The organism is Pseudomonas aylmerensis, from assembly GCF_001702265.1.
GTDB classification, from domain to species: domain Bacteria; phylum Pseudomonadota; class Gammaproteobacteria; order Pseudomonadales; family Pseudomonadaceae; genus Aquipseudomonas; species Aquipseudomonas aylmerensis.
The window spans coordinates 512,194-623,890 of the sequence record NZ_MAUE01000045.1; the positions used below are offsets into that span (position 1 = coordinate 512,194).

Here is a 111,697-nt window from a genome sequence, read left to right on the forward strand (position 1 = left end):
GCGTCCTGGGCGGGGTCTCGTTGAGCGGTGGTATCGGCATGATCCGTCATGTGATTGCCGGGGTGCTGATCCTGGCGATCATCGAGAACGCGATGAACCTGAAGAACATCGACACCTTCTACCAGTATGTGATCCGTGGTTCGATCCTGTTGCTGGCGGTGATTATCGACCGCATGAAGCAACGCTAATCAAAATGTGGGAGCTGGCTTGCCTGCGATAGCGGTGTGTCAGCCTGCACATTTACTGGCTGACACGCCCTCATCGCAGGCAAGCCAGCTCCCACAGTGGATCTCCTCTGTTCAGGAGGGCTGCATTTGCCATAATGGCGCCGTTTTCGTACCACCACATAGGCCCGATATGCAGGAAAACGCCCACACTCCCGTCAAAGACGCTGCGCCTACCGGCACCCAGACCCTGCTGCGTGGCCTGGGCGTGGTGCAGGCGGTTGCGGCCGGTGCGCGGGATCTGAAAGAGATCGCCAAGCGCATCGGCACCACCCGCAGTACCACGCATCGCCTGGCCAGTTGCCTGGTGGAAGAGCGCTACCTGCGCGTGGTGCCGCAGGTCGGTTACCTGCTGGGGCCGAAGTTGATCGAGCTGGGCTTCCAGGCCCGCGAAGAGTTGCCGCTGGTGACCCTGGCCATCCCGTATCTGGATGAGCTGTCGGCGCTGACCGGCGACACCATCCACCTGGCCATTCGCGAATACGATGACGTGCTCTACCTGCACAAAAATCCAGGCCGCAACGGTCCGGAAATGCGCTCGCGGGTGGGCCATCGCATGCCATTGGCGCGTACCGGAGTGGGCAAGGCGATGCTGCTGGATGATACCGCGCAGGAATGGCAGCGGCTGTACGAAGCCAGCCTGCCGGCGGGAGGCAAGAGCCTGCAATGGCCGCAGCACCCGGAACAGACCTGGGCGCAGTTCGAGCAGCGCATGCATGAATACGTGGTGGGGGGCTACGCGTTCGATCTGGAAGACAACGAACCGTCGATCCGTTGCGTGGCGGCACCGGTGCGCGATGCCAGCCGGCGAATCGTCGCCGGCATCAGCATCGCCAGTACCGTGCCCTACATGCCGCTGGAGAAAATGGCCGAGCTGATCCCTGTGATCAAACAGGTCGCGGCCCGGCTTTCCGCGGAGTTGGGCGCGAAGGCCTGATCAGGCCTTCAGGGTCGCCATGTCGATGACAAAGCGGTACTTCACATCACCGGCGATCATGCGGGCGTAAGCCTCGTTGATCTGGCGGATGTCGAGCCTTTCGATGTCGCAGGTGATGCCATGCTCGGCACAGAAATCCAGGACTTCCTGGGTTTCGGCAATGCCACCAATCAACGAGCCGGCCAGCACTTTGCGGCCCATCACCAGCTTGGCCGCATTCACCGGCGGGTCTACCGGCTCGATCAGGCCTACCAGGATGTGCACGCCGTCAAAGCGCAGTACATCGAGGTAGGGGTTGAGATCGTGTTGTACCGGGATGGTGTCCAGCAGGAAGTCGAAGCTGCCGGCGGCGGCCTTCATCTGCTCGGCATCGGTGGACACGATCACGTGATCGGCGCCCTGGCGACGGCCTTCTTCAGCCTTGCTCGCCGAACGGGTGAACAAGGTCACTTCCGCGCCCATGGCCTTGGCAAACTTGATGCCCATGTGGCCCAGGCCACCCATGCCCAGCACGCCGACTTTATCGCCGGCCTTGACGCCGTAGTGCTTGAGCGGCGAGTAGGTGGTGATGCCGGCGCAGAGGATCGGCGCGGCGCTGGCGAGGTCGAGCTTGGCTGGAATCTTGACCACGAAGTGCTCGCTGACCACGATGCTGTCGGAGTAGCCGCCCATGGTGTTGCTGCCGTCGACGCGGTCGGGGGTGGCGTAGGTCATGGTCGGGCCTTCGAGGCAATATTGCTCCAGGTCCGACTTGCACGCGTCGCAGTGGCGGCAGGAGTCGACCATGCAGCCTACGCCGACCAGGTCGCCGACTTTGTGTGCGGTGACGCTGGCGCCGACGGCGGTGACTTTGCCGACGATCTCGTGGCCCGGCATCAGTGGGTACACGGCGATGCCCCACTCGTTGCGTGCCTGGTGGATGTCGGAGTGGCAGACGCCGCAGTAGAGAATCTCGATGGCCACGTCATCGGCACGTGGGCTGCGACGTTCAAACGACATGGGGGCGAGGGGAGTGGTGGCCGACTGGGCGGCATAACCGATAGCGGTGTACATGGATAAACCTCGCAAAAGCTTGGACTGGGGAGGTGGCGCATTCTGCGCGCCGACCCCGGGTGCGACCATGGCAAATGCTCCGAGTCTCATGCCTAAAGCTCCGGAGGAGCAGCTAAAAGCGGCAAGCTGCAAGCGGCACGCTATAAACTGCGGACATTCTTGCAGCCTGTGGCTTGAAGCCAGCTGGCCTGCACCAAGACGTATCTTTGCGAGAACTGCTTTTATGTTGTTGACCCGCCATCTCGATGCCAACGCCACGCTGGTTTCCTTGATTGAGGGGCTCACGCCCTGCGACGGTTTCTCCCCGACCCACTTGCCCGGCGTGCAGGTCTTGCGCGCCAGTTGCGACGTGGCGCGCGGGCCGCAGATCTATGAGCCGAGCCTGATGTTCGTGGCGCAGGGCAGCAAGGTCGCCTACCTGGGCCCGCGCACGCTGGAGTACGGCGCCGGTCACTACCTGATCCAGGCGATGCCGGTACCGTTCGAATGCGAGACCTTTGCCATGGCGCCCGACGCCCCGTTGTACGGGGTGACAGTGGGCATCGATCGGGTGGTATTGGGTGAGTTGGTCATGGCCATGGGCATGCAGGCCGGGCCGCCGCCGACGGCGCAGACCCTGGAATCGATGAGCTCGGTGGTGCTCGACGATGCGATGCGCGGCTGCGTCGAGCGGCTGTTGCAGTGCCTGCACGATCCGCTGGAAAGCCGGATCATGGGCCCGGCGCGGGTGCGCGAATTATTGTTCACCGCCTTGCGCGGGCCCCAGGCCGATGTACTGCGCGCACTGGTGGAACAGCAGGGGCAGTTTTCGCGGATCGCTACCTCGTTGAATCACCTGCATGCCCATTACGCCGAGCCGCTGAATATCGAGACGTTGGCGGGGTATGCGCACATGAGTGCGTCGACGTTCCATGAGCATTTCAAGCGCTGCACCTTGTTGTCGCCGGTGCAATATCTGAAACGGCTGCGCCTGCTCAAGGCCCAGCAGTTGCTGCTGGTCGAAGGCATGGGCGTGGCGCAGGCGGCGCATAACGTGGGATACCAGAGCACGTCGCAGTTCAGTCGCGAGTACAAGCGCTACTTTTTGCGCAACCCCGGTGAAGAGCGGGCTGCATAATTCCATCAGGCACAACAGCGTAAATGTGGGAGCGGGCTTGCTCGCGAATACGCTGGGTCAGTTAACACATTCCTCAACAGACAGACCGCCTTCGCGAGCAAGCCCGCTCCCACATTTGACCGAGGTGACTGGTTTTTTTTCGGGCCACAAAAAAAGGCTCCCATTTGGGAGCCTTGTTTGTTCAAGCGACGGACTTACATGTTCGGGTAAGTCGGCCCGCCTGCGCCTTCCGGCGTGACCCAGGTGATGTTCTGCGAAGGGTCCTTGATGTCACAGGTCTTGCAGTGCACGCAGTTCTGGGCGTTGATCTGGAAGCGTTTTTCGCCGTCTTCCTTGGTCACCACTTCATACACGCCGGCCGGGCAGTAACGCTGTGCCGGTTCATCGTAGAGCGGCAGGTTGGTGCCGATCGGGATGCTCGCGTCTTTGAGCTTCAAGTGGCACGGCTGTTCTTCTTCGTGGTTGGTCCCGGAGATGAACACCGAGCTCAACTTGTCGAAGCTCAGCTTGCCGTCGGGTTTCGGGTAGTCGATCTTCTTGCTGTCCTTCGCGAGCTTGAGGCAGGCGTAGTCCGGCTTGGTGTCGTGCAGGGTGAACGGCATCTTGCCGCCGAGGATGTTCTGGTCGAACCAGTTGAAGCCGGCGCCGATGATCGGACCGAACTTATGCATCGCCGGGCCGAAATTGCGGCTGGCGAACAGCTCTTCGTAGAGCCAGCTGGACTTGAAGCTGTCGACGTAAGCGGTCAGTTCATCACCGCCTTCGGATTCTGCAAACAGGCGGTCGGCCACGGCGTCGGCGGCGAGCATGCCGGACTTCATCGCCGTGTGGCTGCCTTTGATCTTGGCGAAGTTCAGGGTGCCGAGGTCGCAACCGATCAGCGCGCCACCTTTGAAGACCATCTTCGGCAGCGAGTTCAGGCCGCCTTTGCAGATGGCGCGGGCGCCGTAGCTGATGCGCTTGCCGCCTTCCAGGTACTGCGCCAGCACCGGGTGATGCTTGAGGCGCTGGAACTCGTCGAACGGCGACAGGAAGGTGTTGCTGTAGGACAGGTCGACGATCAGGCCGACGACCACCTGGTTGTTTTCCAGGTGATAAAGGAACGAGCCACCGGTGTTCTCGGCGCTCATGATGTCCAGTGGCCAACCGGCGGTGTGCACCACCAGGCCTGGCTGATGCTTGGCCGGGTCGATTTCCCAGATTTCCTTCAGGCCGATGCCGTAGTGCTGGGCGTCGGCGTCGCTGTCCAGGTTGAAACGCTGGATCAGTTGCTTGCCGATGTGGCCACGGCAACCTTCGGCGAACAGCGTGTACTTGCCACGCAGTTCCATGCCGGGGGTGTACAGGCCTTCTTTCGGATTGCCTTCGCGGTCGACGCCGAGGTCACCGGTGATGATCCCGCGGACCACGCCGTTTTCGTCGAACAGTGCTTCCTGGGCGGCGAAGCCTGGGTAGATTTCCACGCCCAGGTTCTCGGCTTGCTGGGCCAGCCAGCGGCACAGGTTGCCCAGGGAGATGATGTAGTTGCCTTCGTTGTGCATGGTCTTGGGCACGAAGAAGTCAGGCACCTTGGTGGAGGCGTCGGGGCTGCGCAGTACATAGATGTCATCGCGCACCACCGGGGTGTTGAGCGGGGCGCCGAGGGCTTTCCAGTCCGGGAACAGTTCGTTCAGGGCGCGGGGTTCAAACACGGCACCGGAGAGGATGTGGGCGCCGACTTCGGAGCCTTTCTCGACCACGCAGACGCTGATTTCCTTACCGGCTTCGGCGGCCTTCTGCTTCAGTCGGCAGGCGGCAGACAGTCCCGCCGGGCCAGCGCCGACGATGACCACGTCGAATTCCATGTATTCGCGTTCCACAGGCTATCTCCTACTCAAGGCTCAACAGGCTTTTTTTCTAATGGGTGGAGGTTCGGTGTCGTATCCATCATCACTGTGCCAAATGGCAGGGGATGACCCACCTTTCTCTCTAGGTGGCGCATTATATCTACACCACTGTCAGCGTCCAATACAAACGTTTGTTTGAATTGCCCGCAGGCTAGGTAAATCAAAGAGGCGCGGCTTATGACTGGCTATTTTGCCGTATTGACCAGAATAGGTGTTCCGGTCAATATACGGTCGGTTTTGCGCTTACCGTAGGCAGACTGCAGGTTTCAAGAGCACGTCCAAAAGCAAGACAGGTGACGCGCGTCCAAACAATGGCGCGCAGTTTACACGCTGCGATAAAGAATGACCTCTCAGTCACCACTGACGAACGGTCGTCACTTCCCGTGAGCAAGGTCACTCGCCGAGGTTTTTGGAGGTGCCCTTGTGTGCCGATGAGCATCAACCGCCAGGTTCGCCTAGGCGACTTTCTTTTCACCGGAGAGTAACGAGGAATCCATGAAGGTTCTTGTAGCTGTCAAACGCGTTGTCGATTACAACGTGAAAGTTCGCGTCAAGGCGGACAATTCCGGCGTCGACCTCGCTAACGTCAAGATGTCGATGAACCCTTTCTGCGAAATCGCCGTGGAAGAAGCCGTACGCCTGAAAGAGAAAGGCGTGGCGACTGAAATCGTCGTGGTTTCCATCGGCCCTACCACTGCTCAAGAGCAGCTGCGTACCGCACTGGCACTGGGCGCCGACCGCGCCATCCTGGTTGAATCCGCTGAAGAGCTGACCTCCCTGGCCGTGGCCAAGTTGCTCAAAGCCGTTGTCGACAAGGAACAGCCTCAGCTGGTGATCCTTGGCAAACAGGCCATCGACAGCGACAACAACCAGACTGGCCAGATGCTGGCTGCCCTGACCGGTTACGGCCAGGGCACCTTCGCCTCCAAAGTCGAAGTGAGCGGCGACAGCGTGGCTGTGACCCGTGAAATCGACGGCGGCGCACAGACCGTTTCGTTGAAACTGCCGGCCATCGTCACCACCGACCTGCGTTTGAACGAGCCGCGCTACGCGTCCCTGCCAAACATCATGAAAGCCAAGAAGAAGCCGCTTGAGTCGGTGACTCCAGACGCTTTGGGCGTTTCCACCGCCTCCACCAACAAGACCGTCAAAGTCGAAGCGCCTGCTGCACGCAGCGCGGGTATCAAGGTCAAGTCGGTGGCTGAACTGGTCGAGAAACTGAAAAACGAAGCGAAGGTAATCTAAACATGACTATCTTGGTAATCGCTGAACACGACAACAAGGTGCTGGCCCCGGCTACCCTGAACACTGTGGCGGCCGCTGCGAAAATCGGTGGCGACATTCACGTATTGGTAGCAGGTCAAGGCGCTGGCGCCGTGGCTGACGCCGCTGCGAAAGTGGCTGGCGTGAGCAAAGTACTGCTGGCCGACAACGCCGCCTACGCGCATCAACTGCCGGAAAACGTTGCCCCGCTGGTCGCGGAACTGGGTGCTGGCTACAGCCACATCCTGGCTGCGGCTACGTCCAACGGCAAAAACATCCTGCCACGCGTTGCTGCGCAGCTGGACGTTGACCAGATCTCCGAGATCATCTCGGTAGAAAGCGCTGATACCTTCAAGCGCCCGATCTACGCCGGTAACGCCATTGCCACCGTGCAATCGACCGCTGCCATTAAAGTGATCACCGTACGCGCCACCGGTTTCGATCCGGTTGCTGCTGAAGGGGGTTCGGCTGCGGTTGAAGCTGTTGCTGCTGCCCACGACGCTGGCACTTCCAGCTTCGTTGGCGAAGAGCTGGCCAAGTCCGATCGTCCTGAGCTGACCGCTGCCAAGATCGTCGTTTCCGGCGGCCGTGGCATGCAGAACGGTGACAACTTCAAACACCTGTACGCCCTGGCCGACAAGCTGGGCGCCGCGGTCGGCGCTTCCCGCGCGGCCGTCGACGCAGGTTTCGTACCCAACGACATGCAGGTCGGCCAGACCGGTAAAATCGTTGCGCCACAGCTGTACATCGCGGTCGGTATCTCCGGCGCGATCCAGCACTTGGCCGGTATGAAAGACTCCAAAGTGATCGTCGCGATCAACAAGGATGAAGAAGCACCGATCTTCCAGGTGGCTGATTACGGCCTGGTGGCGGACTTGTTCGAAGCCGTTCCCGAGTTGGAGAAGCTGGTCTAATCCAGTCGCTTCACTTATAAAGAGCCCGGTCCTTGTGACCGGGTTTTTTTTGCCTTGGTAGGTGCCGACTTGCCGGCTCCTACAAGGGATGCGTTTTGTGATGGGGAGAGTCTGTGATGGAATTGCGTCGTTGGGTGGTGCTGTTGCTGGGTGTGTCACTGCTTCCGAGCCTGACGCTGGCGGCGGGCAAATGTGAGCGCCTGGTCATCACCGGCAGCCCGGACGCACCGCCGTTGCTCTGGCGTGATCCCCAGGACCCCACGCACCTGATCGGCGCCACCGCCGATGTGTTGCAGCAAGTCGCCAAGGACCTCGGCTTGAAGGTCGACCTGCTCTACGGCGGCAAACGTTCCCTGGCCCTGGATGAAGTGCGCAGCGGGCGCATGGACATCCTCGCCGACGCACCGCTGAACCTGGGCGAGCTGGAGACCCTCGACTACATCCACCCGGCGCTGGTGCAGACCGACTATCTGGTGTGGACACGCAAGGACTCGGCACTGGTCTACAACACGGCCGCCGATTTGCACGGCCACAAGGGCGCAGTGTCGGAGCGGGCACGCTTGAGCCGTGAGTTCGAAACCCTCGCCGATCAGCAACTCACCCTGCAACGTCTACCGAGCCTGACGCCGGCTTTCCAGAAACTGTTGCTGGGCGAGGTGGATTACGTGCTGGCCGGGCGTTACTCGGGCATGGCCATGGCCCAGACATTGGGCATGAGCAACGACCTGCTCGCCCGCGAAACCCCGATCGATCAGCCCGGCCTGTACCTGGCGATTTCCCACAACTCGGCCTGCAATGATCCGTGGTTGCGCGGACAGCTCGCCAAAAAGATGACAGAATTGCCCGGGTCTGGTGTGGCGGAAGCCGCGCTGCAGCGCAATCTCGAGCGTTGGAAAGCGCAATTGCAACAACCCGTCGGCACCCCAACAAAGTAGGGATTTTCAGTGACTCTTCGACCTCTTTTCGCGGCCCTCGCCGTTGTCGCTCTGGCGGGATGTGCAGCCGATCCTGCGCCGAATGAACAAATACGCCTCACCCAACAAGCCTTGGAACAAGCCAGCGCCGTGGGCGCCAGTACTGATGACTCGCCCGAATTGAAACTGGCCGAAGACAAGTTTGCGCAGGCCAAGGCCGACATGGCCGATGAATCCTACAAAGACGCGCGCATGCAGGCCGAACAGGCCGAGCTGGACGCGCGCCTGGCTGAAGCCCGGATACTGACCCGCAAGAGCCAGGAACAACTCAACGTGCTCAACACCCGCATCACGCGTCTGCGCAAGCAATTGCAGTTGGGGGAAGCCCAATGAGCCCGATGATCCGTGCCGTGAGCTGTGTGTTGCTGCTGGGCAGCGCCGTGTTGGGCGGTTGTGCCAGCCATCCCAATGGCGAGCAGGCGCTGCAACAGGCCGGCAACGACTTCCAGAAGGTCAAGGAAGACGCCAATGTGCTGCGCTTCGCCCCCAAGGACGTGATTCGCGCCGGTGAGTCCCTCGCGCGTGCCGATCGCTTGTCCAGCTACTGGGGCAGCGGCGCCGACGTGGTGCATTACGCCTACCTGAGCCAGCGCTACAGTGCCATCGCTCGCGAGCACACTGAGCAGGCGCTCAACCAGGAGCGTGGCGCCAAGCTTGAATTGGAGCGCCAGCGCCTGCAGTTGGCCCTGCGTGAAAACAAGCTGATCAGCGTGCAGCAGCAGGGCAAATGGCTCGAAGAGCAGATCGCCAGCCTGGCCACCACCCAGACCGATCGCGGCCTGGTGATGACCCTGGGCGACGTGCTGTTCGATACCGGTGACGCCGAGCTGAAAAACTCGGCCAACCGCACAGTGCTGAAGATCGTGCAGTTCCTGCAACTGAACCCCAAGCGCGTGGTGCGCATCGAGGGCTACGCCGACAACACCGGCGGCGAGCAGGAAAACCTCAAGCTGTCGCGTGACCGTGCGCAATCGGTGGCCGATGTGCTGGTCGACCTCGGCATCGATGAAAAACGTATCCAGGTCGAAGGCTACGGCGACCAGTATCCGGTCGAGGCCAACGCCTCCGAGCGCGGCCGCGCGCAGAACCGTCGAGTGGAAATTGTATTCTCCGATGAGAAGGGCCAACTGGGCGCTGCCCGATAGGCCGCCAGCGCAGATCAAAATGTGGGAGCGGGCTTGCTCGCGAAGGCGGCGTATCAGTCNTTTAAGTGGCTGATGCACCGCCTTCGCGAGCAAGCCCGCTCCCACATTTCGTTTCGGTGCAGAGCTGGAATTCCATTCCCCCACCCCTACAGTTTTTACTGTCACTCCCGCCCGCGCTCGACTATTGTGGCAACTGTCCCCGTACACTTCTAAACTGTGCCGGTATGTTTCACACAAAAATAAAATACCCGTGAAATCGAGTGCTGCGTCATGACCAATCTGTTGCTTTATCAACGTATCGCCCAGCAACTGGCTGAGGATATCCGGCGCGGTGTCTATCAACCGGGTGAGCGCGTGCCTTCGGTGCGCAAGATGAGCTCCCAGCTCAACGTCAGCCATGCCACGGTGTTGCAGGCCTACGCCAACCTGGAAGACCAGGGGCTGATCCGGGCGCGGCCGCAATCGGGCTACTACGTGCACCAGACGCCGGCGCTGACGGCGCCAACGCCGGACATTGCCCGTGTCGAGCGTCCCGGGTTGGTCACCCGCAGCAGCATTATCCAGCAGGTATTGGGCGAGTCGCGCCGTGAAGGCGTGTTCCCGCTGGGCGCCGCCGTGCCGAGTGTCGACTACTTGCCGGTCCGCGCGCTGCACCAGCAGTTGGCCAAAGTCACCCGCTTCCAGAGCCCGCGTGCGTTCAGCTACATGTTCAGCCCGGGTTTCGAGCCGTTGCGCCGCCAAGTGGCGATTCGCATGCGCGACGCCGGTGTGGTGGTGGACCCTTCCGAGGTGGTGATCACCCACGGTTGCGTGGATGCGTTGCAGATGTCGCTGCGCGTGCTCACACGCCCAGGCGACCTGATTGCCGCCGAATCACCGACCTACTATGGCTTGCTGCAACTGGCCGACCTGCTCGGCCTCAAGGTCATCGAGATCCCCAGCGACCCGTCCACCGGCATGAGCCTTGAAGCCCTGCAACTGGCGGCCAACCAATGGTCGATCAAGGCCCTGGTGTTGACCACGCGCCTGAGCAATCCCCTGGGCGGCACCATGCCCGAGGAGCGACAGAAACAATTGCTGCGGCTGGCCTCGGACTTCGATATCCAGATTGTCGAGGACGATATCTACGGCGAGCTGATGTTCGAACTCGGTCGCACCAAGGCCCTCAAGGCCTATGACCGCCTGGACCGGGTCATCTACTGCTCGAGCTTTTCCAAGACGTTGTCGCCGGGGGTGCGCATTGGTTGGATGATCGCCGGCAAGTACCAGCAGGAAATCCAGCGCCTGCAGATGTTCAGTACCCATTCCGCCTGCAGCGTGACCCAGATGGGGGTGGCGGCGTACCTCGAGAACGGTGGCTACGACCGCCACCTGCGCTACATCCGCCAGGAATATCGCAAGAACCTCAGCGCTTTCCAGCTGGCGGTGCAGCAGTATTTCCCGGAAGGCACCCAGATGACCCGCCCGACCGGCGGCTTCATCCTGTGGGTCAGTTTGCCCGGACGGGTCAATACCCAGGAACTGCACGTGCGTGCCCTGCAACAGGGCATCAGCATTGCGCCGGGGTTGATCTTCAGCAATACCGAGCAGTTCAACCACTGCATCCGCCTCAATTGCGGCACGCCGTGGAACCGCGAGGCAGAGCGGGCGCTGATGACGTTGGGGATGTTGGCCAGCCAGTTGTGCCAGGAGACGGCAGCCGGCTTTTGAGCGGTGTATTGGGGACAACTCCGATAGCTGGCTAATCACCGCGCTTGTCATGCCGCGCACAACAAGCGAGCATATGGCCCTCTGCCGTTAATGCTGTAGGCGATATGACCTCATTTGTTCGTGCTGCTTTGGTGATTGGCCTGTTAAGCCTGTGTAACGTCAGCCCGGTGCTGGCGGCAACGCCTGTGACTGACGCCCAGCCCGCCGCCAGCAACCAGCAGAAAACGCCTGCGAAAAAACCGGCACCGGCGCAAAAAGCCGCCGCGACCAAGAAAAAAGCCGCCACGGTGAAAAAACGTGCACCGGTAGCGAGCAAGTCAAAATCGGCCCGCGAAGTCGCCCAAACCCAACTGGCACCGGCACAGTTGGACCTGACACTGCCTACGGACATGGTCCGGCACCTGCAGCCCCTGGGCACCATGCCCAAGCCCAAAAGCGTACCGCTGCTGCCGCCGATGTTTGGTGACAAGCCCACTGACAACAGTGCCTTCCAGATCAACGGGCGCCTGCTCAGCAATGAAATGAAACTGCAACTGCGCAACGAAGAGCGCCGCGATGTTGAAGGCGCGGCGTTGGAGTTCGAGTTCAAGCAATAAACTTTTCGCCTTAACGTGACGTCACCTCTCGACCATCTGTCGCAGACTGGTCAGTCACTTTTGTTTTCTGCGAAAAACCCCTGTTAGACCATTTTAAAACGGCTGTTTAAGGGCGTACTCTAGCCCGGCCATCCACATTGAGTCGTCGAGGACCTTTTGGTCATGAAATGCCGTGAAGGCTGTGGCGCGTGCTGCATCGCCCCCTCCATCAGTTCGCCATTACCGGGCATGCCACATGGCAAACCGGCCGGCGAACGCTGCCTGCACCTGTCGGTCGAACAGCTATGCCAGCTGTTCGGCCGGCCGGAACGCCCGGCGGTGTGCAGTGATTTCAAGGCCGATATCGAGGTCTGCGGCACCGACCAGGCCGATGCAATCCGGTTGATCGGCTGGTGGGAGCAGATGACGGCGGCTTGATGGGCTTTACTATCGGAACTTCAACAATAAGGAATACAACAATGGGTTCGCTGAAACGAATGGCTGTGTTGTGCGGTTTTACGCTGGTGTTTGCTGCCACTGCCCAGGCTGAGGATTGGCAAGTCGCCAAGGACGAAGACGGTATCAAAGTGTCCCTGAGCGAAATTGCCGGCTCCAAGTACAAGGCCTATCGCGGTGTGACCGTGATCAAGGCACCCGTGGCCAAAATCGTCGCCCTGCAGGAAGACGTGGCCGGTGCCTGTGCCTGGATCCACGAGTGCAAGTCCCAGAAGCTGGTCGACAAGAAAGGCGACGAGAGCTGGACCTACACCCAATTCAAGGCCCCGTTCCCCGTGACGGACCGGGATTCCTACCTGCATATCACCACGACCAAGGCGGCCGACGGCACGCTGACCCGTAAGCTCGAGGGCGTCCCGACTTACAAGCCTGAAGAAAAAGGCTACGTACGGGTTGCCCAGGTCGATGGCTTCTGGAAACTCGTGCCAAAAGGCGACAACCAGACCGAAGTCACTTACCAGGTGCACACCGAGCCAGGTGGCAGCGTGCCGTCGTGGTTGGCCAACAAGTTTGTGGTGGACGCGCCGTTCAACACCTTGAAAGCCTTGAAAGAACACGCTGAAAAATAAGCGCAGTTGATCCGGTGCCTCCTGACTTGAGTGGAACGTTTGGCGAACCCTCAAGGTCCAGATAGTGGTAAGCCCACACACGGGTTTTATCGAGGAGGCACCGATGCAAAAGTGGCAGATTACCTTCGTTGATGATCACGGCGTTCAGTCCGTCGAGCAGTTCACCTGCGATCAGAAGCCCAGCCTCGAAGATGCGGCACACATGATTCGCAACAAACTGGTGCCCATCGCCGCTGAACTGGACCTCAATGACCTGGAGGGCCGCAAGCCTGAGCCTACGGTCAAGATCCTCAAAGACCAGAACAGTATCCAGATCCTCGACATCTCTCCCGCCGCCTGAATATTCCCTGTACACACTTAAAGCGCCTCTGGTGGAGGTGATAGCTTCGCGCTACTCTGCAAGTGAGATCAGCGAACGAATCGCTAAGGTCTGGTCTTGTCAGCTACATGCTTGTTTTCCAGCGGTGATGTTTTTGCCGTAGCTCCCACGCCAGTACGGCGTGGGCTTCGGGAAGCACGGAAAGTCTATCCATCAATTCGAGGAGCACTTTTCATGAGCACAGCCTATCAAGAAGACATCAGCACCAACGTTCTGCGCCGCATGAAAGAAGGCGGCTTCGACTTCTCGCGTTTCCACCCCATTGAGTTCTACGCCATATTCCCGGATGAGGAACGGGCGCGCAGGGCTGCGGGTGAGTTTCGTGGGGAATCCCTGAATGCCCAGGTCAGCGCGCGCGACGATGGCGCCTGGTACCTGGAACTGAGCAAAATCATGTTTGCAACCTACGACGGCATAGGAGACTTCGAGCAGGACTTCGAGGCGGTGGTCGAGCCTCTGGGCGGCATTATCGAGGGATGGGGCGTCAAGCAGGAGGTGCGTGGGTTACCCATGTAGCAGTATGAGAAACACAGCGTATCGGCTGACCTTCGGGTCGGCCGATTTTGTTTGTGGCCAGCCCTAATCGCTGTCCGGTTCGGCATCGACGCCAACCTCACTATCACCCCACCTACACAGCATTTCTCCAGCCAAAAAAAAGCCACCCGAGCAGGGTGGCCTAAAGGGAAGAGCGTTGCGCTGAAGCGGTAGGACGCATCCTGTTCAGCAGATGGTTGCGATTATCCGCAAGCGCGACCGGGCAGTGAAATCAACTCTGACTATGCTGTTGATAGCCAAAGCGCGCATTGCGATGAAGCGTGCGCCTGTGCGCGGGGCATTCTGCGCACCAGGACGGTGCGAGCAGATCCCTTTGGTTATTCAACGCACTGATTTTTAAGTGTTTATGCCGCTGGCATGGGCCTTGCGAAGGTTCAAGCGTCCGGGTGACAAGGAGTTCGGCATGATCCGCACTTATTACGACGAAATGTACGACGGGGCAGGGCAGGTTCGCCCCCATTACCGCGAGTTCGCCCGCTGGTTGGCTGAAACCCCTGTTGAACTGCTGGCCCAACGCCGGCGCGAAGCCGATTTGCTGTTTCACCGCGCCGGGATCACCTTCACCCTGTACGGCGACGAGCAGGGCACCGAGCGCCTGATTCCCTTCGACACCATCCCGCGCAGTATTCCCGCCAGCGAATGGCGGATGGTCGAGCGCGGCTGCATCCAGCGGGTCAAGGCGCTGAACATGTTTCTCGCCGACCTGTACCACGAGCAACGCATCATCAAGGCCGGCATCATCCCCGCCGAGCAGGTGCTGGCCAACGAGCAATATCAACTGGCGATGCAGGGGCTGAACCTGCACCGCGACCTGTATTCCCACATCTCCGGGGTCGACCTCGTACGCGATGGCGACGGCACTTACTACGTTCTCGAAGACAACTTGCGGACACCGAGCGGCGTCAGCTACATGCTCGAAGACCGCAAGATGATGATGCGCCTGTTCCCCGAACTGTTCGCCGCCCAGCGTATCGCGCCCATCGATCATTACCCCAACCTGCTGCTCGATACCCTGAAAAGCTCAAGCCCCCTGGATAACCCCAGTGTGGTGGTGCTGACCCCGGGCCGCTTCAACAGCGCGTTCTTTGAACACGCTTTCCTGGCCCGCGAAATGGGGGTGGAGCTGGTGGAGGGCGCCGACCTGTTCGTGCGTGATGACCGGGTGTTCATGCGCACCACCGACGGCCCCAAGGCCGTCGATGTGATCTATCGCCGCCTCGACGATGCGTTCCTCGACCCGCTGGCGTTCAACCCGGACTCCATGCTCGGCGTGCCCGGTCTGCTCGCCGCGTATCGCTTGGGCAATGTGGTGCTGGCCAACGCGATTGGCACCGGAGTGGCGGATGACAAGTCGGTGTATCCCTTCGTCCCCGAGATGATCCGTTTTTACCTGGATGAGGAACCCATCCTGCAGAACGTGCCTACCTTCCAATGCCGTAAGCCCGACGAATTATCCCACGTGCTGGCCAACCTGCCGGACCTGGTAGTCAAGGAAACCCAAGGTTCCGGCGGCTACGGCATGCTGGTCGGCCCGGCCTCGACGGCGGCTGAAATCGAAGCCTTTCGCGCACGCATCAAGGCCAAGCCCCACGCCTATATCGCCCAGCCGACCCTGTGTTTGTCCACCTGCCCGACCTTCGTCGACAACGGCATCGCCCCGCGTCATATCGACCTGCGCCCATTCGTGCTGTCCGGCAAGGAAACCCGCGTGGTGCCTGGCGGGCTGACCCGCGTGGCGTTGCGCGAAGGGTCGCTGGTGGTCAACTCGTCCCAGGGCGGCGGCACCAAAGACACCTGGGTGGTCGAGGATTGAATTATGTTGAGTAGAACTGCCTCGGATTTGTACTGGATGTCGCGCTACCTGGAGCGTGCGGAAAACCTCGCGCGCATGCTCGATGTCAGCTATTCGCTGTCGTTGATGCCCCAGGATGGGCGCGGCGATGGCCTGCATGAATTGGCCATGCCGCTGTTGATCACCGGCACGCTGGAAGATTACCGCGAGCGTCATGGTGAACTGCACGCTGAACACCTGCTGCATTTCTTCGCCCTCGACGCGGCCAACCCGGCGAGCATCTACAGTTGCCTGGGCGCTGCGCGGGCCAGCGCCCATGCCGTGCGTGGGCGAATTACTGCGGACATGTGGGAAAACATCAACGCGACCTGGCTGGATATTCGCGATATCGCCCAGCAGGGCTTGAGTCGCTACGGCATGAGCCGGTTCTGCGAATGGGTCAAGGAGCGCTCCCACCTGTTTCGCGGGGCGACCTACGGCACCATCATGCGCAACGATGCCTTCCGGTTTATTCGCCTGGGGACGTTTATCGAGCGTGCCGACAACACCCTGCGCCTGCTCGATGCACGTTATGAAATGGCCGGCGACCGCGCCGAAGCTGTCACCGACGGCACGGCCCACGCCTACTATCAATGGAGTGCCTTGCTGCGCGCGTTGTCGTCGTTCGAGGCCTACACCGAGATTTACCGCGACGCCCCCGGCGCCCGGCAAGTCGCGGAACTGTTGCTGTTGCGCGCCGATGTCCCGCGTTCGCTGCGCGCCTGCAGCGAAGAGATCGACCAGATCCTCGCCAGCCTGCCCGGCCTCAACGGCCGCCCGGCCCAGCGCCTGGCCGCCGAAATGGACGCGCGCCTGCGCTTTACCGCTATCGATGAGATTCTCGAGGAAGGCCTGCACGCCTGGCTGACCGACTTTATTCCCCTGGTCCGCCAACTCGGCGACGCCATCTACAGTTCCTACCTGGAGGCCGCATGAGACTCTCCATCAGCCACGAAACCACCTACCGCTATGAAGACCAGGTGCGCAACAGCATCCAGTATCTGCGCCTCACGCCCCACGACAGCGAGCGCCAGCATGTGCTCAGCTGGCAGTTGGACCTGCCACGCCCGGTGCGTGCGCAGGTGGACCCGTTTGGCAACATCCTGCATGTGCTGACCCTGGACGAACCCCACGACGCCATCATCATCGGCGCCCGTGGCCAGGTGGATATCGACGAACTGCGCGAGGCCGAACACGAGAGCCAGTCGGCTTTCCCATTCCTGCGTTGCACACGCCTGACCGAGCCCGACGAGGCCTTGCGCGGTTTTGCGCAACAGCATTGCCATCAGCGCCGCGATCGCACGGCGCTGATCGACCTGATGCACGCCCTGCACCAGTCGATGGTCTACACGCCGGGCTCCACCGAAGTCGACACCTGCGCCGCTCAGGCCTTTGCAGGGCATGCGGGTGTGTGTCAGGACCACACCCACGCGTTCCTGGCCTGCGCGCGCAGCCTGGGGATTCCTGCGCGTTATGTGTCGGGATATTTGTACACCGAAGACACCGCGCACCTGGCCAGCCACGCCTGGGCCGAAGCCTGGCTGGATGACGCCTGGTACAGCTTTGATGTGACCAACCAACTGGCCCGGCCGGAGCGGCACTTGAAACTCGCCGTGGGCCTGGACTACCTCGACGCCTGCCCGGTACGCGGCATGCGCCGTGGCGGCGGGCATGAGCAGATGCATGCCAAGGTGTTCGTTGCGCCGACGCCGGTGATCTCGGTGCAGCAGCAGTAAGAGACTGCCCGAAGCTCTGCTGCTGATGTTTGTGGTAAGTGGACTTGTTGTGGCAAGCGGGCTTGCCCCGCGTTGGGCTGCGCAGCAGCCCTAAAACCCTGCACTGAGGAGTGCCTGACACAGTGCATTCTGCTTTATCAGGGCGGCTGCGCAGCCCAACGCGGGGCAAGCCCGCTCGCCACAACAAGCCCGGTAGACAAAACAATCTCAGTTGCCAGAACAAGCCCACCTACCCATCACCCAGCATTCACGGCTGCTGCTTACGCCCCGCCATATGCTTCAAATAACCCACCAATAAATCCAACTCGCTGTCTGGCAACACGCTGGCGGCGAATGCTGGCATTTTTGCCTGTGGCCAATGCCGCAGGCTCTGCGGGTCGCGGATATAACGCTTGAGGAAGTCGGCGCCGAAATACTCGGTGGGGTTGTAGGGAATATTCAGGTCCGGCCCCACCTGCGCATCGCCGGCGCCATTGAGGCGATGGCAGGCCAGGCAGTTTTTCTGGAACAACGCGAAGCCCTGATTGACCGGGTCATTGGCGGCCAGCGCCGGGTCGGGCAACAGCGCGGGGAAGCGCTCGGCCACCGTCTTCAACTGTTTGATCGTGGAGATCTGGAACGGCCACTGCTCAGGGCTGATATGCCCGGCTTGCGGATCGGTCCACACCAGGTAGAACGGCCCTGCACTCGGCTTGCCGTCGGCCAGCGCGGGCCAGGGGTGAGCCGGGTCCTCCACGGCCAGCCAGGCGCGGGCGCCGCGGGTTTGCAGCAACGGCGCCGCCGCCAGTTCGGCGGCAAATCCATCCAGGGCGACGGCTTGCAGATGAGCTTCGGGCGTGAGACCCGGTAGGAGCACGGCCAGCGGTACCGCGCGATAAGTCATATTGCGCTTGTAGGAAACGTCATCGACGATCTGCACGGTCTGCGCGTCCGGATGCTTGAGCAGGTCGGCGGTCTGCCAGGTCTTGCGCGTGTGGTCGAGTTCGATGCTCAACGAGGCTGCCGTGGCAGGTACGGCAATGAACAAGGCGAGAAGGGCGAGGATGAGTTTCAACGGATAAGCCCGATGCGAGGGGACGATGGGGCTCACGATAGCGCAAATTCGCACGCAAAACGGCAGCGCCTGCAACAGGACCGCTATACGCAATGTCCCGGCAGGTGCTGCCAAAAACTGCAGTCCTGGTGCTGTGTGTGCACGGAATGTGGCGAGTGAGTGGTCACCCAATGACCTTGGTCAAGTTGGGCAGGATCAGAATCAGTGTGGTGGCGAAAAGAATAAGTCCCGCCTGACGTACTTTCGAATGTTTGAACATGGCTGACTGCCTTTTGTTGTTATTCCTGAGCGTCAAATGCGTGCCGGTAAAATCTACTATGCCGTTATGACGTGTCGCTTTTCTTACAGTTGCTCCAGCAAAACCCGGCAGCAACTTCCTACTGATTGAACCTTAGAGCCCTCGTTCTGCGTGGCTTAGATCCATTTAATATCAGCTAATCAGGATTTCAGCTTAAAACGCTATGAGGCCTATCGCCATCTTGGCGCCAATGCCTTGGCTAGACAGCTAAAACGATTAATCAAGCAATACGCGCGTAAGCCTACCGTTCGTCCGAGCGTGGTGGTCAAAAGCAATGAGCGCATCCGTCATTGAAACCGTGTCAATCGGGCCTAAGGTAGGGGCACACATGCACAGCGGTTCGAGGATGTCATGACCCAAGCTTTGATCTTTGATGCGATACGCACGCCCCGGGGCAAAGGCAAGGCCGATGGTGCCTTGCACAGTGTCAAACCGGTCGACCTGGTGGCCGGTCTGCTGACAGCGCTGGCGCAACGCAGCGACCTCGACACGCACCAGGTGGATGACATCGTGCTCGGCTGCGTCACGCCCGTGGGGGACCAGGGCGCGGACATCGCCAAAACCGCCGCGCTCGTTGCGGACTGGGCCGTCAGCGTCGCCGGCGTGCAGGTCAACCGCTTCTGCGCCTCGGGCCTGGAAGCGGTCAACCTCGGCGCGATGAAAGTGCGTTCCGGCTTTGAGGACCTGGTGGTGGTCGGCGGCGTCGAGTCCATGTCCCGTGTGCCGATGGGCAGTGATGGCGGCGCCTGGGTACTCGATCCGCACACCAATATGCACAGCCACTTCACGCCCCAGGGCATCGGCGCCGACCTGATCGCCACCCTCGAAGGCTTCACGCGCGAGGACGTCGATACCTTCGCCCTGCAGTCCCAGCAGAAAGCAGCCAGGGCGCGCGCCGACGGTTCCTTCAGCAAGTCGCTGATCGCAGTGCAGGACCAGAACGGCATTGTGCTGCTCGACCAGGATGAATTTATCCGCGGTGACTCCACCCTCGAAGGCCTCGGCAAGCTCAAGCCCAGCTTCGAAATGATGGGCCAGATGGGCTTCGACGCCACCGCGCTGCGGGTCTACAGCCATGTAGAACGCATTCACCATGTGCACACGCCGGGCAATAGCTCCGGGATTGTCGACGGCGCTGCGCTGATGTTGATCGGCTCCGAGGCCAAGGGGCGCGAGCTGGGCCTGCAACCGCGGGCGCGAATCGTCGCCACGGCGGTGACCAGCACCGATCCGACCATCATGCTCACCGGCCCGGCGCCGGCTACCCGCAAGGCCCTGGCCAAGGCGGGTTTGCGCGTTGAAGACATCGACCTGTTTGAAGTCAACGAAGCGTTTGCGTCTGTCGTGCTCAAGTTCATCAAGGACATGCGCATCGACGCCGCGCGGGTCAACGTCAACGGCGGCTCCATCGCCATGGGCCATCCGCTGGGCGCCACCGGTTGCGCGATCCTCGGCACCCTGCTCGACGAACTGGAGGCGCGCCAGCAACGTTACGGCCTGGCCACCCTGTGCGTGGGCGGTGGCATGGGCATCGCCACCATTATCGAACGCCTCTGAGCCGAAGGAATTTGTCATGACCGAAGCCATTCGTTACGAAAAAGGCCAGGACCAGATCGTGGTGCTGACCCTCGACATGCCCGGCCAGAGTGCCAACACCATGAACGGCGTGTATCGCGAGGCCATGGCGGCCACCGTCACGCGCCTGGAAGCGGAAAAGGAGCAGATTGCCGGTGTGATCATCACCTCGGCGAAGAAAACCTTTTTTGCCGGCGGTGACCTCAATGAACTGATCAAGGTCGACAAGGCCCACGCCAAGGATTTCTACGACGGCGTGCGGGTGCTGAAGGCGCAACTGCGACGCCTGGAAACCCTGGGCAAACCGCTGGTCGCCGCGATCAATGGCGCCGCGTTGGGCGGCGGCTGGGAGATTTGCCTGGCGTGCCACTACCGCGTCGCGCTGGATGACAAATCGGTGCAGCTCGGCTTGCCGGAGGTGACCCTCGGCCTGCTGCCGGGCGGCGGCGGGGTGGTGCGCATGGTGCGCATGCTCGGCCTGGAAAAAGCCCTGCCGTATCTGCTGGAAGGCAAGAAAGTCCGCCCACAACAGGCGTTGCAGGCTGGTTTGATCCAGGCGCTGGCGCTGAACCGCGATGAGCTGCTGGCCAAATCCCGCGCGTGGATTCTGGCTAATCCAGAGGCCAGGCAGCCGTGGGACACCAAGGGTTATCAGCTTCCAGGCGGCACGCCGTCGAACCCCAAGGTTGCGCAGATGCTGGCAATAGCGCCGTCGATTTTGCGCAGCAAGACCCAGGGCTGCTTCCCGGCGCCGGAGAAAATCCTCTGCGCCGCCGTCGAGGGCGCCCAGGTGGATTTCGACACCGCGCACCTGATCGAAACCCGCTATTTCACCGAGCTGGTCACCGGGCAGGTGGCGAAAAACATGATCGGTACCTTCTGGTTCCAGCTCAATGAGATCAACGCCGGCCGTTCCCGACCCGAGGGCTTTGCGCCTTATGTGACGCGCAAAGTCGGCGTGCTCGGCGCCGGGATGATGGGCGCCGGCATCGCCTATGTCAGTGCTTGCGCCGGCATTGAGGTGGTGCTCAAGGACATCAACCAGGCGGCGGCCGACAAGGGCAAGGCGCACTCGGCGGCGTTGTTGGACAAGAAGGTCAGCCGTGGGCAACTGACCCCGGATCAGCGCGAAAGCACCCTCGCGCGCATTCATCCTACGCAGGATGACGCCGACCTGGCCGGTTGCGACCTGATTATCGAAGCCGTGTTCGAAGACCGCGAACTCAAGGCCAGGGTCTCTGCGGCTGCTCAACAGGTGGTCGGTGTCGAAGCGGTGATCGCCTCCAACACCTCGACCTTGCCCATCAGCGGCCTGGCCACGGCGGTGCCCGACCCAGGCAAGTTTGTCGGCCTGCATTTCTTCAGCCCGGTGGACAAGATGCCCCTGGTAGAAATCATCAAGGGCGCGCACACCTCGGACGAAACCCTGGCCCGGGGGTTCGATTTCGTACTGCAGATCAAGAAGACCCCGATTGTGGTCAACGACAGTCGCGGCTTTTTCACCTCGCGGGTGTTCGGCACTTTCACGAATGAAGGCATTGCCATGCTCGGCGAAGGGGTGGCCGCCGCCATGATCGAGACCGAGGCGCGCAAGGCGGGGATGCCGGTGGGGCCGTTGGCGGTATCTGACGAAGTGTCTCTCAGCTTGATGAGCCATATCCGACAGCAGGCGGCCAAGGATCTGCAGGCGGAAGGTAAAAGCGTGCCGAGCCATCCGGCGACGGTGGTGATTGACCTGTTGGTGAACGAGTACAAGCGCGTGGGCAAAGCGGCGGGGGGCGGTTTTTACGAGTACCCGGCGGGCGGGCAGAAGTATCTCTGGCCGGAATTGAAAAGCCGCTTTGAACAGCCCGGGCAACGGATTTCGGCACAGGATGTACGCGACCGTTTGCTGTTTATCCAGGCTATCGAAACCGTGCGCTGCGTGGAGGAGGGCGTGTTGCTGTCCACCGCCGACGCCAACATCGGATCGATTTTCGGCATCGGCTTTGCGGCCTGGAGCGGTGGCGCGTTGCAGTTTATCAACCAGTACGGCCTGAACGACTTTGTCGCCCGCGCCCGTTATCTGGCCGAGCAATATGGCGAGCGGTTCTCGCCGCCGGCGTTGTTGCTGGAGAAAGCGGCACAGAACGCGACGTTCTGACGGTTTTGGGTATGCGCGGGGCTTGCCTTGTCAGGGTATTTCAAGGCAGGCTCTGGGGTGTGCATTATTCCCATCACCGTGTCAGGTATTTTTTATGTCGCTACGCGTCTGTATCCTGGAAACCGATATCCTGCGTCCAGGCTTGATCGATCAATACCAAGGGTACGGGCAGATGTTCAAGCGCCTGTTCTCCAAGCAGCCGATTCCCGCCGAGTTCGTCGTGTACAACGTGGTGCAGGGCGAATACCCCGCGGACGATGAAGTGTTTGACGCCTATCTGGTGACCGGCAGCAAGGCCGACTCCTTCGGTACCGACCCGTGGATCCAGACCCTCAAGACGTACCTGCTCGAACGCTACGAGCGTGGCGACAAGTTGCTTGGCATTTGCTTCGGCCACCAATTGCTGGCGCTGCTGCTGGGCGGCAAGACCGAGCGTGCCGGCCAGGGCTGGGGCATGGGCATCCATGACTACAAACTCGATGCCAAGGCGCCGTGGATGAGCCCTGAAGTGGAAGAGCTGACGCTATTGATCAGCCACCAGGACCAGGTCACCACGCTGCCGGACAACGCCACGGTGATTGCCTCCAGCGATTTTTGCCCGTTCGCCGCGTACCACATTGGCGACCAGGTGCTGTGCTTCCAAGGCCACCCGGAGTTTATCCACGACTATTCCCGCGAATTGCTCGAGATTCTTCAGACGACCTTGGGCGAAAAGGTCTACACCAACGGTGTGTCCAGCCTGGAGCGTGACCACCACGGCGTGACCGTGGCGGAGTGGATGATGCGCTTTGTGGCGCACAAGCCCGAGGCCCGGGTTTAAAGCCAGCCCGAGCGCTTGAAACTGGCCCACAGGCTGGTGCAGCCCACCGCGATAAACCCGAGCACGGCAAAATAGCCGTAGTGCCATTGCAGCTCGGGCATGTTCTGGAAGTTCATCCCGTAAATCCCCGCCACCGCGGTGGGGAACGCGAGGATCGCCGCCCACGCGGCGAACTTGCGCTGCACCACGCTCTGGCGCGACGCCTCCAGCAACACCCCGATTTCAATGGTCTGGCTGGCGATGTCGCGCAGGGTGGTGAGGTCTTCCATCTGCCGCGTCACGTGAATTTGCACATCACGAAAATACGGGCGCATGTTCTTGTCGATAAACGGGAAGCTCAGCTTCTGCAGCTCCTGGCTGATCTCCACCATCGGCGCCACGTAGCGCTTGAGCCGCAGCACGTCGCGGCGCAGGCCGTGGAGGTTCTGGATATCGACTTCACTGAGGGAGTTGCACAGCACATTGCGCTCCAGCTCATCGATCTCGGCATGGATCGCCTCGCTCACGGGCTGGTAGTTCTCGGTGACGAAATCGAGCAGCGCATAGAGGACGAAATCTTCGCCATGCTCCAGCAACAGCGGCCGCGCCTCACAGCGCTGGCGCACATAGCCGTAGGACGCCGAGTGGCCGTTGCGTGCGGTAATGATGTAGCCGTTGCCGGCAAAAATATGTGTCTCGATAAACTCCAGCTTGCCGTTGTCGCGCACCGGTGAATAAGTGACGATAAACAGCGCATCGCCGAAGGTTTCCAGCTTGGGGCGGCTGTGTTTTTCCAGGGCGTCTTCGATGGCCAATTCATGCAGGTTGAACTGGCGTTGCAGGTTGGCCAGCTCCTGTGCGCTGGGTTCTTCCAGGCCGATCCACACAAAGTGGTCGGGTTTGGCGGCCCAGGCCGCGCCTTCGTCGAGAGTGATGTCAGTGACTTTCTTTCCGGCGCTGTAGACAGCGGCCGCAACAACTCTACCCATGATACTGATCACTTCTTATTGGGAGGACAGGTGTTGGGCAGCTTAGCCTGAATGGCGTTCCCTTGTGGCCGTTGGCGCAGCGTGCATTTTTATCCGCAGCATAGGGGAATTACAGAGGCGCGGGTGTCCAGGCGGTTTGCAGTTCGCGGTCCATCCCTGCAATGCATTCATCCATCTGCGCCTGGCAGGCCTGCATCAACTGCGGGATGTCGTCTGCAGTCAGGCCTGTCGTAGGAATCGGCGGCAGCGAGCGTATGAGCACATCACCGCTGTTCCAGCGATTGAGCTGCATATGGGTGACGTAATTGCTCACGCACACCTGCACGATCGGTACACCGGCGGCAATCGCCATATGGAACGCACCTTTCTTGAACGGCAACAGGCCTTTGCCCAGGTTGCGCGTGCCTTCCGGAAACACCCAGATCGACGTGTCCTCATGCTGCAAGGTGTGTGTAGTGGTAAGCATCGCGCGGCGCGCCTTGTGCGCGTTGCCGCGATCAATCAGCACATTGCCCGCCAGCCAGAACAGCTGGCCGAACAGCGGCACCCACTTGAGGCTTTTCTTGGCGATACACACCGTGCGGTGCGGCACCACGGTGCCGAACACAAACAGGTCGTAGTTGGACTGGTGGTTGGCAATGATCACGCATGTACCGGGCTTGTTGCGCAGCGAGTCCACGTCGGCCTTCACATTCAGGCGCAGGATCCACATGGCTGGCAGCGCGTAGAGGCGAGCACATAAACGGCTGTTATCCGGGTTGAACGGCCGACAGACACCGATCAGCAAGCCCAGCACGCCGGCGACCATAAAGTGCAGGCCCATCAACAACATACGCAACAGAAAAAGCATCGAAACAGCCCATCGGGACAAAAGGTGGCGCAGTGTACGGTTGTGCACTGTATTCGGCAATTACCCCTGTAGAGGGAGGAGATAGGCGATGTTTAAGTACATGTTTCAACATCTGCTGACATCGGCAGGCTAGAGCGGCTGAGGATGATTCGAATTTATCCGTAAGAAAAAGCCCGACTCAAGGTCGGGCTTTTTTATGCGGCTGCAGGCTTTAGCTGAGGATATGGCCCTGGTCCTGGATGATCGCATCGTCCAGCGCTTCCAGCAGCGCTTTACGCACCTTCAACTTGGTGTGTTTGTGGGCGTTCATATTCAGCTTCTTCAACTGGCGGGCCGCTTCCAGCGCTGCAGCCTGCAGCTCTTGCGGTGCGACCACCTTGTCGAGGAAGCCTGCGCCCAAGGCGCCTTGCGGGTCGAACATCTCGGCATTGATCACCGAACGGTGAAACGCGGATTTGCGCAGGCGATCCCGCGCCAACTCGATCCCGGCGTGGTGCATGGTCATGCCAATCGCCACTTCATTCAGGCCAATGCTGAACGGGCCTTCCACACCAATCCGATAATCCGCCGACAACAACAGGAACGCGCCCTTGGCGACGGCATGCCCTGGGCACGCCACAATCACCGGAAACGGGTGCGACAACAGGCGACGGGCCAACGTCGAGCCCGACGTCACCAGGCCGATCGCCTCTTTAGGGCCGGCCGTCATCACTTTCAAATCATAACCACCCGACAAAATCCCCGGCGTCCCGGTGATGATCACCACCGCGCGGTCCTTTTCGGCCTGGTCCAGCGCTGTATTAAACGCACTGACCACATCGGGAGAAATGGCATTCACCTTGCCGTTGCTCAAGGTCAGGGTCGCGATACCGTCTTCGAGGTGGTAAGCAATCAACTCACTCATGACGCGGTTCCTTGTAGGACTTGTTATAGATAGGCTGTTTATAGAAGCGTATGCACAGACGTTACCCACCACGCCCGTCCCGGTAAAGCGCCGTGACTGACTACCCAGTCAGACTTTTCCCGCATGCCGGTCGCCCAATAGCCTAGGGCAGGGCGCAATCGCCGTTCCAGACGCGTGCTGCCCATGCCCAAGAATGGCAGAATCACCACCCCTTGCCGGGCACCTCTCGGTATAGTGGTCTAACCGCATGAAAATTCTGAAAAAAACCTTTGCCATCAGAAAGGCTTTCGACTACATTAGCGCGCCTCGACAGACTGAACTGGTTTGACGAGATACGGTGAAGTGTCCGAGTGGCTTAAGGAGCACGCCTGGAAAGTGTGTATACAAGAAATTGTATCGAGAGTTCGAATCTCTCCTTCACCGCCACATTCTGAAAACGCAAACCCCTGATTATCTTAGAGAAAGTCGGGGGTTTGTGGTTTTTGGCGTCTGAAAAATGGCTATATGGGACAGATTTGGGACAGATAGCGGCTTTAGCAGTGAAAGTAGCGGCTGAATTCGTGATTGGTTTATCATCGATTTCAACAGCGCAACTATCAGCAACTGAACCGTTGAGTTAACGTTTTAATTGACGGATTCGTCATTTCTGAGTATCGTTTGGTTGTCAGCACGGACCGGAACCCGAAAGGGGGTGCTGATATCGGAGGTTTTTAGACCTCTCCTAGCCAGTGAGCGGGATAAGCAAGAAATTGCTAAAGATTAGGCCGATATTGAGATTCACAAAAAGCCCCGACGCGAAAGCTTCGGGGCTTTTTGCTGTCTGTCTTAAACGGTTTTTCCAGCGTTTCGCATTTCTAGAATGTATCTCACATTGTGTGGTTTGCCTTTCGGTAGCGTTCCTCGGCCCCATTCGTCGACCTCGTAGGCGGAGATGATCCTTATCTTCAGAACGTTAACGGTTCCGCCCGGCTTGCTGATGGAAAAGAAAATCGCATAGTCGTGCAAATCCATACAGAAATAGCGCTGATTGTTCTCGACGTAATACGGAACCACGATTCCGGCAAAAAATCGCTTGTGGATGTATTCAATAATTTGCGTGCTGCAGTGGTAGCGTTCAGCGCAAAAATATCTTGTATCTCCGCGAAAGGTCAGCTTTTTTCCATTGCCTTTGTCGTCAGTGAAGCAATGAAAGCCAAAATCGAACTTCACAGTTAATGCTTGTCCGTCTACCTCATACACCTGCTCAAATGGATGCAGGTGAGTCATTGAAAGCGTACGTCCGTTAATTTCAAGGTCCCACCACTTCATGTGACGCTTCCGACTGTTCTACGAAAAGCCAAGAGTATCTGCATAGGGAGCTGCCGACCAGCAGTGGGCCATTTATGGGTGCAGACGCGACCCGGACAGCAATCCTGTGATGAGCTCTGCTCTCGGGCGGGGCAAGCAGGCTAGAGAGAATGTCTACTTCGACCCAGACGTATTAACCGAATATTTAGAGTTTTAATGCTAATTGCAACATCCCTACCACATCCGGCCCATCCTCATTGATCCACGTCCCATAATGCTGACGGATCATGTTCCCATTGGTATGCCCCATCTGTTCCGCGATCCAGTCGATCGACGCTATCCCTGTGGTCAGCAACTGACTGGCGTACGTGTGCCGGCACTGGCCTGGCCCACGATAGCGAACCCCGGCCGCGAGCAAGTGAGCCTTGAAAAACCTATCTCTGACCACGAAGTCGCTGACGTGCGGCAAACCGCTTTTCGTATTCAAGAAGACAAAGTGCAGCTTGTGCTGTCGTACGGTCTTGTTGTCCCGCTCGACAATATCGACGGTTTCGGCCTTTCTTTTCCGATTCAGTGCGTCGATCTTCTGCAGCGCATCCCAGGCCGGAGCGAGTAGGCGGACCTTACGCGTTGAACGCCGGGTTTTCGTCACCCGGTAAGCCCCGCGCACCTTGGATCTGCGGAACGTCACCGTGCCTTGCTCCAGGTCGACATCTTCCCAGGCCAGGGCGATGGTCTCGGAAACCCGGGGACCGGCCCATATCATGAACTGAACCATCAACAGCTCTTGTGTGCGGTTGGTGTGGGTTTCCAGGATCTGTTTGATTTCCGCCCTGGTGAACGGGTCGGGTGCTTCGGGATCTGGCAGTCGCACCATTAGACCCTCGGTCGGGTCGTGCGCCACTTTCATCCTAGTGCGATAGAGCCGGAACACTTGGCGGACGTTGCTGATGATGTCGCGGATGGTCTTGTTTTTTAGAGTTTTCGACAGGGTTACCTGTATCCACTCCTGCAGGTCGAGGTGATCGATATTGTGGATCTGTACCTTACCCCAGCGTGGCCGTACGTGAACCTCTGCCTTATTTGCGTAGCCCCGATAGCTCGACGCGGCCACGCTGTTGGCCTTGATCTTTAACCACAGGTCCAGGTAATGGCCGAATGTGTTTTCCACCAACTTGACCGAGTTGGGAAAGTGCCGTGCGTAATCGAAGGTGCCGGCCTGAATCTCGTATTCGATGATTTCAACCATGCGCTTAGCCTGGGCCACGTTGGCCGGTGTGTTACCGCCCGGGATCGCTTCCCGGCATTTCTCCCCGTTGTATTGAAAATAGATTCTCACGGATTTCCCGCGAGCTTCGACCCCACTCATGTAAACCCCTAACGCTGTGCTTGTGTATCGACAGTCTGACGATCGGAAACAAAAAGGCCCGTTTCCGGGCCAAGTATCTGGTAGCGCATCTTCTGGTGGACGCTGCTTACCGTTTAGGCTTGTGGCTACGTAGATGGGCGTTCTGCAGCTGGCGCAACCGGCTGCATTTCAAGTGATTGCCCTGGACGCGCCAATTGCCGCATTGGTCGCAAACACTGGTGTAGTCAATGTTCCATGGGAAGCGCCGTAATGGTGTCGCTGCAGGACTGTCAGACATTGCGCGCTTCACCCCGGGTTTCTGGGGTTGCGAGCAGTTGGGCAACCACTGCCGCATCCGTTTCGCTCAGTTCACCAAGGGTGTTGGCCATCTGGCTGAGACTTTCGAGGCGGATTCGTGATTCGGGGGTTTTGTGTACCAGGTAACCAATGACGGCCGCGCCAATGATCGCGGTGGCCACCAGGTGGCGTGCCGGTGTGGTAGCCTTCGCGCCGCTGCTGCTTAGGTTCTGTGCTTGCATGGTATTGCCCTCTGTTGCGGTTAGGTGTCGGGGAGCTGCAACTCCTCGACACTGCTTCTTTTAAGGTCAGTCCTTACGGGCCAGGTGGATCACCAGGCCGTCAAGATCCGGCTCATGCTCAACGCATGACTGCCACTCCAACACCCTCAAAATCTGTTGCCTGCTGCAGTCGTCCACCAGGATTTCGCGCTGGCCACCGGCTGCCCGAACTTCCAGGATCTTCAACAAGCCATCCTCCCCATATGCACCGGCCTGGATGATCGGCGCGCTCTCGCCGGTAAATTCCAGGCGGTCCTGCACGGACTGCAGCTTGCTTGTTTTGCCGTCGCCGGCATTGCCCATAAACACTTGGATCTGCATCGGTCTTGATCTCCTTTACGCCTTGAATGTCCAGCACTTCACTGTGGTCGGCCGGGGTTGTGAGCACGGATTACGGCCGTTGAACGCAGCACGTACAGCGCTGTGTACGGCCTTGTTGCTGTCCAGAAACTTGCGGGAACGGGACTCTTTGAGCAGGTCGCGCAACGTGGCTACGTCGGCCAGCTTCTGTTTGTGTTCGGCGGCGCGCTCGCAGAATTCGTTGAGGTTGATAGCGATCACGGTGGGGTCGCTGCTGTGGTCGACCACAGGGTCTTCGCTCAAGGATTCGAGGTAGTCGTAGACCTCCCAAAACTCGGCCACGGCCGCATGGTCGGAGCTGATCGACGCCTGGCGCTCGATGGCCATCCGCACGATCTGGCGCTGGGTGGCAGCGACCTGGGGGTCACTCAATTTCAGTACCAGGCGAATGCCGTCCAGCAGCGAGAGCATTTGCGCGTGGTTTTTGCTGATGCGCTCCACGCGTATGTAGCCGCGCAGGTCATAGCCGCAACTAGTGCAATTGCCCTGGTCGCTGGTATAGGCCGTGCTGCAGGCGAAGCAATGGGTGTGCAAACGGCGCAGCTTCGATTCGTGTTCGGGCATACGCTGGGCGAACAGCTCAAGCACCGCGGATTCCTTGCCCACGGCCCGCAACAGGAAGTGGCTGAGGGTGCCGCCGTCCAGGGCGTTGAGTTGATCAGCAGCAGCACGGCTTTCCGGCGTGACGGTCGGGCGTACAAAGTGCAACTTCACAATCCGCGTCATGATTGCTTCATGGGCGACCACAGCCGCGTTCTGGCTGATCGCGATCGTTCCCCTGAATGGAGGCTCATACGTTTCGTTGCCGGCCGTCTTGACGCCTTTGGTGGCCAAGGTGCCGCCGCCGTAGAAGTCTTTCAGCTCGTCCCATTCGAAGGTTTTAGCGTGTGCCCGATCATCGCCGTGGCGATCCGCTTCCAGGAACACCACTGGCATGCCGGAGACCTGGCCCATCAGGCGAGAGCGCCCAGCTTTGGTGGATTTCATAGGGTCAAACCCTTCATAGCCTTCGCGGCCGAGTAGCTTCCAAAGGACGTTCAAGAGGGTGGTTTTGCCGGCGCCGGCCTCGCCTGTGGCTTCCAGAAAAGGGAAGGACTGATAGCGGGCGCGGATCTGCTCGCAGAACAGCGAGCCAAAGAAGAACACCAGCGCGACGAAGCCCTGGGCGCCGAAGCATGTCCACAGCAACTGCACCCACTTCTCGTCAAAGCCCTTTGCTTCGCGCTGCAGCTTGATAGGGACGCCTTTCTGCAGGGTCTTCAGGCGCAGCTTTCCGAACTCGAAATAGTCTTCGCTGTTGACCTTGTAGGTGGTGCCGTCCTTGATCGCGATGTCACCGTAGACGTAGCAGGCGTATTCCTTGCTGTAGCCTACGTAGTCGATCGTTGAGACGGTTTTGATGCCGAACAGTTGGTCCTTCATGAGCTTGTCGAGCTGCTGGCCACTGCCTGTGAACATGGCACCTGCCGCCATGCCGAGCAGTCGCTTTTTGAACTCGCTCGCGGCCGACAACTGGCCGCTGGTGAAGGTGTTTTTCACACTTTCGGAATCGTGGGGGAAGTCCACACGCATGTAGTACCAGGACTCGTCTGTTACCTCGTTTCGCTGGAAATACAGCGCCTGGGGGTAGCAGTTGGCGATCTCCACGACACTGCCGGACTGCTGCAGCGCTTTTTCTCGTTGTTGCGCCTGGTTCAGCAACTGGTCGTCGTGATTCTCGCTGTCCTCGATGTCGGACATGGCTCGGTTGAATTTCTCCATGTCCAACTTGAACCAGTACAGGCGGCTCCCGAAGCCCAGGTGAAATTCCCCGCGCTTGCTCCAGTCGTACATGAGCAAAGCCTTTTCCGCCGCGCTCTCGGCCAGCAGCAGGGCGCCCTGGTGGCGGGCCTGCTTGAGGTCGGTCGCGATCTGTTCGGCGCGTTTGGTTTCGTCCTTGATGAAGCTCCAGCGCTGATGAAGGTCGTTCCAATCTGACTTGCGACCGTCGCGTTGCGGGATCTGCGCTGACTCGCAGACGAAGCCCAGGGCGCGTGCTTCGCGGACCCAGCGCCGGGTGTAGGCGTTTGCGCTCGGTTCGTTGTCCAGAGCCCAAACCAGTTTGGGCAGCTTCCCGCCTTCCTGGGTTTTAATCAGTGCCTTGAGCGAGTCCCCAGGGAATGCGTTGGAGGACATTGCAGACACGGCCACGATGTCGTTGTGCACCAGGGCGATGGCGTCGAAGATCCCTTCGACAATCCAGATCTCCTTGGCTTCCAGCAGGTCGACGCAGGGCGGGCACCACCAGACGCCGCGATAGCTGTCCTTGGATTTGAAGCGGGCCTTCATCTTGCCGAAGCGGTGCGGCTGATCGATCAGGCGTTCCCACCAGCCACCTTTATCGAGGGCGAACCGCACAGTGGCGCTGCCGGCGTTGTGTTCAACGGAATAGAACGTTTCCTGGGTGAACCATCCCTGGATCAGCTCAAACCGAAAGCCTCGGGCGAACTCCAGATAAGCGCGTGCGGTGGCGTTGGGATGTTGGTCTGTCGCCGGTGCACGTTTGCTCCAATCTTCAAACAGATCGTCGTACAGCTCTTTCACGTGCAGGGTGTGGCCACACTTTTCAGGGCGACCACAAATCACCATCCATGGCGTGTCAAAACGGGAGTACAGCTCTTTCTTTTTGCACTTCGGGCAGGTGCCTCCGCGCATGTAATCGGTGCCCGTGCGGTGCTTTAGCCCGAAGTCGGACTGGAGGCGTTGCAACACCTCGTGGCGAAGATCTTCTTTCATGGGGTTACTTCACTGCTTTGAGGCTGTGGGACAGGGCTGCCATAAGGCGTTTTTGCGCAGCCATTACCGGGACGTGGGCGAGGATTGCGCCGTGGCGCAGACCGTCCGCAACAAAGCGGAACTGGTCGTCATACCAGTGCTCGTTGAGGCTCAAGCGATACTGTTCGCGCAGGTTGGCCAGCAACGCTTCGGCCTCGGCCGGTGGCAGTTGGGTGGTGACAATTACGGCGTTTGTCATCGTTAAACCTCGATTTCGGGCGCAGCTCACCCAAACCCACGGGACGTGGGGCCTGCGATTGGTTGGATTGGGTGTTACGAGTTGGCGGAGCGTAAACGCACGTTGTCAGGGGCGTTCAGGATGCGTTCATAGATGAGGCTGACGGGTACGGACCAGCAAAATCCTTTGATTGGATCCTTGATCACCACAACGGTGTTGCTGCTGTAATCCAGATCGAGGCGCTGTCGGGAGGCGATTTCCCCCAACTTGATATGGGCAAGGGAGACCAGTTTGATTGCAACCGATTCCGTCACGTCGAGGCTGGTAACCAGGTGTTGAATGGTTCTGTTGAGAAGCGTCGACAGGTCGCCCAGGTGTTCGGCTTGATGGCGCTCAAGGAATGCCAGTGCGGCGTTCTGCATACATTCCTGATAGTCCAGGGTGTTGGTTTGAGCATTCATTTTGCTTTCCCAGATTTGGCACGGTACAGATCGATTGCGGCATAGACTTCGGCAGTCCGTGCAGCCATGTGCAAGGTGTGGGCGTTCTGTATCAGCTCCGCCTCTGCGTCGGTGATGACACCGTCATCAAGAGCCTGGGCAATGGCTTGATCGACCGTCCCCTGCTTGGCTGAACTCTGCATAGCCCGCGCATACATCTCCACGTTGTCCAGGTTTTCGGGGTGGGTCACGGGCACGAACATGCCGCCGTACATCGCCGCCACGTAGTTGGGAAAGTGTTGGGTACCGGTGACTTGCTCCAGCAGGAAGATCTGCGTATCCGTCAAAGGACGGCAGTTGTTGTTCTCGTAGGCGTGGTTATCAAACTTCTTAAGTGGCAATCCGATCCGGGCAGCAGCGCATTCGCGGCCACCTGCGAAGGTGCAGATAATTGCACTGACAACTTCGCGACGTGTTTTTAGAACTTGGCTTTCCATCTTCTGCTGTTCCCTCAGTGCACTGGCCATTACTGTGCGATTACGCCGTCTTTGATGCCGAGCAGTACGGCGGCGCGATGGGCCTCCCCACGGCGACACTGGCTTTGGCCATTCAGTACCGCATAGACGGTGCTGGGGTTGAGGTTATGTAGAGCAGCAAAATTTTTCGCGGTCTGACCACGCTTCTCCAAGGACGCACGCGCTTGCTGGCGCGCTTGCTCGGTGACGGTTGAGTTGGGCATAGTGCAATTCCTTGCGTTTTCGTGTGATGACAAGCGCAGGATGTGGCAAAAAACTGCCATTGTAAATATGCGGATGGAAAAATATTGACTCTCTCTGAAGAGATTGGCGCAAGGCTGCGCCAACAACGTGCCCAGGCTGGGCTGACACAAGATCAAATTGCGGAGCAGCTTGGCGTCTCGAAACGAACTCAAGGAAATTACGAGTCCGGTTCCAGCGATGCCCCAGCTTCCTACCTGAGCATGGCTGCAAGCGTGCTGGGTTTTGACGTGCTTTACATCGTGAGCGGAACACGCACCACGTTGAAGGCCGATGCTTTGTCGGAGGTTGAGGACAGCATTGTTCAGCAGTACCGCAGTATCCCTCCAGACGATCAACGAGCCATTCGGCGATTTGTAAAAGCCATGGCGGATGAGGCGGTGAAAGGGTCGTCTTGAATACGCTCTTTCAGCCATACGTTTGGTTCGCCCCCATATCAATGCATCAGCAATGCATTTTATGGAGTGGTAAGCATGTTGGATCGCACAAACGCCGAAGCCGGTTACGTTGAAATTGCAGCTTCTGCGTGTCATGAGCTTTCGCATATCGAACGTCGCCTGATCGGCTTCTATCGCCAGTTGAGCCCTCGTGACCAGGAACAATTGCGCCGGCTGACCGAAGCGCTGATAAGCAACCCGGACCAGTCCGACGACGATTGATTTCTCGGCCGCCGGCATAGTGTTGTCGGCGGTTTGCATCATGCGACTGCCTGCGATCCAAGCTTTTCAAACAGCTCCCGCTGTTGTGCCCTGGGCATGTCTCGAAGCCGATCAATCAGCAGCCTGTCGAACGTCTGTGCTGACGGGCTGAGCGTGTGTGAGAACGTGAGATTTGCCACCCAGCTGTGCCCACACTTTGCGTCGAGGCACTGGCAATAGAGTTTCGCGAAATCGGCAGATAGCACCTCACGTGATGCAATTCGGCCTTTGTGTCCGCATTTACAAGTAACTCTCATGTTCCCTCCCCAGGGTGCAGCAAATTGCCATTATGTTCGCATGTGGTGCAGTATTTTTCTCTATTTTTGAAATGTCAGTTAGCGCTTGCCGCTGCTAAGGTTGGCTCTCTCCAGTTGATGCGCCTGTCTCTCCGAAGGGCGTCATTCACCTGGTTGAACAACTGGCAAATCGGCCTGATCTCGTTGCTGGTGTACACGCGATCGATCTTCTCGATGTCGCCAAACCCCCCGTTGTTTTCCGGGATTATCCCGGCCAGGGCAGGGTTCATCCGCCAGGCGGCGATCACATCGTTGCGCGTGATGTTCTTCACCTTCTCCAGCTCGTCCTTGGCCTGAAAATCCCCCACGGGGATGATCTGGATCGCGTTTTCCTTGCCGTTGGGAATGTTGACGAACATCGAGCGGAAGTTGCCCACGCCCTTGCTGGCGCTGATTTGGGCACGCAGGTTGTCTTCGTCCTCCTCGGTCAGGTCCGGGTCGTTGGTGTAGAAGATGTAACCCGCGTGTGCACCGTTGCTGTAGTAGCGCCGGCGGAACAGGGTCGCCGCTTCGTTGAGCAGTAGTGCCTGCAGTCCGCCCAGGTAGTCGGGCACGCCGTAGATGTTCTGTTCCACGTCGTAGTCCAGGACGTGTTCGATTTCGCCCTGGTCGAAGTCCATGTACTTGCTGTCGGGCAACAGCATCCTGAATCCGCCGTCGACCTTCACGCGCATGTTGATCGCAGGCAGGTGCTGCATCTCCAGCACTTCGCCGAAGGCGTTGGTGTCGCGGTAGAAATACGCCTCGCCAAATACCATGTAGTCCAGGCTCGCCCGGCCCATGGTCTGCGTGCTGCAGCCTTCGGACGGGATGAATTCACGCAGCAGCAAGTTGCGCTTGAACTTCGGAATGGCGCCATGGTGCGCGTTGGCGCGTAGCAGCTTTGCCAGGCCCGCCCGCGACACTGGCGGCTTGTAGATCTCGCCGTCGTCGCTGAGAAACACCCCCAGGTACTCGCCGATGTTGCCGGACAGCACCTGTTCGGGTTCCCCGAAGGTGAACGCTCGCATGGGCTGCGGTTGTCGCGCTTGTTGGCTGATTGGGGGCTTTTTGTGTCGTGGCTTGGGCATTGGTTCCGCTCGTGACGTAGCGGCTACGGCGCCGCTTGTTGGTGTTGAGGGGTTCATTGAACAGGGCGTGCATGATCGACCAGGCAACATCGGCGTGACCGGTGGCGTCGGTGCGCGAAGCGCTGTAGGTCACTTGGCCGCTGGTGGTGGTGCCGCGCTTGATGGTCAGGAACGCCTGGGCGATGTCGGTCCAGCCGGCGTCCCATTCGATGCGACTTCCCTGGATCGTGTCCTGGGCCTTGAGGACCAGTAGGTTTTTGGTCTCAAGGCTGTAATGGATCGGCGTGGCTTTCGGGTAAAAGTCGCGCACCAGGTCGAACACGCCATAGCCCACGCCGGTGATGTCGATACCGATGTGCTGGACGTTGAAACGCTCGGTGAGCTTCTTGACCTGGGCGGCCTGGTAGTTGAACGAATGCCCCCGCCAGCTGTGCTTTTCCAGGATGCGGAATTTCGCCCCGGGTTCCAGCGGCGGGGCGATCACCACGCACGTGGCGTCGTCGCGGGTACGGCTCGGATCGTAGCCAAGCCACACCGGGCTGTTGCCGAAAGGCCGGTCCAGTTCGGGGTTGTAGTCCTCCCACAACGACAGGTCGGAGTAGCAGCGCTCCAGGTCCTTGAGGCCGAATGCACTTTGGCTGCTGTCGATGAACTTGCAGTAAAACAGCTGCTGGAATTTGTCTTCGTCGTACTCCAGCTGCAGCTGCTCGAGGTCGAACAGATCACAGCCGCCATCGATCGCATCCTGGATGGTGATGGTCTTGCGCCATTGGCCATCGGGACACAGGGCGCCCTGGGTGTAGGACGCCTCGGTAGGCCAGGTACCGCTGGCTTTCTTGCCACGTTTGCTGTTGCGGAATTCCTCGCCCGACCAGAACGGGTACGCCTGGTGCGACACCGCGCTGGGTGTCGAGAAGTAGGTTTTGCGCCACTTCTTGTGGGTGCCCATGGCGCTGGCCACGGTGCTGAGTTTTTCGAAGTCGCGGATCCAGAAGTACTCATCCACATACACATGGCCATGGTAGCCCTGGGCGGTGCTGCTGTTGGTCGACAGGAAGCGCAGTTCGGCGCCGTTGCTGAGTGTGATCGGGTTGCCGGTCAGCTCGATGTCGAACCACTGTTTGGCAAACTGGATGATGTAGCTGCGGAAGATCTCCGATTGCGAGCGGCTGGCCGACAGGAACACCTGGTTATCGCCAGTCAGTACCGCGTCCATGAACGCTTCGCCGGCGAAGTAGTAGGTCAGACCGACCTGGCGGCTTTTGAGGATGTTGCGGATCCGGCTAGTCAGCGGGTTTTGCTTGGCCGCGAACAGTTCCTGCTGATAGCGGTACATCTTGCTGATGAACTTATCCAGGAAGTCGACTTCGGTCAGCCCGCTGATGTCGTTCTTGGCCTTCTTTTCCTTCTTCCTGTCACCGCCTTCGCCACGGCTGGAGCGTTCGCCACGCGAGCGTTTGCGCGGTTCCTGGGGCTCGCCCAGGTCGTCGCCGTTCGATGTGGCCACAGGTGCGGGCTTGGCCGCTTGTTTCAGCAGGCGTTCGCGAACAACGGTCAGCCGATCCAGTTCGTTGAGGTCGTCTTTGGACAGGCTGCCCACTTTGTCCAGGAGCAGGGTGATTCGCCGTCCGACAGCAGTCAGCGGTTCCTCGTCCGACAGCATGTCTTCCCACCCGCCCTGGCGGATCCAGTAGTAGACGATTCGGATGTTGGGCAGGTTGAGCTGCGCCTGAATTTCCTTGGCCTTACAGCGGCGCAGAAACAGGCGTTTGGCGGCTTCTTTAACTTCGGTCGAGTAGTACATGGGCCGCAGTCTATGCGGCGAAAACGCTGGAAACGCGGGGTTAAATTCCGTGATCCGCCTATATCGTGAATATAGGAGAAACGCGCATTTGAACCGTTTGTTCGAGGGCTGACGGCTCCCTATCTTGGCGGCTCATTCAGCGATTGAGCGCAGTTAAACCCATGCCCCGTTCCCTTGTTTCGTTCTGGAAACGTGTCGCCACCAGCGGAGCTACCGTTGATGGGCGCGTAATCCTTCCCCAGGAACTGCGCGACATCGCTGAAACCTACAAACCGTCCTTTTACACGGCGGTGATCTGGTGCGACCACGAACGATGGCCAGGCTCCCACGGCACCGTCTACGCGGTGCGTCTGGTGGAAGAAGCCGAAGACCTGGAGCCCGGCGAAGTGGCGTTGGAAGCGCAATTGAAGCCCAACGACCGCCTGCTGTATCTGAATGACCAGGGCCAGAAGCTGTTCAGCAGCATCGAAATTACCCCGGACTTCCGTGGCAAGGGCAAAGCCTACCTGACTGGTTTGGGCGTTACCGACCAGCCTGCCAGCGTGGGCACTCAGGAACTCTACTTCTCCCACAAGAACAACCGCGCCTCCTACTACGCCGCGTCGGTCGAGCTCGGCCGCCTGCAGGACGACAGCCCAAACACCGCCGAAACCGGACTGATTGATGCCCTGACCGGCTTCTTCAAGCGTTTCGCTGCAGGTGCGCTGCCCACCGAAACCATTCCACCCAACACAGAGAGCAAACCCCCAATGGATGAAGCTACAGCAACGGCTTTGACGGCCCTGGTGGAGCAGCTGCTGGTTGTCGCTGCCGGCCTTCAAGCCGTCATTGAGCCCGCCGCCGCCGATGCGCCTGAACCCGATCAAGACCTGATCGATGACGTCAGCACGGCCGTGGACGAGATCGTGGCCACCGCCGAGCAAGAGCGCGAATTCCGCCGCCAAAGCAAGGGCAACCAGTCCGTACTTGCCAAGCTGGATGCGCTGCAGAAGCAGTTCAGCGCCCTGCAGAACAACTCCACCGGTCGCCAGTTGCCGCGCAATCCTGGCCCGGTAACCACCGTCAAAAAGCGGGTGCTCTAACATGGCCTATTCACTGAGCGCCTTTGGCGCCCAAATGTTCGCGGAGCTACAACTCGCCATCGCGGAAAGCTATGGCGTCGACCTGGCTACCAAGATGTTCAGCGTCGACCCGACCATTGCCCAGGAGCTGAACGACGCCATCACGGCTAAGTCGGACTTCCTGGAGCGGATCAACGTCATTCCGGTGACCGAGATCAAAGGCCAGAAGGTCTTCATTGGCGTGTCGGGTCCGGTCACAGGCCGCACCAACACCAAGACCACCGATCGCGAAGCCAAAGATGCGTCGTCGCTGGATCAGGACACCTACGAGCTGTCGTCGACCGAGTCCGATGTGGGCCTGCCTTACGCCAAGATCGATGCCTGGGCCAAGTTCCCGGACTTCCATCAGCGTTACTCCGCAGCGGTGCAGAAACAGATCGCGCTGGACCGCATTATGGTCGGCTTCCATGGCACCCATGCTGCCGTGCAGACCGACATCGAAAAATACCCGATGCTGCAGGACGTCAACAAAGGCTGGCTGCAACAGGCTCGTGAGCAGATCCCTGCCCAGGTCCTCAAGGAAGGCAAGGTCGCCGGCAAGGTAACCCTCGGCGCCGGTGGCGACTATGCCAACCTCGATGCCCTGGTGCACGACACCAAACAGCTGGTGGACGAACGCCTGCGCGATGCCGGCGACCTGATCGCGATCATCGGCACAGACCTGCTGGCTGCTGACAAGGCCAAGCTGTATTCGAAGCAGGGGGACACCCCGACCGAAAAAGAGCGCATCGAAGAAGCCCAGGTGATCGCCACCTACGGCGGCCTGCCGAGCTTTAGCGTGCCGTTCTTCCCGGTCAACGGCGTGGTCGTCACCAGTTGGGACAACCTTTCGATCTACTTCCAGGACTCCAGCTGGCGCAAGCAGACCGTCGACAATCCAAAGCGCTCCCGCGTTGAGGACTACAACAGCCGCAATGAAGGTTATGTGATCGAGCAGTTGGAAAAGTTCGCCATGACCGAAAACGTGGAGCTTGTGGCGTGAGTCTGGCCCTTGCGCACAAGCGCCGCACTATCGCGCTGGGAGGCGCCGCCATTACGGCGGCTGCCGTCTCCGCAGCGCTTCCTTACTCGCCGGCTGAAGCCCTGAGCAGCCCCGCCAATGCACGCAAGCACCTGCTGCTGCAGGAAGCGGCATTGGACCAGGACCTGGCGCGCATCAGCGCAATCAATGGCCTGGCTGGGCGCCAGGCGCTTAAGCGCGACGAGCTGCTGCCCAAGTACCAGGAATACGTCCAGCGCTATTGCGAGTCGGGTTTGGTCTTCCCAAATCGCGTTGCGGTGCAGGTGTTGGTCTGGCTGTTCGATACCGCCCAGTTCGAAGACGCCCTGGAGCTGGCCGACGTCTTGATCGAGCAGGGCCAGCAGATGCCGGAGCGCTTCAAGCGCCGCGACATCCAGACCTTTGTCGCTGACGCCGTGTGTGAGTGGGCCTACGCCGAATACAAAGCCAACCGCAGCCCAGAGCCTTACCTCTCCGACCTGCTGCCCCTGGTTGACGGTGAATGGCAGCTGACGGAGCAGATCCCGAGCAAGTACCACAAGTTGATCGGCATACGCGCCATGGAGGCCGAGCAGTGGGAAACCGCGCTGAACCACCTGGAGCGCTCGACGGAGCTGTACGCCCAAGCCGGTAACGACACCCGTATCAAAAGGGTTCGCAAGGCCCTGGAAAAACAAGCGGCTGATACCCCGGCCACCGAATAACCGACTACCCCCCCAGCGGGACCTGTGGAAGTGAGCCGCCCATTTATGGACCGTCCCACTGAAAACAGGCTCCCCGCCCTATTTGAGCGGTCAGCATGAGCTTTTCAGGTAAACCCACCACCCTTGTGGAGCTGGCGATCGAGAATGACGGCTTCTGGCCGAACCTCGATGTGGCCGAGTTTCAGAAGGGCTATCGCCTGCCGGCGGAATACCTGGTGGAACTGCTGACGGCTGAATTGACCACGGCGATGACCGAGGTCAACAGCGACTTGGCCACGTGCAAAGCGCGTTGGCAGAACCAAGGTGTCACCACCTTGGAATCTGCTGACCCTATGGTGCTGCCCGAGCGCACATTTCAAGCAGCGACGTACAAACGCGCCGTTTACTGCAGGGCCAAAGCCAGCCTTTTGCCCCAGTTCGTGACCATCATCCGCCGCGACAGCGCTGAAAACCTTGGCAAGGAATTGCCCGATCGCCCGGAAACCTTCCTGGCATTCAGCCAACAGGCTGTGCGCTCGCTGCAGGGCCGTGGCCGCATCACGGCGGCGTTGCTATGAACAAGCTCCGCGCCCTGACCACCTACCTGATCGGCCTCGACCTGGTGCTGCCCGAGCAGATCGACAGTTGGGCCGAGCAGGTCAACCTGGACCTGATCTGGAAAGGCACCACCCAGGGCCTGCACATGGGCGATATGCGTTATCGCGCCGTAGTCGTGATCGAGCGATTTGCCGGCAACCCGGCCTTGTTGATGGCGCTCCTGGGCGGCTGGTTGGAATCCAACGATCCCGATCGGGACGACGACCTGCCAGCGCCGACGTTCGCTGTCGACCAGGTCACCCCGGACGAAGCAGATCTGGAACTGACCCTGGAGTTTGTCGAGGCACAGCACCTGGCAGAAGACCCCAACGGCAAGGTCGAGGCCTTCGGCAAAACGTGGGGCCTGGTCGACTTCGACCTGTGGATTGCTGAGCACGGGGAGGTGCGCGGCGGTGGCGCGTAGCACTTTTGAACTGGACGTTCGCGGCCACCTGGGCGTTCGCGAACAACTGGCCCTGTTGAGCCTGCCCCCGCAGTTGCGCCGGCGTTTGCTCAACAACGTCACCAAGCGCGTGCGGACCATGAGCCGTAAGCGGATCCGCGAGCAGCGAAACTTGGACGGCTCGGCTTTCGAGGCCCGCAAGGGCGACGGCAAGGGCAAGAAGAAGATGGAAGCCGGCCTGGGCAAGTTGCTCCAGGTCACCAAAGTGAGCGAGGACTCCGCAACCCTGGGATGGCGTAACGGCCTGACTGGCTGGGTCGCCGCGCAGCAGCACCACGGCGCGACCGAGCGCCGTACAGCCGCGCAGATGCGCCGCTGGAACAAGGTGCCGGATGGCCTGGCCGCGACGGACAAACAGGCAAAACGTCTGCGCCGCTTGGGCTTCAAGGTTCGCCAGAAGGGCAAGAAGAGCCTGTCCCGGCCATCCGTGGCATGGATTCAAGAACACGTGAACTACGCCAAGGCAGGCCTGCTGATACGCATCCTGTCCGACGAAAAGGCCGAGGGCAACGGCGCGCAAAGCTGGGAAATCACCCTGCCGAAACGCCAGTTCCTGGGCGTCAGTACCGACCGGGATACCAGCCTGCTGGTTAACCAGGTGCTGGCACAAATCCTCAACTCCCCTAAATAACGAGGCCCTGCATGGCACTTGGCAAAGTCAGCGTCAACAATCTCAACCTCGGCCAGGGTGCCGTGACTGAGATCGAGCGCTATTTCCTGTTCATCGGCCCCGGCGCAAAGAACGTCGGTAGCCTGATCGCCCTGAACACCGACAGCGACCTGGAAGCGGTCCTGGGCCAGCCCATCAGCGACCTGAAAACCCAAGTCGCGGCGGCCAAGGCCAATGGCGGCGACCGCTGGGCGTGCCTGGCGGCTCCGATTGCTGCCGATGGTGACTGGCTTGTCGCCCTGGAAAAGGCCCAGCAGCAGGGCTTTTCTGTGGAAGCCGTGGTGATCACCAAGCCGGTGGCCGCTGCTGCTGAACTCTCGGCCATGCATGACGCCGCGATCGCCGTCAGCAACACCTACGGCCGTCGTGTGTTCGTGATGGCCAGCACCGCCGGCATCACTGCAGAACAGACCTGGTCGGACTACCTGGCCCAGCAAAAGGCGATCACCAAAGACCTGGCTGCACCGCGTGTCCTGGTCGTGCCCCAATTGCACGGCAATGACCTGGGCGTCCTGGCTGGGCGCCTGGCGAACGCCGCCGTCAGCATTGCTGACAGCCCGATGCGCGTGGCCAGCGGCGCGGTATTGGCCCTGGGCAGCGTTCCCAAAGACAAAGACGGCCTACCCCTGCCATCGGCCATCCGATCGGAACTCGACAAGGCGCGTTTCTCAGTCTCGCAAACCTACCCCGACTACCCGGGCGTGTTCTGGGGCGACGGCAACATGCTCGATGCGCCGGCGAGCGACTTCCAGGTGGTTGAGTACCTGCGGTTGGCCGACAAGGCTGCTCGCCAGGTGCGCCCGTTGCTGATCCTGCGCGTTGCTGATCGGCGCCTGAACAACACGGCCAACAGCATGGCGGCCGCAATCAGCGCGTTTATGAAGCCGCTGCGCGTGATGGCCAAGTCCACGACCTTCGCCGGCCAGGTGTTCCCGGGCGAGATCGAATTGCCCAAAGACGGCGACATCCAATTGGTCTGGCACACCAAAACCAAGGTGGAGGTGTACATCAAGATCAAGCCCCTCAATTGCCCGAAAGACCTCACGGCGAACATCGCCCTGGACCTTTCCAACGACGATTCGGAGTAATCCCGTATGTCCCGTATTGGCGGTAAAAACTTCGACATCAACCTGGGCGACCTGCAGATCCATGTTGAAAGCTGCACCCTGGACATCACCGATAACACTGCCGTGGCGCAATCCCGGGGTGTGCCCAACGGGCACGTCGACGGCGATGTGTCGTGCAGCGGTGAATTCGAATTCGACACCAGCAACTTCAACTTGCTGATCGAGGCCGCCCGTACTGCCGGCAGCTTCCGCCAGTTGGAGCCCTTCGACTCGGTGTTCTTTGCCAAGGCCGGCGACGAAGAGCTGCGCATCGAGGCCTTCGGCTGCAAGTTGAAGGTATCCAGCCTGCTGAGCGTCGACCCTAAGGGCGGCGAGAAGTCCAAGCACAAGGTGCCTTTTGACGTCACCAGCCCCGACTTTATCCGCGTCAACGGCGTGCCGTACCTGGCTGCAGCCGAGATCGAGGGGCTTCGCTGATGGGCGATTGGCTCGACGACGCAAAGAAGATCGAGGAGTTGGAGCGCGAACGGTCGATTCAGGCCCAGCTCGCTCGGCCACGCCCTTCAGGGCCCAGCCTGATCGACTGCATTGACTGCGACTACGAAATACCTGCAGCGCGCCGAGCGTTGGAAGGCATTACCCGTTGCGTCCCGTGCCAATCCGTTTTTGAGAAAGGACAGCGCCGATGACCGCACGCGCCAAGCCCAAAGGCACCCTGGAAAGCCGCTTCGCTGTGCTTGAACACCGCGTCAGCGACCTGGAAGAACGCCACGAAACCGTGCCAACCCGAGTCACGCGGTTGGAAGGTGAGTTCGAACACATGGCTGTGCAGCTCTCGGATCTGAACGATGGCCAGCGAGAGCTGACCGCCACCGTGTCCGACATCGGTACCAAGGTCACGCGCATGTTGGCGGTACTGACCGTGCTGGGCGTGGTCGCGCAGATGGTCGGGCCGGCGCTGTTGCGGATCCTGTTCCCATGAGCCTGCGCGGCAAGATCGCCGCCGGTGGCATCACGCTCTGCAGCTCTGCATTGGTCGTGTTCTTGGGCACTTGGGAAGGTAACGGCCAGAACACCGTGTACGCGGACAAGTTGGCCCGTGGCCTGCCGACCGTGTGCAAGGGCATCACCCGTTACACCAGTCCGTACCCTCTGATTGTGGGTGACTACTGGTCGCCGGCGCGCTGCGCCGAGGTGGAGCAACTGGTGGTCGAGAAAGGCCAACTGGCGTTGGCCGACTGCCTGACCAATCCGGCGATCGGGCAGAAGACCTTCGACGCTCTGAGCAGTCACGGCCACAACTTTGGTACGCCCAGCACCTGTGCCAGTCGCGCCGTGGGCCTGATCAATGCCGGCAAGATCGCTGAAGGCTGCAAGGCGCTTGCCTGGGGGCCGGATGGTAAGAGTCCGGTTTGGGCTTCGGTCACCGACGCCCAGGGCCGTAAACGGTTTGTGCCAGGCCTGCACGCTCGCCGGCGTGCCGAAGCGGCGATGTGCGCGGAGGGCTTGTGATGCTGCGCGAAATCCTTTTTCCCCTGGTGCTGTGCCTGGTGGCGTTTGTGGCCTTCGACATCCTGGAGGGACAGCGCGACACCGCCCGCCAGGAACGTGACAACGCCCTGTTCGAAGTGTCGGGGCTGCGCGAAGCCGCTCGCATCAGCGGCGAGATGCTGGCCGACCGTGACGCGATCGATCTTAAACGAACCCTGGAGCTGGACCATGAACGCGCTTCAAACCTTGAGCTGCAGCGCGCTGTTGACGATCGCCGTCAGCGGCTGCGCGTCAACGCCACCTGCAGCGCCGCCGGCACCGAAAAAGCCAGCGCCGGCAGCGTGGCTGATGCAGCCACCGCCGAACTCGCAGCAGACGCTCGACCGGATTATTTCACCCTCAGAGATCAGCTCGCCCTCAGTAAGCAAATGATCCTGGGCCTGCAGGACTACGTGCACCAGGTGTGCCTGCGCTGACCTGAAACACCCTTAAACCAACCATCGAAACGGACACAAACATGAGCCAGATCCAAGCCCGCGAAATCACCCTGGAAGTCGGCGACAAGGAATTCACCTTCACCCTGACGCCCCAGGACGTGACCAAGTACTTCAACGCCATGACAGCCAACAACAAGGTGGCGCCATCTTTCAACCTGCTGAGCAGCACCGTGCTGCCCGCCGAGAAGGCCGGCTTGCGCGAGATCCTGGCCAACCCGGTGATGACCATGCAAATCGCCGGCGCGCTCCTCGAGGAGTACGCACCTGACGTCGAGATCATCGTAAAAAAGCCCTTGAGCACGCTGACCGCCTGACCGAAGACGGCCTGGGCCAGTTGTTGGCCCTGACCACCCGATGGCTACCAGGTGCCGAGCCCAGCATTGAAAACATGGGCATGGCCAAGTGGCTGGAAGACGAACACTGGAAGCGCATGGAGTTCGCCGTGGCAAACGGTATAGCCCATGCGTTGAACGGATAGAAACTACATGGCCGATCGTAGCGCCCGCCTGGACTTCATCCTGGCCCTGACCGACAAGGTCACCGCGCCCCTGGGCAAGGTGAAGATGGGTTTTTCCGAGCTGACCGAGCAAAGCGAAAAGAACATCAAGACCATGGGCATGGGGCTGGCCGGTGTGACGGGCGCTTTCGTCGGTATCAACCAATCGCTGCAGCCGGCGCTGGAGATGAACCGCGCCCTGGGCGAGGTCAAATCATTGGGCGTGGCCGAAGACGCGCTGACCGCGCTGAATCAGAAGGCTCTGGAATTCTCGGTGAACTATGGCGAGAACGCCCGGGATTTTGTGGCGTCGGCCTACAGCATCGAGGGCGCTATCAAGGGCCTGACCGGCAGCCAGTTGGCCACCTTCACCAACACCAGCAATCTGTTGGCTAAGGCCACCAAATCTGACGCCGAGACCATGGGCGCCTACGTGGGCACCATGTACAACCTGTTCAAAGGCCAGGCCGACGCCATGGGCAAAGGCGAATGGGTTGAAAAACTCGGTGGCCAAACCGCCCTGGCAGTGCAGCTGTTCCGCACCGACGGCGCCCAACTCAAGGACGCCTTCAAGGAAGTGGGTTCAATTGCCACCGCTGCCGGCGTCGATATCGCCGAGCAGTTCGCGGTGATCGGCTCGCTGAGCAGCACCATGGAGGGCGGCGACGCCGGCGGGCGCTACAAGGCGTTTTTCGAGAACCTGGGCGCAGCGTCCGAAAAGATGGGCCTGAAGTTCACCGACTCCAACGGTAAAGCGCTGCCCATGCTGCAGATTATGGACAAGCTTCAGGGCAAACTGGGCGATCTGACCAGCGCGTCGGCCAGCGCCAAGCTGATGGAAGCGTTCGGCGGGGAGGGCGCTCAGGTGATCAGCTCCCTGGCCAAGGACACCGATCGCCTGCGCAACGGCATGGACAAGCTGGGCAAGGTGCGCGGCCTTGAGGACGCGAAGAACATGGCCATGGCCATGGTCGACCCGTGGCAGCAGTTTGGCGCAGCAGTTGAGGCGCTGCGCATTGCCTTCGGCCAGGCGCTGATTCCGATCCTGACCCCGTTGATGGCCAAGCTGTCGGGCATCGCGGGCACCATGACCCGCTGGACCCAGATGTTCCCCAACATCACCCGGGTGATCGGCATCGTCACGCTGACGATCTTGGCGCTAATCGCTGTTATGTCCCTGCTGACCTTTGCTGTAGGTGCCGGCCGCATGGCGTGGCTTGCCATGGTCACTGTCTGGAAAGTGGTGCAGATGATCAGCCTTCGGACCACGGCCGTGTTCCTGCTGCAGAAGCTGATGATGCTGACCTATATCACGGTGGTATATGGCCTGACGGCGGTTCTAACCCTGATTCGCGGGGCCATGCTCATGTGGCAGGGCGCGATCTGGCTGGTCAACGCCGCTTTGCTGGCCAACCCGATCGTGTGGATCGTGGTCGGCGTCATGGCCCTGGTCGCGGCGGTGATCGCTGCTGTCGTGTACTGGGACGAATGGACGGCCGCGCTGATGAACAGTGAGGCGTTCAAGTGGGTCAGCGACCAACTGACCGCGCTGTCGGACTGGTTCGCGTCGATGGGAGGTTGGGCCGGGATGGCCAAGGCCGCGTGGGACGGCATCGTCGCGATCTTTCACACGGCAATCAACGGCCTGATCGAGATGCTGAACAAGATCCCCGGCGTCGACATTGAAACCCGCTTCGGCGCCATGCCCGAGGTGCCCGGTACTGACATCGGCGTCAACACCCTGGACAGCGCTGCAGCAGCGCAGCGGGCTCAACAGACCATCAACGCGGCCATTCCAAGCCTGTCGCCGGCGCGGCCTAACGCCGTGCCCCAGGGCGGGCTGTTGACCAGCATCCAGAACAACAACAGCAGCCAGAACAAGGGCATGCACGTGGAGAAAGTCGAGATCCACAACAGCAAGCCTATGACCTCCCTGGAGATGGAAAACATGGTTGCCATGTCGGTGGGCGGATGAGCGAGTACATCGACCTGCTGATTGTCGGCAACGACCTGGTGCTGGACCCGTCGCGTCAGCCGCTGCTGATCGATGACCGGGCCAGTATTGCCCAGGACATCGCCCACATGATCCGCGACAGCGGCCTGCTGGTCACCCTAGTGGCCGAGCGCGACCGGCTCAAACAACGCGACTGCATCCAACAGCTGGAATTGCTGGTGGAGGCCGACGAGCGCCTGGTACCGGGCACGGCGCAGATCACCCAGCTGCAGCCCGGCCAGTACCTGGTCACGGCGACAACCCTGAAATTCGGCAGTATCGAGGTGACTTTGTGAGTGACGTAGATTTCAAGCAGGCGCTGGCCGACGCCGGCGTTCCCACGACAGAAGCGGGCCTCCTGCAGGCGTGGGAAAAGGAAGTGGCCGCCCAGGGCAGCAAGTTGAGCAATACCAGCGCCTATTCGCCATTCTGGCGCGTGGTGCGTGCCCTGGTGACCAAGCCGGTGTTGTGGATCCTCGATTTCTTCGTGGCCACGGTGCTGCCAAACTTTTTCGTCAAAACAGCTGCAGACGCCTGGCTCGATATGCTGGCCTGGGCCGTTAACGTCGAACGTAAGGGCGCGACCAAGGCCGTGGGCTTTCTGCTGTTCACCCGCGAAGCCGCCGGCGGCGCGCTGGAAGTGCCGGCCGGTACATTGGTGCAGTCCGCGTCGATCAACGGACATATCTATCAAGTGGTGACCACGGCGGTGGGTATTTTCGCCGATGGGCTGATGCAGCTGCAGATTCCCGTCGAGGCGGTCGACACCGGCGCCGGTTTCAACTTGGCCCCGGGTTATTACGCGATCTTGCCGGTTCCGGTACCGGGCATTGCCCAGGTGGTGAACAGCGACGGTTGGTTGACCACACCAGGTGCAGATCCTGAGCCCAACGACGAACTGCGTTTGCGCACCCGCAACCAGTTCTCTGCGGTCAACCAGTGGCACACCGACGCGGTGTACCGCGCCATGATCTCGGCCTACCCAGGCGTTCGTCCTGATGGCGTGTACTTCGAACACGGCGCGCCACGGGGCCCCGGTAGCGCAAATGCCTATGTGTTGTTTGAAGCGGACGTGCCGGCGGCGACTTACCTGGAGCAAATCAACGCGCATATCCGCGACCAGGGCAACCATGGCCACGGCGATGATCTGTTGGTGATGGTCATGCCGGAGACCCAGCACCTGGTGCAGTTGGAAATCTGGCCGCGCTCGACGTTGACCACTGAACAGCGCGAAACCCTCAAGGACAACGCCGCACTGTTCGTGCGTGCTGCGTTCCGTGACAGCACCGCTACGGACTTTCAGCCGACCCTGACCTATCCACAGTCGCGCTTTTCATTCAGCCGCCTGGGCGAAGAGCTGCACCAGTACTTCGCCGGCATTGAGTCGTTGCGCTTTGCCACGGCCGACATCATCAGCGAGCTGAACATTCCGCGGATCCAGAGCTTGGAGGTGCTGCTGCATGATTAAGATCGATCTGCCGTTCTGGCTCGATGGTGCCGAGCTGACCAAGCTCAAAGCCGCCGCCCAGTCCTGGTGGGAAAACGTCGAGGGTTGGTTGCGCTGGCCGCTGCTGCAGATGGACGCCGACACCTGCCACATCACCGTACTGGACCTGCTGGCCTGGCAGCGCGATATCACCCGCTTCAAGGGGGAACCCGAGAGTTTGTACCGCCTGCGGGTCAAGCACGCCTTTATCAACGCAGTGGACGCCGGCAGCACCGCCGGGATGAAACGCATCCTGGTGCGCCTGGGCGTCGGCTACGTCGAGATCGAAGAGCGTCAGCCCGACCGGGATTGGGACGTTGTGCTGCTGCGTTTTTCCGATTCGCAGCTCTCGCAAAACCCTGAGCTGCTGCGGGTGTTGATCCAGCAATACGGCCGCACCTGCCGGCGCTATGACTTTTCCACCATCACACCGGTACCGGTGCAAATCGCCCTTGTCCACTTTCACGACGATCAGCAAACGCTGGTCGCACGCCTTTAGGAGCCCTCATGGGAGCCAGTATTACCCTTGCAGGTGAAAACCTGATCGCGCAAAAACAAGCCGCCAATGCGGGCTTGAAAGTCAGTCGGTTCATTTTTGCCAACGTGCCCGGGTTGAATCCCAATGCGCCTGTAGACCGTGCTGCGCAGAAGCCTGCGGAGGGACAAATCGTCTATGTCCGCGAAATTGCCGCCGAACATGCGGGATACGTTAACCCCAACCAGGTGGTGTACAGCGCGCAGATCGGGTCTGACGTTGGCGATTGGGACTTCAATTGGATCGGCCTGGAAACTACAGAGGGCGTGCTGTTTGCGGTGGCGTATGTGCCTGTGCAGCAAAAGCGCCGCAATATCCCGCCGCTGCAGATCGGCAACAACCTGACCCGCAACTTCCTGGTGGCGTTCGACGGCGCGCTGGCCCTGACGGGCATCACCATTGATGCCAGGACCTGGCAGCACGACTTCACTGTGCGCCTGGCCCGCATTGACGAGCGCGAGCGCCTGAGCAATCGCGACGTATACGGCCGGGCCTGTTTCTTCGGCAGTTCGCTGCAGTTGGAAAAGCTCGGTAGCAGCTACCAGCTCAAGCCTGGTACCGCGTATGTCGAAGGGATTCGCCTGGTGCAATCGGCGGCGTTGGTTGTTGTGCCGCCGGCACTGCCTGCCAAAGCTTGGCTGGACGTTGTGCTGCAGCGCGAATTGAGCGACGTAGTGGCGAGCTGGACGGTGGTGTTTGGCGCTGAAAAAGCGGACTACACCGACGCCCTGGGCGTGAAGCACTACTGTGTGGCCATCGCGGATCTGGCGGTTGCCGGTGTGACGGATCGCCGTCCGGTCGAGGCGATCGACGGCCCCCTGGTGCAACAGTTCGCCCTGCGTACGGGCGACTATGAGCAACTGCGCGCCCGGGCGACCACCAAAGAAGACGTGGAGCTGGGCAACCTGCCGAACGCCATCAGCGATGACCAGGACACCAACAGCAGCGCCATTCTGGCCACTACCAAGGCATTGAAAGCCGCCACTGCAGTGATCTGGACAGGCATCGCGAACATCGTTTCCGGCGTCACCGTGGTGGGCAAGGCCGCGAGATTGGCCACCGCCCGCAAGATCTCTGTAACGGGGTCAGTGACGGGCAATGTGGATTTTGATGGAAGCGCCGACGTGACACTCAACTTGGCGGCCGCACAGGCCAGCGAGAGTGTGGCGGGGAGTGCCAAGGTGGCCAGCCAACCCCAAGTCGACGAAGGGCTGAATGATGCGGCCTATGTCACTCCCAAGAAATTGCGCTGGGGGTTCCTGATCAGCCTGAACGATATCGGGTACATCGTATTCCCGACCTGGTTGGGCGGATTGATCATTCAGTGGGGCAGCCTGTCGGCAGCGGTTGCCGATGGACAATCCGCAGTGACGTTCGGCATCGCGTTCCCGAACAAGGTGTTCGGCGTTAACGCCTCCTTTGGGTACTCGTCGGTTAGGGCGGATTACGCCATCACCGTGGAATCTAGGGTGCTGACCAAAACCGGATTCTCGGCGAATCGCCAGGACATCGGAACGGCGCAAAGCCTCCCTACAGGCGTTATCTATTGGCAAGCCTTCGGCTTCTGAGGTCCCTTTTATGTTCTATAGCGCAACCACTGGCGGGATCTATCACCCTGCCATCCACGCAAGTTTCCCCAATGATGCTGTCGAGCTTTCGGACGCTGATTACAAAACGTTGATGGCCGGCCAGGTCGAAGGTAAGGCCATCGTTCCCGGTCCTGGTGGTCGTCCCATGCTCGCCGAACTGCCTACGCCGAACCCGGCCGATGAGTTGACAGGGCTCTATGACGTGGCCCTGGCGGATACAAATCGAGGGTGTGAACAGTCCATCACCGGTGGGTTTTCATCTGATGCACTCGGCGATCTATATCAGTACAGCAGTTCGCTGGAGGACCAGCTTAATCTGACCACCGCTATTTTAAGCGGGGTCGATATGCCCTACGCCTGTCGTGATGGATTGGGCGTGAAAGATTTCCGTCAGCACACCGTGGCCCAGTTACGTCAGGTCGGTGACGACTTCACGCTGTTCAAGATGCAGCTGCTGCAGAAGGCCAACGAGCTTAAGCAGCAACTGGATACCGCGCTGGCTGCTGGCGATCGGGCGGCACTTGTCGCGGTTACCTGGGAGATCGTGCAGCCATGACTTGGGCACCGGTGACCATGCGCTGGCCCGAACAATCCACGCAATGGATGGGCGAGCTAGCGGCGGCCCAGGAGCTGGCTGGGAGCGAGCTGGCCAGCACCAGCCAACGCCTGGCCGGGCTGGATGGCATGACCAGCACTAATCCTGGGCCGGTGGGTGACGCGGCGAAGGGCGCAATCGAGGCCGGCCGTGCGGCCCTGGCGGGGCAGATGGGCGAGGCGCCGGCGTGCCTGGCGGTGACGCCGTTTCAAAGCGGGGTAGGGCAAGGCCGTGGCCATCAGCGGTTTCTGTCGGCGCCAAACTTGCTGCAGCAGCTGGCCGCCAAACTGGTCGATGCCAGTGACAGCGGCCGACCGGCTGGCCCTCAATATGCGCTGTCGCTGATGTTCCTGGGCACGCGCCTTGATCAGTTCGCCGAGACCCTGGCGCGCTTCAATGCGCTGCTGCCGGTCCCCGACCTGGTGCGCGCTGAACGTCGGGCGCGGAACCTGTCGCGGCTGGAGGTCGAAAAGTGGGAGATCCCCAGCGCGGGGCCTTTGCCGCGTTGGTCTGCGCTGCCCCTGGAGCGCTGCACGGTGGTCAAAGCGGCCAAGCAATCCATGGCTGGCCAGATCGCCGTCCTGGAGAGCTACGCGGCCGACAGCTCACCCATGGGCGACTTGGCCGCACTGGCTGGCCGCAAGGCCGCCCAGCAGCAGGATCGGGACAAACAACTGAATGATCTGAAAGCGCTTCTGGCCGATGGCAACGCTGACCACAGCATGCGCGCGCGGATTCTGGGCCCAGGCGACAACAATGAACTGCGCCGTGCCTTGCTGCAGGGCGACGCACCTGGTCATGAATGGGTGCTGTGCGCCGGCGTGCTGCTGGTGGGCTCGTTGGACGGTTTGAGTTTTGTTCGGGAGTTGGTTGGCCTATGACGTTACTACTCGACGGCCAACAGATCCTGGGCAAGCGCTTGAAGATCACGGCCAACCTGCGTATCGAAAGCGACGACCTGTCTGGGCAAACCAGCAACAGCCAGACGGCGCATAAGGGCTTCAAACCCAAAACCCTTACGGTCTCCCTGATGATCCCCTTCGTCGACCAGGTGCAACTGCGCAGCCTGATGCGTTTGGCCGAAGCCACGGCCGGCGGTGGGCAACTCAAGATGTACCGCATCGTCAACGACACCGCCGCCGCGTTCGGGATCCGTGAAGTGCAGTTCTCCGACGGTGTGAGCGCCCGGGAAGACGACACGCTGAACGCCTGGCTGGTGCAGTTCACCCTGTCGGAGAAATTGTCCAATCCCGAGCGGGTGGAGAGCCGCCGTGCCGGCAACAAAGTCACGTCACAGTCCGGCCCAGGTTCGGCCGTCGGCGGCGCCGCTGGTAGTGGCGACGCCACTGGCAATCCCGAGGAACTGAGCGGTTTTGAACGGACCTTGAAAAAGGTCGACAACTGGCTGGCCCCCATACCATGAAACTGCACAAGGTGTTGACGATCAGCGGCACGCCTTACCCACTGATCAAGGACGAAGTACGCCTGGACATTAAAAGCCCCGGCCGGGCGACCTTCACCATCCAGGCCGGCGCCCCAGTCAAAGGCCTGGTGATGCTCGATGTCGGTTACAACGACGGCCCGCTGCAGCGCCATTTCATTGGATTTGTCGAACGCTCGACGGCCATCAACAGCGTGCAGCAGATCCTGGTCTGCCGCGAACTGGCGGCGATCCTGTCGCAGCCTATGCCGTTGAACCTACGACACGTCGACCTGCAGGGCGTGCTGGCTGAGGTCAGCGACAAGACCGGGCTGCGCTTTCGCGTGCCGGACAAGTCTTACACAAAGGTCAAAGCCCCGTTTTTCTACAGCCTAGCTGCCGGCTACCTGGCGATGGACAGCCTGGCCAGCGTGTTCAGCATCCCCGACTTTATCTGGCAGCAGCAGGGCGACGGCGAGGTGTTTGTGGGCAGTTGGGCCGACAGCTTCTTTGGCATCCGTTCGCCGCTGCAGCTGCCGGTCGAACTGTTCGAAGGCTACCAGGGCAACCAAAGCGCAATGATCGCGGCCCTACCAGGACTGCGCCCAGGTGCAACCATCAATCAAGGCGAGAGGATCACCAGCGTGACCCTGGCCGGCAACCAAATGGCGATCAAATGGACGACGCAATCCGTCGCAGCGTAGAGCGACAATTCCCCGAACTCACCGGTGGTTATCACCTGCCACGCTTTGGCCGTGTAGTGGCCGTTCCCGATGCGCCGGCCGCGCCTGGCCTGTGCGACGACTTCCGGCCGCGCTTTGGCGTCGATGTGGAAGTGTTGCTGCCCGATGGCGAGCCAGATCCCGCGTTGCCGATCCTGACCGGCCTGCCACTGCCGGCGCCGATGGGCGGACAAGAGGCAGGCATGTTTGGCTTTCCGGAGGAGGGCACCACGGTGGTAGTCAGCTTTGCCTATGGCCTGCCGCATAAGCCTTTTATCACTCAGATCCTACCCCACGGCCTGAGCCTGCCCCGGGTGCCTAAGGGTGACCAGGTGTGGCAGCACAGTGAGGCATGCCAGCAGCGCGTCGACGCCGACGGCAACTGGCTGCGCCAAACCGACGGCAAGATCCAGGACAAGGCGATCGAGCGAGAAGTGGAGGCGCTGCAGAACACTGAGAGCTTCCAGAGCCACACCAGGACGGTGGATGACCATTCAACTGAGTCGGTGGGCGGGATCAAGACGATCGAAGCGTTGGGGGCGCTCAAGCTGCTATCGGGCGGGTCTGCGAACCTGGCGGCGGTGGATGATCTGCACCAGGCGACCGGGCGCGATTTGAACCTAGTGGTGGGGCAGAAGCACAACGCCGCAGTGGGTGGCGATATGCAAGAGCATATCAAGGGACTGCGTCAAAGTACCTCAGGCATCAGCCAATATTTCACCGCTCCTAAGACGTGGATGGGCTCCGAAAAAATAAATGTATTACAGGTTCTAGGTGATCTAATTGACCTGGTTCTGAAAATGAATATGCAAATGGCTGCGCACACTCATTTTACTGGAGCTAAACCGAGCCCCTCAGATGAAGCTGCTTTCACATCCGATGCATTACGCGCCGAGTTTTTGCGGGATCAAGTGAGATCAGTAACTCTCTAGGCTTCGTTACCTCTACAAATTTGCTTATGGACAAGTGAATGGTTGTTAATGCACCATCGGTTGACAGCTGGCTCTACCTTTATCAGGTTTAGATGGGTTGATAGGGTTTTTTAATTTAAAGTGTAATACAGCATGGAGAGCGTACTTTGACTGATGATAACTTGCCCTGGGCTCTAGATAAGATGAGTCGTAAAGGGGTAGCTAAGTTTCTTACGCAGTATCTAGATGCCAATAATGATATTAAAGTTTTGAATATAAACGCTGCATGGGGATCAGGTAAGACGTTTTTTTTGAAGAACTGGCTTCATGAGCAGAGTGAAGTCCGAGCATGTGTGTATTTCAACGCATGGGAAACAGATTTCACCGGTGACGCTTTTGTATCATTGGTCGCGGCAATACGTGAGCAGCTATCGCAGTCGGTGGGTAAAACAAAGACTGCTAAAACTTTGATCGGTAGATTCACAAAGACAGCTTCTAAGACATTAGTCGCCGCTACTCCGGCACTCGCTAAGGGGATCATTAAGAAGTTTACTGGTGCTGACATTGCGTTGATATCCGACGCGATTGAAGGCGATGCAATAGCCGATGCAGCTGAAAAGGCTGTCGAAAAGCTTATTGAGTCAAATAAAGATACATTAAATGTCGTTGCTGATTTTAAGAAGGTTTTTAATGAGTTGCTTCTTGAAGTGTCTAAAAAATCGGAGATTAATGGTAAGTCGCTACCGGTTTATATTTTTATTGATGAGCTAGATCGATGCCGGCCTACTTACGCTATTGAGCTGCTAGAACGGATTAAGCATTTATTTGATGCGGAAAATTGTAGGTTTGTAATTGCGACGGATACGTCACAGCTTAGTCATTCCATCAGGGCTGTGTATGGTTCTGGATTTGGATCTGACAAATACTTAAAGCGATTTTTTGATGCTGAGTTTTCGCTTCGTAGCGGCAATTTCGACGAGTGGGTAAAAGCAAATGTTAATATAGAAGGACCTATCCCAACTGAAGGGGTGGGAGCGTTTTCGACGACCGTAGATCGGCATGAGCGGTTGAGAAGCGGAATGGAAATAGTTGAGCCGGATGCCGAGGCGATACTTGCTGGAGAATTTGAGCTGGATCAGTGTCAAATCATCTTGTTGTCTTTGGTTAAAACATTTGGTACGAAGCTGCGCGAGCTTGAGAAAATAGTTAGACAGATATCTGCTGTGCATGCCAATGCAAAAGGAAGGGCTTTTTTGTTCTTTTGGGCAGCATATCTAGTTTTTCTCAAGGATGAGGCTCCAGAAATTTATACAGCCGCTATCTACGGTAGTCATGTGACGGCACATAATGATTTAAAGTTAAGATATCCAGGCGCAAAGCTCTATTTTGGTGCGGGTTCAACTTCCGTGCATGATATATTCTTTAATTATCTCGAGCTTTATCGTGGTGGACGGCGAGCCGCACAGCAAGCTCAGGGGCGAAGTAGCGGTAATGCTTTAGGCTACGTTAATGTCGGCTTATATATGTTCGGTGAATCGTTTGATCACCTGAGCGATTATCCTAAGCTTGTGGAACTCGCACACAGTATTGACTAACTCACTAGGCCTAAAATGACCGCGTTGCGATGCGCAAACCTCAAGAACGGTGAAAAGTAATTGTTTTAAAAAAATGGCCTCGTGTCGCCGTTTGTGCAATGCACTGACGACGCGCATGAGGCTTGTGTTGTTTTTAGCCAGAGAATCGAAGAGATCATACGGTGGTGGTTAGTTTTGTCTATAGCGTTCCTCACAAGCCGTTTATCAAAATGCTACCAACTTATTTAGAAAACGAAAATGCAGAAAATTATATGTCGTAAGGATTAAAAGGCATGCCTCCAAAGTGATTTTGTGTGTTAAAGGCTTGTCGCATCTCTTCCATTCTTATCGGGTGGTAGCTTTTTGTATATTCCATAATGCTGAGCGTCGTGATTTGATTGTCTAAGTAATTGACTAGAAAGTATACCGGATTCAGTAAAAGGTTGGGATGAGCACTTTCTGCGAGGGTAGACCATACGCCAATGCTCCCATAAAGTACCGCTACAAACAATATTCTAACTTCTGATTGTGAAATGTTTAGCGGTAATAGTAATAGGCAGTGATTGTTTTTAGGTATATTTGCGAACAGGTCTTTTTTTATTTTCCCTTCCGCTGAGTCGGGTAGCAGTGAGAACGGTAGTTGTGCGGTATTATCCAGTATTAAAGACTTAATCTTTTTGAATGCTACATCGGTGGCAGATTTTTTTCCAATACTATGAACTAGAAGATTGAAGCCGATTTTTGCTATCGCTTTATCGCAATCGCCTGACCATGACTCTGACGTCATCGCGACTAATGGGTTTTGAATTTCGCTGGTAGTAGTGTTTTTGCTTCCACTCAAGATTGATGGAAGTGTTCGTTTTACACTTCCGAGAATTTTTCCGACAGCGCTTGAGTCGTGAGTTTTAAGTACAATCCCACCTTTTGATCTAAGAAATATGCGGGTTGGTGCCGGTTTATTTTGCTTGTTAAGATGCCCGGTATAACTTATCCAAATTCCTTTTTTTGGTGGTGCGGCTACTACTTCTTTGGTCTGAAATTCGTAGTCTCTTCCTGATAGCTTGTAGGTGCTTACCTCAAAAAGCTTAGGTTTGTTTTTAGTTAGTGCTTGAATGACAAGAAGCTTCTCATCTATGAGTAGTTTGGAAAGTGATTTGAGAAAATCTTGTAGGCTTTCTTCGTCTGTTGCTGTCGTTTCTATTCGGTCATCGATAAGTATTAGTTGAGCTAAAATTTCAATTTTTGATCCGTTATGTCCTGACTCAACTGATAGTCCGTTACTGTCGATAACTTGCGTTTCCAATGTTTCGATTTCCGGCGGCTCTCCTCGTCTCCGACCGTGCGGTTGTAGGAGAATTCTAGCGAGGGCAATGACCGAACGCCTCATTAAGGAGGTTTCGAACTTAGAAAATATATAGTTGCATTGTCCACATACTGTATCGATTAAGAGGTAGCCTCGATCGTCGCCGCCCATGCCGGCAGGAAATACGTGCTCTTCAGTAAACGGACCCTCGCTATCACAGTAGATACACTGCTTTTTATCGTCACCCATTACTTGCGTCCTATCTCAATTTTCATATTATGCAGACGGTTTATCATTTGCCGTTCGGGTTAAGCATTTTTCCTTCTGTGCTGTAATGTAGCATCACCTCCTATCCAAAGCGGCACCATCAGGACTGCGCATAAGCACATCCATCGACGTACTCGATGCCGCTCAACACAACACCTTTCGGAGCCTTTCGGCCAGCATTGCATCTAGTTGTGAGGGAGAGGTTCAGGCTCCAGCGGCATTCCCTTCCGGACCCTCGCTAAGTTTGAGCTTTGCCCAAGCTCGTTGCTCGTTTCAGGCGCCACATGTGCGTCACCCCTTATCGCTGGGTAACGCCTACGTGCCTGCGAATCCAAAGCTACGACCTTGCAGCGCATTGGGTTATCAGCATGTGCATGAGAATTCCCACCTAGGGATCGCTCGGTTCATCCAGGAGTGCTTCCACGGCACGCGCTAATGCCCCATCTGCCTGCTCGGGGAAGTCGGAGAGAGCATCACGATCAATCAAATCTGGCCTATGCAGTGCGTGGGCCCCGCCGAGTAGCTTTTTATGGTGTGGCCCTGGTTGTAGTAGCAGTGCGGCCTCATCTCGCAACAGCTCTAGCCAGGAAGCGATCACCCCACCTCGTGCGACGTCATTTGCATTCATCATTGCGTCGCCTCTGCAGGTTTATCGGAGTACTGTTTTTATAAACATTTTTTGTGCCGCGTGACGCATTGGCGGTGATCCGATGAATTGCGAGACCTAGCGGCGATCGCAAAACATGCGGCAGTAAAAAAACTGCAAGGAAAAGCACTTATCCCCCTCCCGCCGACGGGCTTTGTGTCCCTTTTTTGTGCAAACGGGTAGTGGGGTGCAAACAGTGCTCCCGCCCAAGCCCGCTGCGGTGTCTGGGAATTGTTTCGCAATTGCACAGAGTGCAATGCTTTGCAAAAAAGTGCAGTGGCATTGCACATGCGTCAAGGGGCGGCGGGGGAGTGGTCACCTTGGCGAGGTGCCCGGTTTACGGGGACTATGGCTGTGAAAACCGACTGCAGGTGGTGTTTTCGTTTTTGGAACCGCTCATATCAGGGGCCTACCAGCCGCTGTCGAGCCCTACGTAAAAACGGCTGTGAAGCCCAGCCTGTGCGGGTTTCCGGCATTCTGAGACATTGCACAACATCGCCATCAATTTCCGGTTGTCAGTACCCATCAAGAGCGTGTGGAAAAAAACGCCAAAAACGTTAGCGCATGGCTATTTTCCAGGCGAAGGGTGGGAAAAGGGTAATTTTGGTAATCGGTAGTTCAGAACGGGCCGGAGCCCTTATAGAACGTGGCTTTCAGCTATTACCTTGGAGGGTAATATAAGGTAACGAGAGAGGTAATATTTTCTTCAAGCCCCTATTTTATTGGGTTTGGCGGCTCACTGGCATTACTAGCACTGACAGTAATTTTCTAACCATTTACTTACCTTATTATTACCTCTATAAAATCATATCAACTACCTGATTTTATTAGATTTTATCCGTTTTTACACAGCTCATTACCAAAATTACCTTTTTCCCATGCCTCAACATAAATCGTTCAAAACGCCAGTTGTGACCGTTTTCTGCAACCTGGTGCATTTAAGCCATGGGACTGGCATGGGACAGATCCTGCGCGCACCACCGGGCTGCAGCCCTTGTAAACCGGGGGCCTTGGTTTCGAAAACTGCGAACGGGTAGTTTCGAATCTCTCCTTCACCGCCACATTCAGTAAACACAAACCCCCGGTTTTCCCAGAGAAAACCGGGGGTTTGTGGTTTCTGGCGTCTGAAAATCACCTCGCTTTCGAAATCACGCCACCCATGTACTGATTCAAATCACGCAGATCCTGGATGCTCCAGGCGTGCGGCGCCAGCTTTACGCCGTTCTCTCGTAACGTTCTCGGGATCAAGTCGCCGTTAGGGCGAAGTATTATCGAAGAAACGATAACGCCCGGATAATCACTCAGGCGCTTCTTGAAAGCGGCGGTCGTGAGGTCAGGTGTGGGAGGCGTGCTTTTATGCGCCAGCGGGCCTGTTGCCTTGATGTCTGCGCCGTGACACATCGCGCATCGTTGCAGGTAGAGGTTTTTCCCGTTGCTGTTTTCCGCGACGGCCAGGGGTGTTTGGGCCAGCGATAAGAGCCCCAGTGAAGCGATGACCAAGATTTTCATTTTTATCAGGCCTTATTGCATGAAAAAGCCGCTTTCTCTTGAAGAGATAAGCGGCTTTTTTACGTCGTGTGCGCTTACTGTGCGGTTTTCAGCTTGATCACATCACCGGAAATCTTGGTGGTGTAACCGCTCAGTACCCAAGCCCAGAACCAGTTTTCCTGGACTTGGGTGTTGATCAGCGCGTCGCCGCCTTTTGCCTTGATTGCGGCATCCTGGGCGCGGACGAAGCGGCTGTTCTGGCCGATCGGGATGACGCCGAAGAGCATGATGCCGGTGGCGCTGGCTTCGCTGTGACCGAGAACGGTGTATTGGCTGCTGTCGTATTGCGGGGATTTGATGGCGGTGCCGGTGCAGCCTGCGAGGGTGAAACCGAGAACAGCTGCTGCAACCACTTTACTGACGTACTTCACGGGGTAACTCCATGGGCTAAAAATCGAGATTCAATTCTCGAAGGCGCGCCACTCTAATCTCCGGTCTGTGAGATTGAAATCATTTGTCGGAAATTTCATCTTCAGGCTTGTACATACACCCATGCCGTCAGGCCTGACGCCAGCGCCACCGACACGCGCTTGTAGTCCGACACTTCATACGCATCGGCGGCGGCCAATTCCTGCTCGGTAATCTGAAACACACTGCCCTCGACTTGGGCACCTGGCTCGGTGGTCGGCGCCACGATCGGGTGATGGGTCTTTCCACTGCTTGCCAGTACGTCTGGATCGGTGATCTCGACCCAGCTTTGCGAATAGCCGAGCATGGCGTCCTGCTGGCCTGTCAGTTCGCGGCCGAAGTTGGCCCGTTGCACGGCTTTGTCTTGCAACGTGCCGTAGGAAAACAGCAGCACGGGGTGTTCGGTGGAGCGGTCCATGGATGTTCCTTAAAGGGTCAGGCGAGTAAGTCTTCGTAGAAGGCGCCATACGGCTTGGTCGGGTGAGCGATCTGGATTTCCAGGATCCACAACCCGGCGTTCGGGTAGTGCTCGAAGTCGCCCAGGTCTCCGCCGCGATGGACGGCGTGGGGGAAATCGCTGACGCGGTGGCCCTTGATGTCGAGGTTGAGTCGCCAGCCCATGGCCTGGGCTTGTTCTTCGGCGTAGCGGTACAGCTCGAGGCCGACGACCTTGGCGTTTTTCCAGCGGGCCTGCACGCGGTCGAACAGCTCTTTGGCGGCGCTGGCGCAGGCGAGCTTTTGCGGATCGTTGCCGGTGGCGAAGGTCGCGCCGGCATCACCTTCGTGGCCTTGCCACACGGCGCCCATGTCGATGAAGAAGATATCGTTTTCGCCCAGCACCGGGTCGCCGTCGGAGCGTTGGTTGAAGGCCTTCAGGGTATTGGCGCCGAAGCGCACCAGCAGCGGGTGCCAGATGCGTTGCATGTCGAGGTCGGCGAGCACCTGCTTGCCCAGCTCGCGAGCTTCGGACTCCAGCATGCCGGGGCGGATGCGCTGGGAAAGCTGTTCGATGGCTTGCCAGGTCATGGCCTGGGCAAAACGCATGGAGTCGATACTGTAGGCGGCGCCCACGGCTTCTTTAGGTTGTGTGGACACCGGCTTTTCCTCGCGTTGAGCAGCATCAGGCGCTGTGCATTTTACTATATAGCGATAGAGCGGCGCAGCCAAAGTGCAAACGCGCTGTGTGCCGACATTTTCTGTCGACAGCACACTGCTTGCGCCTGCAGGTTCAGACGTGCAGCCACGCCAGGCCGCCCAGTACCAAGGCGATGCCGCCGGCCGTGTAGGACATCCGTTTAAGCCACTCCTTGCGCGTCAGCAAGGTGATCGCGGCCAGCGAAATCGCGATCTGGATCGCGGTCATCGCCTGGGCCCAGCGGTGATGCTGGTGCAGCGCCTGTTCGGATTTCTCGTCCCATTCCTTCGAGGTGGCTTCAAGTTTCTCCGCCTGCTTGCGCACGTCTTCCTTCTGGCTTTTGTAGCGCTCGATCTCATCCTTGTAATGCGCAGCGTCCACACCGGGGATATGCGTGGCCAGTTCCGCCAGGTTTTGTCGGCTGGATTTGGCCTGGTAGTAGTTCCATTGGTTGGCCGCTTCAGTCTTGATGATGGCGGCGTTGTTCTTGTCCATCGCCGCTTCGCTTTCGGTGGAGCCGGCCTGGTAGCTGAGCATGGCACCGAGGGTGGCCATGAGCGCGGTCATCACGGCGATGCGGCTGGCGAAATTATCCCCGCGGCCGTGGGCATGTTCGGTGGTGTGTTCGAGGTGTTTTTCGTGGGGGCTGGGGACTTCGAAGGCTTCGGACATGGGGGCGTCTACGAACGGAATGAGGGAGTCTGATTCTTCACCACGCCAGCTGTCTCAATCCTGTACGTAACGCTGCAAACCTCCTACCTGCGCCTGATCAAGCGCATATACACCGCCGCGTTGATCAGCAGCACCAGCGCGCCCAGCCCCAGCTGGATCTGTGGCGTCAGCCCGGCCGGGTAGATCAGCGTGAGGATGTAATGCTCGATGAATCCGCCGGCATAGCCGTCCTGTCCGGCGAGGTGGCGAAACAGGTTTTCCCAGCGGGTCAGCGGGCAGGGCAGGTGGAACACCTCCACTGCCACGCCCCACGCGGCGGCGGGCAGGTGCAGCCACATCACGGGCCGCCACTTGAGGGCCAGCAGCCCGCCGAACAGCACGAACAGGATGAAGCACAGGTGAAACAGCACGAGGCCGTCGGCTATAACGCGATAGAGCATGATGGGTTCGCTTTTAAGTGGGCCTGGGTCAGTCGCCGAATTGTTGTTGCAGGTAGTCGATAAACACCCGCAGTTTCTTTGGCGTGTTGCTGCGGTTGAAGTAGTACAAATACAGCGCGCTGTGGGTAATCCAGTCGCCCAGGACTTCCACCAACTCGCCGCTGTGCAAATACGCCTCGACACTGGAGCGCGCCACGTAGGCAAAACCGAAGCCGTCGAGTGCGCCCCTGATCATCAGTTCGATGTCATTGGTCGCCAGTCGGCCCTTGACCGTGACCCGCAGCGGTTTGCCGTCTTTTTCGAAATCCCAGCGGTGCATCAGGCCGGTTTGTGCGCTGCGGTAGTTGACGCATTCATGCTCGAGCAAATCGTGAGGATGGGTCGGCACGCTGCGCCCCTGCAAGTAGCCGGGAGTGGCGACAATCACAAAGCGCAGTTGCCGGGCCACCGGGATCACCACCATGTCCTCGGCCAGCACGTGGTCGTAGCGGATTCCCGCATCGAAGCCCTGGGCGACGATATCGACCAACGCGTTATCCACGGCCACTTCCAGATTGATCCCCGGGTGTTTGTGCAGGAAACCCTGCAACAGCGGTTGCAGCACCATGCGGCTGGCGGTGGAGGGGATGTTGAGGCGCAAGGTGCCGCTGGCCTCGACGGTAGCGGCGGCGACACTGTGCAAACTGGTTTCCAGCTCTTCGAGCAGCGGCGTGATTTTTTCCAGCAGCTGTGTGCCGGCCTCGGTCAGGCTGACGCTGCGGGTGGTGCGATTGAGCAGGCGCACACCCAGCTGTTTCTCCAGGGCGCCGACGCGCTGGCTGACGGTCGACACCGACAGGCTGACGGCATCCGCCGCCTGGGTGAAGCTTTTGGTGCGCGCGACTTGTAGGAACAGGCGCAATTGCTGGAAATCCGGCGCGTCCATTGTGTGGTTTTTCCGAAAGGGGCTTGCGGATTATGCATCTTTTTAACAAGAACACCCGCGCGCATACTTTTTTCCTCACCTCACGAGGAATGCCCTTCATGACCGATTCAACTGCAAAATCTGTCTGGTTTATCACCGGTTGCTCGACCGGTTTCGGTCGTCAATTGGCGTTGCACACCTTGAGCCTCGGCTACCCGACGGTGGTGACCGCGCGCAATCCGCAACAGGTGCAGGACATCGTTGCCGGTCACGAAGACCACGCATTGGTGCTGACCCTGGACGTGACAGAACAGGCCCAGGTCGAGGCGGCGGTGCAGGCGGCGCACGCGCACTTCGGGCATATCGATGTGCTGGTCAACAATGCCGGGATCGGCTACTTCGGCGCGTTCGAAGAAAGCCAGCTGGACGAAGTGCGCCGCATGTTCGAAATCAACGTGTGGGGCCTCAGCGCCATGACCCGCGCGGTACTGCCCGGCATGCGTGCGCGGCGCTCGGGCACGGTGGTGAATATTTCTTCGGTGGGCGGTATTGCTGCGTTCCCTTCCCTGAGTTTCTACAACGCCACCAAGTTTGCCGTGGAGGGTTTGTCCGAAGCGCTGTCCCAGGAAGTTGCGCCGCTGGGGATCAAGGTCCTGCTGGTGGAGCCGGGGCCGTTCCGTACCGACTGGGCTGGACGTTCGGCCAATGAGGCCGCGCACGCCATCGACGACTACCGCGATACCGCGGCGGCCCGTGCCAGCACCGTGCGCAATTACAGCGGCAAGCAACCGGGTGATCCGGTGCGCGCGGCGATTGCCATCGTCAAGGCAGTGGAGGCCGAGCAGCCGCCCCTGCGCTTGCTGCTGGGCAAGGCTGCACTGGGCTTTGCACGCTCCAAGGTCAAGGCATTGAGTGCCGACTTTGAAGCGTGGGCGGACGTGACGCAGGGGGCGGATTTTCCTGATTGAGCCTTGGGGGTGACGAAGGTAATCGTGGCCGCGGTGGTTGCTTGCAGGCAACCCGGACCGCTATTGTGCTGAATCCTTTTAGTCCTTCCCCAGGGTGTTTTACTGATGAATGCACCGCGTACTGCAGTCGGTCCGATCAAGGCCGTGATTTTTGATATGGACGGATTGTTGCTGGACACGGAAGGCATCTACACCGAAGTCACGCAGATCATCGCCGAACGCTACGGGCGTACCTACGACTGGGGCATCAAGCAGCACATCATCGGGCGCGGTGCCCAGGACCTGGCCGATTATGTGGTCAAGGCGCTGGACCTGCCGATCACCCCGGCCGAGTTTCTCGAGATCCGCGAACCGCTGATGAGCGAGCGTTTTCCCAAGGCCCTCGGCATGCCTGGCGCCGAAGCGCTGGTGCGGCACTTGAAGGCGCACAACATCCCGATTGCCGTGGGCACCAGTTCGTCGCGCAATTCGTTTGGCCACAAAACCACGTTGCACCGCGAGTGGTTCGGGTTGTTCGACACCATTGTGACGGCTGACGACCCGGAAGTCGGTGCCGCCAAGCCTGCGCCGGATATCTTCCTCACCGCCGCGCGCCGACTCGGCGTGGCGCCTGAAGATTGCCTGGTGTTCGAGGATTCGCCGTTCGGTGTGACCGCCGCGAAGGCCGCCCACATGACTGCCATTGCGGTGCCCGACGAAGCCATGGCCGACAGCAAGTTCCACCACGCCGACCAGATCATCCGCAAACTCGCGGAGTTTGACCTGGCTGCGTATGGCCTGCCGCCGTTCAATTAAATCCCACAATCAAATGCAGGAGCCCGGCTTGCCGGCGATGGCGTCCTCAAGACCGCCATCGCCGGCACGCCGGGCTCCTACAAGGGTTACGCGCTGAAACCGCCATCAATGGTCAGGCTTGCCCCGGTGATGTAACCGGCCTCAGGCCCGACGAGATACGCGACGAAACTGGCAATTTCTTCGACATGCCCGTAACGACCCACGGCCATCAAGCCGATCAGGCTTTCGGCGAAGTCACTGTCTGCAGGGTTCATGTCGGTGTCCACCGGACCCGGCTGCACGTTATTGATGGTAATGCCCCGTGGCCCCAGGTCGCGCGCCAGGCCTTTGGTCAGTCCCACCAGCGCCGCCTTGCTCATCGCGTACGGGCCACCGCCGCCAAACGGCGTGCGCTCGGCATTGGTGCTGCCGATATTGATCACCCGGCCGCCTTCGCCCATGTGCCTGGCCGCTTCCTGGGTAGCGATAAATACACTGCGCACGTTGATCGCCAGGGTCTGGTCGAAATCCTCCAAGGTGAAATCTTCCAGCGGCGCGATAGCCAGTACGCCGGCGTTGTTCACCAGGATATCCAGGCGCCCGAAGGCTTCGACGGTGGCATTGACGGCGTTGCGAATCGCCGTGGCATCGGCGCTGTCGGCGTGAATCGCCAGGGCCTTGCCGCCCTCGCTGATTACGCTGTCCTGCAGGGCTTGCGCCTTGGCGGCCGAGCTGACGTAGGTAAAGGCGACCGCTGCGCCTTGTGCGGCCAGGCGCTTGACGATGGCGGCGCCGATGCCGCGAGAACCGCCCTGGATCAAGGCGACTTTGCCGGTGAGGTTTTGTGTGGTCATGTCGATCTCCGAGTAGTTGATGAGGCGAGTATCGACCTCACCCCGGCCACCCGGTAGACCGTGATTGCTATAGTCTGTGTAAACCAAAAGTTTTGAATGGGTTGATATGGAAAGCTTTGGCAGTATCGAATGCTTCGTGCGCAGCGCCGAGGGCGGCAGTTTTGCCGAGGCGGCGCGACACCTGAGCCTGACTCCGGCAGCGGTCGGCAAAAGCGTCGCCAAGCTGGAAGCGCGCCTCGGCGTGCGCCTGTTCCAGCGCAGCACCCGGCGCCTGACCCTGACCGAAGCCGGCAAACTGTTCCTCGAAGAAGTCAGCGCCAGCCTCACCACCATCCAGAATGCCGTGGCCAACCTGGCCAGTGCCGAAGGGCGGCCGGTGGGCACGCTCAAGGTCAGCATGGGCACGGTGTTCGGCAATCGGTATGTGGTGCCGCTGCTGGGCGAATTCATGCGGCGCTTTCCGGACATCAGCCCGGACTGGCATTTCGATAACCGCCAGGTCGACCTGATCGGCCAAGGCTTTGACGCCGCGATCGGCGGTGGTTTCGAGCTGCCGCAAGGGGTGGTCGCGCGCAAGCTGTCGCCGGCGCATCGGGTGCTGGTGGCCTCGCCGGATTACCTGGCGCGGCGCCCGCCGGTCCTTTCGCCTGAAGACCTGGCCCGCTGCAAGGGCATCCTGATCCGCTCGCCGCAAACCGGGCGCATACGGTCCTGGCAACTCACCAGTATCGGGCGCGAACAGCGCCCGTTGGTGCTCAAGCCCGGCATGACCATGAGCGACTCGGAAGCCGCCTGCTGCGCCAGCGCCCAAGGCCTGGGCATCGCGCTGGTGAGCATGCCGATGGCCGTGCCGTTCCTCGACAGCGGCGAGGTCGTGCGGGTGCTGCCCGACTGGTACGTCGATGACGGCACTATCTCGATCTACTACGCCGAACACAAACTGCTGCCCGGCAAGACCCGGGCATTTGTCGACTTCATCATCGAGCAGTTTGCCGAGCACCAGCTGGGCCGGCGATTCAGCGCGATTTGACCCGACCTTGAACCGCGGTGACGCCATCGCGGGCAAGCCCGGCTCCCACAACCGACCCCATTCCAATGTAGGAACTGGCTTGCCAGCAATACCCCGACCTCGCCCTACCGACCAAGCCTGCCCGACCGATCTCATTCCAATGTAGGAGCTGGCTTGCCTGCGATACCCCCACCTCGGCCTACCGATCAAACCTGCCCTGTCGACACCATTCCTATGTAGGAACTGGCTTGCCAGCAATACCCCGACCTCGGTCTACCGACCAAATCTGCCCGGTCGACCCCATTCCAATGTGGGAGCTGGCTTGCCTGCGATAGCCCCACCTCGCCCTACCGACCAAACCTGCCCGGCCAGCCGATAACTTTCTTCGGCCGCGGCGTGGCATACGTACGAATCTTCGACGTCGACAACCCCAGCCGCACCAGGGATTCGGCGATGGTCACCGCCGCCGTCACGCCATCCACCACCGGCACCCCGGTGTGCTGGCGAATCTGCTCATCCAGCCCGGCCATGCCGCCGCAACCCAGGCAGATCACCTCGGCTTTGTCCTCGCTGATGGCCAACTCTGCCTGGCGCACAATGGCTTCCATGGCCGCCAGCGGGTTTTCTTCCAGCTCCAATACGGCCATGCCACTGGCGCGCACCGAGGCGCAGCGCTGGTACAGGCCGGCGAGTTTCAGGCGGTCCTCGATCAGCGGCACGGTACGGTCCAGGGTGGTCACCACCGAATAGGCATGACCGAGAAACATCGCGGTGCTGGCGGCCGCTTCGGTGATGTCCACCACCGGCACGTTCAACAATTCCTGCAAACCTTCACGGCCGTGTTCGCCGTAGCCGGCCTGGATCACCGCATCAAACGGCTGGTCGTAGGCCATCACGCGGTCCATCACGGCGATGGCGGCCAGGTAGCTTTCAAAGTTGCCCTCCACCGACTCCGCACCGAAGTACGGCGTGAGCCCGACAATCTCGGTGCCCGGTGCCGCCACAGCGCGTGCCTGCTGGGCAATGGTCTCGGTGATGGATTCGGTGGTGTTGACGTTGACCACGAGGATACGCATGGAAGGTCCTTGATTAATGACTGACGTTATCGACTGCAATGCTTTCGCCGCTGACATCGGCGTAGAAAGCCTGGCGCTTGGCGATCAGCAGGTACAGCAGCCCTGCAATACCGGCGCCAAACAGCCAGGAAAACGGCGAGACGCTGGCAAATCCCGGCAACAGCGCCAACAGGATGGCGATCACCGCTGCAGGAATGAACGCCGCGACCGCACGCATATTCACCCCACGGCTGTAGTAATAAACGCCTTTCGGGTCTTCGCTATACAGCTGCGGCACGTCCACCTGGCTTTTACGGATCAACCAGTAATCGACCATGATCACCCCGTACAACGGCCCCAGCAGCGCGCCCAGGCCAGAGAGGAAATACACGATCACCAGCGGGCTGTTGTAGAGATTCCACGGCAGGATCAGCACCGCCACGGTGGCGCTGATCAACCCGGCGCGGCGGAAGTTCAGGTACTTGGGCGCCAGGTTGCTCAGCACAAAGGCGGGCGCGACAAAGTTGGCCATGATGTTCACCGCCACGGTGACGATCAGGAATGCGAGGCAACCGAGCACCAGGAAAAACGTATTGGGGATGGCGGCGATGATTTCGGTCGGGCTTTCGATCACCCGGCCATTGAGCTGGAACTGCCCGCCGCAGAGCAGCACGGTGATCGCCGCGAACACCAGGATATTCACCGGCAGGCCCCAGAAGTTGCCGACCAGGATGGTCTTGCGGCACGGCGAGGAGCGGGCAAAGTCGCAGAAGTTGAGGATCAGCGTGCCGTAGATCGCCAGCCACAGCGCGCCACCGGCAAAGATATTGCGCCACATCTCGCCGCCGCTCAGCGGTTCACGGATCGACCAGGCAATGTTGCCGCCCGCCTGGAAGTACATCCAGCCGGCCAGCGAGGCCACCGTCAGCAGAATCACCGGCCCGGCGAAGCCTTCATAGCGCCGCACCATCTCCATGCCGTAGGCCAGGATCACCAGCTGTACCAGCCAGATCGCGACAAAACACGCCCAGCCAAGGGACGACAGGCCCAGAATCGAGTTGTGGTCATAGGCGGCGAAGCCTGGATGAATGGCGGTAAGCAACACGCGGAAAACGACCGAGGCCAGGTAGGTCTGGATTCCGAACCAGGCAATCGCAATCACCGCGCGGATCAGTGCCGGGATCTGCGCGCCATGGATGCCGAAACTGATACGGCTGATCACGGGAAACGGCACGCCGGTCTTCTGCCCCATGTACCCCGACAGGTTCATGAAGAAATACACCAGCGCTGCGCCGATCCCCAGGGACAACAGGATCTGCCAGCCACCCAGGCCCAGGGCGTACAAGCCAATGGCGAACGAGTAGTTGGCGATGTTGTGCACGTCGTTGGTCCACAGCGCAAAGATGCTGTAGCGGCCCCAGCGCCGGCCTTCGACCTTGGTGGGCGCCAGGTCCTTGTTGTGCAGGCGCGGGCTCAGTACCAGCGGGCCGGGACCTGTGGTCTCGGGGCTCAGGGAGGAGGGCAGATCCAGTGCGATATTATTGGAGAGACTAGTACGCATTCCGGCAGGCTCCAGCACATCGGCAGGCAAGCCGCCGATGGCAAAGTGTATGTAGGTTTTGTATTTATTGTATACAAAGCGTTTTTCACCTTAAGCCACATGCGTGCCAGTTTTCGTTCTATGAAAACGGCGGGTAATTTCGTTTTTGTAGAGTCGGCAAATAACTAGCTGAATCTAAAGCGATATAAATTGACCGTTCGAACAGCTATTTATTTTTACGCTGCCTGGGGTCGATTCAGGAGGGGAAGGGAAGGGCGTGTCGAGGTGTTACGTTATGGTGCGGGCTCAGAAGAATTGCACACATAAATGGCACCGATGGTTACATCTTTGTGTACATGATTGCTGGCTACAATGAACAAATGTAGGGCGGGCTTGCTACGGCGAGCCCGCTCCCAGATTTTTAACCAAATCGGCCCTCAGGCCTTGCTGATGATGTTCCCGGCGTGCAGCCCGCATTCCTTCTGCGTGGCTTCTTCCCACCACCAGCGGCCTTCGCGCTCGTGCTGGTTCGGCAGCACCGGGCGGGTGCAGGGTTCGCAGCCGATGCTGATGAAGCCGCGTTCATGCAGGCTGTTGTAGGGTAGTTCGAGCATACGGATGTAGCCCCAGACTTCTTCGCTGGTCATCTGCGCGAGCGGGTTGAACTTGTACAGGGTGCGTTCCGGGGTGGAAAACGCCGTATCGATTTCGAGTGCCGCCACCTGGCTGCGTGTGCCAGGACTCTGGTCACGGCGCTGGCCAGTAGCCCAGGCGCTGACGCCCGAGAGCTTGCGGCGCAACGGCTCGATCTTGCGCACGCCGCAGCATTCGCCATGGCCGTCCTTGTAGAAGCTGAACAGGCCTTTCTCTTTGACGAAAGGTTCCAGTTTGCTCTGGTCCGGCGAGATCAGTTCGATATCGATCTTGTAGAAATCGCGCACCTGCTCGATGAACCGGTAGGTCTCCGGGTGCAGGCGGCCAGTGTCGAGGCTGAACACCTTGACGTTCTTGTTGAGCTTCCAGGCCATGTCCACCAGCACCACGTCCTCGGCGCCGCTGAAGGAAATCCACAGGTCATCAGCGAACTGGCTGAAAGCCAGCTTGAGAATATCCTGGGCGGATTTGTTGGCGTAAGTCGCGGCGAGTTCAGCGACGTCGAAGGCTTGGTTCATCAGGACGGTTCCTACAGGTCAGTGGCGCTGAGCGCTCTATAGGGAAGTGATGGTATCAAAATCCGCCCTGCGTTGCGGCGGCGGGCTTGAATCGCTAGAGTTCGGCAGTCCTTTTTTGCTGGCTCAATTCAATAAAACCAATGGGAGCGTCTTGTGGAAATTGCCTGTCTTGACCTGGAAGGAGTGTTGGTTCCGGAAATCTGGATCGCCTTCGCCGAAAAAACCGGTATTGAATCTTTGCGGGCCACCACCCGGGACATTCCCGACTACGACGTGCTGATGAAGCAACGCCTGCGCATCCTCGACGAACACGGGCTGAAACTCGCCGACATCCAGGAAGTGATCGCCACCCTCAAGCCGCTGGACGGCGCCATTGAGTTCGTCAATTGGCTGCGCGAACGCTTCCAGGTGGTGATCCTGTCCGACACCTTCTACGAGTTCTCGCAGCCGCTGATGCGTCAGCTGGGCTTCCCGACGTTGTTGTGCCATCGCCTCATCACCGACGAAAACGACCGCGTGGTCAGCTACCAACTGCGCCAGACAGACCCCAAGCGCCAATCGGTACTGGCGTTCAAGACGCTCTACTACCGCGTGATCGCCGCTGGCGATTCCTACAACGACACCAGCATGCTGGGCGAAGCCGACCGTGGGATTTTGTTCCATGCGCCAGAGAATGTGATTCGAGAGTTCCCGCAATTCCCGGCGGTGCATACGTTCGAGGATTTGAAGAAAGAGTTCATCAAGGCCTCGAATCGGCAGTTGAGCCTGTAACGACTATCCCTGGCAAGCCGGCGCCTGCAGGTCATGTGTAATCCATGTAGGCGCCGGCTTGCTGGTGAAAGATTCTAGGCCCCTGCCAGCAGCCGCTCATAAGGAATGCGCAGGCCTTCATGCAAGCGCTTGATCATTGAGAGGCTCAGCTTGCGCTTGTGATTCAGCACTTCGGAGACTCGCCCGCTCGTCCCAATGAAGGGCTCAAGATCACGGGCGGTCATGCCCAGTTGCTCCATGCGAAATTTGATCGCTTCCACCGGGTCCGAAGGCGGCATTGGAAAATGCTCCGCCTCGTACTTTTCGATGAGTATTGCGAGGATTTCCAGCTCGTCACCCTCAGGTGAGCCCATCGCTGCTCCCCAGATCTGTTCCACGCGGGCAAGCGCAGCGGTCAGGTCCTCCTGGGAATGTATCGGTTTGATGTTCATCACACGGTCTCCGCATTGATCTGGTCGTAGTGCGAGTGAGTCCCTACGAAACGTATGAACCCAAGCTGTCGCTGATAATCGATCGCCATGATCACTCGATATTTGTTGCCACCCACGTTGAACACCACCCTGCCACCCTTGAGAATGCTCGCGGTCCTGAGCTCGGCCTTGAGTGCTTGTGGCGTTGGGTAAACGGCCTTTTCCATATGACGATACAACTCGATCAGCGGCGTTTTGGCGTCTGCCTGGGCGGGATGGCTTTCCCAGAATATTCGTAAGGTAGAGAGGGCGATTATCCGCATCGCTGCAACCTCCCAATTTGGGAGATCATAGGTGCAGGTGGGAAGGGATGCAATCGCGGAAATGATTTCTGACGAGCTGGCAGTCGCTTCATGTGATCCTTCACAGTGGGCTGGTGGGCGGTTGACGCTATCCGCCCGCCCATGCGCCGTCCACAACGGCTCTGATTCAGGTTTTTGCCAGGGTGGCCAGGAGGCCGGAAAGACGGCCCTACAGGTTTTCCAAAGTGTGTAACAACACCCGTACCTTGGTCAGTGACTCTTGATATTCGGCCTCCCACTGCGAGTCCGCGACGATCCCGCCGCCGCCCCAGCAGCACACCTGGCCGTCCTTGACCAGCAAACTGCGGATGGCGATGGAGCTGTCCATCTCGCCGCGCACGTCCAGGTACACCAGCGAGCCGCAGTACAGGCCGCGTCGGGTCGGTTCCAGCTCGTCGATGATCTGCATTGCGCGAATCTTCGGGGCGCCGGTGATGGAGCCGCCGGGGAAGCTGCCGGCGATCAGGTCGAGGGCATCCTTGGTGTCGGCCAATTCACCGGTCACGCTGCTCACCAGGTGGTGCACGTTGGGGTAGCTTTCCAGGCTGAACAGTTCCGGGACATGCACCGAGCCGGTACGGCAGGTGCGACCGAGGTCGTTGCGCAGCAGGTCGACGATCATCAGGTTCTCCGCGCGATCCTTGGGGCTGGCCAGCAGTTCGGCGGCGTTGGCCGCGTCTTCCTCTGGCGTGAGGCCCCGGGGGCGGGTGCCCTTGATCGGACGGGTTTCGACGCGGCGTTCGCTGATGTGCACGAAACGCTCCGGCGACAGGCTGAGTAGCGCGCCGTCATCCGGCAGGCTCTGGAACCCTGAGAATGGCGTGGGGCAGGCTTCGCGCAGCGCGCAGTAGGCCACCCAGGGATCGCCGCTGCACGGCGCGCGGAAACGCTGCGCGAAGTTGACCTGGTAGCAGTCGCCGGCCTGGATATAGTCCTGGATGCGCACGATGGCTTGGCGATAAGCCTCGGCGCTGAGGTCCGGTGCCATTGGCCCCTGGAGTTTGAAGATCGCGGCGGTGTCGACAACGCCCTGGCTGAACAGCGCCGTCAGCCGTGGGCGCTCGCTATCGGCCAGCGAGGGATGAAACACCAATTGGCTGGTCTGCTTCAGGTGATCACTGATCAGTGCCCAGGCATACAGCCCAAAGCGTGCGTCCGGCAGGTGCAAATCGTCCACGGCCAGCTGCGGCATGTGTTCCAGGTGCCGGCCAAAGTCGTAACTCAGGTAGCCAATCAGGCCCCCGGCAAACGGCAGCTCCAGACCCTGGGGGATCGCCGCCTCACCCAGCTGTGTCAGATTTTCGCGTAGACGCTGCAGGAAATCGCTGCCGCTTTCGTCAGGTTGTACCGTCAACGTCGCCAGTGGCCAGGCGCTGAGCACGTCGTAACGACCGCGCTCGGCTGAGGGGCGGCCGCTGTCGAGCAGCACCGCGCCAGGGGCATGGCGGATCGCCGCAAAATACTCGGCGGGGTTGGCCCGGTAGGGCACTGGGTGTACGGAGCAGGTCGACATGCGGGGTGGATCAGCCGTTGGCTTGGGGGGAGGGGATTGTAGTCTTCTGTAGGATCTCGTCCTAGGGGGGATGTCGGGGATAGTTAGATCGAGGACCTATCCTGAGCGCTTCATTGCTACCCAGGCTGCTATCGCCGGCAAGCCGGCGATGACGTTCTCAGCCTTCCACCAGCGGTATATGCCCGAACATCTCCTGCACAAACTTCACTCGCACCTCGGCGGTTTCCGTCACGCCGGCGGCTTTGAGTGTTTCCAGTCGCGCTTCGACCGCGTGGGTGCGCAGGGTCAGGCCGCAGTCGTTGGCGATCTGGATATTCAGCCCCGGCCGCGCATTCAGTTCCAGAATCAGCGGGCCTTTCTCCTGGTCCAGCACCATGTCCACGCCGATATAACCCAGCCCGCACAGCTCATAGCAGCCGGCGGCGAGCTTCATGAAACCGTCCCAGTTGGGCAGTTGCACGCCATCCACCGCGTTGGTGGTGTCGGGGTGTTTGGTGATGATGTTGTTCAGCCAGGTACCGCGCAGGGTCAGGCCGGTGGCCAGGTCGACACCCACACCGATCGCGCCCTGGTGCAGGTTGGCCTTGCCGCCGGACTGGCGGGTCGGCAGGCGCAGCATGGCCATTACCGGGTAGCCCATCAGCACGATGATGCGGATATCCGGCACGCCTTCGTAGCTGATGCTCTTGAAGATCTGGTCGGGCACCACGCGGTATTCGATCAGCGCACGGTCGCGGTGGCCGCCCAGGGAGTACAGGCCGGTGAGGATGCTGGAAATTTGGTGCTCGATCTCTTCATGGCTGATGATCTTGCCCGACACCGTGCGGTAGCGGCCCTCAAAACGGTCCGCCACCACCAGGATGCCGTCGCCGCCGGCGCCCTGCGCCGGCTTGATCACGAAGTCGCTGCGCCCGCCGATGATCTCGTCGAGCTTGTCGATTTCCTTCTCGGTGGAAATCACCCCGTACATTTCCGGCACGTGGATGCCGGCAGCCATGGCCCGTTCCTTGGTGATGATCTTGTCATCCACGATCGGGTACAGGCTGCGCTTGTTGTACTTGAGCACGTAGTCGGCATTACGTCGGTTGATGCCCATGATCCCCCGCGCTTCGAGGGCCTTCCAGGTCTTCCAGAAGCCGAACATTACGAGTCAGCCTTCAAGAAAGCCTTGAAGCGCACCAGTTCGGTCAGGCGGTAGCCGCGATAACGCCCCATGGCCAGCATGAAGCCCACCAGGATCAGCAGGATCGCCGGGAAGGTGAACACGAAGTAGACCAACTCCGGCACGCTCATGATCAGGTGCGCCAGGGAGGCGGCGAACAGCGTGCCGATCGCGACTTTCAGCGCATGGTTGGCGCCGCGTTCTTCCCAGGTGATCGACAGGCGTTCGATGGTCATGGTCAGGATCACCATCGGGAACAGCGCCACCGACAGGCCGCGCTCCAGCCCCAGCTTGTGGCTGAACAGGCTGATGGCGGCGATCAGCACCACCACGAAGGTCAGCACCACCGAGAGCCTCGGCAGCATCTGCAGCTTCAAGTGTTCCAGGTAGGAACGCAGGGACAGCCCCAGCGCGGTAATAATGGTGAACAGCACAATCCCGAAGCCCAACTGTGTCTCGCGGAACGCCAGCGCGATCAGCACCGGCGTGAACGTGCCGAGCGTCTGCAGGCCGATCAGGTTGCGCAGGATCAGGATCACCAGCACGCCGATCGGGATCATCACCATGATCATGAAGGTCTGCTGGGTTTGCAGCGGCAAGCCGTACAGCGAGTACTCGAGGAAGTTGGCGTCGGTGTTCTCGTCGGTCAGCTTGGCCAGGCGAATGGCGTTCATCTCGCTGTTGTTCAGGCTGAAGGTGACCATGGCTTTCTTGCCGCCATCCACGGTGATCAGGTTTTCATCGCCGGTCCACCACAGCAGGCGGTCGGCGGGCAGGCCTTGCTCGCCGGTCTCCGGGTTGAAGTACAGCCAGTCATTGCCATTGAAGCTGCGCAGCCACAGTTCCGGGGCTTGCGGCTGGTCGGCCACCAGGCGAATGGTGTGGACTTTTTCCACCGGCACATGGGCGATGGACAGCAGCAACTCGACGATCTTGGCCTTGTGCGGCGTCGACGGGTCGCCCGCCAGCAGCAGCTTGACGTTGTCGTCGTTGAGGTTGTTGGTGCGCTTGATGGCTTCGCTGATAAAGGTCTCGACGTCGGCCGAGTGCTGGCGAATCGGCGCCAGCAGGGCTTCGGCGGCGATTTTTTCCGGGCCTTCCACGGCAATGCTGTCGCGGAAGGTCGGGCCCTTGACCTTGACCTTTTCGCCGCTGTAGCGCTTGGTCAATACCAGGCGATAGTAGAGGGTCTGGTTGCCCTTGGCCCGACGCGCGGACCAGGTGACCTTGCGGTTGCCGTCGATGCGATTGACGCTCACCCCATAGTTATTGGAGATGAAGCTTTCATTGAGGCTGACGAAGTCGCGGCTCAGCGGTGGCACGAACATCTGGATCTTCACCGGGTCCTTGGGGTTGGCGACGAACTCGACCTTGGCGTCGATGTTCCACAAGTCGTCAGTGGCGTCCTCGGTAACGGGAATCCCCAGCACGAAGATCTGGTAGGCGGTGACCGAAATACCCAGCACCACCAGGATGGTGATGAGGATTTTCAGGTGCAGGGTCAGAGAGCGCATTCGGTTTACTCGGCGGTATGAGCGTCGGCGGCGCAGGCGGGTTTGCCTGCTGCATATTTAAGACTGGGGTCGACCAGCGCATCAAAGCGTTTCAACGCTTCGGAGCCGATCAGCAGCGGGTATTGGAAGGCGCTGCGGTCAGTCAAGTTCACTTCGATGCTGCGTAAAGCGGTGCCCATGCAGATGTCGAGGGCAATCACCGGGCGGGCAGTGTAGTTCTTGTCCTCATCGGGGTCGTAGTCACCGGCGCGGCGCTTGATCTTGCTGACGCGGGCCAGGGGGCGTTCGATGGGATGGGAGTGGGCGGTGTCGATCGCCAGGTAGAAGCGCACCCAGGACTCGCCGTTGCGCTTGAAGCGCTTGATGTCACGGGCGCTGAGGGACGCGGTCTTGGCACCCGTGTCCAGCTTGGCCGCGACTTCGAGGTCGATGCCGGCCAATTGGGCGTATTCGTTGAGGCCATACACGGTCTTCTCGGCGGCAATGCCAAGACCGGGGACGAACAGTAGGCAAAACAGGGGGAAGGGCTTGAGTCTCATAGATCCTGAGGCGGTGCAGTGCGATGTTCCATTCATGGCGACTGGCATTGCTGCTCAATCTCTGGTGCGCCGTTTCATCAAGCGATGTCAGGCAAATGCGGCGGGCATTCTAACATGATGCTTTTTTGGCGCCAGCGCTGGCAGCCGGCCATGCCGGGGGCGGGCGCATCAAGGGTTATTAGACGATTGTCGACAATGTGGATTTATTCTTTGACTAAGCAGGCCTGATTGGCTAGTTTTTGCGGCATTGCTTTTGAAGGTGTCGACAATATGCTGGGTCAGCCAGAAGCTCCGATAATCGCGTCGGACGAATCCCAAACGATGTCGGAGAACGTCTTTCGCCGTATCCAGGCCGCCATCGTCAAGGGTGAGATCGCCCCCGGCAGCAAGATCTCCGAGCCGGAACTGGCGCGCACTTACGGCATCAGCCGTGGCCCGTTGCGCGAGGCGATCCACCGCCTGGAAGGCCAGCGCCTGCTGGTGCGCGTGCCCCACGTGGGCGCCAGGGTCGTGTCGTTGAGCCATGCCGAGCTGATCGAACTGTATGAAATCCGCGAGTCGCTGGAAGGCATGGCGTGTCGCCTGGCCGCCGAGCGCATGACCGACGCGGAAATCGAGGAGTTGCGCCAGGTGCTGCACACCCATGAGCGCGACGAAGCATTCCAGGCCGGCCTCGGCTACTACCAGCAGGAAGGCGACTTCGATTTTCATTACCGGATAATTCAAGGCGCCGGTAATCGCACCCTGACCCAAATGCTCTGCGGCGAGCTGTACCAATTGGTGCGCATGTACCGCATCCAGTTTTCCGCCACCCCCAATCGTCCACGCCAGGCCTTCGCCGAGCACCATCGCATCCTGGATGCGATTGCCGACCGCGACGGCGAACTGGCCGAATTGTTGATGCGCCGGCACATCGGCGCTTCCAAACGCAACATTGCCCGTCATTTCCCCGACGGCGCCCCCCTGAAGAGGTGAGTCATGAGTTCTAACAACAAAAGCACTCCAGGCCAGCGTTTCCGTGACGCGGTCGCCAGCGAGCAGCCGCTGCAGGTGGTCGGTGCAATCAACGCCAACCACGCGCTGCTGGCCAAGCGCGCCGGTTTCAAGGCGATCTACCTGTCGGGTGGCGGGGTGGCTGCCGGTTCCCTGGGCGTGCCTGACCTGGGCATCACCGGCCTGGACGACGTACTCACCGACGTGCGCCGCATCACCGACGTGTGCGACCTGCCGCTGCTGGTGGACGTGGACACCGGCTTCGGCTCCTCGGCGTTCAACGTGGCGCGCACCGTCAAGTCGATGATCAAGTTCGGCGCCGCCGCTATCCATATCGAAGACCAGGTAGGCGCCAAGCGCTGCGGTCATCGTCCTAATAAAGAAATCGTGTCGCAGCAGGAAATGGTCGACCGCATCAAGGCCGCCGTGGATGCGCGCACCGATGACAGCTTCGTGATCATGGCGCGCACCGACGCGCTGGCCGTCGAAGGCCTGGAATCGGCCCTGGAGCGTGCCGCCGCGTGCATCGAGGCCGGCGCCGACATGGTGTTTCCGGAAGCCATCACCGAGTTGGACATGTACAAGCTGTTCGCCTCCCGCGTGAAAGCCCCGATCCTGGCCAACATCACCGAGTTCGGTGCGACCCCGCTGTACACCGTCGAACAGTTGAAATCTGCCGATGTTTCCATCGTGCTGTACCCGCTCTCGGCTTTCCGCGCCATGAACAAGGCCGCTGAGAATGTCTACACCGCGATCCGTCGCGACGGCACCCAACAGAACGTGATCGACACCATGCAAACCCGCATGGAGCTTTACGATCGCATCGACTACCACACCTTCGAGCAGAAGCTCGACGCACTGTTTGCCGCGAAAAAGTAATGCCTGCCAACCCTGCAGGAGCCGGCAAACCGGCTCCTGCAGGGTCGAGGTTGACGAACGCCTCCCGAATAAATTCAAGATTGGAGAACAGACATGGCTGAAGCAAAAGTACTGAGTGGCGCCGGCCTGCGTGGCCAGGTGGCCGGGCAGACCGCACTGTCGACCGTGGGCCAGGCGGGTGCCGGCCTGACCTATCGCGGCTACGACGTGCGAGAACTGGCCGCCGATGCGCAGTTTGAAGAAGTTGCCTACCTGCTGCTGTACGGCGAGTTGCCGACCAAAGCCGAGCTGGCCGCCTACAGCGCCAAGCTGGGCAAGCTGCGCGACCTGCCGCAAGCGTTGAAAGAAGTGCTGGAGCGCATCCCCGCTGACGCACACCCGATGGACGTGATGCGCACCGGTTGCTCGTTCCTGGGCAATATCGAACCCGAAAAAGACTTCAGCGTGCAGCGCGACGTGACCGATCGCCTGCTCGCCGCGTTCCCGGCGATCATGTGCTACTGGTACCGCTTCAGCCACGACGGCAAGCGCATCGACTGCGTGACCGACGAGCCAACCATTGGCGGCCACTTCCTGCACCTGCTGCACGGCAAGAAGCCGAGCGAGCTGCACGTGAAAGTCATGAACGTGTCGCTGATCCTCTACGCCGAGCACGAGTTCAACGCCTCGACCTTCACCGCCCGCGTGTGTGCCTCGACCCTGTCCGACCTGTATTCCTGCGTCACCGCCGCCATCGGCTCGCTGCGTGGCCCGCTGCACGGCGGCGCCAACGAAGCGGCGATGGAAATGATCGAGCGCTTCGGTTCGGCCGAGGAAGCTGTCGAAGGCACCCTCGGCATGCTGGCGCGCAAGGACAAGATCATGGGCTTTGGCCACGCGATCTACAAAGACAGCGACCCGCGTAATGAAGTGATCAAGGGCTGGTCGAAAAAACTCGCCGACGAAGTAGGCGACAAGGTGCTGTTCCCGGTGTCCGAAGCCATCGACAAGACCATGTGGGAGCAGAAAAAGTTGTTCCCGAATGCCGACTTCTACCATGCCTCGGCGTACCACTTCATGGGCATCCCGACCAAGCTATTCACGCCGATCTTCGTGTGCTCGCGCCTCACTGGCTGGGCCGCGCACGTGTTCGAGCAGCGCGCCAACAACCGCATCATCCGTCCAAGCGCCGAGTACATCGGCGTCGAGCAGCGCAAGTTCGTGCCAATCGAACGTCGCTGAGTGAGGCACCCGGCGATTCGGGAATGGGTATGAGGTCAAGTGTGGGAGGGGGCTTGCCCCCTCCCACATTTTGATCACATTCCAATTCTGGATCTGCTTCGGTTCTTCTTTTGTAACTACCGTGACCGAGTCCTGACGATGAACACTGAATTTCGCAAACCGCTCCCCGGCAGCCGCCTGGATTTCTACGACGCCCGCGCGGCTGTCGATGCAATCAGCCCCGGTGCCTACGCCACCTTGCCCTACACCTCCCGCGTGCTTGCGGAGAACCTGGTACGCCGTTGCGACCCGGCAACTCTCAACGCCTCCCTGAGCCAATTGATCGAGCGCAAGCGCGACCTCGATTTCCCGTGGTTTCCGGCGCGTGTGGTGTGCCATGACATCCTCGGCCAGACCGCGCTGGTGGACCTCGCCGGTCTTCGCGATGCCATCGCCCTGCAAGGCGGCGACCCGGCCCAGGTCAACCCGGTGGTGCCGACTCAACTGATCGTCGATCACTCCCTGGCGGTCGAAGCCGGTGGTTTTGACCCGGACGCCTTCGAGAAAAACCGCGCCATCGAAGACCGCCGCAACGAAGACCGTTTCCACTTTATCGAGTGGACCAAAAAGGCCTTCAAGAACGTCGACGTGATCCCGCCAGGCAACGGCATCATGCACCAGATCAACCTGGAGAAAATGTCCCCGGTGATCCAGGTACGCGACGGCGTGGCCTTCCCCGACACTTGCGTCGGCACCGACAGCCATACCCCACACGTGGATGCCCTCGGCGTGATCGCCATCGGCGTCGGCGGCCTGGAAGCCGAGAGCGTGATGCTCGGTCGCGCGTCGTGGATGCGCCTGCCGGAAATCATCGGTGTAGAGCTGACCGGCAAGCTGCTGCCGGGCATCACCGCCACCGACATGGTGCTGGCGTTGACCGAGTTCCTGCGTCAACAGAAAGTCGTCGGTGCGTGGCTGGAGTTTTTCGGCGAAGGCGCCTCGAAGCTGACCCTGGGCGACCGCGCGACCATCTCCAACATGGCGCCGGAATACGGCGCCACCGCGGCCATGTTCTATATCGATCAGCAAACCATCGCCTACCTGAAACTCACTGGCCGCGAAGACGAGCAAGTCACCCTGGTCGAGCAGTACGCTCGCCACACCGGCTTGTGGGGCGATGATCTGAAGGGCGCGCAATACGAGCGCGGCCTGACCTTCGACCTGTCCAGCGTCGTGCGCAATATGGCCGGCCCGAGCAACCCGCACGCCCGCGTCGCTACCCGTGACCTGGCCGCCAAAGGCATTTCCGGCCAATGGGAAGAAGTGCCGGGGCAAATGCCCGACGGCGCGGTGATCATCGCCGCCATCACCAGTTGCACCAACACCAGCAACCCGCGCAACGTGATCGCTGCCGGCCTGCTGGCGCGCAACGCCAACAAGCTCGGCTTGACGCGCAAACCGTGGGTCAAGTCGTCGCTGGCCCCGGGCTCGAAAACCGTGGCCATGTACCTGGAAGAAGCCGGCCTGGGCCATGAGCTGGAAAAGCTTGGCTTCGGCGTGGTGGCCTTCGCCTGCACCACCTGCAACGGCATGTCCGGTGCGCTCGATCCGGTGATCCAGCAAGAGATCATCGACCGCGACCTGTACGCCACCGCCGTGCTGTCGGGCAATCGCAACTTCGACGGGCGTATCCACCCGTACGCCAAGCAAGCGTTCCTGGCTTCACCGCCGCTGGTGGTGGCGTACGCGATTGCCGGCACCATCCGTTTCGACATCGAAAAGGATGTGCTGGGCTTGGACGCCGAGGGCAAGGAAATCCGCTTGCAGGACATCTGGCCAAGCGATGAAGAAATCGACGCCGTGGTCAAGGCCTCGGTCAAGCCGGAGCAGTTCCGCGCCGTGTACATCCCGATGTTCGCCATCCACGAAGACAGCGGCCCCAAAGTGGCGCCGCTGTACGAGTGGCGCCCGCAGAGCACCTATATCCGGCGTCCGCCGTATTGGGAAGGCGCCCTGGCCGGCGCCCGTCCGCTCAAGGGCATGCGTCCGCTGGCGGTACTGCCGGACAACATCACCACCGATCACCTGTCGCCGTCCAACGCGATCATGCTCGACAGCGCCGCCGGCGAATACCTGGCGAAGATGGGCCTGCCGGAAGTCGACTTCAACTCGTACGCGACGCACCGTGGCGACCACCTGACCGCGCAGCGCGCGACGTTCGCCAACCCGAAACTATTCAATGAAATGGTGCAGGAGAACGGCAAGGTCAAGCAGGGTTCGCTGGCGCGTATCGAGCCGGAAGGCCAGGTCACGCGGATGTGGGAAGCCATCGAAACCTACATGGAACGCAAGCAACCGCTGATCATCATTGCCGGCGCCGACTACGGCCAGGGCTCGTCCCGCGACTGGGCGGCCAAGGGCGTGCGCCTGGCCGGTGTGGAAGCGATTGCCGCCGAAGGCTTCGAGCGCATCCACCGCACCAACCTGGTCGGCATGGGCGTGTTGCCGCTGGAATTCCTGCCGGGCACCGACCGCCACACCCTGCAGATCGACGGCAGCGAAACCTATGACGTGGTCGGTGAGCGCACCCCGCGTGCGCGGCTGACCCTGGTGATCAACCGCAAGAATGGCGAACGTGTCGAAGTGCCGGTGACCTGCCGCCTGGACACCGCCGAAGAAGTGTCGATCTACGAGGCGGGCGGCGTGTTGCAACGTTTTGCCCAGGACTTCCTGGAATCGGCGGCGACCGCCTGAAGAGGATAACCATGGCACACGCAGCGCAAATCAAGATCCCCGCCACCTACATGCGTGGCGGCACCAGCAAGGGCGTGTTTTTCAGCCTCAAGGACCTGCCCGAAGCGGCGCAGGTGCCGGGCGCCGCACGCGATGCCTTGCTGTTACGGGTCATCGGCAGCCCCGACCCCTATGACAAACAGATCGATGGCATGGGCGGCGCCACGTCGAGCACCAGCAAGAGCGTGATCCTCGCCAAAAGCACCCGCGCCGATCACGACGTGGACTACCTGTTTGGCCAGGTCTCCATCGACAAGCCGTTTGTCGACTGGAGCGGCAATTGCGGCAACCTGTCGGCGGCAGTCGGCTCGTTCGCCATCAGCGCCGGGTTGGTCGACCCGGCGCGCGTGCCCCACAACGGCGTGGCCGTGGTGCGGGTATGGCAGGCCAATATCGGCAAGACCATCATCGCCCACGTGCCGATCACTGACGGCGCGGTGCAGGAGACCGGCGATTTCGAGCTGGATGGCGTGACCTTTCCGGCTGCCGAAGTGCAGCTGGAGTTCATCGATCCGGCGGCGGAAGAGGAGGGCGGTGGTGGCTCGATGTTCCCTACCGGCAACCTGGTCGACGACCTCGAAGTTCCGGGTATCGGCACCTTCAAGGCGACATTGATCAACGCCGGCATCCCGACGATTTTCATCAATGCCGAAGACCTCGGCTACACCGGCACCGAGCTGCAGGGTGCGATCAACAGCGACCCCAAGGCGCTGGCGATGTTCGAAACCGTGCGCGCCCATGGCGCGTTGCGCATGGGCCTGATCAAGCACCTGGACGAAGCCGCCCAGCGTCAACACACGCCGAAGGTCGCGTTTGTGGCTAAACCTGCGGATTACGTGGCGTCCAGCGGCAAGGCGATCAAGGCCGGCGATGTGGATTTGCTGGTGCGCGCACTGTCCATGGGCAAGCTGCACCACGCGATGATGGGCACCGCCGCGGTGGCGATCGGCACGGCGGCAGCGATTTCCGGCACGCTGGTCAACCTCGCTGCAGGCGGCATCGAGCGTAATGCCGTGCGCTTCGGGCATCCGTCCGGCACCTTGCGCGTCGGCGCGGAAGCGACCCAGGTGAACGGTGAGTGGGTCGTGAAAAAAGCCATCATGAGCCGCAGTGCGCGGGTATTGATGGAAGGCTGGGTACGCATTCCCGGCGACGCTTTCTAACATCAACACCGCTCCCTTGTGGGAGCGGGCTTGCCCGCGATGACGGCGTGTCAGGCCACACTTGTCTGAACTGACAAACCGCTATCGCCGGCAAGCCAGCGCCTGCAAAGGGGGCGAGGATTTGCGTAGGACCAAGGCAGGCAATCAGACCTGCCATGACACATCAACCTGACCCTGAGGATGGAACAACCCCTAACTTTTGGAGAACTGCCATGAGCGCCAACGTCGACCAGAACAACCGCCCCGACTACGACCAGGTGTTGCAGGACATCGCCGACTACGTCCTCGATTACCGGATCGATTCCGAGGCGGCACTGGACACCGCCCGCAACTGCCTGATGGACACCCTCGGTTGCGGGCTGCTGGCCCTGCGTTTCCCCGAGTGCACCAAGCACCTGGGGCCGTTGGTCGAGGGCACGGTGGTGCCGTTCGGCGCGCGGGTGCCGGGCACGTCGTTTCGCCTCGACCCGGTCAAGGCGGCCTGGGACATCGGTTGCATCGTGCGCTGGCTCGACTACAACGACACCTGGCTCGCCGCCGAGTGGGGCCACCCGTCGGATAACCTCGGCGGCATCCTGGCCGTGGCCGATCACCTCTCGCAGAAACGCGTGGCCAATGGCGATGCGCCGCTGACCGTACGTGCGGTGCTGGAAGCGATGATCATGGCGCATGAGATCCAGGGCGTGATTGCCCTGGAAAACTCCTTCAACCGCGTCGGCCTTGACCATGTGCTGCTGGTGAAAGTCGCCTCGACTGCCGTCACTGCCAAGCTGATGGGCGCCAATCGCGAACAACTGCTGGCGGCGCTGTCTCACGCCTTTGTCGATGGCCAGGCCTTGCGCACCTACCGCCATGCGCCGAACGCCGGCTCGCGCAAATCCTGGGCGGCGGGGGACGCGTCGAGCCGTGGCGTACGCCTGGCGGACATCGCCCTGCGCGGTGAGATGGGCATCCCCGGTGTGCTGAGTGCGCCGCAGTGGGGGTTCTACGACGTGCTGTTCAGCCACACCAACAAGGACCTGGCCCTCAAGCCCGAAGACAAGCGCGCGTTCAGCCTGTCCCAGCCGTATGGCACCTATGTGATGGAGAACGTGCTGTTCAAAATCAGCTTCCCCGCCGAGTTCCACGCGCAAACCGCCTGCGAGGCGGCGGTGACCTTGCACCCGCAGGTCAAGGAGCGCCTGCACCAGATCGAACGCATCGTGATCACCACTCATGAGTCGGCGATTCGCATCATTTCCAAGGTCGGCCCACTGGCCAACGCCGCCGACCGTGACCACTGCCTGCAATACATGACCGCCGTGCCGCTGGTGTTCGGCGACCTGGTGGCCGAGCAGTACGAAGATGAATTCCATGCGGCGCACCCGATCATCGATGAGCTGCGCGACAAGATGGTCATCGTCGAAGATCCACGCTACAGCCGCGAATACCTGGAAGCCGACAAGCGCTCGATCGCCAACGCGGTGCAGGTGTTTTTCAAGGATGGCTCCAGCACCGAGCAGGTCGCGGTGGAATACCCGATCGGTCATCGTCGGCGTCGGGTGCACGGCATTCCGTTACTGGAGGACAAGTTCAAGGCCAACCTGGCCACACGCTTCACCGCGCAGCGCAGCGCCGAGATTTTTGCCTTGTGCAAAGACCAGGCACGGCTTGAAGCCACACCGGTAAACCGGTTTGTCGATTTATTCGTGATCTAGCCAGCGTGTCGGCCCCGGCTTGTGTGGGAGCCGGGCTTGCCCGCGATGGCATCGCCTCGATACTTCTGGAGGACCGAGGTGAATTCATCGCAGGCAAGCCAGCTCCCACAAGGGGTCGGTGTCGTGCAGACGGGCTTGCAGGCATGCCGGTAAACCGGTTTGTCGATTTGTTCGTGATCCAGGCAGCACCATCGATCCAATGTGGGAGCGGGCTTGCTCGCGAATGCGGTGGACCAGTCAGCTCATGTGGCGCTGACACACCGCCTTCGCGAGCAAGCCCGCTCCCACATTTGGAGTTACGTTCGTCTCGACGCTTACATGCTGCCTTCCACATCATCCAGGCTGAACGTCTCGGTGTGGTCGTCATAGGAGAAGATCTCCGCATAGCGCCCCCACGCCACTACGCTTTCCAGGGTTTTTTCGACGAATGCTTCGGTCATCGAGTCTTCCAGTTCCTGCTCGAAGCGCACCCGTGGCGCCCGGTGGCCGCTGCGCTCGAGTAAGACTTGATGAATGCGCGCGGCCAATGGCACGTGCCGGATGAGATGCTCGGCGAACAAGGTCTTGCGTTCCTGGGTGCCGTAGTCGGCGAACAGCTTGCCGGCGTCGGTCAGGGTGATGTCGGCGCCCTTGAGTTCGGCGAAACCCAAATGCTCCAGCATCTCCGCCACCGGGAACAGGTCGTCGACTTCAAGCAAGCGCCGTTCGGCCACGGTGGGCAGGCCGGCGTGGCCGTTGTAGGGCTCGGCGGCCAGCGTTTCGATCAGGCCGGCCATCAGGTTGGTGGAAACTTCCGGCAGCAGGCTGCCCATTTTCAATTCGGGAAGGCCGCGGCTGGCATCGGCGCTGCGCCGGTCGGTCATCAGCGCGTAGATGTCGTCGACCATTTGCCGGAAGGTCGGGTCCAGCCGGTTGCGCGGGTGCGCGAACGGCACCTTGATTTCCGCGACCACCCGGCCGGGGTTGGACGACAGCACCAGGATGCGGTCGCACATCAGCACCGCCTCTTCGATGTTGTGCGTCACGATCAGGATGGACTTGATCGGCAGCTGCTTGCCGCTCCACAAATCCAGCAAATCGGTGCGCAGGGTTTCGGCGGTGAGTACGTCCAGGGCCGAGAACGGTTCGTCCATCAACAACAGCGTCGGGTTGACCACCAGCCCGCGCGCAAATCCCACACGCTGGCGCATGCCACCGGACAACTCGCGCGGGTAGGCGTTTTCAAACCCGTCCAGGCCGATCAGGTCGATTGCTGCCAGGGCACGCCGGCGGGTTTCCTTGCGCTCGACTTGCAAGGCTTGCAGGCCGGCTTCGACGTTTTCCAGCACGGTCAGCCAGGGAAACAGCGCAAAGGTCTGGAACACCATGGCCACACCCTCGGCCGGGCCGTTCAGCGGCGCGCCGTTGTAGAGCACTTTGCCCGAGGACGGCTGGATCAGGCCGGCGATGATGCGCAGCAACGTGGATTTGCCGGAGCCCGAGCGACCCAGCATGCCGACAATCTCGCCTTCGTGCAGGCTCAGGTCCACACCGCTGAGGACCTGCAGTTCATCCTTGCCTTTGCCGAACACCCGGTTCACGTTTTTCAGCGAATAGATTTCCGGAGTGTCGGCGGTGTGTACGGTGTCGGTAGTCATCGCAGCGAATCCCATCAATTCAAGCGGAGTTTGTTTTCAGCCATGGCGTACATCGGCCGCCAGACCGCACGGTTGAACGCCACCACAAAGATCGACATCACCACCACGCCCAGCGCGATTTTTGGAAAGTCGCCGGCCGCCGTGGTCTGTGCGATGTAGGCACCCAGGCCGTGGGCGACCACGGTGTCCTTGCCCCAGGACACGTACTCGGAAACGATGCTGGCGTTCCACGCCCCGCCTGACGCGGTAATGGCGCCGGTGACGTAGTACGGGAAGATGCCCGGCAACATCACCTTGCGCCACCACAGCCAGCCGCGAATGCGGAAGTTGGCCGCCGCTTCCTTATAGTCGTTGGGGAAGGCGCTGGCGCCGGCGATCACGTTGAACAGGATGTACCACTGGGTGCCGAGCACGATCAGCGGGCTGAGCCAGATGTCCGGATTGAGGTCGTAGTGCAGGATCACAATCACAAACACCGGGAACAGCAGGTTCGCCGGGAAGGCCGCAAGAAACTGCGCCAGTGGCTGGATTTTTTCCGCCAGCGCCGGTCGCAGGCCGATCATCACGCCCAGCGGCACCCAGATCAGCGACGCAATCAGGATCAGCCCCGCGACGCGCAGCAGGGTGATCAGGCCCAGCACAAACACGTGCCCGACTTCGCTGAAGGTCACCTCGGTGCCGACATACCGCACGATGTGGTAGAGCGCATAGGCGGTGAGCACCGCGATCAGTGCGCCCCACACCCAGTCGATCACTTTGGACCGCGTCGCACTGGCCGCCGGCGTTGCCGTGCGCACGCCGCGCGACAGGCTGAAGCGCCTGTTGCCCAGGCGGCTGATAGTGCGGGTCACCGGGCGCAGGATGCGTTGGACCACGCGCGTGCGCTGGACCAGATTGAGCACCCAGGATTGTGGCGCAATGCCCTGGGAGGCGGTGGTCTCCATGCGGAACTTGTCGGCCCAGGCGACCAGCGGCCGGAACAGGAACTGGTCGTAGATCAAGATCACCGCGATCATCGCCAGGATCACATAGCCCACCGCGTGCAGGTCTTTCTGGGCGATGGCCAGTGCCAGGTACGAACCCACGCCCGGCAGGGTGATGGTCTTGTCGCCGACGGTGATCGCCTCGGAGGCAACCACGAAGAACCAGCCGCCGGACATGCTCATCATCATGTTCCAGACCATGCCTGGCATGGCGAAGGGCACGTCGAGTTTCCAGAACTTCTGCCAGCCGGACAGCCGCAGGTTGGTGGATACCTCGACCAGGTCATGGGGCAACATGCGCAAGGACTGGTAGAAGCTGAACGTCATGTTCCAGGCCTGGCTGGTGAAAATCGCAAAGATTGCCGCGAATTCGGCTCCCAGCACGCGGCCGGGGAACAGCAACAGGAAGAACGTCACCGTAAACGAGATGTAACCGAGCACGGGCACCGACTGCAGGATGTCGAGCACCGGCACCAGCAGTTTTTCGGCACGCCGGCTCTTGGCCGCGAGGGTGCCGTAGAGCAGGGTGAAAACCAGTGCCGCGACCATCGCCGCGAGCATGCGCAGGGTGGTGCGCATCGCGTATTCCGGCAGGTTGGCCGGGTCGAGGGAAATCACGTCGCTCTGCAGGGTGGCGATGGGAGCCCACGTCTCCCGGGCGGTGATGGAGAAAAACAGCAAGAAGCCGATCACCAGCGGCAGGGCGACCAGGTCCCAGCGGTTGGGGAGCAAGCGCAACGTGGACGCAGGGATGTAATGACGGAATACTTTTTTCATCGGCCGTTGCTCATAGGCAGTCATTCCAGCAGCGTTCAGGGTCAGAGGGGCGTTATGGGGATGAGCGTAGCTTTTGTACGAACGACTCACCGAGAAGGGGCGGACGCTCTTCTCCGTGAGTCAGGGGCATCGCGACGATGCTGGCGGAATTGTACGTTTCTGAATGTTACAAGCGCATAAATTTGCTGTCAGTTTGCTGTACGAACCGCGACCTGGGCAGCGGCGCCCCGGTCGCAACTCGGCGGTTACTCAAAGCGCAAGATCACCCGGCGGTTGTGCTTGCTCTTCTTCTCGATCTTTTCGCAGAACACCCGGCCGATTTCCTCGGTGTTGATCACATGGGTGCCGCCGCACGGCTGGATGTCAATACCGCCAATTTCAATCACCCGTACCGAGCCCTGGATCACCGGCGGTGCGACCGCCTGGGTGCGGGTGATCTGCAGCAGGGTGGCGTATTCCGAGGCGGGCATCGACAGGGTCTTCACCTCGTGGGCCTGGGCGATCAGCGCGTTCAGGTCGCGGGTGAGGGTGTCCTTGTCGAGAGTCATTTCCGGCAGGTCGAAATCCAGGCGGCCCTTGTCGGCACTGATGCTGCAGCCGGTCACCGGCGCGTCGATGAGCGAGCACAGCAGGTGCAGGCAGGTGTGCATTTTCATGTGTTGATAGCGGCGTGCCCAATCGATGCCGGCGTCCACCTGTACCCCGGCGATCAATGGGGCCGGGCAGTGCTCCACCTGGTGCCAGATGATCGAGCGCTGCACCGCGTCGCGCACCGTGCCGATGACCTCGACCCGAGTGCCGTCTGCCAGGGTGAAGTGGCCGGTATCGCCCGGTTGCCCGCCGCCCGTTGGATAGAACAGCGTGTGCTCCAGGGCGATGCCGTGTTCGCTGACGGCGATCACCCGCGCGCTGAAGGCATTCTGGTAGGGCGCGCTGTCAAACAGCGCGAGGGTTTCCATGGTGTGCACGGACATGTTCAACCTCCGACAATCAGTGGGCTGGCTTGCAACAGGTGGCGCACCATCGCGCTCAAGCCAGGGGGAGAGAGCAGGGTGATTTCAAATTCCGGCCCGCACACTTTGAGGTTCAGCGGCAGGCGCGGCAGTTGATTGCCCGACTCGATGCGGTGCAGGCGAAACTGCAGGTGATGGCGCTCCTTCACCGTGGGTTCGAGCATCAGCCCCGGCAAGGCGTGGAAGTCGGCGTCCAGCACCGTGACCTTGTGGCTGGCATTCACCTCGCCGACCACGTGCAAACGCTCATCGAGGGCGAAGGCGCCGAGGTAGTTGCTGTGGTCCGACTCATCGTTTTTCTGCAGCTGGATCTGGTTGACCACCTTGACCTTGGTGCCGGCCGGAACGTCCTGGGTGATCACGCAGGAGGGGCTGATAAACACGTTGTCGCCGATCAGCACATAGCCCAGCACGCGGGCGCCGGAGCCGACTTCGACGTTGTTGCCCAGGCGCGGATGACGCTTGCCATCGGGGTTGTTGGCGATGCCGCGCGCGCCCAGCGTGACGCCGCAGAGAATGTAGCAGTCGTTGCCGATCTCGCAGGTCTCGCCGATCACCGTGCCGTAGCCGTGGTCGAGCACGAAGCGCCGGCCGATGCGCGCCGCTGGGTGGATCTCGGCGCCGGAGAGGACCTTGCCCTGGTTGCTCAGCTTGAGGGCGATGCGCGAGAACACGCCGTTCATCTGGTCAGGAAAATTCCACACCAGGTGGGCGAGGCGGTAGTACAACACCGCCTTGAACGAGGCGTAGGACTCCAGGATCAACTCGCCACGCCCGCGCGACGCCGGGTCACGGTAGGCATAGGCGATGAGGTCCTCGGCCACCGCCTGGGCGGCGTTCTGGATCAACGGCGCCAGGTGCGGCTCCAGTTGCTTCATCTGCGCCGGCGTGAGCGTCTTGATGAGGTGGGTGAGTAACTCATCGTGCAACTGTTGCATGTCGATAAAGCCGCCCATGAAGGCACCCCCGTATGCTGGATGGTTGTCGATTATTCGAAACTGGGCAGGTAGCTGTCGGCATTGTCGTAGACCATGGTCAGCACCACCGTTTCGGGCGGCAGTTCGGGGGCGAGCCTGGCGATGGCCACCATGTTCGCGGCAGAGGACAGGCCCAGGCTGATGGCGTCGGTGCGCATGATGCGTTTCATCATGTCGATGCATTCCTGGCGCGAGACCTTGAGCATGCCGTCGAGAATGTCCAGGTTGAGGATGCTCGGTATCAGCCCGATCGACAGGCCCTGGATATGGTGCGGCGCGTGCTGGTTTTTCAGCAGGTCGCACTCTTCCGGCTCCACGCCCATCACGCGCATGGCTGGCCACGCGTCCTTCAGGGTTTCGCCGATGCCGGTGATATGGCCGCCGGTGCCGATGCCGCTGACGAAATAGTCCACCCGGCGATCACCGAAGGCGCGGAGGATTTCCCGTGCGGTGGTGTCGCGATGGGTTTGCGGGTTGGCGCCGTTGCGTTGCTGGTTGAGCATCACGAAGCTGGGGTTTTCGAGTTGCAGCTCCATGCACTTTTCGCCGTGGGAATTGTTGCCCAGGCGGCTGTCCGACAGCACCACCTTGGCGCCGTACAGGCGCAGCAGCTTCTGCTTTTCCGGGCTGTAGTTGTCGGGGATCACCAGCACCACTTTGTAGCCGAGCACATTGCCGGCCATCACCAGGCCGATGCCGGTATTGCCGCCGCTGGGCTCGATGATGGTCTGCCCGGAGTCGCGGATCAGTACGCCCCGGCGCTCAGCGTCGAGGATCATGCCCAGGGCGATGCGCGCCTTGTGGCTGCCGCCGGGGTTGAGGGATTCGAGCTTGGCGTAGACCTCGATGCCGAGGTCTTCGGAAAACTGCGCCATGCGCACGATCGGCGTGTGGCCGATGGCGTCGAGGATTGAGTTATGCAGCATCAGGTAGGAGCCCATGGCCGGAGGTCAGTACAAAGGCATGTCGGGTTCGACGTCGCGAACCCAGTGTTTCATGCCGCCTTGCAAGACTTTGGTGTTGGCGAAACCCGCCGCCAGCAGGGTGCTGGCCGCTTGCTCGGCACGGGTGCCGGCGTAGCAGATCAGGTAGTGGGTATTGTCCCGGCTGAGGCTGTCGAGGTGGCCATCCAGTTCGGCCAGGGGGATATGCACCACCCCCGGTAATTTGCACACCTCCAGTTCGCTGGCATCGCGCACGTCCAGCAGGACGTCGGCGCTGCGGTGGTGTTCGAGCACCTGCTTGAGCACGCGAGGCTTGATGTAGCGCTCTTCGGCCAGCGACGGTTGGCTCGGCATGGCGTCTGCACAGACCGCGGGCGCCCGGGTTTCAGTGTGGCGCAGCTCGGAGCAGCAGGGGCAGTCGGCGCGGCGCTTGAAACGGATCTCGCTGAACTTCATCGCCAGCGCATCGAAGCGCATCAAGCGGCCGGACAGCGGCTCGCCGATGCCGATGAGCAATTTGATCGCCTCGGTGGCCTGGATCATCCCGACCACCCCCGGCAGCACGCCGATCACCCCGCCGGCGCTGCAGTTGGGGGCCAGTTCTGCCGGGGGGGCGCTGGGGAACAGGCAGCGATAGCACGGCCCACCTTTATAGTTGAGCACGCTGATCTGCCCGTCGAAACGGTAGATAGCACCGTATACGAGGGGCTTGCCCAGTTGCACGCAAGCATCGTTGACCAGGTAGCGAGTGTCGAAATTGTCGGTGCCGTCGATCACCAAGTCATAGGCGCCCACCAGTTCCAGGGCGTTGTCGGCCGTCAAGGCGGTATCGTGGGCGTTGATCTGGATATGACGGTTGAGGTCCTGCAGGCGCTGCCTGGCGGATTCGACCTTGGGCATGCCCAGGGTGCTGTTGCCGTGCACGATCTGGCGTTGCAGGTTGCTGCTTTCCACCACGTCGAAATCCACCAGGCCCAGGGTGCCGACGCCAGCCGCCGCCAGGTACAGGCTGATGGGCGAGCCCAGGCCGCCGGTGCCGATGATCAGCACCTTGGCTTTTTTCAGGTTCAACTGGCCTTCGCGACCGACGCCGGGCAGGGTGATGTGGCGCACGTAACGCTGTACTTCTTCATTACTCAGGGTGTCGACGTCGATGCCGCCGGACGTGGCGAGCAGCACTTCGATCCTGGCCTTCTCCGGCAACCGGTCATCGGCGCCGATCAGTTCTTCCTCGGCGGTAAACAGGAAGTGTTCCTTGAGCTGGTTGTTGGCTTCGTGAAACAGGTGCGGGCGCAGCTGTGGGTGGCTGCTGCAGAGGTTTTCAATGACTTCGCGCAATGTCGATCCGGTGCCCTCGAGGGTCGATTCCGGCAGCTTGGCCACGCGAACCAGAATGTCGGGGAAAGAGACAGCGTTCATGGACAACTCCGTGTGCAGGTCGTTGAAGGGGTGAGGAGCGAAATGCTGGCCGTCCCAGGCAAACAGCTTGGAGCCCAGGGCCTGGCCCTGGCGGACATCGACCACCAGGTAACTGACCGGGTAGATCGGCTCGCCCATGAACAGGGCCTTGTCCTGGTCCTCGTCGCTGAAATAGGCGCCAACGTCCGGATGGGAGTGGTAGATCACCACCACCGGGTTGTCGCTGCGAAACGCTTTGTTCATCAGCAGCGTATCGGCCACTGAAAACGTGTAGCCGTTGGCGGCGCTGCGCGCATACATCTCGGGGTTCCTGCGGTGCAGCTCGTTCTGGATATTGCTGCCCAGGTACACGCTGCCATCGGCAAACACGAAGCCACAGCATTCCTCGGGGTAACTGCGGCTGGCGTGGGCGTAGATCTGTTCGAGGGCAAGGGGGCGGAGGACGTCCATGTTTCTCTCGCGTTGTGGTGGGAGGGCCGGGCCGGTCAATTTTTCTTGGCCAGGAGTTTTTCAATCGGCAATTTGGTGATCGCAAAGCCGGCCAGGAGGATGGCCGAGTACAGCATCAGGTCGCGGGAAATCGCCACGCCTTCATACCAGGCGCCGATGATCACCGCGAACACCGGGAAAATGATGAACACGAACGACAGAATGATCGGGCTCAAGCGCTTGAGCAGCATGAAATACACGATGAAGCCGCCCACCGACGCCACCAGTCCCAGGTAGAACAGCGCGCTCCAGGAGCGCAGGGTGATGGCATCGAAGGTCGGCGCTTCAAAAAACAGGCCGGCCACGAACAGCATCAACCCGGCGATGCCGATGGGCAGGGTGTTGTAGGTGATCACGCTGATGGCGCTGCCTTTCTGCTTGGTAATGACGTAGCACAAGGCATGCATGATCGCGGCGGTCAGAATTGCCAGCACCCCGAAGAACTCGGCGTGGTCCAGGTGCAGGCCCTGGCTCTTGATGATCATGTAGAGGCTGCCGAAACCGATGCCGATGCCGACGACCTGGGAAAAGTAGATGCGCTCGCGCAGGAACAGCGCCGAGAAGATCAGGATAAACACCGGCATGCAGCTGAACAGCAGGGCGGTGAGGCCCGACGACACGTGCATTTCACCGTAGTTGAGCAGGTAGTACGGCACGCTGAAGTAGGAAAGCGTCACGAACACGAAGAACCAGCGGCTCTCGCGGGGAAACAGGATCGGCTCGCGGCGCACCAGGGCGAAACACAGGAACAGCGGGAAGGCGATCAGGAAGCGCAGGCCGGCGGAGGTCAGCGGCGGCACGCTCTCCACGGCAATCTTGATCCCCAGCCAAGTGGTGCCCCAGCTCAGGCACACGATCAGGAACATCACGCTGGTGACCAGTGCGGCCAACCACTGTTTTTGGGTTTTTGTTTTCGCGGTGTTTTCGAGAACGGCGGACATTGGCATCGTTTATTGCTTCCCTGAGCCGAAATTGAACTCTATATTGAGCTTGTAATGAGTTGTAAAATTCGGCGATTGAACCCGTAAAAGCACACTATTAGGGCGAAAGATGGCTGTCAAAACAAATATTGACATGGTGTCAATTATGCGTGAGGGGTTGTCCAACGGGCAGGGCGTGAAGTACAAGCGCCTGTCCGATGTCATGGAACGGGGCATCCTCGAAGGCTTGATTGAACCTGGACGAAAACTGCCGCCCCATCGGGTGCTTTCCGACAATCTCGGGGTGACCATCGGTACCATCAGCCGGGCGTACGGCGAACTGGAACGCCTCGGGCTGGTAGTGGCGCGGGTGGGTGACGGCACATTCGTGCGCAAGCGTGGGATGGAGCGCCAGCGTGATGAAGGCTTTCGCAATTTCAGCGAGGAGCCGCGCCAGTACTTCGACATGAGCCGCAACATGCATATTCCGGGGCAGGAAACCGCCTTCCTGGCCCAGAGTTTCCAAACCCTGTCGACCAATGCCAAGTTCCTCCAGGACATCAGCGCCTATACCCCGGATGCCGGCCTGCCGCGTTATCGCGATGCGGGCGCGCAGTGGTTGGTGCAGCGCGATTTTCACCCGATCCCCGAACAGGTCATCTGCGTCAACGGCGGCCAGCATGGCCTGCTCTGCGCGATGATGGCGCTATTGCGCGCCGGCGACACGGTGGTGACCGAACAACTTACTTACCCAGGGCTGATCACCGCCGCGCGCATGCTCGGCGTGCGCTTGATCGGCCTGGAGATGGATGAGGAAGGTGTGCTGCCGAGCGCGCTGGATGAGGTCTGTCGTAATCACCGGGTGTCGGCGCTGTATTGCACGCCGACCATCCAGAACCCGACCACGGCGGTGTTATCGGTGGCGCGGCGCGAGGCGCTGGTGAAGGTGTGCCGCGAACACAATCTGCTGATCCTCGAGGACGAAGCCCACGGCGTCCTGGTGGAGGACCGGCCGCCACCCCTCAGTCATTTCGCCCCTGAGCGTACGATTTTGATCAGCAGTTTGAGCAAGGCGGTGTCGGCCGGACTGCGTGTGGGCTATGTGCATGCACCACCGGCGCTGGTCAGCCGTATCTCGGCGGCGTTGCGTTCCACCTGTTGGATGGCCACGCCGGTGACCCTGGAGCTGGCCACCCAGTGGATCGAGAACGGCACGGCGGAATACCTGCTGCGCCAGCAGATCAATGAGATCAGCCGGCGCAAGGCGTTGGTGCAGGATTTGTTGGCGGGCCTGCAATACCGCACCCACCTGAACAGCCCGCATTTCTGGATCGAAGTGCCGGAGCCGTGGCGCGCGTCGGAAATCGAGGCGGAACTCAAGCAGAACAATTACCTGATCGCCACCGCCGAGGCCTTTGCCGTGGGACAGACGGCGGTGCCGCAGTTTATCCGCGCGAGCATCTGCAATACGTCGGGGGATGATCAGCTGTTGCGGGCGGGGTTTGATGCGCTGGCCACCGCGCTGGGGCAGGGCGGCGGGCGCTTTCACCTGTAGATGACGGCGGTCCTTGTGGCGAGCGGGCTTGCCCCGCGTTGGGCTGCCTGGCAGCCCCAAAACCAGTGACTGAGGACCGTCTGACACACCGCATTCATCTTGATGGGGGCTGCTTCGCCGCCCAACGCGGGGCAAGCCCGCTCGCCACAGTCAGCGCCTGCCTATCATTACTTGAAGCGCCGTTCCACGCCCTTCTCCACCAAAATCTTCGCCGAAATCTCTTCCACCGAGAAATGCGTGGAATTGATATGCGCAATGTTCTCGCGGCGGAACAGATTTTCCACTTCGCGCACTTCGAATTCGCACTGGGCATAGCTGGAGTAGCGGCTGTTGGGCTTGCGTTCGTTGCGGATCGCGGTGAGGCGGTCCGGGTCGATGGTCAGGCCAAACAGCTTGTGCGAATGGGCGCGCAGGGCGGCGGGCAACGTCAGGTGCTCCATGTCGTCCTCGGTCAGCGGGTAGTTGGCCGCACGGATGCCGAATTGCATGGCCATGTACAGGCAGGTCGGGGTCTTGCCGCAACGCGACACGCCGACCAGGATCAGGTCGGCCTTGTCGTAGTAGTGCGTGCGGGCGCCGTCGTCGTTGTCGAGGGCGAAGTTCACCGCCTCGATACGCTCCATATAGTTGGAGTTATGCCCGATGGAATGGGACTTTCCGACCGAATAGGAGGAATGTTCACTCAACTCCTGCTCCAGTGGCGCAAGGAAGGTCGAGAAGATGTCGATCATGAAACCATTGGAGGTTGCGAGGATCTCACGGATGTCTTGATTGACGATGGTGTCGAAAATGATCGGGCGAAAGCCGTCTTTTTCAGCCGCCAGATTGATTTGTTGTACCATGGCCCGCGCTTTATCCACGCTGTCGATGTAGGGCCGCGTGAATTTGGCGAAGGTAATGTTTTCGAACTGCGCGAGCAGGCTTTGACCCAGTGTTTCGGCTGTAATGCCGGTGCCGTCGGAGATAAAGAAAGCAGATCGTTTCATTTGAGCCCTGGGCCTTAAGCTGATGGCGAATCTTGGATATGATAGGCGCGATTTTGCCGTCCCGCAGTGGGCCGCATTCTCACTTATTTTCCAGGTCCAGGCCACAAGCGCTGGCGTTAGCTCCTACTGAGCCGCCGGCGTCCTGAGCTTTTCCAACACAGAAAGTGGAGAGATCACCTTGGTAGAGTACGTAGTTTCCCTCGATAAGCTCGGCGTCCATGATGTAGAGCACGTGGGGGGCAAGAACGCATCCCTCGGCGAGATGATCAGTAATCTTGCAGGCGCTGGTGTGTCGGTGCCCGGTGGTTTCGCCACCACGGCCCAGGCTTACCGCGATTTCCTTGAGCTGAGCGGCCTCAACGCTCAGATCCACGCCGCGCTGGACGCTCTGGACGTCGATGACGTCAACGCCCTGGCCAAGACCGGCGCCCAGATCCGCCAGTGGATCATGGATGCCGAGTTCCCCGAGAAACTCAACGAAGAAATCCGCAGCGCCTTCGCGACGCTCTCGGCCGGCAACCCGGACATGGCGGTTGCCGTGCGCTCCTCGGCCACCGCCGAAGACTTGCCGGACGCCTCCTTCGCCGGCCAGCAGGAAACCTTCCTTAATATCCGTGGCGTGGAAAACGTGATCCGCGCGGCCAAGGAAGTGTTCGCCTCGCTGTTCAACGATCGCGCCATTTCCTACCGTGTGCACCAGGGTTTCGACCACAAGCTGGTGGCCCTGTCTGCCGGTGTGCAGCGCATGGTGCGTTCGGAAACCGGCACCGCCGGCGTGATGTTCACCCTGGACACCGAATCGGGTTTCCGTGACGTGGTGTTCATCACCGGCGCCTACGGCCTGGGCGAAACCGTCGTACAAGGCGCGGTCAACCCCGACGAATTCTACGTACACAAGGGCACCCTCGAAGCGGGTCGCCCGGCCATCCTGCGCCGCAACCTGGGCAGCAAGGCCATCAAGATGATCTACGGCGACGAGGCCAAGGCCGGTCGCTCGGTGAAAACCGTTGAAGTCGAGAAGGCCGAGCGCGCGCGCTTCTGCCTGACCGACGCTGAAGTCAGCGAGCTGGCCAAGCAGGCGATGATCATCGAGAAGCACTACAAGTGCCCGATGGACATCGAATGGGCCAAGGACGGTGACGATGGCAAGCTGTACATCGTGCAGGCACGTCCGGAAACCGTGAAAAGCCGCACTTCGGCCAACGTCATGGAACGCTACCTGCTCAAGGAAACCGGCACCGTGCTGGTGGAAGGCCGTGCCATCGGCCAGCGCATCGGCGCCGGCAAGGTGCGGATCATCAAGGACGTGTCCGAGATGGACAAAGTCCAGCCAGGCGACGTGCTGGTGTCCGACATGACCGACCCGGACTGGGAGCCGGTGATGAAGCGTGCCAGCGCCATCGTCACCAACCGTGGCGGGCGTACCTGCCACGCGGCGATCATCGCGCGTGAGCTGGGGATTCCTGCGGTAGTGGGTTGCGGCAACGCGACCCAACTGCTCAAGGACGGCCAGGGCGTGACCGTGTCCTGCGCTGAAGGCGACACCGGTTTCATCTTCGAAGGCGAACTGGGCTTCGACATCAAGCAAAACTCCATCGACGCCATGCCTGACCTGCCGTTCAAGATCATGATGAACGTCGGCAACCCGGACCGCGCCTTCGACTTCGCGCAGTTGCCGAACGCCGGTGTGGGCCTGGCCCGCCTGGAATTCATCATCAACCGCATGATCGGCGTGCACCCCAAGGCCCTGTTGAACTACGACGGCCTGCCGCTGGACATCAAGGAAAGCGTCGACAAGCGCATCGCCGGCTACAACGACCCGGTGGGCTTCTATGTCGAGAAGCTGGTGGAAGGCATCAGCACCCTGGCAGCGGCGTTCTACCCGAAAAAGGTCATCGTGCGGCTGTCGGACTTCAAGTCCAACGAATACGCCAACCTGATCGGCGGTAAGCTCTACGAGCCGGAAGAAGAAAACCCGATGCTGGGTTTCCGTGGCGCGTCGCGTTACATCAGCGAAGCGTTCCGTGACTGCTTCGAACTCGAATGCCGCGCCCTCAAGCGCGTGCGCAACGAGATGGGCCTGACCAACGTCGAGATCATGGTGCCCTTCGTGCGCACCCTGGGCGAGGCGAGCCAGGTGGTGGACCTGCTGGCCGAAAACGGCTTGTCCCGGGGCGAAAACGGCCTGCGCGTCATCATGATGTGCGAATTGCCGTCCAACGCGATCCTGGCCGAGGAGTTCCTGGAATTCTTCGACGGTTTCTCCATCGGTTCCAACGACCTGACCCAGCTGACCCTGGGCCTGGACCGCGACTCCGGGATCATCGCCCACCTGTTCGATGAGCGTAACCCGGCCGTCAAGAAGCTGTTGGCCAACGCCATCCAGGCCTGCAACAAGGCCGGCAAGTACATCGGGATTTGCGGCCAAGGCCCTTCCGATCACCCTGACCTGGCCAAGTGGCTGATGGAGCAGGGCATCGAAAGCGTCTCGCTGAACCCCGATTCCGTGCTGGAAACCTGGTTCTTCCTGGCTGAAGGCCAAGCTTCGGCTTAAGGTCGATACGTCAAAAGTGCCGGTCACCCGTCAAGGGTGACCGGCATTCTTATCTGTGCAGGGCGGAACTCCTTCCGGACGCCGCCCTTTTTTGTGCAAGAGCATTATGCAAAGCAGCAGCAACCTGTTTCCCGTCGCCTTGATCAGCGCTGAACGTCGTGGCGACCTGAGTGAAGATGTGTATCGCCTCAAACCCGGCAACAGCCCCGACGGTACCGTCGAGTTGGCCGTTACCCGTTTGGGCTTGGCCGATGTCCCGGAAAACCGGGGCATCCCGGTCATTTTGTTGCATGGCAGTTTTTCCAATCGGCGTTTCTGGTATTCGCCCAAAGGGATCGGCCTGGGGGCTTACCTGGCGCGCCAGGGATTCGACGTGTGGATCCCGGAAATGCGCGGCCATGGCCTGTCGCGGCGCAATCACCACTACGCCAGGAACCGCGTCGCCGATTACGCGCGTTACGATTTGCCGGCGATTGGTGCGTTTGTGCGCGAGCAAAGTGCGCAGATCCCGCATTGGATCGGCCACTCCCTCGGCGGCACGACCCTGGCGGCGGCCCTCGGCGGGCAGCATCTTGGCGCGCCGGCGGTGGCCTCGGTGGCCCTGTTTGGCTGTCAGGTCAGTCGCACCCACTGGCCGTTGAAAATCCCGCCGGTGGAGTGGACCGGCCGCTTGCTGCTCAAGCGTTTTGGTCAACTGTCCGGCTCGCGGCTCAAGCGCGGCCCGGAGGACGAGCCGGCAGGCGTGCTGGTCGAAGCCATGCGTTGGAATGGCCTGTTTGGCCGCTTTGGCGAAGGTAAGCAGGATTGGTGGAAAGGCCTGGCCGACGTTGATGTGCCGCTGCTGGCCGTCAGTGCTGCAGGCGACCACCAGGACCCCGATTGGGCCTGCCGCAAGTTGTTCGAACAAATCGGTTCGCAGCATCGCCAGTACCTGTGCCTGGGGCGTCAGCAAGGTTTTACCGGTGATTTCGGGCATGTGGAGATGCTGGTCAGCAAAGCCGCACAAATGGAAGTGTGGCCGCTGGTGGCGCAATGGCTGAAAGATCCGCTGACACCGTTGTTCGGCGCCCCGGCCGAGGTCGCGGCCAGCGTTTGATGCAGTGCTCTGCCAAGGGCGTTTCACTCGTGTGTGGTTGCGGCTAAGATATGACGCGGTAAACGCTTCTGGTCATATTCAGTCGCGCAGTGGCTATTGCGTTGCGGCCAGGCGGATGGGATGTTTCGCACCTGCTTCGGCCCGTGCTTCTTTCGAAAGACACTTCTTTGACGGAAAGGAATTTTTCAATGAACCATTACGTGACCCCCGACTTGTGCGACGCCTACCCTGACCTGGTGCAGGTGGTCGAGCCGATGTTCAGCAATTTCGGCGGCCGAGACTCTTTCGGTGGCGAGATCGTCACCATCAAATGCTTCGAAGATAACTCCCTCGTCAAGGAGCAGGCCGACCAGCCGGGCGCTGGCAAGGTGCTGGTGGTGGACGGCGGTGGTTCCCTGCGCCGCGCGCTGCTGGGCGACATGATCGCCGAAAAAGCCGCGAAAAACGGTTGGGAAGGGCTGGTGATCTACGGCTGCATCCGTGACGTCGACGTTATCGCCCAGACCGACCTGGGGGTGCAGGCCCTGGCCAGCCATCCGATGAAGACCGACAAGCGCGGCATCGGCGACTTGAACGTGGTGGTCACCTTTGCCGGTGTGACGTTCCGCCCGGGCGAGTACATCTACGCCGACAACAACGGTGTGATCGTCTCGCCAAGCCCGCTGAAAATGCCTGAATAAACCGCAATAGACGACAGGGGTAAGGATGTTCGAGGAAGAAAACGCGCAGTGGGGGCTGGTGCATGCCCTGGTGCTGGACGGTAAAGGCGGTGCGCGTTCGATTGCCCGGACTGAGCTCGACGACTTGCAACTGCAGCCCCAGGAAAGCCTGTGGCTGCACTGGGACCGCAGTCATCCGCAAACCCAGACCTGGCTGCGCAAATCCAGCGGCTTGAGCGAGTTTGCCTGTGACCTGTTGTTGGAGGAGAACACCCGCCCGCGCCTGTTGCCGCTGCCGGACTCGGAACTGCTGCTGTTCCTGCGCGGGATCAACCTCAACCCGGGGGCTGAGCCAGAAGACATGGTGTCGGTGCGCATCTTTGCGGCCGCCAGTCGGGTGATTTCGTTGCGTTTGCGCCCGCTGCGCGCCACTGACGAACTGCTGGTGCAGTTGGCGGATGGCAAGGGGCCGAAAACCGCGTCGGAACTCATCCTTTATATGGCGCAGTACCTGACAAACAAGGTCCAGGATCTGGTCACGGACTTGTCGGAAATCGTCGATGCCGAGGAAGAAAAACTCGATACCGACGAACGGTACACGCCGGAGCATGGCAGCGTCTTGCAGATCCGCCGCCGAGCGGCCGGGCTCAAGCGATTCCTGTCGCCGCAGCGGGAAATTTTTGCCCAGCTTACGCGGATCAGGTTGCCGTGGTTTTGTGATGACGATGCCGACTACTGGAACGAATTGAACAACAGCCTGACCCGCTACCTGGAAGAGCTCGAATTGACCCGGGAGCGCGTGGGGCTTGTGCTTGAGACCGAAGACCGGCGCTTGAGCGTACGCATGAACCGCACCATGTATCGCTTCGGGATCATCACCGGGATTTTCCTGCCGATGAGTTTCCTGACCGGTTTGTTGGGTATAAATGTGGGCGGAATACCGTTCTCCGCCAGCCCCTATGGATTCGTGATTGCGTGCCTGTTGATGGTGTCGGTCGCGCTCGGACAATGGTGGCTATTTCGACGATTGCGCTGGGTTTGAGCTGAATATGACCTGAACGTAGGAAGGGTCCTATGTGACCCCAAGAATTTTACCCTCGTCTTTTAAAACACTTGCGAGAGGTCTTTATGCACGATCCGTTCGAACAGTCTTTGCGTGACATGCTCAATGCTTCGCCGTCCAACCGTGACGACGACGCCTGCCTGGGCCGCGTGTTGAAAACCGCCAACCGTCAGGTGGGGGCGGGGGACTTGTTCGGTCTGCTCGGCCGTTGGCTGCCGGCGTTGATGATGGCCCTGAACAACGGTTCGGCCCACGTATCACCGGTTTCCCGTCGTAAACCTCTTGCTCGCACTGCTGATAAGGCTGATTGAATATGGAACTTGATCTCTGGACCCAGAGCCTGGTCACCGCGATGACCGCATTGTGGACCAAGGTGGCGAATTTCATTCCCAACCTGTTTGGTGCCCTGGTCCTGGTATTGCTGGGCTTTGTCGTGGCCAAGCTGCTCGACACCCTGCTGTCCAAATTGCTTGCGAAATTGGGCCTGGATCGCTTGATGGCAGGCACCGGCCTGACCAAGCTGTTGGGCCGTGCCGGGCTGCAAGTGCCGATCTCTACCCTGATCGGCAAGATCGTCTATTGGTTCGTTTTGCTGATTTTTCTGGTTTCTGCGGCCCAATCACTTGGACTTGAGCGAGTTTCAGCTACGCTCGACATGCTGGCGCTGTATTTGCCGAAGGTTTTTGGCGGCGCGCTGGTGCTGCTGGTAGGTGTTTTGCTGGCGCAACTGGCCAATGGGCTGGTGCGCGGCGCCGCCGAAGGCGTGGGGTTGGACTATGCTGCTGGCCTGGGGCGTATCGCCCAGGGGCTGGTGATCATCATCAGTATTTCGGTCGCGATCAGCCAGTTGGAGGTCAAGACTGACCTGCTCAACCACGTGATTGTGATTGTTTTGATTACCGTTGGTCTGGCCGTTGCGCTGGCCATGGGGTTGGGAAGCCGGGAAATTGCCGGGCAGATTCTTGCGGGAATCTATGTGCGTGAGTTGTATCAGGTAGGGCAACAGGTGCGTGTAGGCGAGGTCGAAGGGCAAATCGAGGAGATCGGCACAGTCAAGACGACAGTGCTGACCGATGACGGCGACCTGGTGTCGCTGTCCAATCGGATTCTCCTGGAGCAGCAGGTCAGTAGCCGCTAATCCGGCAAACCCTGCTAATGTACGCCGCCGCAAACCCGGCTGACCGGGCTGTGGCGGACATTGACCTGACTGTCGGCACGACTTGTTTTGAATAAAGCCCAAACGCTGTCCACGCGCTATGACCCCCGTGAGCTCTCTGATGAGGAGTTGGTCGCGCGCTCGCACACGGAGCTGTTTCACGTAACTCGCGCGTACGAAGAATTGATGCGCAGATATCAACGCACTTTGTTCAACGTTTGTTCAAGGTATTTAGGGAACGATAGAGATGCGGATGATGTCTGTCAGGAAGTGATGCTCAAGGTGCTGTACGGCCTGAAGAACTTCGAGGGCAAATCGAAGTTCAAGACATGGCTATACAGCATCACGTACAACGAGTGCATCACGCAGTATCGGAAGGAACGGCGAAAGCGTCGCTTGATGGACGCCTTGAGTCTGGACCCCCTTGAGGAAGCGTCTGAAGAAAAGGCGCCGGCACCCGAGGAGAAGGGCGGGCTCGATCGCTGGTTGGTGCATGTGAACCCGATTGACCGTGAAATTCTGGTGCTACGATTTGTCGCAGAGCTTGAATTTCAGGAAATCGCCGACATCATGCACATGGGTTTGAGTGCTACAAAAATGCGTTACAAACGTGCTCTAGATAAATTACGTGAGAAATTTGCGGGCGAGACTGAAACTTAGTGCGTGGCAAATATCTCTTACGTGTAGGCAAGTTCTGTTAGACTTGTCGCCGAGTTGTCCCCCGGTTTGTGGGACTGCTTTACAATCACCAGATGGGGATTTAACGGATGAAACTGAAAAACACCTTGGGCTTGGCCATTGGTTCTCTTATTGCCGCTACTTCTTTCGGCGTTCTGGCACAAGGCCAAGGCGCAGTTGAAGGCGAGCTGTTCTACAAGAAGCAGTACAACGATAGCGTCAAGCACATCGAAGACGGCTTCAATCCTGGCGCTCGCATCGGTTACTTCCTGACCGACGACCTGTCCTTGAACCTGTCCTACGACAAGACCAACCACACCCGTTCGAACGACGGTACTGGTAACCAGAAGATCAAAGGCGATACCGGCAGCCTGGTTGCCCAGTATCACTTCGGTCAAGCTGGCGTAGACAGCCTGCGTCCATACGTAGAAGGCGGTTTCGGTCACCAGAGCCGTACCAACGTTCAGGCTGACGGCCACAGCGGTCGCGACCAGACTACCTTCGCTACCGTTGGTACCGGCGTGAAGTACTACTTCACCAACAACCTGTACGCTCGTGCCGGTGTTGAAGCTGACTACGGTCTGGACAACGGCAAGTGGGACTACTCCGCACTGGTTGGCCTGGGCGTAAACTTCGGCGGTAACGCTGGCGCAGTCGCTCCAGCTCCTACCCCAGCTCCAGCTCCAGAGCCAACTCCAGAGCCAGAAGCTCCAGTTGCTCAGGTTGTTCGTGTTGAGCTGGACGTCAAGTTCGACTTCGACAAGTCCGTTGTTAAGCCTAACAGCTACGGCGACGTGAAAAACCTGGCCGACTTCATGGCTCAGTACCCAGCTACCAACGTAGAAGTTGCTGGTCACACTGACTCCGTAGGTCCAGACGCCTACAACCAGAAGCTGTCCCAGCGTCGTGCTGACGCTGTTAAGCAAGTCCTGGTTAAAGACGGCGTGGCTCCTAGCCGCATCACCGCAGTAGGTTACGGCGAATCCCGCCCAGTTGCTGACAACGCAACTGAAGCTGGTCGTGCTGTTAACCGTCGCGTAGAAGCGTCGGTTGAAGCTCAAGCTCAGTAATTACTGAGTGGTAGAAAAAAGCCCGGCTTAGGCCGGGCTTTTTTTCGCCTGCGATTTGGCATCAGCCGTGAAAAAGTCCATACAGCAGCACCAGGTTGATCAGCAGCGACAGCAGCGCCAACGTCCGCCAGACCTTCAGCGGCTCGCGCTCCAACAGCGGCCTTGGGCGAACACTCAGCTCGCGGCGATCGGCCTGTTCCAGCGTCAACAACCATTCCTCGGCGGTTTCATAACGTTGCGCAGGCTGGGCGGCCACGGCTCGCTCCAGGCTGAGGGGTAGCCAGTCCGGCAGATCGGGGCGATAGCGGCTGGCGCTGACGGCCTGATTGAATCGGGGCCTTTGGAAGGCTTCGATTTCACCGTAGGGATAATGCCCGGTCAGCAGGTAATACAGGCACACACCGACGCTGTATAAATCCTGTTGAGCCGTAGGGCGCTCACCATTGAATGCCTCGGGGGCGATGAAACTCGGGGTGCCTGGCAGTGCGTGAGCACGATCTTCCGAGAGTCCTGGGCAGTAGGCCAGGCCGAAATCCAGCACGCGCAGCTCACCGTCGTCGCCCAGCAGCAGGTTTTCCGGCTTGATGTCGCGGTGCAGGATCTGTCGCCGGTGCAGCATGCCTACCGCGCGCAGCAAGCGTTCGGCCACCGATTGCCACTGCGCCAGCGGCAATGGACCATGTTGCTTGAACAGTTCGGCCAGGGTGTGTCCCGGGTATTCGCGCATGACGTAATACAGATGCTGACGCGTGCTGGCGGCATGCACTTCAGGAAATGCGCGTCCGGCCACGCGGCGCAAAAACCACTCCTCGGACAACAGGGCCTGTCCGGCATCGTGGTCATCGTCGCGATTCAGCGGCAGGGTTTTCAGCAGCCAGGGTTGCTGCTGTGCATCGCGCACACGGTACAGCACGGATTGTCGGCTGTGCGCGAGCACGCTTTCCACATGCCAGCCTTCGAACTGCTGCCCGGCTTTCAAGGGCGGGGGCAGTGGCCATTGCTGCAACTGCACCAGCGCATCGCCGAGGGTGGCTGCACCGAGGGTGTCGATGCGCACCAGCAGGGCGCTGGCATTGTCCTGGCTGCCTGCCAGGTGCGCAGTATTCACCAGCGTGTTGACCGCCCAGTCCAGGTCGGTTTGTTCGCGCAGGATCGCACCGATGCTGTGATCGCCCAGGGTTGCCCATACGCCGTCGCTGAGCAGCACAAAGCACTCGCCTTCGCGCAATTGGCCGTCCAGGAAGTCCACCACCAGGTGTTGATCCAGGCCCAGCGCACGTTTGAGCACATGCTGCATACCCGGCTGCTCCCAGACGTGGTCTTCGCTGATGCGCTGCAACTCGCCGTCCAGCCAGCGGTACACCCGGCAATCGCCGACATGGGCGAGGGTAAAACGTTGCCCGCGAAACACCAGGGCGCTGAGGGTCGTGAGCAAGGGCTGGCCACCGCCATTGGCCTGTAGCCAGCGGTTCTGCGCCAACAGTAAGCGCTCCAGAGACTGAGCCACGCCCCAGGTCGGCGGCGTGGCGTAGTAGTCCAGGGCCAGGGCTTGCACGGTCGAGCGCGCGGCCAGGCCGCCATCGGCGCACTGGCTCACCCCGTCGGCGATGGCACACAGGTAGCCTTTGCTCGCCGCCAGTTCCGCCACGGGGGTGACGACGCGCAGGGCGTCCTGGTTTTCCGCCCGAGGGCCGATGCCGCTGGCGTGGGCGACGCTCAGTCGCAGGCTCATCAGACGCGTGCGGCGGTCACGGCGGCCGAACCCCAGGTGGTTCTCCAGCGCCGCTTGACGCCGTGCAGGCCGAACCAGGCCAGTACACCCAGGCTGGCGAACAACCACAAGGCCATCTGATAGCTGCCGGTGCTTTGCTTGATTGCACCCATGCCCGCTGCCAGGGCGAAACCGCCGATGCCGCCGGCCATGCCGATCAGGCCGGTCATCACGCCGATTTCGCGCCGGAAACGTTGCGGCACCAGTTGGAATACCGCGCCATTTCCGGCGCCCAGTCCAAGCATGGTGCAGACAAACAAGGCCAGCGCCGCGTAGGAACTGGGCAAGTTGAAGCCGACCGCCGCGATGCAGATCGCCGCCACGCTGTACATGCCCAGCAAGGTGCGGATTCCGCCGAAGCGATCCGCCAGGGCGCCGCCCAACGGGCGCATCAGGCTGCCGCCGAACACGCAGGCCGCTGTGTAGTAGCCGGCCGTTACCGGGCTCAGGCCATACTGGTCGTTGAAGTAGCCGGGCAGGGCGCTGGCCAGGCCGATGAAGCCGCCAAAGGTCACGCTGTAGAAGAACATGAACCACCAGCTGTCGCGGTCGCCAAGTGCCTTGAAATAGTCAGCCATGGATTTGGCTTGCGGCCGCTGCGGCGCATTGCGCGCCAGCCAGGCGAAGACCACCAGGGTCAGCACCAGTGGAATCAAGGCAAAACCGAACACGTTGCTCCAGCCAAACGCGGCTGCCAGCACCGGGGCGAGCAAGGCGGCGAACACCGTGCCCGAGTTGCCGGCACCGGCAATGCCCATGGCCTTGCCCTGGTGTTCAGCCGGATACCACTGCGACGCCAACGGCAGCGCCACGGCGAACGATGCGCCAGCCATGCCGAGGAACACCCCAAGCAGCAACGCTTGCTCGTAACTGTGGATGCCGAGTTTCCAGGCGCCAAACAAGGCGACAATCACAATCACCTGGCCGATCAGTCCGGCGGTCTTGGGCGACAGCTTGTCGGCCAGCATGCCCATCAGGAAGCGCAGTACTGCGCCCGCGAGGATCGGAGTCGCGACGACCAGGCCGCGTTGTTGAGTGGTCAGGTGCAGGTCGGCAGCAATTTGCACCGCCAGTGGACCCAGGAGGTACCAGACCATGAAGCTCAGGTCGAAATACAGGAACGCGGCAAACAGGGTCGGGGTGTGCCCGGATTTCCAGAAGCTTGATTTCATCACGCACCTCAACGGTTGGGAATCTTGTAAAAAGGCCTGGTGATGGAACAGCCGGCTAAGGCCGCCCCACCTTGCCCCGGAAAAGGGGGACAAAACGAAAAAACGCCGCCACCGGGTTCGCGAGGGCAAACCGGGTGTGCGACGTCTTTGTCGTGGAGGGGCAACCGCCGTTGGCTACCTGTGATGATTCTTTAGCAAGAGCTGCGCCACATCAGCCGAGCAGCTCGTTCATGGCGATAATCTGCTCTGCCACCTGAATCAGCTTCTGCTGGCGGCTCATGGCCTGGCGGCGCATCAAGGTGTAGGCCTCTTCTTCATTGCACGCCTTCATTTTCATCAGCATGCCCTTGGCCAGCTCGATGCGCTTGCGCTCGGCCAACTGCTGGTCACGCGCCTGCAGCTGGGCGCGCAAGGCCTGGTCGCTTTCGAAACGCGCCATGGCCACGTCGAGGATCGGCTGCAGGCGCTGCGCCTGGATACCTTCGACGATGTAGGCGCTGACCCCGGACTTGATCGCCTGGCGCATCACATTCGGGTCGTGCTCGTCGGTGAACATCACGATCGGCCTGGGCTGGTCGCGACTGACCAGCACCACTTGCTCCATCACATCGCGGCCCGGCGACTCGGTATCGATCAGGATCACGTCCGGGCGCACCGTTTCGACGCGCGCCGGCAGGTCGATGGTCAGGCCCGACTCATCGATCACCTCAAAACCGGCTTCGATCAGCGCCGCCCTGAGGCGGCCGACCTTGCGCGGGGTGTCGTTGATCAACAGGATTCGCAGCATTGGGGGCCTCCTCTCAGCGCAAGGCATGGCGGCTGGCATGATCAGCCATGGCGTGCAGGCGGAAGCTGCGCGCGTAGCCCGCGGGGTCGGAGCCGTCCCAGACTTTGCCGTCGATCAGTTGGCTGCTGCGCATGTCCTGGCCGTTATCAGTGATACCCAAGGCATCGGCGGCCTGGCGATACAGCGCCAGTTGCTGCACCTGGCGGGCCACGCCCAGGTAGTCGGGATCTTCGCGTAACAGGCCCCAGCGCCGGAACTGGGTCATGAACCACATGCCATCGCAGAGGTAGGGCAGGTTGACCTCGCCACCGGCAAAAAAACGCAGGGCGTGGGGGTCTTGCCACTGGTTGCCCAGGCCGTCGTCATAGGCGCCCAGCAGGCGCGGTTCGATGCAGTCGAGTGGCGCATCGAGGTACTCGCGGCCGCTGAGCAACTGCGCGGTGGAGCGACGGTTTTCATTGTTCTGCTCAATAAAGCGGCTGGCCTCCAGGATCGCCATCACCAACACGCGGGCGGTGTTGGGGTACTGATCGACAAAGGCCTGGGTGCAGCCGAGGACCTTTTCCGGATGGTTCGGCCAGATCGCCTGGGTGGTCGCCAGGGTGAACCCCTGGTTCTGCTTGACCGCGCTGGCGCACCAGGGCTCGCCGACGCAGAAGCCGTCGATGCGTCCCGCCTGCAGGTGCGCAACCATTTGCGGGGGAGGAACCACGACGCTGTCCACATCCTGCAATGGATGAATGCCCTGGCTTGCCAGCCAGTAATACAGCCACATGGCGTGGGTGCCGGTAGGAAAGGTCTGGGCGAAGGTGAGTTTTGTTCGGCTTTGGTGCACGTGGCGGTCGAGCGCTTCAGGAGTGATCACGCCTTGCTGCTGCAAGCCGTGGGACAGGTTGATGCTCTGGCCGTTCTGGTTGAGCCCCATCAGCACCGCCATGTCGGTGGGCGCGACGCCGCCGATGCCCAGGTGCACTGCATAGATCAGCCCATAAAGGCTGTGGGCGGCATCCAGTTCACCGCTGACCAGTTTGTCGCGCAGGTTGGCCCACGAGCTTTGGCGCTTGAGGTTCAGGGTCAGTCCGTAAGGTTGAGCGAAGCCCTGGGTGGCAGCCACCACCAGCGATGCGCAATCGCTCAAGGCCATGAAGCCCAGGTCGAGGCTGCTTTTCTCCGGGGCATCGCTGCCGTTGACCCAGGCCAGCGGGTCGCTCGCCGGGCTGCTGCCTACCGAATCGTTCATCAACACCTACCTTTTCGTTCACAAAAAAGCGCCGTTCCCTCAGATGGCGCTGCAAGCCATTGCGGGTAACGACGCCTTTGTCCGTAAGCGCACTCCACCATTGGTGTGCGCTCTGATACAGAGTTCCAAGCAAGGCACATGCCACGGGCTGGCAGGCGCAGTCTGCCGTCAACTTTCCATCAAGATTGAAACCGGCCTGGCTTTCAGTATGGCCGCAATCTCAATGCCAGGCCCACCCAGGAACCCCCACGGTGCACGCTGACTTTCCCGCAACGATCCCACGCCTACGGTGTTGCCGCTGGCTCCTGTTGGCCGCACTGATGCTGGCCAATGTGGTTGCCTGGGGCGAGCACTACCAGGCGCAGGATGACAGCCTGCATACCGTGTTTACCGCGCTGTCGTTGCCTTTGGGCCTGCCCATCGTCGTCAGCCGCGAGGTCGCGCGCAAACGTTTCAGCGGGGTGCTCGACCTCGATGCACCCCAGCAGACCCTGGAGGCGCTTGC

At 60.2% G+C, this 111,697-nt stretch carries 115 protein-coding genes and 1 tRNA gene (2 of these 116 running past the window's edge); 68 read left to right on the forward strand and 48 right to left on the reverse strand.

Annotated features, from left to right (window positions below; all coding sequences use genetic code 11):
* Positions 1 to 188, forward strand: partial view of an L-arabinose ABC transporter permease AraH gene (araH, locus tag BBG20_RS28160; protein ID WP_028617559.1) — the end only. Its footprint begins 778 nt before the window's first position; the window shows 188 of its 966 coding nt (coding positions 779-966); the start codon falls outside the window, past its left edge; its stop codon occupies positions 186 to 188.
* A 169-nt stretch (positions 189 to 357) separates the two neighbouring features.
* Entirely contained in the window at positions 358 to 1,161 is an 804-nt protein-coding gene (locus BBG20_RS28165; protein ID WP_065909342.1) for an IclR family transcriptional regulator, read from the forward strand.
* Here BBG20_RS28165 and BBG20_RS28170 read toward each other — a convergent pair whose 3' ends face one another.
* Positions 1,162 to 2,214: an NAD(P)-dependent alcohol dehydrogenase gene (locus BBG20_RS28170; RefSeq protein WP_065909344.1), complete on the reverse strand. Its 1,053-nt coding sequence runs from the start codon at positions 2,212 to 2,214 to the stop codon at positions 1,162 to 1,164.
* A 223-nt stretch (positions 2,215 to 2,437) separates the two neighbouring features.
* Between BBG20_RS28170 and BBG20_RS28175 the strand changes: the two genes are divergently transcribed.
* The gene (locus tag BBG20_RS28175) at positions 2,438 to 3,331 is read left to right on the forward strand and encodes an AraC family transcriptional regulator (protein WP_065909348.1); all 894 of its coding nucleotides are present in this window, start codon (positions 2,438 to 2,440) and stop codon (positions 3,329 to 3,331) included.
* A 194-nt stretch (positions 3,332 to 3,525) separates the two neighbouring features.
* Here BBG20_RS28175 and BBG20_RS28180 read toward each other — a convergent pair whose 3' ends face one another.
* Complete coding sequence (locus tag BBG20_RS28180) at positions 3,526 to 5,190, reverse strand: electron transfer flavoprotein-ubiquinone oxidoreductase (protein WP_065909350.1); 1,665 nt, start codon at positions 5,188 to 5,190, stop codon at positions 3,526 to 3,528.
* A gap of 522 nt (positions 5,191 to 5,712) precedes the next feature.
* Here BBG20_RS28180 and BBG20_RS28185 point away from each other — a divergent pair.
* The 14 genes from BBG20_RS28185 to BBG20_RS28250 all read left to right on the forward strand — a co-directional run bounded on the left by BBG20_RS28185 (position 5,713) and on the right by BBG20_RS28250 (position 17,384).
* Positions 5,713 to 6,462, forward strand: a complete 750-nt coding sequence (locus tag BBG20_RS28185) for an electron transfer flavoprotein subunit beta/FixA family protein (protein WP_016973648.1) — start codon at positions 5,713 to 5,715, stop codon at positions 6,460 to 6,462.
* Between the two features lie 2 nt (positions 6,463 to 6,464).
* Positions 6,465 to 7,394, forward strand: a complete 930-nt coding sequence (locus BBG20_RS28190; protein ID WP_065909352.1) for an electron transfer flavoprotein subunit alpha/FixB family protein — start codon at positions 6,465 to 6,467, stop codon at positions 7,392 to 7,394.
* A 116-nt stretch (positions 7,395 to 7,510) separates the two neighbouring features.
* On the forward strand, positions 7,511 to 8,329 hold the full coding sequence (locus tag BBG20_RS28195) for a substrate-binding periplasmic protein (protein WP_065909354.1): 819 nt from the start codon (positions 7,511 to 7,513) through the stop codon (positions 8,327 to 8,329).
* A gap of 9 nt (positions 8,330 to 8,338) precedes the next feature.
* Positions 8,339 to 8,701, forward strand: a complete 363-nt coding sequence (locus BBG20_RS28200) for a DUF4398 domain-containing protein (protein ID WP_065909356.1) — start codon at positions 8,339 to 8,341, stop codon at positions 8,699 to 8,701.
* Positions 8,698 to 9,513 carry an OmpA family protein gene (locus BBG20_RS28205; RefSeq protein ID WP_065909360.1) on the forward strand — a complete coding sequence of 272 codons (816 nt, stop codon included), beginning with the start codon at positions 8,698 to 8,700 and terminating at the stop codon, positions 9,511 to 9,513. The genes BBG20_RS28200 and BBG20_RS28205 overlap by 4 nt, the downstream gene beginning before the upstream one ends.
* Positions 9,514 to 9,783: 270 nt before the next feature.
* Entirely contained in the window at positions 9,784 to 11,223 is a 1,440-nt protein-coding gene (locus BBG20_RS28210; protein ID WP_017527404.1) for an aminotransferase-like domain-containing protein, read from the forward strand.
* Positions 11,224 to 11,327: 104 nt separating this feature from the next.
* The gene (locus BBG20_RS28215) at positions 11,328 to 11,819 is read left to right on the forward strand and encodes a translation initiation factor 2 (RefSeq protein ID WP_065909361.1); all 492 of its coding nucleotides are present in this window, start codon (positions 11,328 to 11,330) and stop codon (positions 11,817 to 11,819) included.
* 162 nt (positions 11,820 to 11,981) lie between these two features.
* A complete protein-coding gene (locus tag BBG20_RS28220) occupies positions 11,982 to 12,236 on the forward strand; it encodes a YkgJ family cysteine cluster protein (protein WP_065909363.1) in 255 nt (84 codons plus the stop codon).
* A 41-nt stretch (positions 12,237 to 12,277) separates the two neighbouring features.
* Positions 12,278 to 12,883 (forward strand): START domain-containing protein, encoded by a 606-nt coding sequence (locus BBG20_RS28225; protein WP_065909364.1) that lies wholly within the window; start codon positions 12,278 to 12,280, stop codon positions 12,881 to 12,883.
* 103 nt (positions 12,884 to 12,986) lie between these two features.
* A complete protein-coding gene (locus tag BBG20_RS28230; RefSeq protein WP_065909365.1) occupies positions 12,987 to 13,223 on the forward strand; it encodes a hypothetical protein in 237 nt (78 codons plus the stop codon).
* A gap of 213 nt (positions 13,224 to 13,436) precedes the next feature.
* Positions 13,437 to 13,778, forward strand: coding sequence for a ribonuclease E inhibitor RraB (locus tag BBG20_RS28235; protein WP_015885395.1), 342 nt, complete (start codon positions 13,437 to 13,439; stop codon positions 13,776 to 13,778).
* A gap of 442 nt (positions 13,779 to 14,220) precedes the next feature.
* Positions 14,221 to 15,630 carry a circularly permuted type 2 ATP-grasp protein gene (locus tag BBG20_RS28240; RefSeq protein ID WP_065909367.1) on the forward strand — a complete coding sequence of 470 codons (1,410 nt, stop codon included), beginning with the start codon at positions 14,221 to 14,223 and terminating at the stop codon, positions 15,628 to 15,630.
* A 3-nt stretch (positions 15,631 to 15,633) separates the two neighbouring features.
* Complete coding sequence (locus tag BBG20_RS28245; protein ID WP_065909369.1) at positions 15,634 to 16,584, forward strand: alpha-E domain-containing protein; 951 nt, start codon at positions 15,634 to 15,636, stop codon at positions 16,582 to 16,584.
* Positions 16,581 to 17,384 carry a transglutaminase family protein gene (locus tag BBG20_RS28250; RefSeq protein ID WP_065909371.1) on the forward strand — a complete coding sequence of 268 codons (804 nt, stop codon included), beginning with the start codon at positions 16,581 to 16,583 and terminating at the stop codon, positions 17,382 to 17,384. The genes BBG20_RS28245 and BBG20_RS28250 overlap by 4 nt, the downstream gene beginning before the upstream one ends.
* 247 nt (positions 17,385 to 17,631) lie before the next feature.
* On the opposite strand, the gene BBG20_RS28255 is transcribed toward BBG20_RS28250, so the two are convergent.
* On the reverse strand, positions 17,632 to 18,438 hold the full coding sequence (locus tag BBG20_RS28255; protein ID WP_065909373.1) for a c-type cytochrome: 807 nt from the start codon (positions 18,436 to 18,438) through the stop codon (positions 17,632 to 17,634).
* Between the two features lie 649 nt (positions 18,439 to 19,087).
* Between BBG20_RS28255 and BBG20_RS28260 the strand changes: the two genes are divergently transcribed.
* From BBG20_RS28260 to BBG20_RS28270, 3 genes are all read left to right on the forward strand, one after another.
* Positions 19,088 to 20,293: an acetyl-CoA C-acetyltransferase gene (locus tag BBG20_RS28260; protein ID WP_065909375.1), complete on the forward strand. Its 1,206-nt coding sequence runs from the start codon at positions 19,088 to 19,090 to the stop codon at positions 20,291 to 20,293.
* 16 nt (positions 20,294 to 20,309) lie between these two features.
* Positions 20,310 to 22,454 (forward strand): 3-hydroxyacyl-CoA dehydrogenase NAD-binding domain-containing protein, encoded by a 2,145-nt coding sequence (locus BBG20_RS28265; RefSeq protein ID WP_065909377.1) that lies wholly within the window; start codon positions 20,310 to 20,312, stop codon positions 22,452 to 22,454.
* A gap of 94 nt (positions 22,455 to 22,548) precedes the next feature.
* Positions 22,549 to 23,274, forward strand: coding sequence for an amidotransferase (locus tag BBG20_RS28270; RefSeq protein WP_065909379.1), 726 nt, complete (start codon positions 22,549 to 22,551; stop codon positions 23,272 to 23,274).
* On the opposite strand, the gene BBG20_RS28275 is transcribed toward BBG20_RS28270, so the two are convergent.
* From BBG20_RS28275 to BBG20_RS28285, 3 genes are all read right to left on the reverse strand, one after another.
* On the reverse strand, positions 23,271 to 24,242 hold the full coding sequence (locus BBG20_RS28275) for a magnesium and cobalt transport protein CorA (RefSeq protein ID WP_065909380.1): 972 nt from the start codon (positions 24,240 to 24,242) through the stop codon (positions 23,271 to 23,273). The two genes, BBG20_RS28270 and BBG20_RS28275, sit on opposite strands and share 4 nt — an antisense overlap.
* 109 nt (positions 24,243 to 24,351) lie before the next feature.
* Positions 24,352 to 25,092, reverse strand: coding sequence for a lysophospholipid acyltransferase family protein (locus BBG20_RS28280; protein WP_065909381.1), 741 nt, complete (start codon positions 25,090 to 25,092; stop codon positions 24,352 to 24,354).
* 211 nt (positions 25,093 to 25,303) lie between these two features.
* Positions 25,304 to 25,996, reverse strand: coding sequence for a crotonase/enoyl-CoA hydratase family protein (locus tag BBG20_RS28285; RefSeq protein WP_065909388.1), 693 nt, complete (start codon positions 25,994 to 25,996; stop codon positions 25,304 to 25,306).
* Positions 25,997 to 26,332: 336 nt separating this feature from the next.
* On the opposite strand from BBG20_RS28285, the gene BBG20_RS28290 reads away from it, so the two are divergent.
* A tRNA-Ser gene (locus tag BBG20_RS28290) sits at positions 26,333 to 26,422 on the forward strand.
* Between the two features lie 399 nt (positions 26,423 to 26,821).
* Here BBG20_RS28290 and BBG20_RS28295 read toward each other — a convergent pair.
* The 9 genes from BBG20_RS28295 to BBG20_RS28335 all read right to left on the reverse strand — a co-directional run bounded on the left by BBG20_RS28295 (position 26,822) and on the right by BBG20_RS28335 (position 33,740).
* The gene (locus BBG20_RS28295) at positions 26,822 to 27,262 is read right to left on the reverse strand and encodes a hypothetical protein (RefSeq protein ID WP_065909865.1); all 441 of its coding nucleotides are present in this window, start codon (positions 27,260 to 27,262) and stop codon (positions 26,822 to 26,824) included.
* 226 nt (positions 27,263 to 27,488) lie between these two features.
* Positions 27,489 to 28,652 carry a site-specific integrase gene (locus BBG20_RS28300; protein ID WP_065909390.1) on the reverse strand — a complete coding sequence of 388 codons (1,164 nt, stop codon included), beginning with the start codon at positions 28,650 to 28,652 and terminating at the stop codon, positions 27,489 to 27,491.
* 269 nt (positions 28,653 to 28,921) lie between these two features.
* Positions 28,922 to 29,170: a hypothetical protein gene (locus BBG20_RS28305; RefSeq protein ID WP_065909392.1), complete on the reverse strand. Its 249-nt coding sequence runs from the start codon at positions 29,168 to 29,170 to the stop codon at positions 28,922 to 28,924.
* Between the two features lie 66 nt (positions 29,171 to 29,236).
* Complete coding sequence (locus BBG20_RS28310; RefSeq protein ID WP_065909394.1) at positions 29,237 to 29,530, reverse strand: hypothetical protein; 294 nt, start codon at positions 29,528 to 29,530, stop codon at positions 29,237 to 29,239.
* A 15-nt stretch (positions 29,531 to 29,545) separates the two neighbouring features.
* Positions 29,546 to 32,344 (reverse strand): toprim domain-containing protein, encoded by a 2,799-nt coding sequence (locus BBG20_RS28315; RefSeq protein WP_065909396.1) that lies wholly within the window; start codon positions 32,342 to 32,344, stop codon positions 29,546 to 29,548.
* 4 nt (positions 32,345 to 32,348) lie between these two features.
* Positions 32,349 to 32,582 (reverse strand): hypothetical protein, encoded by a 234-nt coding sequence (locus tag BBG20_RS28320; RefSeq protein ID WP_065909399.1) that lies wholly within the window; start codon positions 32,580 to 32,582, stop codon positions 32,349 to 32,351.
* A 74-nt stretch (positions 32,583 to 32,656) separates the two neighbouring features.
* On the reverse strand, positions 32,657 to 33,022 hold the full coding sequence (locus BBG20_RS28325; RefSeq protein WP_065909400.1) for a hypothetical protein: 366 nt from the start codon (positions 33,020 to 33,022) through the stop codon (positions 32,657 to 32,659).
* Positions 33,019 to 33,498: a YmfL family putative regulatory protein gene (locus BBG20_RS28330; protein ID WP_319025200.1), complete on the reverse strand. Its 480-nt coding sequence runs from the start codon at positions 33,496 to 33,498 to the stop codon at positions 33,019 to 33,021. The genes BBG20_RS28325 and BBG20_RS28330 overlap by 4 nt, the downstream gene beginning before the upstream one ends.
* 29 nt (positions 33,499 to 33,527) lie before the next feature.
* A complete protein-coding gene (locus tag BBG20_RS28335; RefSeq protein ID WP_065909402.1) occupies positions 33,528 to 33,740 on the reverse strand; it encodes a helix-turn-helix domain-containing protein in 213 nt (70 codons plus the stop codon).
* An 84-nt stretch (positions 33,741 to 33,824) separates the two neighbouring features.
* On the opposite strand from BBG20_RS28335, the gene BBG20_RS28340 reads away from it, so the two are divergent.
* Entirely contained in the window at positions 33,825 to 34,175 is a 351-nt protein-coding gene (locus BBG20_RS28340; protein WP_065909404.1) for a helix-turn-helix domain-containing protein, read from the forward strand.
* A 75-nt stretch (positions 34,176 to 34,250) separates the two neighbouring features.
* On the forward strand, positions 34,251 to 34,436 hold the full coding sequence (locus tag BBG20_RS28345) for a hypothetical protein (protein WP_065909405.1): 186 nt from the start codon (positions 34,251 to 34,253) through the stop codon (positions 34,434 to 34,436).
* A gap of 38 nt (positions 34,437 to 34,474) precedes the next feature.
* On the opposite strand, the gene BBG20_RS32140 is transcribed toward BBG20_RS28345, so the two are convergent.
* From BBG20_RS32140 to BBG20_RS28355, 3 genes are all read right to left on the reverse strand, one after another.
* Positions 34,475 to 34,732 (reverse strand): ogr/Delta-like zinc finger family protein, encoded by a 258-nt coding sequence (locus BBG20_RS32140; RefSeq protein ID WP_083221499.1) that lies wholly within the window; start codon positions 34,730 to 34,732, stop codon positions 34,475 to 34,477.
* A gap of 74 nt (positions 34,733 to 34,806) precedes the next feature.
* Positions 34,807 to 35,676, reverse strand: coding sequence for a phage portal protein (locus BBG20_RS28350; RefSeq protein WP_065909407.1), 870 nt, complete (start codon positions 35,674 to 35,676; stop codon positions 34,807 to 34,809).
* Entirely contained in the window at positions 35,588 to 37,645 is a 2,058-nt protein-coding gene (locus tag BBG20_RS28355) for a terminase large subunit domain-containing protein (protein WP_065909408.1), read from the reverse strand. Before BBG20_RS28355 ends, BBG20_RS28350 begins: the two co-directional genes overlap by 89 nt.
* Positions 37,646 to 37,806: 161 nt before the next feature.
* Between BBG20_RS28355 and BBG20_RS28360 the strand changes: the two genes are divergently transcribed.
* The 25 genes from BBG20_RS28360 (at position 37,807) to BBG20_RS28475 (ending at position 56,576) form a co-directional block, all read left to right on the forward strand.
* Positions 37,807 to 38,727: a GPO family capsid scaffolding protein gene (locus tag BBG20_RS28360; protein WP_065909409.1), complete on the forward strand. Its 921-nt coding sequence runs from the start codon at positions 37,807 to 37,809 to the stop codon at positions 38,725 to 38,727.
* Between the two features lies 1 nt (position 38,728).
* On the forward strand, positions 38,729 to 39,748 hold the full coding sequence (locus BBG20_RS28365) for a phage major capsid protein, P2 family (RefSeq protein WP_065909410.1): 1,020 nt from the start codon (positions 38,729 to 38,731) through the stop codon (positions 39,746 to 39,748).
* Positions 39,745 to 40,470, forward strand: coding sequence for a phage terminase small subunit (gene gpM / locus BBG20_RS28370; protein WP_065909412.1), 726 nt, complete (start codon positions 39,745 to 39,747; stop codon positions 40,468 to 40,470). Before BBG20_RS28365 ends, gpM begins: the two co-directional genes overlap by 4 nt.
* Positions 40,471 to 40,565: 95 nt before the next feature.
* Positions 40,566 to 41,027 carry a head completion/stabilization protein gene (locus BBG20_RS28375; RefSeq protein ID WP_065909414.1) on the forward strand — a complete coding sequence of 154 codons (462 nt, stop codon included), beginning with the start codon at positions 40,566 to 40,568 and terminating at the stop codon, positions 41,025 to 41,027.
* Complete coding sequence (locus tag BBG20_RS28380) at positions 41,024 to 41,470, forward strand: phage tail protein (RefSeq protein WP_065909416.1); 447 nt, start codon at positions 41,024 to 41,026, stop codon at positions 41,468 to 41,470. The genes BBG20_RS28375 and BBG20_RS28380 overlap by 4 nt, the downstream gene beginning before the upstream one ends.
* On the forward strand, positions 41,460 to 42,140 hold the full coding sequence (locus BBG20_RS28385; protein WP_065909417.1) for a phage virion morphogenesis protein: 681 nt from the start codon (positions 41,460 to 41,462) through the stop codon (positions 42,138 to 42,140). The genes BBG20_RS28380 and BBG20_RS28385 overlap by 11 nt, the downstream gene beginning before the upstream one ends.
* A gap of 11 nt (positions 42,141 to 42,151) precedes the next feature.
* Complete coding sequence (locus BBG20_RS28390) at positions 42,152 to 43,267, forward strand: DUF2586 domain-containing protein (protein WP_065909419.1); 1,116 nt, start codon at positions 42,152 to 42,154, stop codon at positions 43,265 to 43,267.
* A 6-nt stretch (positions 43,268 to 43,273) separates the two neighbouring features.
* Positions 43,274 to 43,723: a phage protein gene (locus BBG20_RS28395; RefSeq protein ID WP_065909421.1), complete on the forward strand. Its 450-nt coding sequence runs from the start codon at positions 43,274 to 43,276 to the stop codon at positions 43,721 to 43,723.
* Positions 43,723 to 43,935, forward strand: a complete 213-nt coding sequence (locus tag BBG20_RS28400; protein ID WP_065909423.1) for a TraR/DksA C4-type zinc finger protein — start codon at positions 43,723 to 43,725, stop codon at positions 43,933 to 43,935. Before BBG20_RS28395 ends, BBG20_RS28400 begins: the two co-directional genes overlap by 1 nt.
* The gene (locus BBG20_RS28405) at positions 43,932 to 44,228 is read left to right on the forward strand and encodes a hypothetical protein (RefSeq protein WP_065909425.1); all 297 of its coding nucleotides are present in this window, start codon (positions 43,932 to 43,934) and stop codon (positions 44,226 to 44,228) included. The genes BBG20_RS28400 and BBG20_RS28405 overlap by 4 nt, the downstream gene beginning before the upstream one ends.
* Complete coding sequence (locus BBG20_RS28410; RefSeq protein ID WP_065909427.1) at positions 44,225 to 44,758, forward strand: lysozyme; 534 nt, start codon at positions 44,225 to 44,227, stop codon at positions 44,756 to 44,758. The genes BBG20_RS28405 and BBG20_RS28410 overlap by 4 nt, the downstream gene beginning before the upstream one ends.
* Positions 44,758 to 45,213, forward strand: coding sequence for a lysis system i-spanin subunit Rz (locus BBG20_RS33355; protein WP_065909429.1), 456 nt, complete (start codon positions 44,758 to 44,760; stop codon positions 45,211 to 45,213). The genes BBG20_RS28410 and BBG20_RS33355 overlap by 1 nt, the downstream gene beginning before the upstream one ends.
* Before the next feature lie 41 nt (positions 45,214 to 45,254).
* Positions 45,255 to 45,548: a putative phage tail assembly chaperone gene (locus tag BBG20_RS28420; RefSeq protein WP_065909431.1), complete on the forward strand. Its 294-nt coding sequence runs from the start codon at positions 45,255 to 45,257 to the stop codon at positions 45,546 to 45,548.
* 20 nt (positions 45,549 to 45,568) lie between these two features.
* Positions 45,569 to 45,712 (forward strand): DUF6890 family protein, encoded by a 144-nt coding sequence (locus BBG20_RS33630; RefSeq protein ID WP_404940354.1) that lies wholly within the window; start codon positions 45,569 to 45,571, stop codon positions 45,710 to 45,712.
* A 7-nt stretch (positions 45,713 to 45,719) separates the two neighbouring features.
* A complete protein-coding gene (locus BBG20_RS28425) occupies positions 45,720 to 47,705 on the forward strand; it encodes a phage tail tape measure protein (protein WP_065909433.1) in 1,986 nt (661 codons plus the stop codon).
* The gene (locus BBG20_RS28430) at positions 47,702 to 48,019 is read left to right on the forward strand and encodes a DUF2590 family protein (protein ID WP_065909436.1); all 318 of its coding nucleotides are present in this window, start codon (positions 47,702 to 47,704) and stop codon (positions 48,017 to 48,019) included. Before BBG20_RS28425 ends, BBG20_RS28430 begins: the two co-directional genes overlap by 4 nt.
* Positions 48,016 to 49,191, forward strand: a complete 1,176-nt coding sequence (locus BBG20_RS28435) for a baseplate J/gp47 family protein (protein WP_065909438.1) — start codon at positions 48,016 to 48,018, stop codon at positions 49,189 to 49,191. The genes BBG20_RS28430 and BBG20_RS28435 overlap by 4 nt, the downstream gene beginning before the upstream one ends.
* Positions 49,184 to 49,708, forward strand: coding sequence for a phage tail protein (locus tag BBG20_RS28440; RefSeq protein WP_065909440.1), 525 nt, complete (start codon positions 49,184 to 49,186; stop codon positions 49,706 to 49,708). The genes BBG20_RS28435 and BBG20_RS28440 overlap by 8 nt, the downstream gene beginning before the upstream one ends.
* 8 nt (positions 49,709 to 49,716) lie before the next feature.
* Entirely contained in the window at positions 49,717 to 51,312 is a 1,596-nt protein-coding gene (locus BBG20_RS28445; protein WP_083221500.1) for a phage tail-collar fiber domain-containing protein, read from the forward strand.
* A gap of 10 nt (positions 51,313 to 51,322) precedes the next feature.
* Positions 51,323 to 51,889 carry a DUF4376 domain-containing protein gene (locus BBG20_RS28450; protein ID WP_065909442.1) on the forward strand — a complete coding sequence of 189 codons (567 nt, stop codon included), beginning with the start codon at positions 51,323 to 51,325 and terminating at the stop codon, positions 51,887 to 51,889.
* Complete coding sequence (locus BBG20_RS28455) at positions 51,886 to 52,809, forward strand: hypothetical protein (RefSeq protein WP_065909444.1); 924 nt, start codon at positions 51,886 to 51,888, stop codon at positions 52,807 to 52,809. Before BBG20_RS28450 ends, BBG20_RS28455 begins: the two co-directional genes overlap by 4 nt.
* A complete protein-coding gene (locus BBG20_RS28460; protein ID WP_065909446.1) occupies positions 52,806 to 53,351 on the forward strand; it encodes a baseplate complex protein in 546 nt (181 codons plus the stop codon). Before BBG20_RS28455 ends, BBG20_RS28460 begins: the two co-directional genes overlap by 4 nt.
* Complete coding sequence (locus BBG20_RS28465; RefSeq protein ID WP_065909448.1) at positions 53,348 to 54,052, forward strand: hypothetical protein; 705 nt, start codon at positions 53,348 to 53,350, stop codon at positions 54,050 to 54,052. The genes BBG20_RS28460 and BBG20_RS28465 overlap by 4 nt, the downstream gene beginning before the upstream one ends.
* Entirely contained in the window at positions 54,025 to 55,002 is a 978-nt protein-coding gene (locus BBG20_RS28470) for a hypothetical protein (RefSeq protein WP_065909450.1), read from the forward strand. Before BBG20_RS28465 ends, BBG20_RS28470 begins: the two co-directional genes overlap by 28 nt.
* A gap of 146 nt (positions 55,003 to 55,148) precedes the next feature.
* Positions 55,149 to 56,576 carry a KAP family P-loop NTPase fold protein gene (locus tag BBG20_RS28475; protein WP_065909453.1) on the forward strand — a complete coding sequence of 476 codons (1,428 nt, stop codon included), beginning with the start codon at positions 55,149 to 55,151 and terminating at the stop codon, positions 56,574 to 56,576.
* A 247-nt stretch (positions 56,577 to 56,823) separates the two neighbouring features.
* Here the strand turns inward: BBG20_RS28475 and BBG20_RS32805 are convergent, their stop codons facing one another.
* The 8 genes from BBG20_RS32805 to BBG20_RS28510 form a co-directional block, all read right to left on the reverse strand.
* Complete coding sequence (locus BBG20_RS32805) at positions 56,824 to 58,107, reverse strand: HNH endonuclease (RefSeq protein ID WP_141697325.1); 1,284 nt, start codon at positions 58,105 to 58,107, stop codon at positions 56,824 to 56,826.
* 1,795 nt (positions 58,108 to 59,902) lie between these two features.
* Entirely contained in the window at positions 59,903 to 60,280 is a 378-nt protein-coding gene (locus BBG20_RS28480; RefSeq protein WP_065909455.1) for a c-type cytochrome, read from the reverse strand.
* Positions 60,281 to 60,354: 74 nt separating this feature from the next.
* Positions 60,355 to 60,690 (reverse strand): hypothetical protein, encoded by a 336-nt coding sequence (locus tag BBG20_RS28485; RefSeq protein ID WP_065909457.1) that lies wholly within the window; start codon positions 60,688 to 60,690, stop codon positions 60,355 to 60,357.
* Between the two features lie 101 nt (positions 60,691 to 60,791).
* Positions 60,792 to 61,145, reverse strand: a complete 354-nt coding sequence (locus BBG20_RS28490; RefSeq protein WP_065909459.1) for a gamma-glutamylcyclotransferase family protein — start codon at positions 61,143 to 61,145, stop codon at positions 60,792 to 60,794.
* A 17-nt stretch (positions 61,146 to 61,162) separates the two neighbouring features.
* Positions 61,163 to 61,822: a M24 family metallopeptidase gene (locus tag BBG20_RS28495; RefSeq protein ID WP_065909461.1), complete on the reverse strand. Its 660-nt coding sequence runs from the start codon at positions 61,820 to 61,822 to the stop codon at positions 61,163 to 61,165.
* Positions 61,823 to 61,955: 133 nt separating this feature from the next.
* A complete protein-coding gene (locus BBG20_RS28500; RefSeq protein WP_065909463.1) occupies positions 61,956 to 62,534 on the reverse strand; it encodes a DUF4337 domain-containing protein in 579 nt (192 codons plus the stop codon).
* Between the two features lie 83 nt (positions 62,535 to 62,617).
* The gene (locus BBG20_RS28505) at positions 62,618 to 62,974 is read right to left on the reverse strand and encodes a DUF2784 domain-containing protein (RefSeq protein WP_065909465.1); all 357 of its coding nucleotides are present in this window, start codon (positions 62,972 to 62,974) and stop codon (positions 62,618 to 62,620) included.
* Positions 62,975 to 63,002: 28 nt separating this feature from the next.
* Positions 63,003 to 63,899 (reverse strand): LysR family transcriptional regulator, encoded by an 897-nt coding sequence (locus tag BBG20_RS28510; RefSeq protein ID WP_065909466.1) that lies wholly within the window; start codon positions 63,897 to 63,899, stop codon positions 63,003 to 63,005.
* Between the two features lie 98 nt (positions 63,900 to 63,997).
* On the opposite strand from BBG20_RS28510, the gene BBG20_RS28515 reads away from it, so the two are divergent.
* Entirely contained in the window at positions 63,998 to 64,846 is an 849-nt protein-coding gene (locus tag BBG20_RS28515; protein WP_065909468.1) for an oxidoreductase, read from the forward strand.
* Between the two features lie 105 nt (positions 64,847 to 64,951).
* The gene (locus BBG20_RS28520; protein ID WP_065909469.1) at positions 64,952 to 65,641 is read left to right on the forward strand and encodes an HAD-IA family hydrolase; all 690 of its coding nucleotides are present in this window, start codon (positions 64,952 to 64,954) and stop codon (positions 65,639 to 65,641) included.
* Positions 65,642 to 65,727: 86 nt separating this feature from the next.
* Here BBG20_RS28520 and BBG20_RS28525 read toward each other — a convergent pair whose 3' ends face one another.
* The gene (locus tag BBG20_RS28525; RefSeq protein ID WP_065909471.1) at positions 65,728 to 66,474 is read right to left on the reverse strand and encodes a 3-oxoacyl-ACP reductase family protein; all 747 of its coding nucleotides are present in this window, start codon (positions 66,472 to 66,474) and stop codon (positions 65,728 to 65,730) included.
* A gap of 106 nt (positions 66,475 to 66,580) precedes the next feature.
* On the opposite strand from BBG20_RS28525, the gene BBG20_RS28530 reads away from it, so the two are divergent.
* A complete protein-coding gene (locus tag BBG20_RS28530) occupies positions 66,581 to 67,504 on the forward strand; it encodes a LysR family transcriptional regulator (RefSeq protein WP_065909473.1) in 924 nt (307 codons plus the stop codon).
* A gap of 326 nt (positions 67,505 to 67,830) precedes the next feature.
* Here BBG20_RS28530 and BBG20_RS28535 read toward each other — a convergent pair whose 3' ends face one another.
* The 3 genes from BBG20_RS28535 to BBG20_RS28545 all read right to left on the reverse strand — a co-directional run bounded on the left by BBG20_RS28535 (position 67,831) and on the right by BBG20_RS28545 (position 71,250).
* A complete protein-coding gene (locus BBG20_RS28535; RefSeq protein WP_065909475.1) occupies positions 67,831 to 68,559 on the reverse strand; it encodes an aspartate/glutamate racemase family protein in 729 nt (242 codons plus the stop codon).
* Between the two features lie 13 nt (positions 68,560 to 68,572).
* Positions 68,573 to 70,099, reverse strand: a complete 1,527-nt coding sequence (locus BBG20_RS28540; protein ID WP_065909477.1) for an NCS1 family nucleobase:cation symporter-1 — start codon at positions 70,097 to 70,099, stop codon at positions 68,573 to 68,575.
* 416 nt (positions 70,100 to 70,515) lie between these two features.
* Positions 70,516 to 71,250 (reverse strand): phosphoadenylyl-sulfate reductase, encoded by a 735-nt coding sequence (locus tag BBG20_RS28545; RefSeq protein WP_065909478.1) that lies wholly within the window; start codon positions 71,248 to 71,250, stop codon positions 70,516 to 70,518.
* A gap of 153 nt (positions 71,251 to 71,403) precedes the next feature.
* On the opposite strand from BBG20_RS28545, the gene thrH reads away from it, so the two are divergent.
* Positions 71,404 to 72,021, forward strand: coding sequence for a bifunctional phosphoserine phosphatase/homoserine phosphotransferase ThrH (gene thrH / locus BBG20_RS28550; protein ID WP_065909480.1), 618 nt, complete (start codon positions 71,404 to 71,406; stop codon positions 72,019 to 72,021).
* Between the two features lie 74 nt (positions 72,022 to 72,095).
* Here the strand turns inward: thrH and BBG20_RS28555 are convergent, their stop codons facing one another.
* From BBG20_RS28555 to rloA, 6 genes are all read right to left on the reverse strand, one after another.
* Positions 72,096 to 72,452 carry a helix-turn-helix domain-containing protein gene (locus tag BBG20_RS28555; RefSeq protein ID WP_065909482.1) on the reverse strand — a complete coding sequence of 119 codons (357 nt, stop codon included), beginning with the start codon at positions 72,450 to 72,452 and terminating at the stop codon, positions 72,096 to 72,098.
* Positions 72,452 to 72,754 (reverse strand): type II toxin-antitoxin system HigB family toxin, encoded by a 303-nt coding sequence (locus BBG20_RS28560; RefSeq protein WP_065909487.1) that lies wholly within the window; start codon positions 72,752 to 72,754, stop codon positions 72,452 to 72,454. The genes BBG20_RS28555 and BBG20_RS28560 overlap by 1 nt, the downstream gene beginning before the upstream one ends.
* Before the next feature lie 208 nt (positions 72,755 to 72,962).
* Entirely contained in the window at positions 72,963 to 74,306 is a 1,344-nt protein-coding gene (pabB, locus tag BBG20_RS28565; RefSeq protein WP_065909489.1) for an aminodeoxychorismate synthase component I, read from the reverse strand.
* A gap of 157 nt (positions 74,307 to 74,463) precedes the next feature.
* Entirely contained in the window at positions 74,464 to 75,450 is a 987-nt protein-coding gene (locus BBG20_RS28570; protein ID WP_065909492.1) for an alpha-L-glutamate ligase-like protein, read from the reverse strand.
* A complete protein-coding gene (gene rloB, locus BBG20_RS28575) occupies positions 75,450 to 76,982 on the reverse strand; it encodes an osmotic stress tolerance membrane protein RloB (RefSeq protein WP_065909494.1) in 1,533 nt (510 codons plus the stop codon). The genes BBG20_RS28570 and rloB overlap by 1 nt, the downstream gene beginning before the upstream one ends.
* A gap of 5 nt (positions 76,983 to 76,987) precedes the next feature.
* Entirely contained in the window at positions 76,988 to 77,521 is a 534-nt protein-coding gene (rloA, locus tag BBG20_RS28580; RefSeq protein WP_065909496.1) for a retropepsin-like aspartic peptidase RloA, read from the reverse strand.
* 270 nt (positions 77,522 to 77,791) lie between these two features.
* Between rloA and BBG20_RS28585 the strand changes: the two genes are divergently transcribed.
* From BBG20_RS28585 to prpD, 6 genes are all read left to right on the forward strand, one after another.
* Positions 77,792 to 78,496 (forward strand): GntR family transcriptional regulator, encoded by a 705-nt coding sequence (locus BBG20_RS28585; RefSeq protein ID WP_065909498.1) that lies wholly within the window; start codon positions 77,792 to 77,794, stop codon positions 78,494 to 78,496.
* Positions 78,497 to 78,499: 3 nt separating this feature from the next.
* Positions 78,500 to 79,393, forward strand: a complete 894-nt coding sequence (prpB, locus tag BBG20_RS28590; RefSeq protein ID WP_065909500.1) for a methylisocitrate lyase — start codon at positions 78,500 to 78,502, stop codon at positions 79,391 to 79,393.
* Between the two features lie 93 nt (positions 79,394 to 79,486).
* The gene (gene prpC, locus BBG20_RS28595; protein WP_065909502.1) at positions 79,487 to 80,614 is read left to right on the forward strand and encodes a bifunctional 2-methylcitrate synthase/citrate synthase; all 1,128 of its coding nucleotides are present in this window, start codon (positions 79,487 to 79,489) and stop codon (positions 80,612 to 80,614) included.
* Positions 80,615 to 80,752: 138 nt separating this feature from the next.
* Entirely contained in the window at positions 80,753 to 83,347 is a 2,595-nt protein-coding gene (acnD, locus tag BBG20_RS28600; protein ID WP_065909504.1) for a Fe/S-dependent 2-methylisocitrate dehydratase AcnD, read from the forward strand.
* A gap of 11 nt (positions 83,348 to 83,358) precedes the next feature.
* The gene (prpF, locus tag BBG20_RS28605; protein WP_065909506.1) at positions 83,359 to 84,549 is read left to right on the forward strand and encodes a 2-methylaconitate cis-trans isomerase PrpF; all 1,191 of its coding nucleotides are present in this window, start codon (positions 83,359 to 83,361) and stop codon (positions 84,547 to 84,549) included.
* A 212-nt stretch (positions 84,550 to 84,761) separates the two neighbouring features.
* Entirely contained in the window at positions 84,762 to 86,246 is a 1,485-nt protein-coding gene (gene prpD, locus BBG20_RS28610) for a 2-methylcitrate dehydratase (protein WP_065909508.1), read from the forward strand.
* 314 nt (positions 86,247 to 86,560) lie between these two features.
* Here the strand turns inward: prpD and BBG20_RS28615 are convergent, their stop codons facing one another.
* The 7 genes from BBG20_RS28615 to BBG20_RS28645 form a co-directional block, all read right to left on the reverse strand.
* Positions 86,561 to 87,883, reverse strand: coding sequence for an ABC transporter ATP-binding protein (locus BBG20_RS28615; RefSeq protein WP_065909867.1), 1,323 nt, complete (start codon positions 87,881 to 87,883; stop codon positions 86,561 to 86,563).
* Positions 87,884 to 87,897: 14 nt separating this feature from the next.
* A complete protein-coding gene (locus tag BBG20_RS28620; RefSeq protein WP_065909509.1) occupies positions 87,898 to 89,643 on the reverse strand; it encodes an ABC transporter permease in 1,746 nt (581 codons plus the stop codon).
* Positions 89,644 to 89,888: 245 nt separating this feature from the next.
* Positions 89,889 to 90,617 carry an alanyl-tRNA editing protein gene (locus BBG20_RS28625; RefSeq protein ID WP_065909512.1) on the reverse strand — a complete coding sequence of 243 codons (729 nt, stop codon included), beginning with the start codon at positions 90,615 to 90,617 and terminating at the stop codon, positions 89,889 to 89,891.
* 2 nt (positions 90,618 to 90,619) lie between these two features.
* Positions 90,620 to 91,612, reverse strand: coding sequence for a serine O-acetyltransferase (locus BBG20_RS28630; RefSeq protein ID WP_065909514.1), 993 nt, complete (start codon positions 91,610 to 91,612; stop codon positions 90,620 to 90,622).
* Between the two features lie 32 nt (positions 91,613 to 91,644).
* A complete protein-coding gene (locus BBG20_RS28635) occupies positions 91,645 to 92,559 on the reverse strand; it encodes a PLP-dependent cysteine synthase family protein (protein WP_065909869.1) in 915 nt (304 codons plus the stop codon).
* 24 nt (positions 92,560 to 92,583) lie between these two features.
* A complete protein-coding gene (gene moeB / locus BBG20_RS28640) occupies positions 92,584 to 94,446 on the reverse strand; it encodes a molybdopterin-synthase adenylyltransferase MoeB (protein WP_065909515.1) in 1,863 nt (620 codons plus the stop codon).
* A gap of 35 nt (positions 94,447 to 94,481) precedes the next feature.
* Positions 94,482 to 95,375 carry a DMT family transporter gene (locus BBG20_RS28645; protein WP_162946161.1) on the reverse strand — a complete coding sequence of 298 codons (894 nt, stop codon included), beginning with the start codon at positions 95,373 to 95,375 and terminating at the stop codon, positions 94,482 to 94,484.
* A gap of 160 nt (positions 95,376 to 95,535) precedes the next feature.
* Between BBG20_RS28645 and BBG20_RS28650 the strand changes: the two genes are divergently transcribed.
* Positions 95,536 to 96,960: an aminotransferase-like domain-containing protein gene (locus BBG20_RS28650; RefSeq protein WP_065909519.1), complete on the forward strand. Its 1,425-nt coding sequence runs from the start codon at positions 95,536 to 95,538 to the stop codon at positions 96,958 to 96,960.
* A gap of 167 nt (positions 96,961 to 97,127) precedes the next feature.
* Here the strand turns inward: BBG20_RS28650 and ppsR are convergent, their stop codons facing one another.
* Complete coding sequence (ppsR, locus tag BBG20_RS28655; protein ID WP_003193298.1) at positions 97,128 to 97,946, reverse strand: posphoenolpyruvate synthetase regulatory kinase/phosphorylase PpsR; 819 nt, start codon at positions 97,944 to 97,946, stop codon at positions 97,128 to 97,130.
* Positions 97,947 to 98,124: 178 nt separating this feature from the next.
* Between ppsR and ppsA the strand changes: the two genes are divergently transcribed.
* The 8 genes from ppsA (at position 98,125) to BBG20_RS32155 (ending at position 106,222) form a co-directional block, all read left to right on the forward strand.
* A complete protein-coding gene (gene ppsA, locus BBG20_RS28660) occupies positions 98,125 to 100,500 on the forward strand; it encodes a phosphoenolpyruvate synthase (RefSeq protein ID WP_065909521.1) in 2,376 nt (791 codons plus the stop codon).
* A 106-nt stretch (positions 100,501 to 100,606) separates the two neighbouring features.
* On the forward strand, positions 100,607 to 101,596 hold the full coding sequence (locus tag BBG20_RS28665; protein WP_065909523.1) for an alpha/beta fold hydrolase: 990 nt from the start codon (positions 100,607 to 100,609) through the stop codon (positions 101,594 to 101,596).
* A 188-nt stretch (positions 101,597 to 101,784) separates the two neighbouring features.
* Positions 101,785 to 102,276 carry a ribonuclease E activity regulator RraA gene (gene rraA / locus BBG20_RS28670; RefSeq protein WP_032887592.1) on the forward strand — a complete coding sequence of 164 codons (492 nt, stop codon included), beginning with the start codon at positions 101,785 to 101,787 and terminating at the stop codon, positions 102,274 to 102,276.
* A 25-nt stretch (positions 102,277 to 102,301) separates the two neighbouring features.
* Complete coding sequence (locus BBG20_RS28675) at positions 102,302 to 103,297, forward strand: zinc transporter ZntB (protein ID WP_065909525.1); 996 nt, start codon at positions 102,302 to 102,304, stop codon at positions 103,295 to 103,297.
* Positions 103,298 to 103,383: 86 nt separating this feature from the next.
* Positions 103,384 to 103,629 (forward strand): hypothetical protein, encoded by a 246-nt coding sequence (locus BBG20_RS28680; RefSeq protein WP_005790375.1) that lies wholly within the window; start codon positions 103,384 to 103,386, stop codon positions 103,627 to 103,629.
* A 2-nt stretch (positions 103,630 to 103,631) separates the two neighbouring features.
* Positions 103,632 to 104,456 carry a mechanosensitive ion channel family protein gene (locus tag BBG20_RS28685; protein WP_003175519.1) on the forward strand — a complete coding sequence of 275 codons (825 nt, stop codon included), beginning with the start codon at positions 103,632 to 103,634 and terminating at the stop codon, positions 104,454 to 104,456.
* Between the two features lie 87 nt (positions 104,457 to 104,543).
* Entirely contained in the window at positions 104,544 to 105,134 is a 591-nt protein-coding gene (gene sigX / locus BBG20_RS28690) for an RNA polymerase sigma factor SigX (protein ID WP_003193286.1), read from the forward strand.
* 107 nt (positions 105,135 to 105,241) lie between these two features.
* Positions 105,242 to 106,222, forward strand: coding sequence for an OmpA family protein (locus BBG20_RS32155; protein ID WP_010208496.1), 981 nt, complete (start codon positions 105,242 to 105,244; stop codon positions 106,220 to 106,222).
* A 61-nt stretch (positions 106,223 to 106,283) separates the two neighbouring features.
* On the opposite strand, the gene BBG20_RS28700 is transcribed toward BBG20_RS32155, so the two are convergent.
* From BBG20_RS28700 to BBG20_RS28715, 4 genes are all read right to left on the reverse strand, one after another.
* A complete protein-coding gene (locus BBG20_RS28700) occupies positions 106,284 to 107,954 on the reverse strand; it encodes a bifunctional protein-serine/threonine kinase/phosphatase (RefSeq protein ID WP_065909529.1) in 1,671 nt (556 codons plus the stop codon).
* Entirely contained in the window at positions 107,954 to 109,165 is a 1,212-nt protein-coding gene (locus BBG20_RS28705; protein ID WP_065909531.1) for a nitrate/nitrite transporter, read from the reverse strand. The genes BBG20_RS28700 and BBG20_RS28705 overlap by 1 nt, the downstream gene beginning before the upstream one ends.
* 211 nt (positions 109,166 to 109,376) lie before the next feature.
* The gene (locus tag BBG20_RS28710) at positions 109,377 to 109,952 is read right to left on the reverse strand and encodes an ANTAR domain-containing response regulator (RefSeq protein WP_065909533.1); all 576 of its coding nucleotides are present in this window, start codon (positions 109,950 to 109,952) and stop codon (positions 109,377 to 109,379) included.
* A gap of 13 nt (positions 109,953 to 109,965) precedes the next feature.
* Positions 109,966 to 111,192, reverse strand: coding sequence for a CmpA/NrtA family ABC transporter substrate-binding protein (locus BBG20_RS28715; RefSeq protein WP_065909535.1), 1,227 nt, complete (start codon positions 111,190 to 111,192; stop codon positions 109,966 to 109,968).
* Positions 111,193 to 111,443: 251 nt separating this feature from the next.
* Here BBG20_RS28715 and sctC point away from each other — a divergent pair, with 251 nt between their 5' ends.
* Positions 111,444 to 111,697: the 5' end (the start) of a type III secretion system outer membrane ring subunit SctC gene (gene sctC, locus BBG20_RS28720; RefSeq protein ID WP_404940355.1), read on the forward strand. It continues 1,210 nt past the right edge of the window; only the first 254 of its 1,464 coding nucleotides appear in the window; it begins with the start codon at positions 111,444 to 111,446; the stop codon falls past the right edge of the window.

Excerpts from the sequence above, each read along its gene's own strand:
- BBG20_RS28585 (WP_065909498.1), top strand. The coding sequence starts at position 77,792 with ATGCTGGGTCAGCCAGAAGCTCCGATAATCGCGTCGGACGAATCCCAA.
- BBG20_RS28530 (WP_065909473.1), top strand. The coding sequence starts at position 66,581 with ATGGAAAGCTTTGGCAGTATCGAATGCTTCGTGCGCAGCGCCGAGGGC.
- BBG20_RS28560 (WP_065909487.1), bottom strand. The coding sequence starts at position 72,754 with ATGCGGATAATCGCCCTCTCTACCTTACGAATATTCTGGGAAAGCCAT.
- BBG20_RS28230 (WP_065909365.1), top strand. The coding sequence starts at position 12,987 with ATGCAAAAGTGGCAGATTACCTTCGTTGATGATCACGGCGTTCAGTCC.
- BBG20_RS28405 (WP_065909425.1), top strand. The coding sequence starts at position 43,932 with ATGACCGCACGCGCCAAGCCCAAAGGCACCCTGGAAAGCCGCTTCGCT.
- BBG20_RS28635 (WP_065909869.1), bottom strand. The coding sequence starts at position 92,559 with ATGCTGCATAACTCAATCCTCGACGCCATCGGCCACACGCCGATCGTG.
- BBG20_RS28325 (WP_065909400.1), bottom strand. The coding sequence starts at position 33,022 with ATGAATGCTCAAACCAACACCCTGGACTATCAGGAATGTATGCAGAAC.
- BBG20_RS28445 (WP_083221500.1), top strand. The coding sequence starts at position 49,717 with ATGGGAGCCAGTATTACCCTTGCAGGTGAAAACCTGATCGCGCAAAAA.
- BBG20_RS28190 (WP_065909352.1), top strand. The coding sequence starts at position 6,465 with ATGACTATCTTGGTAATCGCTGAACACGACAACAAGGTGCTGGCCCCG.
- BBG20_RS28220 (WP_065909363.1), top strand. The coding sequence starts at position 11,982 with ATGAAATGCCGTGAAGGCTGTGGCGCGTGCTGCATCGCCCCCTCCATC.
- BBG20_RS28400 (WP_065909423.1), top strand. The coding sequence starts at position 43,723 with ATGGGCGATTGGCTCGACGACGCAAAGAAGATCGAGGAGTTGGAGCGC.
- BBG20_RS28650 (WP_065909519.1), top strand. The coding sequence starts at position 95,536 with ATGGCTGTCAAAACAAATATTGACATGGTGTCAATTATGCGTGAGGGG.
- BBG20_RS28465 (WP_065909448.1), top strand. The coding sequence starts at position 53,348 with ATGAAACTGCACAAGGTGTTGACGATCAGCGGCACGCCTTACCCACTG.
- BBG20_RS28300 (WP_065909390.1), bottom strand. The coding sequence starts at position 28,652 with ATGAGTGGGGTCGAAGCTCGCGGGAAATCCGTGAGAATCTATTTTCAA.
- BBG20_RS28250 (WP_065909371.1), top strand. The coding sequence starts at position 16,581 with ATGAGACTCTCCATCAGCCACGAAACCACCTACCGCTATGAAGACCAG.
- BBG20_RS28540 (WP_065909477.1), bottom strand. The coding sequence starts at position 70,099 with ATGCGTACTAGTCTCTCCAATAATATCGCACTGGATCTGCCCTCCTCC.
- BBG20_RS28480 (WP_065909455.1), bottom strand. The coding sequence starts at position 60,280 with ATGAAAATCTTGGTCATCGCTTCACTGGGGCTCTTATCGCTGGCCCAA.
- rloB (WP_065909494.1), bottom strand. The coding sequence starts at position 76,982 with ATGCGCTCTCTGACCCTGCACCTGAAAATCCTCATCACCATCCTGGTG.
- BBG20_RS28165 (WP_065909342.1), top strand. The coding sequence starts at position 358 with ATGCAGGAAAACGCCCACACTCCCGTCAAAGACGCTGCGCCTACCGGC.
- BBG20_RS28355 (WP_065909408.1), bottom strand. The coding sequence starts at position 37,645 with ATGTACTACTCGACCGAAGTTAAAGAAGCCGCCAAACGCCTGTTTCTG.
- BBG20_RS28705 (WP_065909531.1), bottom strand. The coding sequence starts at position 109,165 with ATGAAATCAAGCTTCTGGAAATCCGGGCACACCCCGACCCTGTTTGCC.
- BBG20_RS28555 (WP_065909482.1), bottom strand. The coding sequence starts at position 72,452 with ATGAACATCAAACCGATACATTCCCAGGAGGACCTGACCGCTGCGCTT.
- BBG20_RS28310 (WP_065909394.1), bottom strand. The coding sequence starts at position 29,530 with ATGCAGATCCAAGTGTTTATGGGCAATGCCGGCGACGGCAAAACAAGC.
- BBG20_RS28195 (WP_065909354.1), top strand. The coding sequence starts at position 7,511 with ATGGAATTGCGTCGTTGGGTGGTGCTGTTGCTGGGTGTGTCACTGCTT.
- BBG20_RS28430 (WP_065909436.1), top strand. The coding sequence starts at position 47,702 with ATGAGCGAGTACATCGACCTGCTGATTGTCGGCAACGACCTGGTGCTG.
- rraA (WP_032887592.1), top strand. The coding sequence starts at position 101,785 with ATGAACCATTACGTGACCCCCGACTTGTGCGACGCCTACCCTGACCTG.
- BBG20_RS28455 (WP_065909444.1), top strand. The coding sequence starts at position 51,886 with ATGACTTGGGCACCGGTGACCATGCGCTGGCCCGAACAATCCACGCAA.
- BBG20_RS28320 (WP_065909399.1), bottom strand. The coding sequence starts at position 32,582 with ATGACAAACGCCGTAATTGTCACCACCCAACTGCCACCGGCCGAGGCC.
- prpC (WP_065909502.1), top strand. The coding sequence starts at position 79,487 with ATGGCTGAAGCAAAAGTACTGAGTGGCGCCGGCCTGCGTGGCCAGGTG.
- BBG20_RS28665 (WP_065909523.1), top strand. The coding sequence starts at position 100,607 with ATGCAAAGCAGCAGCAACCTGTTTCCCGTCGCCTTGATCAGCGCTGAA.
- BBG20_RS28535 (WP_065909475.1), bottom strand. The coding sequence starts at position 68,559 with ATGCGTATCCTCGTGGTCAACGTCAACACCACCGAATCCATCACCGAG.
- BBG20_RS28365 (WP_065909410.1), top strand. The coding sequence starts at position 38,729 with ATGGCCTATTCACTGAGCGCCTTTGGCGCCCAAATGTTCGCGGAGCTA.
- BBG20_RS28505 (WP_065909465.1), bottom strand. The coding sequence starts at position 62,974 with ATGCTCTATCGCGTTATAGCCGACGGCCTCGTGCTGTTTCACCTGTGC.
- BBG20_RS28275 (WP_065909380.1), bottom strand. The coding sequence starts at position 24,242 with ATGGGTAGAGTTGTTGCGGCCGCTGTCTACAGCGCCGGAAAGAAAGTC.
- BBG20_RS28260 (WP_065909375.1), top strand. The coding sequence starts at position 19,088 with ATGACCCAAGCTTTGATCTTTGATGCGATACGCACGCCCCGGGGCAAA.
- BBG20_RS28215 (WP_065909361.1), top strand. The coding sequence starts at position 11,328 with ATGACCTCATTTGTTCGTGCTGCTTTGGTGATTGGCCTGTTAAGCCTG.
- BBG20_RS33355 (WP_065909429.1), top strand. The coding sequence starts at position 44,758 with ATGCTGCGCGAAATCCTTTTTCCCCTGGTGCTGTGCCTGGTGGCGTTT.
- prpF (WP_065909506.1), top strand. The coding sequence starts at position 83,359 with ATGGCACACGCAGCGCAAATCAAGATCCCCGCCACCTACATGCGTGGC.
- BBG20_RS28520 (WP_065909469.1), top strand. The coding sequence starts at position 64,952 with ATGAATGCACCGCGTACTGCAGTCGGTCCGATCAAGGCCGTGATTTTT.
- BBG20_RS28490 (WP_065909459.1), bottom strand. The coding sequence starts at position 61,145 with ATGGACCGCTCCACCGAACACCCCGTGCTGCTGTTTTCCTACGGCACG.
- BBG20_RS28380 (WP_065909416.1), top strand. The coding sequence starts at position 41,024 with ATGAACAAGCTCCGCGCCCTGACCACCTACCTGATCGGCCTCGACCTG.
- BBG20_RS28470 (WP_065909450.1), top strand. The coding sequence starts at position 54,025 with ATGGACGACGCAATCCGTCGCAGCGTAGAGCGACAATTCCCCGAACTC.
- BBG20_RS28615 (WP_065909867.1), bottom strand. The coding sequence starts at position 87,883 with ATGACTACCGACACCGTACACACCGCCGACACTCCGGAAATCTATTCG.
- BBG20_RS28410 (WP_065909427.1), top strand. The coding sequence starts at position 44,225 with ATGAGCCTGCGCGGCAAGATCGCCGCCGGTGGCATCACGCTCTGCAGC.
- BBG20_RS28500 (WP_065909463.1), bottom strand. The coding sequence starts at position 62,534 with ATGTCCGAAGCCTTCGAAGTCCCCAGCCCCCACGAAAAACACCTCGAA.
- rloA (WP_065909496.1), bottom strand. The coding sequence starts at position 77,521 with ATGAGACTCAAGCCCTTCCCCCTGTTTTGCCTACTGTTCGTCCCCGGT.
- pabB (WP_065909489.1), bottom strand. The coding sequence starts at position 74,306 with ATGTCGACCTGCTCCGTACACCCAGTGCCCTACCGGGCCAACCCCGCC.
- BBG20_RS28185 (WP_016973648.1), top strand. The coding sequence starts at position 5,713 with ATGAAGGTTCTTGTAGCTGTCAAACGCGTTGTCGATTACAACGTGAAA.
- BBG20_RS28450 (WP_065909442.1), top strand. The coding sequence starts at position 51,323 with ATGTTCTATAGCGCAACCACTGGCGGGATCTATCACCCTGCCATCCAC.
- BBG20_RS28710 (WP_065909533.1), bottom strand. The coding sequence starts at position 109,952 with ATGCTGCGAATCCTGTTGATCAACGACACCCCGCGCAAGGTCGGCCGC.
- BBG20_RS28305 (WP_065909392.1), bottom strand. The coding sequence starts at position 29,170 with ATGCAAGCACAGAACCTAAGCAGCAGCGGCGCGAAGGCTACCACACCG.
- BBG20_RS32155 (WP_010208496.1), top strand. The coding sequence starts at position 105,242 with ATGAAACTGAAAAACACCTTGGGCTTGGCCATTGGTTCTCTTATTGCC.
- BBG20_RS28295 (WP_065909865.1), bottom strand. The coding sequence starts at position 27,262 with ATGACTCACCTGCATCCATTTGAGCAGGTGTATGAGGTAGACGGACAA.
- BBG20_RS28170 (WP_065909344.1), bottom strand. The coding sequence starts at position 2,214 with ATGTACACCGCTATCGGTTATGCCGCCCAGTCGGCCACCACTCCCCTC.
- BBG20_RS28390 (WP_065909419.1), top strand. The coding sequence starts at position 42,152 with ATGGCACTTGGCAAAGTCAGCGTCAACAATCTCAACCTCGGCCAGGGT.
- BBG20_RS28425 (WP_065909433.1), top strand. The coding sequence starts at position 45,720 with ATGGCCGATCGTAGCGCCCGCCTGGACTTCATCCTGGCCCTGACCGAC.
- BBG20_RS28680 (WP_005790375.1), top strand. The coding sequence starts at position 103,384 with ATGCACGATCCGTTCGAACAGTCTTTGCGTGACATGCTCAATGCTTCG.
- BBG20_RS28270 (WP_065909379.1), top strand. The coding sequence starts at position 22,549 with ATGTCGCTACGCGTCTGTATCCTGGAAACCGATATCCTGCGTCCAGGC.
- BBG20_RS28285 (WP_065909388.1), bottom strand. The coding sequence starts at position 25,996 with ATGAGTGAGTTGATTGCTTACCACCTCGAAGACGGTATCGCGACCCTG.
- BBG20_RS28205 (WP_065909360.1), top strand. The coding sequence starts at position 8,698 with ATGAGCCCGATGATCCGTGCCGTGAGCTGTGTGTTGCTGCTGGGCAGC.
- BBG20_RS28700 (WP_065909529.1), bottom strand. The coding sequence starts at position 107,954 with ATGAGCCTGCGACTGAGCGTCGCCCACGCCAGCGGCATCGGCCCTCGG.
- BBG20_RS28315 (WP_065909396.1), bottom strand. The coding sequence starts at position 32,344 with ATGAAAGAAGATCTTCGCCACGAGGTGTTGCAACGCCTCCAGTCCGAC.
- prpD (WP_065909508.1), top strand. The coding sequence starts at position 84,762 with ATGAGCGCCAACGTCGACCAGAACAACCGCCCCGACTACGACCAGGTG.
- BBG20_RS28240 (WP_065909367.1), top strand. The coding sequence starts at position 14,221 with ATGATCCGCACTTATTACGACGAAATGTACGACGGGGCAGGGCAGGTT.
- BBG20_RS28515 (WP_065909468.1), top strand. The coding sequence starts at position 63,998 with ATGACCGATTCAACTGCAAAATCTGTCTGGTTTATCACCGGTTGCTCG.
- BBG20_RS28280 (WP_065909381.1), bottom strand. The coding sequence starts at position 25,092 with ATGCTTTTTCTGTTGCGTATGTTGTTGATGGGCCTGCACTTTATGGTC.
- BBG20_RS28375 (WP_065909414.1), top strand. The coding sequence starts at position 40,566 with ATGAGCTTTTCAGGTAAACCCACCACCCTTGTGGAGCTGGCGATCGAG.
- BBG20_RS28225 (WP_065909364.1), top strand. The coding sequence starts at position 12,278 with ATGGGTTCGCTGAAACGAATGGCTGTGTTGTGCGGTTTTACGCTGGTG.
- BBG20_RS28360 (WP_065909409.1), top strand. The coding sequence starts at position 37,807 with ATGCCCCGTTCCCTTGTTTCGTTCTGGAAACGTGTCGCCACCAGCGGA.
- BBG20_RS28420 (WP_065909431.1), top strand. The coding sequence starts at position 45,255 with ATGAGCCAGATCCAAGCCCGCGAAATCACCCTGGAAGTCGGCGACAAG.
- BBG20_RS28460 (WP_065909446.1), top strand. The coding sequence starts at position 52,806 with ATGACGTTACTACTCGACGGCCAACAGATCCTGGGCAAGCGCTTGAAG.
- BBG20_RS28265 (WP_065909377.1), top strand. The coding sequence starts at position 20,310 with ATGACCGAAGCCATTCGTTACGAAAAAGGCCAGGACCAGATCGTGGTG.
- BBG20_RS28620 (WP_065909509.1), bottom strand. The coding sequence starts at position 89,643 with ATGAAAAAAGTATTCCGTCATTACATCCCTGCGTCCACGTTGCGCTTG.
- BBG20_RS28440 (WP_065909440.1), top strand. The coding sequence starts at position 49,184 with ATGATTAAGATCGATCTGCCGTTCTGGCTCGATGGTGCCGAGCTGACC.
- acnD (WP_065909504.1), top strand. The coding sequence starts at position 80,753 with ATGAACACTGAATTTCGCAAACCGCTCCCCGGCAGCCGCCTGGATTTC.
- BBG20_RS28210 (WP_017527404.1), top strand. The coding sequence starts at position 9,784 with ATGACCAATCTGTTGCTTTATCAACGTATCGCCCAGCAACTGGCTGAG.
- BBG20_RS28715 (WP_065909535.1), bottom strand. The coding sequence starts at position 111,192 with ATGAACGATTCGGTAGGCAGCAGCCCGGCGAGCGACCCGCTGGCCTGG.
- BBG20_RS32805 (WP_141697325.1), bottom strand. The coding sequence starts at position 58,107 with ATGGGTGACGATAAAAAGCAGTGTATCTACTGTGATAGCGAGGGTCCG.
- BBG20_RS28510 (WP_065909466.1), bottom strand. The coding sequence starts at position 63,899 with ATGGACGCGCCGGATTTCCAGCAATTGCGCCTGTTCCTACAAGTCGCG.
- BBG20_RS28245 (WP_065909369.1), top strand. The coding sequence starts at position 15,634 with ATGTTGAGTAGAACTGCCTCGGATTTGTACTGGATGTCGCGCTACCTG.
- BBG20_RS28235 (WP_015885395.1), top strand. The coding sequence starts at position 13,437 with ATGAGCACAGCCTATCAAGAAGACATCAGCACCAACGTTCTGCGCCGC.
- BBG20_RS28625 (WP_065909512.1), bottom strand. The coding sequence starts at position 90,617 with ATGTCCGTGCACACCATGGAAACCCTCGCGCTGTTTGACAGCGCGCCC.
- BBG20_RS28175 (WP_065909348.1), top strand. The coding sequence starts at position 2,438 with ATGTTGTTGACCCGCCATCTCGATGCCAACGCCACGCTGGTTTCCTTG.
- BBG20_RS28525 (WP_065909471.1), bottom strand. The coding sequence starts at position 66,474 with ATGACCACACAAAACCTCACCGGCAAAGTCGCCTTGATCCAGGGCGGT.
- BBG20_RS28395 (WP_065909421.1), top strand. The coding sequence starts at position 43,274 with ATGTCCCGTATTGGCGGTAAAAACTTCGACATCAACCTGGGCGACCTG.
- moeB (WP_065909515.1), bottom strand. The coding sequence starts at position 94,446 with ATGGACGTCCTCCGCCCCCTTGCCCTCGAACAGATCTACGCCCACGCC.
- BBG20_RS28330 (WP_319025200.1), bottom strand. The coding sequence starts at position 33,498 with ATGGAAAGCCAAGTTCTAAAAACACGTCGCGAAGTTGTCAGTGCAATT.
- BBG20_RS28570 (WP_065909492.1), bottom strand. The coding sequence starts at position 75,450 with ATGTTCGGCTTCTGGAAGACCTGGAAGGCCCTCGAAGCGCGGGGGATC.
- BBG20_RS28335 (WP_065909402.1), bottom strand. The coding sequence starts at position 33,740 with ATGCCCAACTCAACCGTCACCGAGCAAGCGCGCCAGCAAGCGCGTGCG.
- BBG20_RS28675 (WP_065909525.1), top strand. The coding sequence starts at position 102,302 with ATGTTCGAGGAAGAAAACGCGCAGTGGGGGCTGGTGCATGCCCTGGTG.
- BBG20_RS28545 (WP_065909478.1), bottom strand. The coding sequence starts at position 71,250 with ATGAACCAAGCCTTCGACGTCGCTGAACTCGCCGCGACTTACGCCAAC.
- BBG20_RS32140 (WP_083221499.1), bottom strand. The coding sequence starts at position 34,732 with ATGAGAGTTACTTGTAAATGCGGACACAAAGGCCGAATTGCATCACGT.
- BBG20_RS28345 (WP_065909405.1), top strand. The coding sequence starts at position 34,251 with ATGTTGGATCGCACAAACGCCGAAGCCGGTTACGTTGAAATTGCAGCT.
- BBG20_RS28685 (WP_003175519.1), top strand. The coding sequence starts at position 103,632 with ATGGAACTTGATCTCTGGACCCAGAGCCTGGTCACCGCGATGACCGCA.
- prpB (WP_065909500.1), top strand. The coding sequence starts at position 78,500 with ATGAGTTCTAACAACAAAAGCACTCCAGGCCAGCGTTTCCGTGACGCG.
- BBG20_RS28630 (WP_065909514.1), bottom strand. The coding sequence starts at position 91,612 with ATGGGCGGCTTTATCGACATGCAACAGTTGCACGATGAGTTACTCACC.
- ppsR (WP_003193298.1), bottom strand. The coding sequence starts at position 97,946 with ATGAAACGATCTGCTTTCTTTATCTCCGACGGCACCGGCATTACAGCC.